At 61.1% G+C, this 109,126-nt stretch carries 92 protein-coding genes and 1 pseudogene; 69 read left to right on the top strand and 24 right to left on the bottom strand.

Features of this window, described 5'->3' with window-relative positions; translation table 11 throughout:
- Window positions 1-167: 167 nt before the first annotated feature.
- Both ACO59D_RS02510 and ACO59D_RS02505 read right to left on the bottom strand, forming a co-directional pair.
- A complete protein-coding gene (locus ACO59D_RS02510; RefSeq protein ID WP_485125634.1) occupies window positions 168-557 on the bottom strand; it encodes a tyrosine-type recombinase/integrase in 390 nt (129 codons plus the stop codon).
- A 255-nt stretch (window positions 558-812) separates the two neighbouring features.
- Window positions 813-1,358, bottom strand: coding sequence for a hypothetical protein (locus ACO59D_RS02505; RefSeq protein ID WP_485125633.1), 546 nt, complete (start codon window positions 1,356-1,358; stop codon window positions 813-815).
- 486 nt (window positions 1,359-1,844) lie between these two features.
- Here ACO59D_RS02505 and ACO59D_RS02500 point away from each other — a divergent pair, with 486 nt between their 5' ends.
- From ACO59D_RS02500 to ACO59D_RS02485, 4 genes are read left to right on the top strand one after another with little or no spacing between them, the layout of a single operon-like run.
- The gene (locus tag ACO59D_RS02500; protein WP_130812611.1) at window positions 1,845-2,183 is read left to right on the top strand and encodes a thiamine-binding protein; all 339 of its coding nucleotides are present in this window, start codon (window positions 1,845-1,847) and stop codon (window positions 2,181-2,183) included.
- Window positions 2,184-2,186: 3 nt separating this feature from the next.
- On the top strand, window positions 2,187-2,978 hold the full coding sequence (locus ACO59D_RS02495) for an ABC transporter permease (RefSeq protein WP_485125632.1): 792 nt from the start codon (window positions 2,187-2,189) through the stop codon (window positions 2,976-2,978).
- On the top strand, window positions 2,978-4,060 hold the full coding sequence (locus ACO59D_RS02490; RefSeq protein ID WP_130812609.1) for an ABC transporter substrate-binding protein: 1,083 nt from the start codon (window positions 2,978-2,980) through the stop codon (window positions 4,058-4,060). The genes ACO59D_RS02495 and ACO59D_RS02490 overlap by 1 nt, the downstream gene beginning before the upstream one ends.
- Complete coding sequence (locus tag ACO59D_RS02485) at window positions 4,061-4,894, top strand: ABC transporter ATP-binding protein (protein WP_130812608.1); 834 nt, start codon at window positions 4,061-4,063, stop codon at window positions 4,892-4,894.
- Between the two features lie 23 nt (window positions 4,895-4,917).
- Here ACO59D_RS02485 and ACO59D_RS02480 read toward each other — a convergent pair whose 3' ends face one another.
- Window positions 4,918-5,970 carry a hypothetical protein gene (locus tag ACO59D_RS02480; protein WP_130812607.1) on the bottom strand — a complete coding sequence of 351 codons (1,053 nt, stop codon included), beginning with the start codon at window positions 5,968-5,970 and terminating at the stop codon, window positions 4,918-4,920.
- 297 nt (window positions 5,971-6,267) lie between these two features.
- Between ACO59D_RS02480 and fba the strand changes: the two genes are divergently transcribed.
- From fba to ACO59D_RS02420, 12 genes are all read left to right on the top strand, one after another.
- Window positions 6,268-7,140 (top strand): class II fructose-1,6-bisphosphate aldolase, encoded by an 873-nt coding sequence (gene fba / locus ACO59D_RS02475; RefSeq protein ID WP_130812606.1) that lies wholly within the window; start codon window positions 6,268-6,270, stop codon window positions 7,138-7,140.
- A 423-nt stretch (window positions 7,141-7,563) separates the two neighbouring features.
- Window positions 7,564-8,982: a glucuronate isomerase gene (uxaC, locus tag ACO59D_RS02470; protein WP_485125631.1), complete on the top strand. Its 1,419-nt coding sequence runs from the start codon at window positions 7,564-7,566 to the stop codon at window positions 8,980-8,982.
- A gap of 146 nt (window positions 8,983-9,128) precedes the next feature.
- On the top strand, window positions 9,129-10,613 hold the full coding sequence (locus ACO59D_RS02465) for a UxaA family hydrolase (protein ID WP_485125630.1): 1,485 nt from the start codon (window positions 9,129-9,131) through the stop codon (window positions 10,611-10,613).
- A 39-nt stretch (window positions 10,614-10,652) separates the two neighbouring features.
- A complete protein-coding gene (locus tag ACO59D_RS02460) occupies window positions 10,653-12,245 on the top strand; it encodes a glycoside hydrolase family 28 protein (protein ID WP_485125629.1) in 1,593 nt (530 codons plus the stop codon).
- A gap of 17 nt (window positions 12,246-12,262) precedes the next feature.
- Window positions 12,263-12,391 (top strand): DUF6198 family protein, encoded by a 129-nt coding sequence (locus tag ACO59D_RS02455; RefSeq protein WP_485125628.1) that lies wholly within the window; start codon window positions 12,263-12,265, stop codon window positions 12,389-12,391.
- A 167-nt stretch (window positions 12,392-12,558) separates the two neighbouring features.
- Window positions 12,559-13,638, top strand: coding sequence for a substrate-binding domain-containing protein (locus ACO59D_RS02450; RefSeq protein WP_485125627.1), 1,080 nt, complete (start codon window positions 12,559-12,561; stop codon window positions 13,636-13,638).
- Between the two features lie 115 nt (window positions 13,639-13,753).
- Complete coding sequence (locus ACO59D_RS02445) at window positions 13,754-15,280, top strand: tagaturonate reductase (protein ID WP_485125626.1); 1,527 nt, start codon at window positions 13,754-13,756, stop codon at window positions 15,278-15,280.
- A gap of 428 nt (window positions 15,281-15,708) precedes the next feature.
- Window positions 15,709-17,268, top strand: coding sequence for an MFS transporter (locus tag ACO59D_RS02440; protein ID WP_485125625.1), 1,560 nt, complete (start codon window positions 15,709-15,711; stop codon window positions 17,266-17,268).
- Between the two features lie 81 nt (window positions 17,269-17,349).
- Window positions 17,350-19,476 carry a pectinesterase family protein gene (locus tag ACO59D_RS02435; RefSeq protein WP_485125624.1) on the top strand — a complete coding sequence of 709 codons (2,127 nt, stop codon included), beginning with the start codon at window positions 17,350-17,352 and terminating at the stop codon, window positions 19,474-19,476.
- Window position 19,477: 1 nt separating this feature from the next.
- Window positions 19,478-20,134: an SGNH/GDSL hydrolase family protein gene (locus ACO59D_RS02430; protein ID WP_485125623.1), complete on the top strand. Its 657-nt coding sequence runs from the start codon at window positions 19,478-19,480 to the stop codon at window positions 20,132-20,134.
- 40 nt (window positions 20,135-20,174) lie between these two features.
- Entirely contained in the window at window positions 20,175-21,410 is a 1,236-nt protein-coding gene (locus tag ACO59D_RS02425) for a glycoside hydrolase family 88/105 protein (protein ID WP_485125622.1), read from the top strand.
- Window positions 21,407-22,291, top strand: a complete 885-nt coding sequence (locus tag ACO59D_RS02420) for a sugar phosphate isomerase/epimerase family protein (protein WP_485125621.1) — start codon at window positions 21,407-21,409, stop codon at window positions 22,289-22,291. Before ACO59D_RS02425 ends, ACO59D_RS02420 begins: the two co-directional genes overlap by 4 nt.
- Window positions 22,292-22,959: 668 nt before the next feature.
- Here ACO59D_RS02420 and ACO59D_RS02415 read toward each other — a convergent pair.
- A complete protein-coding gene (locus ACO59D_RS02415) occupies window positions 22,960-23,652 on the bottom strand; it encodes a copper homeostasis protein CutC (protein WP_485125620.1) in 693 nt (230 codons plus the stop codon).
- Between the two features lie 225 nt (window positions 23,653-23,877).
- Between ACO59D_RS02415 and ACO59D_RS02410 the strand changes: the two genes are divergently transcribed.
- From ACO59D_RS02410 to ACO59D_RS02365, 10 genes are all read left to right on the top strand, one after another.
- Window positions 23,878-24,966, top strand: coding sequence for a DUF871 domain-containing protein (locus ACO59D_RS02410; protein ID WP_485125619.1), 1,089 nt, complete (start codon window positions 23,878-23,880; stop codon window positions 24,964-24,966).
- Between the two features lie 284 nt (window positions 24,967-25,250).
- Window positions 25,251-27,188, top strand: a complete 1,938-nt coding sequence (locus tag ACO59D_RS02405) for a BglG family transcription antiterminator (protein WP_485125618.1) — start codon at window positions 25,251-25,253, stop codon at window positions 27,186-27,188.
- Window positions 27,189-27,190: 2 nt separating this feature from the next.
- Window positions 27,191-27,511, top strand: coding sequence for a PTS sugar transporter subunit IIA (locus ACO59D_RS02400; RefSeq protein WP_130812590.1), 321 nt, complete (start codon window positions 27,191-27,193; stop codon window positions 27,509-27,511).
- Window positions 27,512-27,600: 89 nt separating this feature from the next.
- Window positions 27,601-27,933 carry a PTS sugar transporter subunit IIB gene (locus tag ACO59D_RS02395; RefSeq protein WP_130812589.1) on the top strand — a complete coding sequence of 111 codons (333 nt, stop codon included), beginning with the start codon at window positions 27,601-27,603 and terminating at the stop codon, window positions 27,931-27,933.
- 30 nt (window positions 27,934-27,963) lie between these two features.
- Complete coding sequence (locus ACO59D_RS02390; protein WP_130812588.1) at window positions 27,964-29,325, top strand: PTS sugar transporter subunit IIC; 1,362 nt, start codon at window positions 27,964-27,966, stop codon at window positions 29,323-29,325.
- 162 nt (window positions 29,326-29,487) lie between these two features.
- Window positions 29,488-30,555 carry a glycosylasparaginase gene (locus ACO59D_RS02385; RefSeq protein ID WP_485125617.1) on the top strand — a complete coding sequence of 356 codons (1,068 nt, stop codon included), beginning with the start codon at window positions 29,488-29,490 and terminating at the stop codon, window positions 30,553-30,555.
- Between the two features lie 28 nt (window positions 30,556-30,583).
- Window positions 30,584-31,801, top strand: a complete 1,218-nt coding sequence (locus ACO59D_RS02380; RefSeq protein ID WP_485125616.1) for a M20/M25/M40 family metallo-hydrolase — start codon at window positions 30,584-30,586, stop codon at window positions 31,799-31,801.
- Window positions 31,802-31,839: 38 nt separating this feature from the next.
- Window positions 31,840-32,538 carry an RDD family protein gene (locus tag ACO59D_RS02375; protein ID WP_485125615.1) on the top strand — a complete coding sequence of 233 codons (699 nt, stop codon included), beginning with the start codon at window positions 31,840-31,842 and terminating at the stop codon, window positions 32,536-32,538.
- A gap of 52 nt (window positions 32,539-32,590) precedes the next feature.
- A complete protein-coding gene (locus ACO59D_RS02370) occupies window positions 32,591-33,112 on the top strand; it encodes a GrdB-related putative oxidoreductase (RefSeq protein WP_130812585.1) in 522 nt (173 codons plus the stop codon).
- 22 nt (window positions 33,113-33,134) lie between these two features.
- Entirely contained in the window at window positions 33,135-34,220 is a 1,086-nt protein-coding gene (locus ACO59D_RS02365; protein ID WP_485125614.1) for a YitT family protein, read from the top strand.
- Window positions 34,221-34,368: 148 nt separating this feature from the next.
- Here ACO59D_RS02365 and ACO59D_RS02360 read toward each other — a convergent pair whose 3' ends face one another.
- The 6 genes from ACO59D_RS02360 to sufC are packed head-to-tail and all read right to left on the bottom strand — an operon-like array spanning window position 34,369 to window position 39,876.
- Window positions 34,369-34,836: an RrF2 family transcriptional regulator gene (locus tag ACO59D_RS02360; RefSeq protein WP_485125613.1), complete on the bottom strand. Its 468-nt coding sequence runs from the start codon at window positions 34,834-34,836 to the stop codon at window positions 34,369-34,371.
- Window positions 34,837-34,838: 2 nt separating this feature from the next.
- A complete protein-coding gene (gene sufU, locus ACO59D_RS02355; protein ID WP_485125612.1) occupies window positions 34,839-35,327 on the bottom strand; it encodes a Fe-S cluster assembly sulfur transfer protein SufU in 489 nt (162 codons plus the stop codon).
- On the bottom strand, window positions 35,314-36,585 hold the full coding sequence (locus ACO59D_RS02350) for an aminotransferase class V-fold PLP-dependent enzyme (protein ID WP_130812581.1): 1,272 nt from the start codon (window positions 36,583-36,585) through the stop codon (window positions 35,314-35,316). The genes sufU and ACO59D_RS02350 overlap by 14 nt, the downstream gene beginning before the upstream one ends.
- Before the next feature lie 8 nt (window positions 36,586-36,593).
- Complete coding sequence (locus tag ACO59D_RS02345; protein WP_485125611.1) at window positions 36,594-37,694, bottom strand: SufB/SufD family protein; 1,101 nt, start codon at window positions 37,692-37,694, stop codon at window positions 36,594-36,596.
- Complete coding sequence (gene sufB, locus ACO59D_RS02340; protein ID WP_485125610.1) at window positions 37,694-39,109, bottom strand: Fe-S cluster assembly protein SufB; 1,416 nt, start codon at window positions 39,107-39,109, stop codon at window positions 37,694-37,696. The genes ACO59D_RS02345 and sufB overlap by 1 nt, the downstream gene beginning before the upstream one ends.
- Complete coding sequence (gene sufC / locus ACO59D_RS02335; protein ID WP_130812578.1) at window positions 39,106-39,876, bottom strand: Fe-S cluster assembly ATPase SufC; 771 nt, start codon at window positions 39,874-39,876, stop codon at window positions 39,106-39,108. Before sufC ends, sufB begins: the two co-directional genes overlap by 4 nt.
- 707 nt (window positions 39,877-40,583) lie before the next feature.
- Between sufC and ACO59D_RS02330 the strand changes: the two genes are divergently transcribed.
- From ACO59D_RS02330 to ACO59D_RS02285, 10 genes are all read left to right on the top strand, one after another.
- Entirely contained in the window at window positions 40,584-41,225 is a 642-nt protein-coding gene (locus ACO59D_RS02330) for a zinc-binding metallopeptidase family protein (protein WP_485125609.1), read from the top strand.
- Window positions 41,219-41,860, top strand: a complete 642-nt coding sequence (locus tag ACO59D_RS02325; protein ID WP_485125608.1) for a zinc-binding metallopeptidase family protein — start codon at window positions 41,219-41,221, stop codon at window positions 41,858-41,860. The genes ACO59D_RS02330 and ACO59D_RS02325 overlap by 7 nt, the downstream gene beginning before the upstream one ends.
- A 178-nt stretch (window positions 41,861-42,038) precedes the next feature.
- A complete protein-coding gene (locus tag ACO59D_RS02320) occupies window positions 42,039-43,295 on the top strand; it encodes an MFS transporter (RefSeq protein ID WP_485125607.1) in 1,257 nt (418 codons plus the stop codon).
- Between the two features lie 177 nt (window positions 43,296-43,472).
- Complete coding sequence (locus tag ACO59D_RS02315) at window positions 43,473-43,973, top strand: MarR family winged helix-turn-helix transcriptional regulator (protein ID WP_130812576.1); 501 nt, start codon at window positions 43,473-43,475, stop codon at window positions 43,971-43,973.
- Complete coding sequence (locus ACO59D_RS02310) at window positions 43,960-45,717, top strand: ABC transporter ATP-binding protein (RefSeq protein ID WP_485125606.1); 1,758 nt, start codon at window positions 43,960-43,962, stop codon at window positions 45,715-45,717. Before ACO59D_RS02315 ends, ACO59D_RS02310 begins: the two co-directional genes overlap by 14 nt.
- A 61-nt stretch (window positions 45,718-45,778) precedes the next feature.
- Window positions 45,779-47,593, top strand: coding sequence for an ABC transporter ATP-binding protein (locus ACO59D_RS02305; protein ID WP_485125605.1), 1,815 nt, complete (start codon window positions 45,779-45,781; stop codon window positions 47,591-47,593).
- 630 nt (window positions 47,594-48,223) lie between these two features.
- On the top strand, window positions 48,224-48,550 hold the full coding sequence (gatC, locus tag ACO59D_RS02300; RefSeq protein WP_130812573.1) for an Asp-tRNA(Asn)/Glu-tRNA(Gln) amidotransferase subunit GatC: 327 nt from the start codon (window positions 48,224-48,226) through the stop codon (window positions 48,548-48,550).
- On the top strand, window positions 48,550-50,046 hold the full coding sequence (gatA, locus tag ACO59D_RS02295; RefSeq protein ID WP_485125604.1) for an Asp-tRNA(Asn)/Glu-tRNA(Gln) amidotransferase subunit GatA: 1,497 nt from the start codon (window positions 48,550-48,552) through the stop codon (window positions 50,044-50,046). Before gatC ends, gatA begins: the two co-directional genes overlap by 1 nt.
- Window positions 50,043-51,578, top strand: a complete 1,536-nt coding sequence (gene gatB / locus ACO59D_RS02290) for an Asp-tRNA(Asn)/Glu-tRNA(Gln) amidotransferase subunit GatB (protein ID WP_130812571.1) — start codon at window positions 50,043-50,045, stop codon at window positions 51,576-51,578. Before gatA ends, gatB begins: the two co-directional genes overlap by 4 nt.
- Window positions 51,575-52,186: an HD domain-containing protein gene (locus ACO59D_RS02285; protein WP_485125603.1), complete on the top strand. Its 612-nt coding sequence runs from the start codon at window positions 51,575-51,577 to the stop codon at window positions 52,184-52,186. The genes gatB and ACO59D_RS02285 overlap by 4 nt, the downstream gene beginning before the upstream one ends.
- A 103-nt stretch (window positions 52,187-52,289) precedes the next feature.
- Here ACO59D_RS02285 and ACO59D_RS02280 read toward each other — a convergent pair whose 3' ends face one another.
- From ACO59D_RS02280 to ACO59D_RS02260, 5 genes are all read right to left on the bottom strand, one after another.
- Window positions 52,290-52,661: a YegP family protein gene (locus tag ACO59D_RS02280; RefSeq protein WP_485125602.1), complete on the bottom strand. Its 372-nt coding sequence runs from the start codon at window positions 52,659-52,661 to the stop codon at window positions 52,290-52,292.
- Between the two features lie 202 nt (window positions 52,662-52,863).
- Window positions 52,864-53,811 (bottom strand): polysaccharide deacetylase family protein, encoded by a 948-nt coding sequence (locus ACO59D_RS02275; protein ID WP_485125601.1) that lies wholly within the window; start codon window positions 53,809-53,811, stop codon window positions 52,864-52,866.
- Between the two features lie 548 nt (window positions 53,812-54,359).
- Entirely contained in the window at window positions 54,360-54,998 is a 639-nt protein-coding gene (locus ACO59D_RS02270; protein ID WP_485125600.1) for an indolepyruvate oxidoreductase subunit beta, read from the bottom strand.
- A 29-nt stretch (window positions 54,999-55,027) separates the two neighbouring features.
- Entirely contained in the window at window positions 55,028-56,833 is a 1,806-nt protein-coding gene (locus tag ACO59D_RS02265; RefSeq protein ID WP_485125599.1) for a thiamine pyrophosphate-dependent enzyme, read from the bottom strand.
- 53 nt (window positions 56,834-56,886) lie between these two features.
- The gene (locus ACO59D_RS02260) at window positions 56,887-58,524 is read right to left on the bottom strand and encodes a class I adenylate-forming enzyme family protein (protein WP_485125598.1); all 1,638 of its coding nucleotides are present in this window, start codon (window positions 58,522-58,524) and stop codon (window positions 56,887-56,889) included.
- A gap of 382 nt (window positions 58,525-58,906) precedes the next feature.
- Between ACO59D_RS02260 and ACO59D_RS02255 the strand changes: the two genes are divergently transcribed.
- The 4 genes from ACO59D_RS02255 to ACO59D_RS02240 all read left to right on the top strand — a co-directional run bounded on the left by ACO59D_RS02255 (window position 58,907) and on the right by ACO59D_RS02240 (window position 63,467).
- A complete protein-coding gene (locus ACO59D_RS02255) occupies window positions 58,907-60,418 on the top strand; it encodes a radical SAM/SPASM domain-containing protein (protein WP_130812567.1) in 1,512 nt (503 codons plus the stop codon).
- Between the two features lie 626 nt (window positions 60,419-61,044).
- Window positions 61,045-61,527, top strand: a complete 483-nt coding sequence (locus ACO59D_RS02250; RefSeq protein ID WP_485125597.1) for an HAD family hydrolase — start codon at window positions 61,045-61,047, stop codon at window positions 61,525-61,527.
- A gap of 55 nt (window positions 61,528-61,582) precedes the next feature.
- Window positions 61,583-62,554, top strand: a complete 972-nt coding sequence (locus tag ACO59D_RS02245; RefSeq protein ID WP_485125596.1) for a polyphosphate kinase 2 family protein — start codon at window positions 61,583-61,585, stop codon at window positions 62,552-62,554.
- Between the two features lie 46 nt (window positions 62,555-62,600).
- Window positions 62,601-63,467 (top strand): EamA family transporter, encoded by an 867-nt coding sequence (locus tag ACO59D_RS02240; RefSeq protein WP_485125595.1) that lies wholly within the window; start codon window positions 62,601-62,603, stop codon window positions 63,465-63,467.
- 53 nt (window positions 63,468-63,520) lie between these two features.
- Here ACO59D_RS02240 and ACO59D_RS02235 read toward each other — a convergent pair whose 3' ends face one another.
- Window positions 63,521-64,564, bottom strand: a complete 1,044-nt coding sequence (locus ACO59D_RS02235) for a DUF2804 domain-containing protein (RefSeq protein ID WP_485125594.1) — start codon at window positions 64,562-64,564, stop codon at window positions 63,521-63,523.
- A 533-nt stretch (window positions 64,565-65,097) separates the two neighbouring features.
- On the opposite strand from ACO59D_RS02235, the gene gltB reads away from it, so the two are divergent.
- The 4 genes from gltB (at window position 65,098) to ACO59D_RS02215 (ending at window position 72,253) form a co-directional block, all read left to right on the top strand.
- Window positions 65,098-69,717, top strand: coding sequence for a glutamate synthase large subunit (gene gltB, locus ACO59D_RS02230; protein WP_485125593.1), 4,620 nt, complete (start codon window positions 65,098-65,100; stop codon window positions 69,715-69,717).
- A 4-nt stretch (window positions 69,718-69,721) separates the two neighbouring features.
- The gene (locus ACO59D_RS02225) at window positions 69,722-71,194 is read left to right on the top strand and encodes a glutamate synthase subunit beta (RefSeq protein ID WP_485125592.1); all 1,473 of its coding nucleotides are present in this window, start codon (window positions 69,722-69,724) and stop codon (window positions 71,192-71,194) included.
- A gap of 104 nt (window positions 71,195-71,298) precedes the next feature.
- A complete protein-coding gene (locus ACO59D_RS02220) occupies window positions 71,299-71,631 on the top strand; it encodes a hypothetical protein (RefSeq protein WP_485125591.1) in 333 nt (110 codons plus the stop codon).
- Window positions 71,632-71,671: 40 nt separating this feature from the next.
- A complete protein-coding gene (locus ACO59D_RS02215; protein ID WP_485125590.1) occupies window positions 71,672-72,253 on the top strand; it encodes an ATP-binding protein in 582 nt (193 codons plus the stop codon).
- Between the two features lie 298 nt (window positions 72,254-72,551).
- Here the strand turns inward: ACO59D_RS02215 and ACO59D_RS02210 are convergent, their stop codons facing one another.
- The 4 genes from ACO59D_RS02210 to ACO59D_RS02195 form a co-directional block, all read right to left on the bottom strand.
- Window positions 72,552-73,325 (bottom strand): ChbG/HpnK family deacetylase, encoded by a 774-nt coding sequence (locus ACO59D_RS02210; protein ID WP_485125589.1) that lies wholly within the window; start codon window positions 73,323-73,325, stop codon window positions 72,552-72,554.
- A 39-nt stretch (window positions 73,326-73,364) separates the two neighbouring features.
- Window positions 73,365-74,828: a PTS transporter subunit EIIC gene (locus ACO59D_RS02205; RefSeq protein ID WP_485125588.1), complete on the bottom strand. Its 1,464-nt coding sequence runs from the start codon at window positions 74,826-74,828 to the stop codon at window positions 73,365-73,367.
- Between the two features lie 289 nt (window positions 74,829-75,117).
- Window positions 75,118-75,960, bottom strand: a complete 843-nt coding sequence (locus ACO59D_RS02200; RefSeq protein WP_485125587.1) for a PRD domain-containing protein — start codon at window positions 75,958-75,960, stop codon at window positions 75,118-75,120.
- A gap of 57 nt (window positions 75,961-76,017) precedes the next feature.
- Entirely contained in the window at window positions 76,018-76,938 is a 921-nt protein-coding gene (locus ACO59D_RS02195) for a zinc dependent phospholipase C family protein (protein ID WP_485125586.1), read from the bottom strand.
- 275 nt (window positions 76,939-77,213) lie between these two features.
- Here ACO59D_RS02195 and ACO59D_RS02190 point away from each other — a divergent pair.
- The 5 genes and pseudogenes from ACO59D_RS02190 (at window position 77,214) to ACO59D_RS02170 (ending at window position 82,506) form a co-directional block, all read left to right on the top strand.
- Window positions 77,214-77,605: pseudogene (locus ACO59D_RS02190) on the top strand (manganese efflux pump MntP).
- Between the two features lie 203 nt (window positions 77,606-77,808).
- Window positions 77,809-78,963 (top strand): extracellular solute-binding protein, encoded by a 1,155-nt coding sequence (locus tag ACO59D_RS02185; RefSeq protein WP_485125585.1) that lies wholly within the window; start codon window positions 77,809-77,811, stop codon window positions 78,961-78,963.
- A 67-nt stretch (window positions 78,964-79,030) separates the two neighbouring features.
- Complete coding sequence (locus ACO59D_RS02180) at window positions 79,031-80,752, top strand: ABC transporter permease (protein ID WP_485125584.1); 1,722 nt, start codon at window positions 79,031-79,033, stop codon at window positions 80,750-80,752.
- Between the two features lie 3 nt (window positions 80,753-80,755).
- Window positions 80,756-81,832, top strand: coding sequence for an ABC transporter ATP-binding protein (locus ACO59D_RS02175; protein ID WP_485125583.1), 1,077 nt, complete (start codon window positions 80,756-80,758; stop codon window positions 81,830-81,832).
- 131 nt (window positions 81,833-81,963) lie between these two features.
- Window positions 81,964-82,506 (top strand): HdeD family acid-resistance protein, encoded by a 543-nt coding sequence (locus tag ACO59D_RS02170; protein ID WP_485125582.1) that lies wholly within the window; start codon window positions 81,964-81,966, stop codon window positions 82,504-82,506.
- 693 nt (window positions 82,507-83,199) lie between these two features.
- Here ACO59D_RS02170 and ACO59D_RS02165 read toward each other — a convergent pair.
- Complete coding sequence (locus ACO59D_RS02165) at window positions 83,200-85,290, bottom strand: glutamine synthetase III family protein (protein WP_485125581.1); 2,091 nt, start codon at window positions 85,288-85,290, stop codon at window positions 83,200-83,202.
- A 626-nt stretch (window positions 85,291-85,916) separates the two neighbouring features.
- Between ACO59D_RS02165 and ACO59D_RS02160 the strand changes: the two genes are divergently transcribed.
- Window positions 85,917-86,576: a bifunctional 4-hydroxy-2-oxoglutarate aldolase/2-dehydro-3-deoxy-phosphogluconate aldolase gene (locus ACO59D_RS02160; RefSeq protein WP_485125580.1), complete on the top strand. Its 660-nt coding sequence runs from the start codon at window positions 85,917-85,919 to the stop codon at window positions 86,574-86,576.
- A 65-nt stretch (window positions 86,577-86,641) separates the two neighbouring features.
- Window positions 86,642-87,739 carry an iron-containing alcohol dehydrogenase family protein gene (locus tag ACO59D_RS02155; protein ID WP_485125579.1) on the top strand — a complete coding sequence of 366 codons (1,098 nt, stop codon included), beginning with the start codon at window positions 86,642-86,644 and terminating at the stop codon, window positions 87,737-87,739.
- 152 nt (window positions 87,740-87,891) lie between these two features.
- Here the strand turns inward: ACO59D_RS02155 and ACO59D_RS02150 are convergent, their stop codons facing one another.
- Window positions 87,892-88,773, bottom strand: a complete 882-nt coding sequence (locus ACO59D_RS02150; protein ID WP_485125578.1) for a MurR/RpiR family transcriptional regulator — start codon at window positions 88,771-88,773, stop codon at window positions 87,892-87,894.
- Between the two features lie 342 nt (window positions 88,774-89,115).
- On the opposite strand from ACO59D_RS02150, the gene gndA reads away from it, so the two are divergent.
- The 13 genes from gndA (at window position 89,116) to ACO59D_RS02085 (ending at window position 101,747) form a co-directional block, all read left to right on the top strand.
- On the top strand, window positions 89,116-90,555 hold the full coding sequence (gndA, locus tag ACO59D_RS02145; RefSeq protein WP_485125577.1) for an NADP-dependent phosphogluconate dehydrogenase: 1,440 nt from the start codon (window positions 89,116-89,118) through the stop codon (window positions 90,553-90,555).
- An 86-nt stretch (window positions 90,556-90,641) separates the two neighbouring features.
- Window positions 90,642-91,478 (top strand): PTS mannose/fructose/sorbose/N-acetylgalactosamine transporter subunit IIC, encoded by an 837-nt coding sequence (locus ACO59D_RS02140; protein ID WP_130812545.1) that lies wholly within the window; start codon window positions 90,642-90,644, stop codon window positions 91,476-91,478.
- A gap of 53 nt (window positions 91,479-91,531) precedes the next feature.
- Complete coding sequence (locus ACO59D_RS02135) at window positions 91,532-92,509, top strand: PTS system mannose/fructose/sorbose family transporter subunit IID (RefSeq protein WP_485125576.1); 978 nt, start codon at window positions 91,532-91,534, stop codon at window positions 92,507-92,509.
- Between the two features lie 48 nt (window positions 92,510-92,557).
- A complete protein-coding gene (locus ACO59D_RS02130; protein ID WP_165443675.1) occupies window positions 92,558-92,977 on the top strand; it encodes a PTS sugar transporter subunit IIA in 420 nt (139 codons plus the stop codon).
- A gap of 21 nt (window positions 92,978-92,998) precedes the next feature.
- Complete coding sequence (locus tag ACO59D_RS02125; protein ID WP_130812543.1) at window positions 92,999-93,493, top strand: PTS sugar transporter subunit IIB; 495 nt, start codon at window positions 92,999-93,001, stop codon at window positions 93,491-93,493.
- A 4-nt stretch (window positions 93,494-93,497) separates the two neighbouring features.
- Window positions 93,498-94,490 (top strand): D-isomer specific 2-hydroxyacid dehydrogenase family protein, encoded by a 993-nt coding sequence (locus ACO59D_RS02120; RefSeq protein ID WP_485125575.1) that lies wholly within the window; start codon window positions 93,498-93,500, stop codon window positions 94,488-94,490.
- A 92-nt stretch (window positions 94,491-94,582) separates the two neighbouring features.
- Window positions 94,583-95,302 (top strand): HAD family hydrolase, encoded by a 720-nt coding sequence (locus ACO59D_RS02115; RefSeq protein WP_485125574.1) that lies wholly within the window; start codon window positions 94,583-94,585, stop codon window positions 95,300-95,302.
- 15 nt (window positions 95,303-95,317) lie between these two features.
- Window positions 95,318-95,977: a hypothetical protein gene (locus tag ACO59D_RS02110; protein ID WP_485125573.1), complete on the top strand. Its 660-nt coding sequence runs from the start codon at window positions 95,318-95,320 to the stop codon at window positions 95,975-95,977.
- A complete protein-coding gene (locus ACO59D_RS02105) occupies window positions 95,967-96,296 on the top strand; it encodes a UxaA family hydrolase (protein WP_485125572.1) in 330 nt (109 codons plus the stop codon). Before ACO59D_RS02110 ends, ACO59D_RS02105 begins: the two co-directional genes overlap by 11 nt.
- A complete protein-coding gene (locus ACO59D_RS02100; protein ID WP_485125571.1) occupies window positions 96,293-97,465 on the top strand; it encodes a UxaA family hydrolase in 1,173 nt (390 codons plus the stop codon). Before ACO59D_RS02105 ends, ACO59D_RS02100 begins: the two co-directional genes overlap by 4 nt.
- 113 nt (window positions 97,466-97,578) lie before the next feature.
- A complete protein-coding gene (gene polA, locus ACO59D_RS02095) occupies window positions 97,579-100,326 on the top strand; it encodes a DNA polymerase I (protein ID WP_485125570.1) in 2,748 nt (915 codons plus the stop codon).
- Window positions 100,327-100,333: 7 nt separating this feature from the next.
- Complete coding sequence (rnhA, locus tag ACO59D_RS02090) at window positions 100,334-100,834, top strand: ribonuclease HI (protein WP_130812536.1); 501 nt, start codon at window positions 100,334-100,336, stop codon at window positions 100,832-100,834.
- A gap of 532 nt (window positions 100,835-101,366) precedes the next feature.
- Window positions 101,367-101,747 carry a heavy-metal-associated domain-containing protein gene (locus ACO59D_RS02085; RefSeq protein ID WP_485125569.1) on the top strand — a complete coding sequence of 127 codons (381 nt, stop codon included), beginning with the start codon at window positions 101,367-101,369 and terminating at the stop codon, window positions 101,745-101,747.
- 40 nt (window positions 101,748-101,787) lie between these two features.
- Here ACO59D_RS02085 and ACO59D_RS02080 read toward each other — a convergent pair whose 3' ends face one another.
- Together ACO59D_RS02080 and ACO59D_RS02075 are read right to left on the bottom strand one after the other, a co-directional pair.
- Window positions 101,788-103,095, bottom strand: a complete 1,308-nt coding sequence (locus ACO59D_RS02080; protein WP_485125568.1) for an L-cysteine desulfidase family protein — start codon at window positions 103,093-103,095, stop codon at window positions 101,788-101,790.
- A 52-nt stretch (window positions 103,096-103,147) separates the two neighbouring features.
- On the bottom strand, window positions 103,148-103,909 hold the full coding sequence (locus ACO59D_RS02075; protein ID WP_485125567.1) for an HAD family hydrolase: 762 nt from the start codon (window positions 103,907-103,909) through the stop codon (window positions 103,148-103,150).
- 304 nt (window positions 103,910-104,213) lie between these two features.
- Here ACO59D_RS02075 and ACO59D_RS02070 point away from each other — a divergent pair, with 304 nt between their 5' ends.
- The 5 genes from ACO59D_RS02070 to rpsA all read left to right on the top strand — a co-directional run bounded on the left by ACO59D_RS02070 (window position 104,214) and on the right by rpsA (window position 108,997).
- Complete coding sequence (locus ACO59D_RS02070; RefSeq protein ID WP_485125566.1) at window positions 104,214-105,164, top strand: winged helix-turn-helix transcriptional regulator; 951 nt, start codon at window positions 104,214-104,216, stop codon at window positions 105,162-105,164.
- Between the two features lie 82 nt (window positions 105,165-105,246).
- A complete protein-coding gene (locus tag ACO59D_RS02065; protein ID WP_130812529.1) occupies window positions 105,247-105,729 on the top strand; it encodes a PTS sugar transporter subunit IIB in 483 nt (160 codons plus the stop codon).
- Window positions 105,730-105,814: 85 nt separating this feature from the next.
- Window positions 105,815-106,585, top strand: a complete 771-nt coding sequence (locus tag ACO59D_RS02060) for a PTS mannose/fructose/sorbose/N-acetylgalactosamine transporter subunit IIC (RefSeq protein WP_130812528.1) — start codon at window positions 105,815-105,817, stop codon at window positions 106,583-106,585.
- 2 nt (window positions 106,586-106,587) lie between these two features.
- Complete coding sequence (locus tag ACO59D_RS02055) at window positions 106,588-107,448, top strand: PTS system mannose/fructose/sorbose family transporter subunit IID (RefSeq protein WP_485125565.1); 861 nt, start codon at window positions 106,588-106,590, stop codon at window positions 107,446-107,448.
- A 322-nt stretch (window positions 107,449-107,770) separates the two neighbouring features.
- On the top strand, window positions 107,771-108,997 hold the full coding sequence (gene rpsA, locus ACO59D_RS02050) for a 30S ribosomal protein S1 (RefSeq protein ID WP_485125564.1): 1,227 nt from the start codon (window positions 107,771-107,773) through the stop codon (window positions 108,995-108,997).
- The last annotated feature ends 129 nt before the right edge of the window (window positions 108,998-109,126 follow it).

Below are 109,126 nucleotides of genomic sequence, written 5' to 3'. Positions count from 1 at the left end.
TGTCGGTCGAACAAATCAGTCTCTAGGTCTTGACTTCATATAGCTGGTCTCCGTCCGTTGCGTCCGCCTTGGGCCCCAATGTAGACAACGCGTGATTGGCGTGTCACGCGGAGTGGGGGCGAGGAATCCCTAGGAGATCCCCTAAGGTCCGGGTCACGGAACCTTCACTACGCGCGCTGTGCCATGAGCCTTTCCACCACCTTGCCCGCGGCGGCCTTGGCGGCGGGGTCGGTGCTCGCGTAGACGTTGAGCGTCATGGCCACCGGCGAGCGCCCCATCAGGCTCGCGACGGTCTTGGGGTCCACGCCCGCACGGAGCATGGCCGTGGCGTAGGTGTGGCGGAGCGAGTAGTAGGTCGCGGGCGTGCCCGTGGTGCCGATGATGTGGCAGTCCTGCGCGAAGGTCGCGAACTTGTGGATGAGCGTGCAGTAGGACATGGGCTCGCCGTCCTTGTCGACGAGGACGTAGACGCCGTTCAGCTCCCTGGGGTTCTCGGTGCCGAACTGCGTCTGCGCCCAGCGCCTGAGCCTGGCCGTCAGGTCTGAGTCTATGGGGATGTCGCGCCGGCCGGCGCGGGTCTAGGGCTCCTTCCCCAGGCTCTTCCCGTTCTTGTTGGTGAGGGCGCGGCGTATGTGCAGGTAGCCTCTGTCCAGGTCGACGTCCTCCCAGTGAAGCCCATCGCCTCCTCGTTCCTGAGTCCCGCCCCCAGACCCAGGCGCACGGCGAGCGTGAACTGACTGTCCCCCATGAGGTCGAGGAGGGAGAGCAGGCGCTTGCGGGTCTCGTCGTCGATGGCGCTCTTCTCCTTGCGCTCAACGCGTGGCAGCCTGGCGGATCTCGTGTGTGGCGTCGGGGGGGATGTAGCCGGCCTCCACGGCGTCCGCGAGGTGCCGCTTGAGGCTGTTGTGGATCCTGGCCACGGTATCGGCGACGTAGCCCTCCTCCAGGAACTCGGCGTCCAGGGCCCTCACCGTCCTGGTGGTGATCTCGTTGACGTAGGGGTTGCCCAGGTGCCTGCGGATCACATAGACCTCGCTGCGGTACTTGGTGGCCGTGCTCGCGGCGATGAGCCTGTTGGCCTCCATCTGCTCGATGCTCTCCAGCATGAAGCCGCAGACCCGTGGGACGTCCTCCTTCCTCTGCTTCTCCAGCAGGTCTCCCATGATGGCCTCGCGCTCCAGCTGCTCGCGGATGCGACGTTTCTCCCTCTGGGCGGCCCGCTGGCTTGTGGCGCGGAAGTTCCTTGAGATGTACTTGCGCACCTCCCGGTCGTACTGGTCTCGGCCGTAGTAGCAGAACCCAGCCTGCCAGCGGTCGCCGTCAATGTGCCTTACCGAGCCCTCCGAGTACTTCGTCATGCCGTGCCTCCCGTCGCCTGTTGCGCCGCCGCGCGTCTCGATGGTCCGCGGTAGGCGCCCGGAAATTCCGAAACTGGGTAGTGCCGAGATACCTTCCAGATGGATTCCGTTCCTAGGTGGACTGTCGAGCCCAAGAATCCATCTGAGAATCCATCTAGGGGGTGTCAATTAGGCTAACGTGACGGACTCCTGGCACATCCAGATGGACTGCGATTCCGGACTCCACGGACGAGAAAGTACTCGTGTCATCAAGCGCCATAAGCTGGCGTATGACCCTGTTTACCTACTGGTTTGCGATGGACTGGGTGCGCGGTATAATGGCTTCGACATGGGGGAGCTGGGGCTATGGCCCGGCTGAGAGGTGACACCTTCTGCCACGACCCAATTACCTGATCCGGGTAATGCCGGCGTAGGGACCAGAGCACCGAATGTTCGGGCACCTACGGAAACGTGGGTGCCTTTTTTGGTGCCCGGAAAGGAGGGTGCATGAACTGTTCCGTCGCGATTCAGTTCTTGCCCATGGACGCCCAGACCGACGATGAGGTCTGTCGCGTGGTCGACGAGGTTATCGCCTATATCGACTCCACCGGCGTGGACTACTTCGTAGGTCCCTTCGAGACCGCCATTGAGGCCGACTACGACACCTGCATGGAGATCGTCAGAAACTGCCAGCTCGTGGGTGCCAAGGCAGGTTGCAGGAAGATGTCCACGTACGTGAAGATCGACTACCGCCCCGATGGCGACGTCATGACCACCGAGCACAAGGTGGGGAAGTACCACCCCACAGATACGGAGTTCTCGCACAAGGCCGAGGAGGTTGCGTAGCCGGTGTCCAGGCAGGCTCAGGCCCCACGCGCTTCTCGCGCTCGCCGCATCCTTACCCCGCTTCTTACGGTGGTGGGGCTTCTCGTTGTGTGGGAGCTGGTCGTTGACACGGGCATCATCCCCAACTTCCTGCTACCCACGCCGGTGCAGGTGGTCGAGGCATTCGCGAATGACATATCGCTCATCGTGGGCCACGCTGCCACCACGCTCGAGGAGACGGCGCTCGGACTTCTCATTGGTGTTGCCCTGGGCTTTGCTATTGCGGTGCTCATGGACCGCTTTGAGGGGTTCTACCTGGCACTGCAGCCGCTCGTGACCATCTCGCAGACCATACCCACCATCGCCATTGCACCTCTTCTGGTGCTGTGGTTTGGCTATGGCCTGGCACCCAAGGTGATCCTCATCGTGATTACGACGTTCTTTCCCATCACGGTGTCGCTCATCTCGGGCTTCCGCTCGGTTGATCCCGACGTGATTGACCTCATGCGCACCATGAACGCCTCGCGCTGGCAGGTGTTTCTCTACGCAAAGCTCCCTGCGGCCGCCGACCAGTTCTTCAGCGGCCTGCGCATCAGCGCCACCTATGCAATCGTGGGCGCGGTTATTGCGGAGTGGCTTGGCGGCAACTCCGGCATGGGCGTCTACATGACGCGCGTGCGCAAGTCCTTCTCGTACGACCGCATGTTCGCGGTCATCATTGTCATCTCTGCGCTGTCGCTTGGCCTCATGAGGCTCGTTGACCTGCTGCAGCGCGCATGCATGCCCTGGAAGAGGGCAGAAGGGAACAAACGATAATGGCTTCTCACTTCTCGCTTTCTGGCGTCATCTCTCGCCGCTCGTTCATCCGTGGCGGCGTTGCGGCCTCTGCCGCCCTGGCGCTTGCCGGCTGCGGGCAGCCTGGCTCCAACCAGCCCGGCTCCTCTGACGCGACGTCTACGAGCGACTCGTCCAGCACGAGCGGCTCGAGCGAGGTCGCCAAGATCTCCTTCGTGCTTGACTACACGCCCAACACCAACCACACCGGCATCTACGTGGCGCAGTCGAAGGGCTTCTTTGCCGAGGAGGGCCTCGACGTCGAGATCGTCCAGCCGCCCGAGGACGGCGCGGATGCCCTCATCGGCGCCGGCGGGGCGCAGATGGGCGTCTCCTACCAGGACGTTATGGCCAATAGCCTCTCGTCTGACCAGCCCATGCCCTATACGGCCGTGGCTGCCATCATCCAGCACAACACCTCGGGCATCATGAGCCGCGCAGCCGATGGCATCACACGCCCCAAGCTCATGGAGAACCACACCTATGCAACGTGGGACCAGCCCGTGGAGCAGGCAACGATCAAGGACGTGGTCGAGGCCGATGGCGGCGACTTCTCCAGGGTCTCGCTCGTGCCCTACAACGTGGATGACGAGGTCTCGGGCCTCAAGGCCAACATGTTCGATACCGTGTGGGTCTACGAGGGCTGGGCGGTCCAGAACGCCAAGGTCCAGAACTACGATGTCAATTACTTCTCGTTTATCTCGATTGACGACGTGTTTGACTACTACACGCCGGTCATCGCCGCAAACGACGACTTCGCCAAGGCCAACCCCGACCTGGTCAAGGCTTTTCTCCGTGCGGCCAAGAGGGGCTACGAGTATGCGGTGGAGGACCCGGATGACGCGGCGGAGGTCCTCTGCACGGCTGTGCCCGAGCTTGACGCCGACCTCGTGCACGCAAGCCAGAACTACCTTGCCACGCAGTACATCGCTGATGCATCCAGCTGGGGCGTAATCGACTCTGCGCGCTGGGCCAAGTTCTATCAGTGGCTGAACGACCAGAACCTGGTCGAGAACAAGCTCGATGTGAACAGGGGCTTCGACCTCTCGTATCTGGAGGCGTAAGTGAGCGCAGGCAAGACAGCTGCCGAGAAGGAACGAGCTTTCGGTGCCGACGGTGCCGTCACCTCGGGCGCAGACGTTGTGCCGGCGCTCGAGGCCCGTGCGCTTACGCTCTCGTGGGATGGCGAGACGACCGTGGTCGATCACATCTCGCTCGTCGTTGACGCAGGCGAGGTCGTCTGTCTTGTCGGCCGCTCTGGCTGCGGCAAGACGACCATCCTCCATGCGCTCTCGGGCTTGACGCAGCCCCTCTCGGGCCAGGTGCTGCTCCACGGCCAGGACGTGACGGGCGCACCCGGGCACGTAAGCTACATGCTGCAGAAGGACCTGCTCCTTCCCAGCAGGCGCATCATCGACAACGTGTGCCTTCCGTTGCTCCTTGCGGGTGTCCCGCGTGCGCGGGCCCGCGCAGAGGCCGAGCCGCTCTTCGAGCGCTTTGGGCTTGCGGGCACGGAGGAGAAGTGGCCGGCCGAGCTTTCCGGCGGCATGCGGCAGCGTGCGGCGTTCATGCGCACCTACCTCATGGGCGCTGACGTCACGCTGCTGGACGAGCCCTTCTCGGCGCTTGATGCCATCACGCGCGTCGAGGTGCGTCACTGGTTCTGCGAGATGGCCCGCGACCTGGGCCTCTCCGCGCTTGTGATCACGCACGACGTAGACGAGGCGGTCTCGATGGCGGGCCGCGTCTACGTGCTGACGGGAAGCCCCTCCGAGGGCGTGCCGAGCCACATTGCCGGTGAGGTCCAGGTGGACCATGGCGCCGCAGGCGAGGGAGACTTTGCGCTTACACAGGAGTTTCTAGCCGCAAAGCGCGCGGTCCTCTCGCTTTTGGGATGAGACAAGGGGACAGTCCCCTTGTCTCATTTGCCGTTGGAGCTCGAGGTGTTGCTCGAGCTGCTGTTGCTCGAGCTGCTGGACGAACCGTCTTTGCTTGTGCCCGACGAGTCGGAACTCGAGTTCGACTTGCCCGAGTTGGAGTTCGCCGAGTCGCTCGTCGTGGAGCCAGGTCCGCTGTTGGAGCTGGAGTCGCTGCTGGTTCCGGAATTGCTGCTGCTAGACCCCGAGTTGCTGCTCGACCCGGAGTTGCTGCTCGTGCTGTTGTTGTTCTCGGAGTTCGACGACGTGCCCGAGTCGCTCGTCGAGGAATCCGACCCACTGTCCGTCGCCGTGGGGGTCGACTCAGTCGTGCTGGTGGACTGGGGCTCTTCGGGCTTCTCGGCTTGCGCGTTCTCCTGGGACTTTCCGGGCTGGGTCTGGGTGGCCTGGGTCTCTTCGGTTGTGGTCTCCTGCGTGCGTCCGGGTGTGGCCCCAATGCCCTTGCCCTCGGTAAGCGCGTACACGAGCACTGCCGAGACAAGCACGGCAACGATGCCCACGATTACGGATGCCACCACAAGGCGGCGCTTGATGTTACGGCGCTGGCGCTCGCGTGCGGCGCGACGGAAGCTTTCGGGCACGATGCGCGTGCCGGACGGTGCGAACTTGACCTCTCGGCCGTCGGCGCTGGGGTTGGTGCCTGCTGGCGTCCCGGCGGCGACGGTCTTCTCGGCGTCAACCGGATGGGGCATGAGCACGGTCTGCCCCATGGCGGGGGAGGTGCCTGCGGTCTTCTCGGCGCCTGACGCGCTGTTGTCGTCTGGCCCTACGGCGCCCTTGATCGCTTCGGCCGACTTCGAGAAGAGGCTGTTGAGGACCGACGACGACACCGTTGCAGCAGCGGCGCCTACGATGGCGCCGATGAGCGAGCCCGCCACGCCAATCTGCGACGAGAGCGAGAACGACACCCCCGCGGCAAGTGCGCTGGCGAGTATCTGTGCAAACGAGAGGTCGCCGAAGACGCCGCTCGCGTGCTCGTCCTGGCTGTCCCTCTCGTCATTCGGACTGCTGACATCCGCCTTGGATTCCTGCGCCAAGACACATCCCCCCTTCGGTCGCGTACCCTCGCGCGGCCCCTCTCTTTGGGATACCCGAGTATAGGCTTGCGGCCAACGTCTGGCGTCCATCCTCACGAAGAAGAGACAAGCCTCGCCATGGGACAAGGACAAGGTGACAGTCCTTCCGTCTCACTTCTCAGATGGGACATGCGAGACTCGGATGGGACATGCGAGATTTCGCATCCTTGCAGCCACTCTAGGGTGTGAAGGCTCTCATATCGGGTATTATTGACGGAGTACCACATCGTTCAACTTCCAACAGATGGAGGTCACGCTATGCTTGTCAATGCAACTGCAATGCTTCAGAGCGCCGAGAAGGGCCACTATGGCATTGGTGCCTTCAACACCAACAACCTTGAGTGGGCCTCTTCCATCCTCGATGCCGGCGAGGAGCTCCAGTCACCGCTCATCATCCAGTGCACCAGTGGTGCCGCCAAGTGGCAGACCTCCTTCAAGGTCGTTGCCGACATGGTGAGGGACCTCATCGAGGCCAAGAACATTACCGTCCCCGTTGCCCTCCACCTCGACCACGGCTCCTATGAGGCCGCTCTTGAGTGCGTTGAGGTCGGCTTCACGTCCGTCATGTACGACGGCTCCCACGAGGCCAACTTCGAGACCAACCTTGAGCATACCGCCGAGATCGTGAAGCTCGCCCACTCCAAGGGCATCTCCGTCGAGGCTGAGGTCGGCGGTATCGGTGGCACCGAGGATGGTGTGACCGCCAGGGGCGAGCTGGCCGACCCCGATCAGTGCAAGGCCATCGCAGACCTCGGCGTTGACTTCCTGGCCTGCGGCATCGGCAACATCCACGGCATCTATCCTGCCAACTGGGAGGGCCTGTCCTTCGACCGCCTGCAGGAGATCAAGGCCAAGACGGGTGACCTGCCCCTCGTTCTCCACGGTGGTACCGGCATCCCCGTTGACCAGGTGAAGAAGGCCATCTCCCTTGGCATCTCCAAGATTAACGTCAACACCGACCTGCAGCTGGTCTTCGCGGCCGCTACGCGCAAGTACATCGAGGGGGGCCTCGACCAGCAGGGCAAGGGCTACGATCCGCGCAAGCTCCTCAAGCCCGGTCGCGAGGCCATCAAGGCCCGCACCGAGGAGCTCATCAAGGAGTTTGGCTCCGACGGCAAGGGCTGGAACTAGCGGCCTGCCGTTGCAAGCTGCGTCGCAAGCGCCGCTCGTCGCAGGGCGTTCTGAGGGCCCGTCCGGCATGTCCGGGCGGGCCCTTTCCTGTCACGCGACTCCCGTCCCCGTGTGCCGCTCGCGCGACCCAGCCCTGCAGAGTCCGATTGGCTAGGGGCGGATAGGCAATCGGCCTTCTCAACACGACCATTGGCGGAAGGGGGCGGCGGCTTCTGCATCTTTGTTCCGCCCTGCTTCTGTGGGGAGATGCGGGGAAGGGGGTGCCGTCCGAGGCTTTCTGCCTGCCGTTCAGATATGCCCTCTTGCAGGATGCAAGAAATAAGGTTAACGTTCACCTTAAACGAGGGGGACCGTGGGACCATCCAGTCTGGAAGGGTTGACGGCTCCTGCAGATGCAGGGTAAGCAAGAAGGGGTGCTCTGGAATGAAGAACTTCATGGACGACAAGGATTTCCTGCTCTCCACCAAGACGGGGGAGCGGCTCTTTCATGACTATGTCGAGTATCTGCCAATCCTCGACTATCACTGCCACATATCTCCGAAGGAGATCTGGGAGGACAAGTCCTTCTCGAGCATCACAGAGGTGTGGCTCGGAGGCGACCACTATAAGTGGCGCCTGATGCGTGCCTGTGGCGTGGACGAGCGCTATATCACGGGGAATGCCCCTGCGCGCGAGAAGTTCCAGGAGTGGGCCAAGACCCTGGAGCGTTGCATCGGCAATCCGGTCTATGAGTGGAGCCATCTCGAGCTCAAGCGCTTCTTTGGCTATGAGGGGCACCTCTGCCCGGAGACTGCAGAAGAGGTCTGGCAGCTCGCCAACAGGAAGCTCGCCACACCCGAGTTCTCCTGCAGGAACCTGATTCGCCGCTCCAATGTCCGCCTGATCTGCACGACCGATGACCCTGCCGACTCCCTCGAGTGGCACAAGAAGATCGCAGCCGACAGCTCCTTCGATGTCCAGGTCGTTCCCGCCATGCGCCCGGACAAGGCTCTCGGCATCGAGAAGGAGGGCTTTGGCGCCTATGTCAAGAGGCTCTCCGAGGTGGCAGGCATGCCGATCGCATCCTTCAGGGACTTCAAGCGGGCACTCTCCAAGCGCCTCGACCTCTTCGCTGAGATGGGCTGCAAGGCTTCGGACCACGCCCTCGACTATGTGGTGGATGTCCCGGCAACGGACGAGGAGCTCGAGGAGGTCTTCTCTGCCCGCGTTGCGGGAAAGGTGGTCTCCGAGGGGGACATCCTGAAGTACAAGGCGGCATTCATGAAGTTCGTGGCAGCAGAGTACGTGCGCCTGGACTGGGCCATGCAGATCCACCTTGGCTGCAAGCGCGACAACAACACCACGATGTTCAAGGAGCTCGGCCCCGATACCGGCTATGACTGCATCCGTAATGGTCAGAAGGCAGCGGATCTTGCCGACTTCCTGAACGGCGCGAACGAGACCTCGGGGCTGCCCAAGACCATCCTCTACAGCCTCGATCCGAATGACACAACGATGATTGACACGGTCATGCAGTGCTTCCAGCAGGCTCCGGTCGCAGGCAAGCTCCAGAACGGCTCTGCCTGGTGGTTCAACGATTCCGAGCTCGGCATGCGCGCACAGCTGAGCACCCTCGCGAACGAGGGTGTCCTCGGCACCTTTGTCGGCATGCTCACCGATTCGCGCTCCTTCCTTTCCTATCCCCGCCACGAGTATTTCCGTCGCGTGCTCTGTGGCCTTCTCGGCGAGTGGGTCGAGGATGGCAAGTATCCGGACGACCCGAAGGCCCTGAGCCGCATCGTTCGCGACATCTCGTACAACAACGCCGTGCGCTACTTTGGGTTCGACCTAGAAGAGCAGTAGGCTCGCTCCCCTGCAAGGCCCCGTCCCCGTGCCGGAAGATTCTTTGCGTACGGGGACGGGGCCCCTGTGTCCGGAATGCTTCCGGGGTCCTATTTTTTCTAGGTAGACGCAGCAGCGCATACAGCTGCCAGAATGGGGCGATTTCTATGACTCCGCTTGTCCATATCTATCCCACCGATACGGTGGCCGTGGCGCTGCGCCCCCTGAAGAAGGGTGAGACGCTCTCTTTTGGGGATGGCACCATCACGCTTGCAGAAGATGTTCCGCAGGGACACAAGGTCGCGGTGATGGAGCATGCCGAGGGCTCTCCCGTTATCAAGTACGGTGTCGCAATCGGACATGCGACGAAAGACGTGCATCCTGGCCAGTGGATACATATGCACAACATGGCAACGAACCTGTCAGGCGAGGTTGCCTATGCATACGATCCCGAGCCCTGCTCGCTGCCTTATCGCGAGAGCGAGACCTTCATGGGCTACCGGCGCGAGGACGGACGGGCTGCAACCAGAAACGAGGTCTGGATCATCCCGACCGTAGGCTGCGTGAACGAGGTAGCGCATGCCTTGGCCGACTCCTGTCAGGATCTGATCCAGGGCACGGTGGATGGCATTCACTACTTTCCGCATCCCTTCGGCTGCTCGCAGACGGGGGCGGACCACGAGCAGACGAAGCGTCTTCTGGTCGCCCTCTCCCGCCACCCCAATGCCGCAGGCGTGCTCTTCCTGTCGCTTGGCTGTGAGAACTGCACGCATCAGCAGATCCTGGACGAGCTCGGTGACTTCGACCACGAACGGGTGCGCTTCCTCACCTGCCAGGACGTGGAAGACGAGCTTGCAAGCGGGCGCAAGATCGTGCGCGGGCTCTGTGCCGTAGCACAGCGTGCCAAGCGCGAGCCCATCAGCACATCCGGGCTGGTGCTGGGCATGAAGTGCGGAGGGTCTGACGGCCTCTCCGGCATCACGGCAAACCCTGCGATTGGTCGCGTGAGTGACATCCTGGTCTCCGAGGGAGGCACGAGCGTGCTTACCGAGGTCCCCGAGATGTTCGGAGCCGAGAGCTTCCTGCTCAGGCGCTGCACGTCGAGGGGGGTCTTCGATGAGGCGACAGCCATGCTCAACGGCTTCAAGGGCTACTTCCTGAACCACGGTGAGGTGATCTACGACAACCCGAGCCCAGGCAACAAGGCAGGCGGAATCACAACGCTCGAAGACAAGAGCTGCGGATGCGTCCAGAAGGGCGGCACGGCGCCGATTGCGGCGGTCGTGCCTTATGCGGGCCAGGCTACGGTCCACGGCCTCAATCTCCTCTGCGCCCCAGGAAACGACATGGTCTCGACTACGGCACTCACGGCAGCCGGCTGCCATGTGATTCTGTTCTCGACCGGCAGGGGCACCCCCTTCGGATCTCCCGTGCCAACGATCAAGGTCTTCACCAACACGGCCCTCTCGAAGAGAAAACCCAACTGGATGGACTTCAACGCTGGCATCATTGCGGATGGTAAGGCATCGATCGACGAGACGGCAGAGGAACTCTGGAGGCTCGTGCGCGAGACGGCATCAGGCAAGCTCACCTCGGCCGAGCGCAGGAACAGCCGCGAGATCAGCATCTGGAAAGACGGGGTCGTCCTGTAGAGGCCCAGGGGGCCGACGCAGCAGACAGGAAGGGTGAACATGGATATCCGGGTCGTGTGGAGGAATGCGCGTGCAGCAGTCGTCGAGCTTGACGACGGAGGGCTCTTCGAGACCTACTTCTCCTGGGAGGTCTATGTCAACGGCCAGCGGCAGGGGACGACCAAGAAGGTCGAGACCTATGTCGATGGACTTATTCCGGCAACGCGCAATCTGGTCCGTTTCGTCTGCGGCGAGGATGTCTATGAGGTGGGTGTCACGACGCCTGCCGAGTCTGCCACGATTGACGTGCGCGACTGCGGAGCCCGTGGAGATGGCATACACGACGACACGACAAACATCCAAGCCGCCATCATGGCCTGCCCTGAGAAGGGCCGTGTCATGGTGCCGCAGGGACGCTATGTCGTGAAGTCGCTCTTCCTCAAGAGCGGTGTTTCGATCGAGCTCCAGGAGGGAGCTCAGGTCCTTGCCCGCCACGACAGAGACGCCCTTGCCTATATTCCAGGCACTCTCAGGGGAACGGAAGGCATGGGGCGCGACGCCTCTGGGCTCTTCCCGCTTGGCCGCTGGGAAGGCGAGAGCGTGAGCACCTACTGCTCCCTCTTCACGGCTATTGGCGTCCATGATGCGGGAGTCTATGGCAGGGGCACGATTGACGGCCAGACCGACTTCGCCGAGGACAACTGGTGGCACAACGTGAAGGACATCTACCGCCCTGACGAAGGCCGCGACATCGCCCGTCCCCGCATGGTGTTCATGAGCGAATGCAGCAATATATCGCTTGTCGGCATCACGGTCAGAAACAGCCCTGCCTGGAACATCCACCCAATTCTTTCTGAGCACGTGGACCTGCTCTGTCTCAAGATCGAGGGGCCGAAGAACTCCCACAATACCGATGGCACCGATCCGGAGTCCTGCGGATACGTCCGCATCATGGGCTGCGAGTACTCGGTGGGCGATGACTGCATCGCGGTGAAGAGCGGCAAGCTCGGGATTGACCCCGAGCTGCGCCCCGCAACCCATGACATGCTGGTGGCGCATTGCCTCATGCATGATGGGCACGGGGCCGTGGTCCTTGGATCGGAGGCGGCGGGAGGCATCAAGGACCTCACGGTGCGCGACTGCGACTTCCGGCGCACCGACAGGGGTCTGCGCATCAAGACGCGCCGCGGACGCGGGACGGCTGCGGTGAACGAGGGCATCCTCTTCACGAACATCCACATGGACCACGTGCTGACGCCCTTTGTCGTGAATGCCTTCTATTTCTGCGACAAGGATGGCAAGACCGACTACGTCCAGAGCAGGAAGGCGCTTCCGATCGATGAACGGACGCCTGGTTTTGGGGCGCTCGAATTTAGGGACATCGTCGCGACGAACTGCGCTGCCGCGGCAGCCTATATCACGGGGCTGCCGGAGCGCAAGGTCTCCAAACTCGTCTTCGATGACGTGAAGGTGAGCTTCGATTCGGATGCCGAGCCGAGCGTGCCTGCCATGGCATGCGGGGTGGAGCCAATGCTCCATCAGGGCATCATAGCCCAGAATGTGGAGCGTCTGGTCCTTCGCAATGTCGATATCGAAGGGCAAACAGGAGATGAGCTGCAGCTCACCAACGTCGACGAGGTTGTTCACCTCTGACGGCGGTGGGGGTCGCCATGGTGGTGAGGATGGGCATCGTGCCAAACGCACCCGACGGCCTCGTCCATGCGGTTGCCGAGAGCGCGGGTAGGCGCTTCGGCAGTGTCAAGGTCATCTTCGATTCGGATCATGTGGCGGCTTCATGAGACGGTATTCGATTCGGCGGCTGAGGCTCAAAGCTAGGTCCGCCCCTTCCGCCACCATGCCGTGCTTGGTGCGTGGCGCTTGGTTCCGGGGGCCGATGAGGCCAGCCTGCGTCGCGTGGGACCGCTATGCTAGGTACGCTCGATCGATACGCAGCAGGGGGTGGGCAATGGCAGAGCGCGTGACCATGAAGGCGATTGCGGGGCGCGTGGGCGTCTCCGTGAATACCGTGCACAAGGCACTGACGGGAAAGCCAGGCGTGAGCGAACAGATGCGCGAGCGCATCGTCCGCTGTGCCGAGGGGCTGGGCTATCGGCGCAATGCGAACGCATCGAATCTTCGGCGCCAGGACCTTGTGGTGGCCGTGCTCCTGCCAAGTCCCGAAGGGGAGGGGCACTACTACTTCCGCTATCTCTGGGAGGGAATAGAGCGCTATCCCAGGGAGGCGGACAACGCCGTGGTGCTTGATTGCCGTCCCTATCCGACGGGTGCCTACGCACGGGCGCTCGAGGAGCTTGCGGAGGAGATATCCCAAGGCCGCAAAGTCGATGGCATGGTCGCCTATGCGCCCTCCGACGCAAGATCGCTCGAGCTTCTATCCGGCCTGGGTAGGGAAGGTGTGCCGACAGAGCTTCTCGACGGCGACGTGGACCTTCCGAACAACATCGGCTGCATGGTGGCGGACTACGCCTCGGCAGGCCAGCTCATGGCAGAGCAGGCGCTCAATATGCTGCCCTCCGAGCCGCAGGATATCCTGCTTCTCTCGGGTGACAGGCAGATGTCTTCGCATGCCAAGGTGCGGGAAGCCTTCCTCTCGACGATGGCGGAGCATGCACCCGCCCACCAGATCAGGGAAATCTTCGGAGCCCATAGCGAGGTGGACGTGCTGCGCAAAGAGACGAAGTCCGCACTTCTGTCGGATCCGCATCCTGCACTCGCCTGCAGTGTCTTTGCTGTGGGCACGGAAGTGCTCTGCCAGGCACTCAGGGAGAGCGGCCTTGCCGGCAAGGTGCCTGCCATAGGGAATGACCTCTTTCCCGAGAGCGTGGAGGCGCTCAAGGCTGGCGTGCTCAGAAACGTCGTCTTCAAGGACCCGGCAGGACGGGCTCGCGAGGCAATTGAGACGCTCTGTAGCTACCTGCTCTGGGGACAGAGATCGCCTGAGAGGACTGTCGTGGGCGATGTCGACATGGTATTCCGGAGCAATCTTGCTCAATACTGCCGCCATGTGGGCATTCCCTACTCCTGATGGGTTCTGGCTCAATCGAGGCAGCAGCCCTTCCACCGATTAAAGGTGAACGTTCACTCCATTTCGTGCTAGCATGCAATCCGCGGGGGTATCCGGGACGATGGGTGTGGTGGACATGCAACAGCTCAGCTATGAGCATCTGGAAGAATCGGGATATGCGGGCTATCTGGCACCTCGGGAGACGCCTGAGCGCGTGCTCCAGTTCGGCGAGGGAAATTTCCTGCGTGCCTTTGTCGACCTCTACTTCAACCAGGCAAACGAGGCAGGCGTCTGGTCGGGAAGGGTCGTGCTGGTTCAGCCCCGCGATGCCGCAAGGTCGGGCTATGCCGCGCGCAATCAGCTGAATGGACAGGATGGCCTCTATACCGTTTTGGTGCGTGGCAAGGGAGAGGACGGGAAGACCGTCGACACGAGCGGAATCGTCTCCTGCTGCAGCCGCTGCCTCAACCCGTCGGATCCCCGGGACCTCGCTTCGGTGATGGAGCTTGCCGTCTCCGATGATCTGGAACTCATCGTCTCCAACACGACGGAGGCCGGCATCGCCTACGATCCGTCCTGCACGGCAGACGAGCCGTGGCCCCAGTCTTTCCCCGCCAAGCTTGCCCAGGTGCTTCACGCTCGCTGGAAGGCACAGAAGAGTGGGCCTGTCATCCTTTCCTGCGAGCTCATTGACCACAACGGCGAGGAGCTTCTCCGCATCGTGGAACGCCACTGCGCGGATTGGGGCTGGGAGACAGAATTCGTGGACTGGCTCGAGCACGCGTGCGCCTTCTGCACGACCCTGGTCGACTCGATCGTTCCCGGTCGCGTCCGGGACCCCAAGGAAGCTGCTGCAGTTGCCGAGCGGCTCGGCTACGAGGACCGGTTCCTGACCGTGCGCGAGCCATTCCAGATGTGGGGAATCGAAGGCGACGAGTCACTGGCAGAGAGGCTGCCGTTCATCAAGGCTGGCCTTCCCGGTGCCTTTGTGACGCCGGATGTCACTCCCTATAAGAAGCGCAAGGTCCGCATCCTGAACGGCGCCCACACCGGTTTCGCTCCTGGTGCATGGCTCGCGGGCCTCGATATCGTGCGCGACTGCATGCACGACGAGGTGATCCGCGGGTTCATGGACCGCATGCTCGAAAGCGAGGTCATTCCGGCCCTCTCGGACGAGCTTGACCACAACGATCTGGAGAAATTCGCAAAGGCCGTGGCAATCCGCTTCGACAATCCCTTCATAGACCATCAGCTCCTGTCCATCTGCCTCAATTCCTGCGCAAAGTGGCGTGCCCGCAACCTGCCGTCACTTGAGGACTATGTGGCGAAGAACCATGAGGTACCCGCATGCCTGGCTACGAGCCTGGCTGCCCTCGTAGCCTTCTATACGACGGGCACGGTCTCGAAGGAGGAGGATGGCCTGCATCTGGTCCGTCCGGACGGCACGGCCTACGTCGCAAAGGATGACGAGAGCGTCCTTTCGTTCTTCGAGGAGCATGCAGCCGATGCAGATGCCGACCTCGTTGACGCAGCGATGGGCGAGGATGGCCTCTGGGGACATGACCTGCACGAGATTGCAGGCCTGCGCGATCTTGTCATCGAGCGCCTTGGCATCATGAGGAAAGAGGGTGTCCGCGCGGCCTTCCAGGCCTGCCTTCGATAGGGCCTGGCAGAAGTCCAGAAGGCTCGTGGACCTAGGTTCTGCGAGCAGCGCCCCACCGTCCCTGCGGTAGCGGGGCGTATGAGTATATGCAAATATATTGGTAATGTATGCATCTTCTTAGAATTAAAGAAGAATGCCAGATTGTGTCATTTACTCGCTTCATATGAGGAAAGTAAACGTTCACCTTCAAAAATATGCCGTTACCCGACTTTGCACTGAAAATAACTGACATACCAATAAAGCCCAAAACTGCTGTGCTATAACAATGGGGAACTGATGCAAACCAGTTTTCTTATGCAGTTTTCTGCGGTTATTCCAGCTGGTGTGCATGGATAGGGGCGGTAGAGCCGCCGATTGGCTGGATGTCTCGAGCAGAGCAGGCGTTCGTGTCTGCGGCTGGGGCAGTATCCAGGGAGGAGTGAGGAAACGTGTTCAAGAAACTTGGGAAGAGACGCGAGATAACGTTCTGGACGAGGCTTGGGTTCGGCATGGGAGGCATGGCAAACTCCGGAGCCCTGACCTTTACCCATAGCTACATGGTCATGTTCCTGTCCACGGAGTGCGGGCTTTCTGCGGCTGAGTCGGCGCTGATTGCATCCGCAGCCATCTGGCTGAACGCCTTCCTCTGCCCAATCATGGGATTCGTGGCAGATAACTTCTACGCCACCAAGGTCGGCCGCAAGTTCGGCAGGCGCCGCTTCTGGATTCTCCTTGCCATCCCGATGATGATCGCAGAGCCCCTCATCTTCCTGGTGACGCCGTTCGGATTTGGCTACTACTTCGTGCTCTACATGATCTACAACATCGCCTATGCCTTCATCACCTCGAACTTGGCTCCGCTTACCATCGAGATGACCGACGACTACAAGGAGCGCAGTCTCCTCACCGGCTACAAGCACATCTTTGGCAACGTCTCCGGCTTCATGATGGCGCTTCTGGTTGGCTTTGGCTTCGGCCTCTTCGGAGAGACCAACCCTTGGTCCTACTTCATCATCGCTACGACAAATGCCACGATCATGGTCATCTCCCTCATCGCTGTGTACTGCTCCACGTGGGAGAAGTCTCCTGACGAGGTTGCGCAGGAGAAGATCGGCAATGCCTGGGAGGCCATCAAGAAGCTCTTCATCGATGTGCTCTCCACGTTCCGCAACCGCTCCTTCCGCCAGGTGCTCTCGGTGTTCCTGAGCATGAAGTTCGCTGCAGCCTGCTGGAGCGCCTGTCTCTCCTTCTTCATCGTCTATGCCCTCGGCATCGCGAAGTCCTATGAGTCCGTGATGGAGATGCCGGGCAAGATCGTCGCGATTGTCTGCACTGCAGCCTGGGTTGCCTGGATGGCAAAGAAGGGCTTCCACACGCCTTGGTATGTCTCCACGATTGGCGCTGCCCTCTGCATCGTTGCCTTCAACTTCTTTGCCTTCGGCCGCATTAACGGCACCTTCGATGTCACCGTCGCGATGATTGCCTACCCGATCATCTTTGCCATCTGGAAGTTCTTCTATGTCGGATTCCAGTATCTGCCCGATGTCCCGATGAACTACATCCCTGACATCGACGAGCTCATCACGCTGCGCCGCCGCGAGGGCGTCTACAGCTCTGCTCAGCAGTTTGTTCAGCAGATCGCCTCTGCGCTTGCCGTCAGCCTCTGGGGCGTTGCCCTTTCCTTCTCCGGCTTCATTACCACGACCGGCAGCAGCGACACGGTCGTCCAGCCTGGAAGCGTGCCCATCACAATCTGCGTCTATATGCTGATTGGCTGTGCCGGCTTCTTCATCCTCTCCTGCTTCCTGGGCTCGCATATCCACATCGACAAGAAGCAGTGCGACACCCTCTGCGCCGAGGTTAAGCGTGTCCGCGAGGGCGGCCGCATGGAGGATGTGGATCCCGAAGTCAAGAAGCTCTGCGAAGAGCTCTCGGGCTTCCCGTACGAGAAGTGCTTTGCCCACAATAACGTCGGCTATCAGGGAGACCGCGTCATGCCTGCCGAGTAGTTGCTCCCTGCCTTGGCCTTTCCAGCGCCGTGCCCGGACATCTGCCTTGAGTACGGCGCTCTCTTGAAGGGATGGTGTTCGATGGATGCTCCTGTCTATAGGGTCGCGCCGGAAGGCGAGCGCTTTGCGTCTATCGCGGATGCGCTTCACGCTATAGAGCGAGAGCAGCAAGACCCCGCCAGTCCCGTCGCAATCCACCTGGCGCCGGGCACCTACCGGGAATGTGCCGAGATTCGTCGGCCGAACCTTACGCTTCAGGGCGAGAGCGCCGTATCGACCAGAATCGTGTCCGACAGGGGTGCCTTCGAGACCATGGTGGACGGCACGGCGCGAGGCACCTTCAGGACCTATGCCGTGCTGGTGGATGCCCCCGGCTGCACCATCAGGAATCTCACTATCGCAAACGAGGCGGGGGATGGAAGGCGGGCGGGCCAGGCAGTCGCGCTCTATGCGGATGGCGACCGCTTCGTCTGCGATAGCTGCGAGATCCTAGGCCACCAGGACACGCTCTTTTTGGGTCCGCTCCCTCCCAAGGAGATGAAGCCTGGAGGCTTTAGGGGACCGAAGGAGAGAAGCCCCCGGACGATGACCCGACAGTACTTCAGGCGCTGTCGCATCGAGGGCGATGTCGACTTCATCTTTGGAAGTGCCTGCGCCTATTTCGACGGCTGCGAGATCCGTTCCCTTGCACGGGACGCTGAGCCTGCCGGATATGTGACGGCTTCCTCGACGCCTGCCGGGGAGCCCTACGGGTTCGTTTTCCACGGCTGCTCCTTCACCGGGCTGGCTGCAGATAGGAGCGTCTATCTGGGACGTCCCTGGAGGGAGTATGCGAAGTGCGCGCTGGTCTCCTGCTGGCTCGGTCCCCACATCAAACCGGAAGGATGGTATCTATGGGGGCGGCCCGAAGACGATCTCTCCTTTGTGGCAGTGGGCCTTGTGGGACCAGGCAGCACGGATCTCTCCTGGCCAGGATGCGCGCACCTTCTGGGAGAGGGGGACCTGCCCCGCTTTGCACGGAGCAAGGTCCTCGCAGGCTCCGATGGGTGGGACCCGCTCTCGGGGCCTGACGAGCCGTGCGAGACGGAACGGCTCTCCTCGACGGGCAGGACCGTACACGAAACGCGCTATCTTGCAGACGATGAAGCGCTTGCGCGGGCCTTCGACCGCGAGTCCAGGAGGGCACGCTTCACGGGCGCCGATGCCGCCTCGTGGCAGGAGTGGTCTGCGAACTCCCGCCAGCGCCTCAGCGACCTTCTCGGCCTCGACCTCATGGAAGCGTCTCCTGCAGAGCCTCGCTGCACCTCTCGTACAAGGCTTGCCGGCGGCATCGGGCGCATCCTGTACGAGCTCCCCACAGAGCCGGATGTCTGGATGCCAGTCTACCTTCTGGTGCCGGACCATCCGCGGCTTGACGGGGCGGGACGTTCCCTTGCCGTCATCTGTCCCCATGGGCATCAGGGGGCAGGCGCTGCCTCCGTCGCGGGCATCATGGGGGTGCCCGCCGTCGACGACGCGATACGCCGCTTCAACTATGACTACGGACTTAGGCTGGCTGAGCTCGGATATGTGGCTGTCTGTCCGGAAGCTCGTGGCTGGGGCGCGCGTCGGAGCTGGAAGGGGCAGGGGGATGCCGAGGAGCTCTATCTTCGGGGCACCTGCCTGAACGAGGCAAGGATGGTGGAGCCTTTGGGAAGGACCCTTCTAGGCGAGCTCGTCTTCGATCTCGAGCAACTTGTCTCGTGGCTCTCGGGCCAAGCATGGATTTCGACAGACGAGCTTTCCTGCATCGGCTTTTCCGGTGGTGGGATGCAGACGCTCTACCTTGCTGCCTTGGACGCTCGCATTAGGAAGGCCCTCATCTCGGGCTATCTCTACGGGGAGAAGGATTCTCTCCTCCGCCTCAATGGCAACTGCTCCTGCAACTATGTGCCGGGGCTCTGGCGCCTCTTTGATATGGGGGACATCGCCTCACTCATATGCCCCCGTCCCCTTATCGTGGAGAGTGCGGACCATGACCACCTGATGGGGTCGCGCGGCCTTGTTAATGTGGAGGAGCAGGTCGACATCGTGCGCACGGGCTATCGGCTGTGCGGCGCCGAGGGCCGTCTGAAGCATCAGGTGATTCCCGGAGAACATCATTTTGGCATCGATCGCTTGGAAGCGGACTGCGCCTGGCTCGATGCTGCATCACGAAGGAGGATCTGACATGGCGCTCGCTGGCAAGGTCCTTGCCTGCCTCGGCGATTCGACGACCTGGGGAGACAACGGCGAGGGAGGGGGTGGGCCCGAAATCTCCTGGACCACACGCATGGCAGAGCTTGCCCATGTGAAGGAGGCGAGGAACTTCGGTGTCAAGGGCTCCCGCATTGCCGTCAAGGCAGACCGGAGCGACAGCTTCGTCGAACGCTTCGGCACGCTCGACCTCTCGGCTGATGCGATTGTCCTTTTCGGCGGCGTGAACGATTTCTGCCGTGCGGTGCCGCTGGGCGCGATGGGGGAGAGCGACGTGCATACCTTCTATGGGGCGCTCGGCTATCTGGCGCGCGGCCTCGTCTCCCGCTATCCGGAGGCGAAGGTGGTGTTCATGACACCAGCAAAGACGGCAGGCGTCCCGGCGAAGGGGCTCCCTGCCTTCGACGTGCGAAACGGCGTCGGCGCTGTTGAAGAGGAATATGCCGATGCGATGTGCGAAGTGGCAGGGACGTACTCCATCCCTGTGATTGACCTCTTCCGCGAAAGTGGCATCTCTTCCCTCGTCGATGAGCAGCGCCGACTCTACATGCCTGACGGACTCCACTATTCCGCTGCAGGATATGCGCGGCTGGCGGAGCGCATCGCCTGCGGCCTTGCCGCCCTGATCTAGGATATCCACACTCTGCCGCAAAGGTTGGAAGGACACTGACATGGGATCCAACGCGATTCTGGACCGCTACATAGCGCAGCTAATCGAGACCTCGACGCCTGAGGCGCCCGCCTGGAACATCGAGAAGATCCGTGCCGGCAAGAAGAACACCTGGAACTACATCGACGGATGCATGATCAAGGCCCTTATCGAGCTCTACGGTATCGAGCACGACGAGGGGTATCTGGAGTTCGCCGATGCCTTCATCGACCATTTCGTCCATGAGGACGGTACGATTGAGCACTACAACCCGAACGACTACAACCTCGACAACGTGAATGCCGGGAAGACCCTCTACAGGCTCTACAAGATCTTCGGCAAGAGGAAGTACCGCCTCGCGATGGATTCGATCTATGGGCAGCTCGAGCACCAGCCCCGTACCCGCGAGGGCAACTTCTGGCACAAGGCAATCTATCCGAACCAGGTCTGGCTTGACGGTCTCTACATGGCCCAGCCCTTCTACATGCAGTACGAGCTCGGCTTCCATGACAGGCGGGCCTGCTCGGACTCCTTCCACCAGTTCCAGACCGTGCACGAGATCATGAGGAATCCGCAGAACGGGCTCTACTACCATGCCTACGATGCGTCGCGAAAGCAATTCTGGGCAGATCCCGTGACCGGGCTCTCCTCGAGCTTCTGGCTGCGCGCCGAGGGCTGGTTCGCGATGGCAGCAATCGATACCTGGGAGCTCATGCCGCCCTCGATGTCGGCGGAGAAGGATGCCCTGAGGCAGATGTTCCAGGAGCTCGTCGACGCGATGCTGCCCTACCAAGACAAGGAGAGCGGCATGTGGCATCAGGTCATTAACCTGCCGAACGTCGCTCCCAACTACCTCGAGGAGTCGGGATCTGCGATCTTCGCCAACGCAATCATGAAGGGCGTGCGCCTGGGTGTGCTCGACGAGTCCTACCACGCCTTCGGCAGGAAGGCCTTCGACGGCATCTGCCGGACCTGCCTCTCCGAGAAGGACGACAAGCTTGCCCTCACGAGGATCTGCCTTGTGGCGGGCCTTGGCAACAAGGAACATCGTGAGGGGACCTTCGACTACTACATGCGCGAGCCGGTCGTCGAGAACGATGCGAAGGGAGTGGCACCGCTCATCCTGGCCTATATCGAGACCATGCAGCATGACCGGCTAAACGGGGCAGCAGATCCTTGTGCCCCTTCGGGATGCTGCTCGACGAAAGACCCCTTCGATGGGTATGTGCCGGGCATCAACGGAGGGAAGAGGCAATGAGCGGAAAAGCGGTCCCTCTCGGCGTGCGTCTGCACGACGTGGAGGGAAACAGCCTCGAGGAACGCATCCGCAATGCGGCCGGCCTGGGATTCTCGACCATCCACCTTGCATCGAAGCTACTCTATCGGAGCTGGGGATGCACGGAAGAGGGGCTCACGGAAGAGCGGGCAAAGAGACTCCGCGACCTTCTCGAGGAAACGGGACTCGGCGTCGCAGTCTATGGGTGCTATAAGAATCTGGCAACTCCCGATCCTGCAGAGGAGAGGGACAACCTGAAGGAATATGCTGCATCCGCCCGCTTCGCGCGCTGGGTCGGTGCCGGCGCGGTGGGATCTGAGACCGGACGTCCAAACAAGGAGAAGCGGATTGGGGAGGACCGCTTCTCCGAGGCCGCCCTCGAGACGCTCGCGCGGCAGGCGCGGGAGGTGGCGTGCTGTGTCGCAGACGAAGGATCTCGCCTTGCGCTCGAGCCAGGCTGGAACGAGGTTGCCTGCACGCCCGAGCGAGCACGCGACGCGCTTGAGGCAATCGGGCGTCCGGATGTCTGCGTCATACTCGACCCCGTCTCGCTTCTCCATCCCGCTGCGCTGCCGAAGCAGGGAGAGATCCTCTCCCAGGCGCTCGAGCTTCTGGGGGAGCGCATAGCGGTCCTCCATGCGAAGGACTACGAGGTAGTGTACAACGAGGACAGCGCAGGCTGGTGCGACGGATCGGGAAGCCGCCTTGTCTGCCATGGGGTGGGCACGACTGGTGCCTTTGACTTTGCGCCGGTGATTCGTTGGGACAAGGAAAGCGGACGGGCATGCCCCGTCATCGTGGAGAACGGTATCCCTGGCACCTTTCCCACGTCTCTTGCTTACCTCAGGGGCCTCTCTGACTGACAGGCTGAGAGGCCGAGGCGAGAGGGGCGGGGGAGTTGCCGGAGCGAGGGTATTGTTGCAATCTTCGCCAAAATGGGCCCTCCGGCGACTGGGGTCGTCCGCACCGGGGTGCTCCATTGCGGTCTTCACGACGTTCACGTTGGCGGTCATGGCCGAGATTGTACGCGGCGGACTCAATGCGATTCCTCGGGGCCAGTTCGAAGTTCCATGACAGCACCGACTTTATCGCTGATACTGTGGCAAACATCTTCGAGCGTCAGATGAATGGTTAGGACAAGTAAGAGCATAGGCTGGGCGGCGCTGGCCACTTCAAGCTCAAGGATTGGAACCCCGGCGAGATCATCGGTCCTCGAGGCAACGGTGAACAGTGGGATAAGGACAGCGCCGTCGTCTGCTTCCGCGTGGTCTTTCGTATTACGGCCGAGTCTGTCGTCCGCTTGACCGACCTCTTCAACAAGAAGCTTGACAACATCAGCGTCCGACCGGCTATCAAACTGGATGGGCTGAAAAAGCCCTCTACGACTGGATAACCTTCCACACTAAGCGTTATGCTAAAAAACAGTTTGTCCCTCTCTGACTGAGTGGGAAGGGTCAGGGTCTCTACGCTGAGGATGCAGTATGTGATGCAGCCAGCATCTCAGCTGGCGCGAGGCGAGACTGGATAGTGACTAGATTCTGACAATCTTTGTGCCGTGAGCCTCCTCTACACAGAGGACCTTGGCTACCATCTCGACGTTCTGCCAAGTGATGCCGCCGCCAGGGAGAATGCGCACGCGGCCGTTTGCATAGGAGATTAGGCGGCGCAGATGATTGAGGTTGTCTGCGATGGGTGTGCCCGCTGCACCGCCGTGGGTAAGGATGCGCTCGACGCCCAGCTGAGACAGGACGTCGATGGCCTGGAGTTGGCGCTCCTCGTTAAGGGCATCAAAGGCCATGTGGAAGGTCACCTGCACCGGAGCGCCTGCGCTTTTTCCACTTGTTGTGGCTTGCGAGCCCTTGGCAGCCTCGACGAGCCGGGAGGTGAGGTCAACATCGATGGCGGCAGGGCCGTTCTCCGTCCTGCGCACGCAACCAAAGACCACACCGGTCACGCCAAGCCTACGCGCAACTGCAACGTCATCGATTAGCATCTGCGTCTCGGCTTCGGTGTAGACAAAGTTCCCGCCGCGTGGCCGAGCCATTGCCATTACCGCTACTCCATACTCGGCGGCGTAGGATACTGCGGCGCGCATCACGCCATAGCTGGGGCTCGTACCTCCCACGGCCAGGTTGTCGCAGAGTTCGATGCGGCCCGCACCGGCGGCTATAGCGGCGGGGACGTGCTCCATGTTTTCGGCGCAGAACTCTCTGAGCATGGCCATGGTACTCTCCCTCGATCTTTCTTCCAATGGGTTGATTCCTGGTAGAGCGTACTCCTCCCAGGTCGCTCTTTGCCCGTGTATTGTGCACGTTAGCTGCCGCCACATGCGGCATCGCGTTCGATTGAGCGAGCCTTGCGTGGCTGCCACAATGACTGGGAAGGCGCCTTCCTGGTCGCGTCTTATCGTCCGGCATGAGGTGCCGACTAACAGAAGGGAGCACGGCACATGCATCGCCTTGGAATCTCTCTCTACCCTGAGCACTCTAATCCGCAGGATGATTTCGCATATATGGGGCTTGCGGAGCGATATGGTTTTAGCCGCATCTTCACCTGCCTGCTTTCGGTCCAAAAGGACCCCCAGGAAGTTATCAAAGAGTTCTCTGGCTTCATTAGACACGCTCACGATCTTGGTTTCGAGGTTGCCGTCGATACCAACGAGCAGGTGTTTGACCGTCTGGGCGCTACGCCGGGCAACCTAGACCCCTTTAAGAAGCTGGGCGTGGACATCATCCGCCTGGATGGTCATTTTGGCGACACGGGCGACATCCTGCTAACGCGCAATCGGTCTGGCATTAAGGTTGAGTTCAACGGCAGCTGCAACCTCCCCCTGAGTCTTCTGGTTCAGCGTGGCGCGGATAGCAGAAACATGATTACGTGCGCCAACTTCTATCCCGAGCCCTTTACGGGTATGTCGGAGAAGCGCTTCGTGGAACTCTCTGCCTCGTATAAGGCCCAAGGCTTCCAGACAGCGGCTTTTGTCTCAAGTCAGCAGTCCAACACCTTCGGCCCTTGGCAGGTGTTCGCGGGTCTGCCCACTTGCGAGGATGACCGCCATCGTGCCATTGATCTGCAACTGCGCCACTTGATTGCCACCGACTTGGTCGATGACATACTCATTGGCAACGCGTTTGCCAGCGAGGAGGAACTTGCCACCTTAGCCGCGGTGGATACCACACGTACCACCCTGCGCATCGAACTTGATCCGGGTGCTACTGCAGAAGAACGCGAGGTGCTATGGGGTTACGACCACACTGAGCGGCCTGACTCTTCGGACTACCTACTACGGTCGAGCCTGCCTCGCTTGAATTTCCGTGACCGCCCTGTGCCCGCACGCGATGCGAAGACGGAGGTATTCCACCGTGGCGACGTGCTTGTGGTGAACGATAGCCTTGCGCATTACCGTGGCGAACTGCACATCGCTTTGCGCGACATGCCCAACGATGGTACGCGCAACCGCGTAGGGCGTATTCCCTCGGAGGAGCTATTCCTGCTGGATTACATCAAATCCGAGTATCCGTTTGGGTTTGTTCGTTAGGAACATCGTCTACTTAGCGCAGTGAGTGACCATTCACTATCCGTCATCCTACGAGGTCCGTAGTTGGCCGCCGTTCGGCATGAGACTGACCCAGTGTAGCACGGTCTCATGCCTTGCGATGAGAGCTAGCGATTCCAGGCGATTTGCCAGCTGTGATGGTAATGGAAGTGCTTCCACCAATTGTTTTGTACAGGATTGTTGCCGCGAGAGGCGGCATCACACAGCCTTGAGAGAGGGGTTCTGTGTGAGTAGCATGAGGACAACTGGAGGAGGTGGGTAACGGGATGAATGACGTCCAGCTTGTACGACATCTTCTGAGTCAGCGGGGCGTCTCTCCGGCAGATCTTGCTGCCCATCTTGGCGTTAAAGAGCGCGCTATGCGCGATAACATCCATCGGGCGAATGCTTCTATGTCGGGCGCCGCCTTCATCTCATATGATCGCGCCCAGGGTGCTTACGTCGTGAATATTTCCGATCAGCAGGCGTTTGACGCTTGGGTTGCGGGTCGACTTTCCCATAACACGTGTGGCCGTTTCCCCTCTACGCCGAGTGAGCGCATGGTTTATCTGCAGCAAGACCTTCTCTCTCGTTCTGGTTGGATTACGCTCGAGGAGCTGGCGGGCCTACTTCTCGTTTCACGATCTACCATTTCGAGCGACCTTCAGAATCTCGAGCGTACATTCGAGAAGTTCGGTCTCGTCGTTGAGAGGCGTCCTCGCTACGGCATCCGGGTCAGTGGTAGCGAGATCGATAAACGACTCTGCCTTGCAGGTGCGGTTACCAATGCGTGTCTTGAGGCCGATGGGCTGGGTGGTGCGATATCGCCTTCGATGCTTGACGAGGTAAGTGCTTGCGTAGATTCCACGCTTGAGCGCGAGAGCTACAAGGTAAACCCGGTGTTACATCAAAACCTCGTGATCCATCTTGCCATTGCGTTGGTGCGTATTGGCAAGGGCTGCTATGTGCCCATGGAGACTTCTCAAATGGAGGACGTGCAGAGTAGTCGGGAGTGGGACATTGCCGTGCTGGTGGCTCAGGCCATCGAGGAGTCTTTCTCCGTTGATCTCCCCGAGGAGGAGATAGCCTATATCGCCATCCACTTGGCGAGCAAGCGCTTGGTTGATGGCGTATGCGGGCCTAGTTTGGATGATGCCTTGCCCGCATCTGGCGGTACTACCGAACCTGGCCTTGAGGTGACGGATGAGGCTTGGAATTTGGCGGCCGAGATGCTTGAGGCAGTTTGGCGGGCCTCTCGCTTTGATTTCCGCAATGATGTGGAATTGCGCATGAACCTTGCGCGGCATACCATGCCGCTCATAGTTCGTCTCCGCTACCACATGATGCTAAAAAACCCTCTGCTGAAGGATATTCGAGCGCACTATCCTCTGCCCTTTGCGATGGCGGGTGATGCGCTCGCCCTGCTTGCGAAGCGCTATCAAGTGGAGATATCTGATGATGAGATGGGGTATGTTGCGCTGATTTTTGCGCTAGCACTCGAACGGGCTAGGACAGGGAGGGCCAAGAAGCACGTGCTCGTGGTATGCAACACTGGGATACATGGTGCCCGGCTCCTTGCCTACCAACTGCAAGAGGAGTTTAGCAGCATTGGAGCAGTGGATGCCTGCGACTCCAGCGACTTCAATGACTACAAGCTTGATGGAGTTGATTACATCTTTACGACAGCTCCCCTTGCTCGTCGTACCACTATCCCAGTGGTCCGCGTGAGCCCATTCATTGACGAGACCAGCAGTGCCGACGTGAAACATGCGCTTCGCCGTGTTGCGGAGCCATCTACGAGTGAGTGCTTCTCTCCCAAGCTCTTCTTTGCAAACGTCTCGATCGGCACGCGCGAGGGTGTCATCAGTTTTTTGTGCGATCGCTGTACCCAGGCGGTTGAGCTCCCAGATAGCTTCCAGGAGCTGGTGTGGGCCCGCGAGCGAGCCTCGTCGACGGCCTATGGGAACCTGGTGGCGCTACCCCATCCTCTTGAAGCGGTGAGCCCAAGGACATTCGTCGCTGTGGCTCTGCTGTCTCACGCTATCGACTGGGGCGGTCGCAAAGTGTGCGCTGTGTTTATGGTTTGCGTCTCGCGCGATGCTGGGTCCGACTCAGAGTCGTTCTATCGCTCGATGACGAAGATACTCACGAGTGAGCGATCCATTCAGAGACTTCTTGCCGATAGGCGCTACGAGGTTCTCCTGAGCGAGCTGGAAGGAAAGTAACGATGGATGAACTGTTCAAAACGAGCTTCCAGATCATCGCTGTCGTAGGCGGAGCGCGCAGTGCCTACGTAGAGGCGGTGCGCGCTGCAAGAGAGGGTGACTTCAATCATGCCGAAGAGCTCATGAAGAAAGGGGATGAGAAGTACTTGGCCGGTCATGATGTCCATGCCGCGCTCATCCAACGCGAGGCGGGAGGAGACCCGGTGAACATGACCCTGATTATTTCCCATGCCGAGGACCAGCTGATGGCTGCAGAGTCTTTCAAGCTTATGGCACAAGAGTTTATCGAGGTATATCGTCATTTGTTTGCTCAAGAGGTCTAGCAGGGGGTGCTTTTGGGAACTTGCGAAGACGGTGTCTCCGCGACTGTGGACTTGTGACCGTGATGTCGCAAATAGAGAGGAAAAGAGAGATGGCAAGCAAGAAGATTTATCTTTTCTGCAGCGCCGGTATGTCTACGAGCATGCTCGCGCAGAACATGCAGGGGGTGGGAGATGCTCACAACCTGCCCGTCGAAGTGCGTGCGTATCCCATCGGCAAGGTGGATGAGGTCGTTGCCGAAGAGCATCCCGCATGCGTTCTGCTTGGTCCACAGGTGAGCTATCAGTACAAGGAGACCAAACAGCGCATCGAGGAAACCTACGACACCCCTGTTGGCCTCCTCGATCAGACTGCCTACGGCATGATGGACGGTGAGGCATCGCTCAAATACGCAATCAAGCTTATTAAGTCGTACAGGAAGTAGCACAAAGTATCCGAGAGAAGGAGGCACCTTGTGTTAGAGAAAATCGAAAAGGTTCTTATGCCCCTTGCCGAGGCCATCGGTAAAAACAAGTACCTCATCGCCATTCGTGACGGCTTTCTCATCTCCACTCCATTGTTGATTGCGGGATCTATTTTCCTGATTATCGGAAACCTGCCCGTTCCCGGTTTTAGCGAATGGTGCGAGAGCATCGCCATAGGCGATGACAACCTTGGGGCGTACCTATCGAAGCCCTCCGACGTGACCTTTGGTCTCATGGCTGTGTTTGCCACGTTCGGAATCGCCTATAGCTACGCATCGCAGATCAAGACCGACAAGGTATTCTCCGCTGCCGCAGCGCTTATGGCATGGTTTCTCATCATGCCCTTCACCGTATCGGGCACTGTTGACGTGAACGGGACGGCGGTTGACGCAGTTCTCTCTGGTATCCCTCTGGGCTGGGTTGGAGCGAAGGGCATCTTCGTTGGTATTTTCTGCGCTTTTGGAGCCACGGCTCTCTATGCTGGGGTCAAGAATCGCGGTTGGGTCATCAAGATGCCCGCCGGCGTTCCTCCCACGGTGACGGAGTCGTTCTCCTCGCTGATTCCCATCACGATTACGATGGCCGTATTCTTCTTTATTAATCTCATCGTCGGCATGTGCAACACCAACGTGTTCGATTTCGTGTTCAAGTTCCTTCAGACGCCGCTGCTGGGTCTGGGCGATACGCTTGGCGCCATGCTCCTCGCCTACGTTTTCCTGCACGCCTTCTGGTTCTTTGGTATTAACGGTGGTTCCGTAGTAGGTGCGGTCTACAATCCCATCCTGCAGACTCTCTCGGCTGAGAACCTTGAGTTCTTCAAGACTGGCGTGGGCCAAGGTCATATCATTTGCCAGCAGTTCCAAGACCTCTTCGCCACGTTTGGCGGCTGTGGGTCGACGCTTTCCCTTCTGATCGCGATGATTCTCTTTTGCAAGTCCTCTCGAATTAAGCAGCTCTCCCGACTTGCCCTAGTTCCTGGCATCTTCAACATCAACGAGCCCATTGTGTTCGGCCTGCCAATCGTCATGAACCCGATTATTGCGGTGCCGTTTATATTGGTGCCTTCGCTCAACATCATCATCTCGTACTTCGCCATGGCTTGGGGGGTTGTGCCCATCTGCTCGGGCGTGCAGGTTCCTTGGACTATGCCCCTTGGCATTTCCGGCGTTCTGGCAACTAACTGGGCTGGTGGAGCCTTGCAGATACTACTCTTGGCAATGGGGGTTTTCGTCTATCTGCCCTTCATCAAGGTCATCGACAATCAGTACCTGCGCGAAGAGCAGAGCGCTGTTGAGGGTGCAATATCCGACGATGACATCGACCTGGACGACCTCTCCTTCGATGACCTGTAAGCCTTGCTAGGTCTCCTTGCGGGATGTGCGTTGGAGCAATCGTAATGTCCGGTCGCGTCCTTCGGCCCGTCGTGGGGCGCGACCCTTTTACTACGGGTGCCCGGGACTTTGGACAATGCTGGAGCAGGAGATGGGCGCTGTAAGCGGCTGGGAGAGTACCTTATGTGGGGAATCATCGCAACTTGGCGTATGGCCCTTGAGGGCATTGAAAGAGCGAGTGGCGTGCTTGGGCAGGGTGGGCTCGCAGGCGATGCCGTTGAGCTCGCCATCCGTGATGTCGAGGACTTTCCGTACTATAAGTCGGTCGGTTACGGAGGCCTGCCTAACGAGGAGATGGAGGTCGAACTCGATGCGGCGTTTATGAATGGGGACACCCTTGAGTTCGGCGCTGTGGCCGCGCTCAAGAACTTTTCAAACCCCATATGTGTTGCTCGTGCGCTTTCCACAGGTGACGCAAACAACTTTCTAGTGGGTGCGGGTGCAGAGAAGTTTGCCGATCGGGCGGGCTTCGAGCGCAAGAACATGCTCACTGATCGCGCCAAGAAGCTCTATGCTCGTCGGGTTGCCGAGGAAGGGGGGCGTCTCTCTCAGGATGCCCATTGTCTGGGGGAGCCCGAAGCCATTGAGGAGAGGGCTCGCGGCGTCGTACAGGGGGCAGTATCGGACACCGTCCCGTCGCGAGTGGGCATTGACCAAGAGGGCACTAGCCCCTGCGGCCACGACACCGTGGGCGTGGTGTGCTTGGACGCCACAGGCTCCATGGCCGCTGCCACCTCAACGAGCGGGCTTTTCATGAAACGCCCCGGTCGCGTGGGCGATTCCCCCATTCCGGGGGCGGGCTTCTACGCGGATTCCGCCGTGGGGGCCGCCGCCTCAACAGGCTTGGGCGAGGACGTAATGAAGGGTTGCGTTGGTTACGAGATCGTCCGACTCATGGGTAACGGCTTGCATCCCCAGCGCGCTTGTGAGCAGGCCATAGGCATCTTTACCGAGAAGCTCAAGGCCCGTCGTGGACATGCGGGCGATATGTCCTTCGTGGCCATGGACTCTCGGGGCCGTTGGGGCGCGGCGAGCAATATTGAGGGCTTTTCCTTCGTGGTGCAGACCAAAGAAGATGCCGCTTGCGTGTACCTTGTGCATCCGCGCCAGGACGGGAGATGCACCCATGAGATAGCGAGCCAGGCCTGGCAGGATGAGTACATGCGTTCGCGCATGTCGCCTTTGGACTAGCCTTGCCATCACGGCTTTAGGAGGAGCGATGGAATCCGTTGACGACGTTGCAGCAAATCAACAGGAGCCATATGCACTCGGCCCCAACTTGGAGCGGCGTATCCTTGCGGAGGTCGACAAGGTGTCGGATGAGATGGTTGAGGCCATTCGTGCCGTCGTGCGCCAAAGGAGCGTTCGGGAGGACGCTGTACCGGGTGCGCCCTTTGGGCCCGGCGTGCATGCGGCACTCGACCAGACACTCGATCGCAGCCGATCGCTGGGCTTTTCGACAGTGGATTTGGATGGCTATATGGGCTATGCGAGCTGGAAGCCCACTTCTGGCGCGACTGGTGAGCCGGTGTTGCCAGGCTACGTGTGTGCCGTGGGCCACTTGGACGTGGTACCCGAGGGCACCTCGGGTTGGAAGGTGCCGCCATATAGCGCAGATCTCACGGCTGGGAGAATCACGGGTCGAGGCGTGCTTGACAACAAGGGCCCCATATACTCTTGCCTCTATGCGCTCTGGGCGCTGAAGCGACTGGGCCTTTCCCCACGTCGAGAAGTGCGAATCATCTTTGGCTGTAATGAGGAGACGGGCTTCAATGACCTTCGATACTACCTGAGGCACGAACCCGCGCCAGAGATGGGCTTTACGCCCGATTGCAAGTATCCAGTTGTCTATGCTGAGCGTGGGCGGCTGGGCGTGCGTCTGACGGCCTGTGCCGCCGAAACAGAGGAGGGGGAGCCGCTACAACGCCTCTTCTCTTTCATGAATGAATACGTTTTGAATGCCAAGCCGAATGGCGAGCGCTTTGGCATTGACTACTCAGACCCGGAGTTTGGCGTCACTGAGTTGAGAAACTATCGCCTGGTCTTTGAGGAAGGCATGCCTGCGGTTGAGTTCTCTGTCAGCTATCCTGCGGGCGTCACCGCCAATCAACTTGAAGAGCGATTGGGTGCCGTGGCCAGAAGGCAGGGGTTTGACTTCCAAGTGATGGGAAACTATGACCCGGTATGCTTTGAGAAGGACTGCCGTTTGGTACGCACGCTCACTCTCGCTTACGAGCGGGTTACCGGACTGGATGGTTCCCCTGTAACGACCACGGGGGGCACATACGCCAAATTCATGCCCAATGTCGTGCCCTTCGGGCCGTCATTTCCCGGCCAAAAGGGGATTGGGCACCAACCAAACGAATGGATGGACGTAGCGGACATCATCACGAATGCAAAGATTTACGCACTAAGTCTCTACCTGCTGTCTCAATAGGGGCTGGCCGCGGGACGAAACGTGGGATGGGAAAGCCAATGAGCTCGGAGAGGCGTGGAAAGAAGAAAAAGTGCTCTACGACGGGCCAGCGCAAGCTTGGGCCTAACATCACGATTGCGGAGTTTGCGGGGGCGCAGGACGCGCGGGAGGATAGCCCTGCCCCGGTGTCTCGAAGGTTTCTTGCATATCTAATCGACTGGTATCTCGGCTCGCTCTGTGCTGCGCTGCCCATCAGCATCATTGCGCAGCGGGTAATGGGTGATATGGCAAACCAACGCCTTGTCGACTTCCCAGCTCCATGGGGTATGGTCGCAGGTGCCTTGGCCCTGCTCTTCTCCTGCCTCTATTACCTAGCGATTCCGATGCTGGTTTGGCGGGGCCAGACGCCCGGCAAGCGTCTCTGTCGGATTCGCATCGAAATGGTTGACGGCTCTCCTGTGGATTTGTGGCACCTAGTGCTGCGCGAGGTCGTTGGCGTTTTTCTGCTGTCCGGCGTTATCGCCAATGCGAGCTCTGTCTGGCATCAAATGGCTACAATCGCCCTGCAAGTGAACTTGGTCCACCCTCTTATGTATGGCGGATTCGCCCTTACAGCGGTGAGCTGTGCGCTTATCCTTTGCCGTCACGACCATCGCTGCGTCCACGATTTCATTGGTGGAACTGAGGTCAGGCTCGTTGCGCATACGGAGAAAGTGCCAGCCCCCAACGTGGGGGAGCGGGATATGAGGGCTAGTTAGCTCCAAATAAACTTGGGCTTTGCTGCATAAGGAGCAAAGAAGGGGAGCAATCATGAAAATCGTTATGTTTTACGATCAAATCCAGTCTGGTCTGGGAGCTAAGGATGACCGCGATCTGCCCCTTGGCATCCTCAAGGAGCCAGTTGGACCGGCTGTCATGATGGAGGGCCCGCTCCACCAGGTGGATGGTCGAGTAGTGGCAACGCTCTGCTGCGGGTGGGGCACGTATGAGGCAGACCCGGATGAAGTTGCTCGAAAGCTTGTAGCGATGTGCCACAAGATTAATCCCGACGTTGTCATGTGCGGTCCCGCCTTCGACTATGCTGAGTATGCCGAGATGGCGGGTCGTGTGGCAGCCGATCTTGAAGCTGCTGGGAAGGTGCATGCCCTTGCCGCCATGAGCGAGGAGAATAAGGAGACCATCGCTCGCTATCGTGACAAGGTGACCATTGTGAGGACACCTAAGAAGGGGGGCATGGGACTCAATCAAGCTCTCAAGAACATGTGTCTCGTAGCGCAAGGTCTGACGTGCGGGAATGACATTTCGTCACTCAGACGAGAGGCATGCTTCTAAGGGCTTTGACAAGGAGTGTTCCATGTTAAAGGAACTTCGTGAAAGAGCTGTAGCACAGTGCAGGATTTCAAGCACAAACGCTGTGCTACGGGCACGCGAGGAGCGTTTGGCAAAACAGGCCGCAGTGTTGGGTCAGCTTAAGGCCATGGAGGGCAACCCTGCCTCCGGGCAGGGTTGCCAGACGCCCCCAGTTGTCTTTCCGGAGATCAAGTTTGACCTCAAAATGGAGATAGAGCGTCTGCGAAACCTTCGAAGGTATACGGCCGCTCGGCGGTGCAAGACGCTTGCTTCAGTGGTACTTTCGGCATTAATCCAATCATATACGATACAGGCTTTTGTGAACCCGGCAAATCTGTTGTCGAGCGGCTTTACGGGCGTGGCCATTCTCATAGACCGAGTTGCCGCTCTCTTCGGGCTTACTTTTCCTACCTTCGCTGGAATGGTGGTGCTGAACATTCCTGTTGCGCTGCTCAGCTGGAAGAGCATCTCCCGACGCTTTGTAGTGTTTTCGATGGCTCAGGTTTGCTTGGCTTCGCTCTTCCTGCGCCTGTTCACTTTCCGACCCATCTTGGATAACCTGATGCTGCAGGTGGTTTTTGGGGGATTCCTCTACGGTCTCTCTATTGCCGTGGCACTTCGCGGTGGTGCGAGCACTGCGGGCACAGACTTCATTTCACTCATGGTGTCCAATAAAACGGGCAGGTCAATCTGGGGGTTCGTATTCACAGGGAATTGTGCGGTACTCGTAATATTCGGTGCCATGTTTGGTTGGGAGCCAGCGGCCTACTCGATCATTTTTCAGTTCATCTCAACTAAGACGATTGAGACGTTTTACCATCGTTACGATCGCGTGACCCTTCAAATCATCACACAACGCCCAAAGCCGGTTCTTGAGGCTTACAACAAAGCACACAAGCATGGCTCCTCGGTGATGGAGGTCATGGGTGGACGAAGCAAGCAGCGCTACTGGCTCATCAATACTGTTGTGTCGTCCTATGAGGTTGATGATGTAATGCAGCTTGTCCGACTGTACGATGGCGGCGCAGTGGTCAATGTTTTTCGCACGGAGAGCTTCTTCGGGAACTTCTACCGTGCGCCAATTGAATAGAAACTGCCACGAAAACAGGCTCGTTCGTACCATCCGTAATTGCACGTAAGATAGCAGAAGACCCCTGTCAGTGGTATGCCCTTCGGTCTGTGACGCACGCAGGGGTTGATGTGGGTTGTGGGGGGCGTTGTGGTGTCACGGCACATCGCTATTCGCTTGTCTCGTCATCCGGGTTGCGGCCGAGGCGAGCAGCGCCCTCGTCCCCCTCGTCGGGCTCGAGGAGGTCGGCCAAGGTCTTGCTGTCAAGGTAGGCCGAGGTGACGCGACCGAGGTCACGCCAGACGCCCACGGTGGTGCAGGTGTCCATCTGCGAGCAGAACGTGTCGTTGGTGCACTGCAGGCATGCCACCGGCGCGAGCGATCCCTCAGCTGCACGCAGGAGCTCTCCCAGCGTGTATTCCTCAGGCTTGCGCGTGAGGCGGTATCCGCCGCCCTTGCCGCGCTGGCTCTCCACGTAGCCCGCCTTGTGCATGAGGGAGATGACCTGCTCAAGGTACTTGCGCGAGATGTTCTGCCGCTTCGAGACGTCACCCAGGGAAACCCACCCCTCGTGGGATGCGAGATCGGCCATCGCGCGCAGGGCGTACATACCCTTTGTCGAGAACATCCCGGCCATGGCTAGGCTCCCTTCTCGTCCTTGTCGGTGGCGTCGGTCGCCGGTGCGGCTTCGGCGTCCTTGCGGCCCTCAAGCATCTCCTTGAGCGTGCGCCAGGCAAGCTCGGCGCACTTCACGCGCGCGGGCATGTGCGAGATGTCCTTGAGCATCCCGGCGTCCTCGAGTGGGGCAAGCTCGACCTCGTCGGTGACCTCACCGCGCACCATGCGCTCGAAGAGGTCGCAAAGTCGAATGGCCTCCTCGGGGGTCCGTCCCACCATGAGGTCGCTCATGATGTCGGCCGAGGCCTGGCTGATGGCACAGCCGTGGCCTGTGAACGCGGCCTCCTCGATGGTTCCGTTGCCCGCCAGACGCACTGAGAACCTGAGTTCGTCTCCGCAGGAGGGGTTCACGCCCTCGTGTGTGCAGGTGGGGTCCTCCATCTGGTACTTGTAGTCGGGATGGGCCACATGGTCCATGAATTCGGCGTTGTAGAGACTAGTCACGTCCATGGAAGACCTCCCAGACCCTCCCCAGTCCGTCGACAAGCGCGTCGACATCGGACTTGTCGTTGTAGAAGGCAATGCTCGCACGGCAGGTGGCACCATTCTCCACGCCCAGGTAGGCGAGAAGCGGCTGTGCACAATGGTGGCCGGCACGTATGCAGACGTTGCCCATGTCGAGAATCGACGCCACGTCGTGCGGGTGAATGCCGCGCACGTTGAAGGCGACGGAGCCCACATGGCGCTCTCCCTCGGCGGGACCAATAACGTCCACGTAGGGGAGGGCAGCAAGTGATTCCGTGAGGTAGCGGGCGAGAAGACGCTCGCGTGCCTCGAGGGCGTCAAAGCCCTTCTCGTTGAGGTAGTCCAGGTCAGCCCCAAAGGCATATGCGCCAGCGGCGTCCTGCGTGCCGGCCTCGAACTTCTGCGGGACGGGCGCCCAGACGGCATCCGTCTCGGTCACGGAGTCGATCATCTCTCCGCCGGTCAGGAAGGGTGGCATGGCATCGAGCACCTCAGAGGTGCCCCAAAGGACGCCTATCCCCATGGGGCCACCCATCTTGTGCGCCGAGAAGGCGAGAAGGTCGCAGCCAAGCTCGCGCACGTTGACGCGCACGTGCGGCACGGACTGCGCGCCATCGGCCACCATGTAGGCACCCATCTCGTGGGCACGCCTCGCAATCATGGGGATGTCGTTCTCAACGCCCAGGACGTTTGAGACCTGCGTTACCGAGACGATCTTGGCATGCGGGCCAACCTTGGCGGCAACCTCCTCGGGCGTGATGCGGTAGTTCTCATCCATGCGCAGGTAGACCAGGTTGGCACCGGTCTCGCGACAGACTCGCTGCCAGGGGATCAGGTTCGAGTGGTGCTCCATGATGGAGATGACCACGTCGTCTCCGGGCTTGAGCACCTGGCGGCCAAGCGCATGTGCCACGAGGTTCAAGGACTCGCTGGTATTCCTTGTGAAGACGACCTGGTTGCCACAGGGCTTGCCGCTCTCGTCAACCGCACCCAAAAATGCGGCAACCTTGCCGCGCGTCTGGGCGATGGCCTCGGTGGCTTCAACGGAGAGCCTGTAGAGGCCACGGAGCGGGTTGGCGTTCATGGTCTCGTAGAAGCGGCGCTGCGCGTCGAGGACCGCGGCAGGGCGCTGCGCAGTGGCGGCGCTGTCGAGAAAGGCCAGGCCCGGGTTAGTGGCAAGCAGCGGGAAGTCTGCCTTGTAAGGGCTCTGCTCGATGGATGCGAGCTCGTCTTGCGTAAGCATCGGCGACCTCACTCCCCCTCGTCTGCGGCGAGCTGGGCGCTCTCGTCGAAGTCGTGCGCAACCTCTGTGCCCAACACGCGTTCGGCCTGGCGTACCGCGACGTCGTGGGCGTGCTTCTCGGGTGCGTTGATGATGGCATCCTCGAAGAGGGCGCGCACGAAGAGGTCCTCTGCGTCCTTGCGGGAAAGGCCACGGTCGGCAAGGTAGTCCATCTGCTCGGGGCCAACGGTGCCGATGGTGGCGCCGTGGTTGCCCTGGACGTCGTCCTCGTCGCAGAGGATGACGGGGAGGGTCTTGTTAACCACGTCATCGCCGAAGACCAGCACGCTTTCGGCCTCGTCACCCTTTGAGCCGCGCGCGCCGTGGACGAGGTCGATGGTGGCGCGCAGGGCCTTCTCGGCTGCGTCGTCCAGGATGCCGTGCTCGCGCACGTGGGCAATGGTGTCCTTGCCACGCTGGCGCACCACGTGGTTCACGTCCAGATGGTCCTTGCCGTTGGCAAAGTAGCGCAGGGAGACGTTCGTGCGGGCACGGTCCCCGGAGAGGGACACGGCCGTGCCAAACGTCACGGTGCCGCCGCCCAGCGCGTATTGGCGAACCTCGATGTGGGCGTCGTCATCGGCGTCCACGCCTACGCTCTCGAGGTGCTGCTGAGAGGAACCGATGCCCACAACCTCGGTGATTGTGACGTGCGTGCCCTCCTCCGCAATCACGCGCAGAAGCGATGCCGAGGTTGCAGCTGCCGCATCGGTGCCGCCAGCGGCCACCACGATAGAGACCGTGGCACCGGCACGCACCATGACGCCCGTGTCGGCGACCTCGCCCTTGTCGGTGTCGATGGTCACCACTATTGGCTCGGTACGCACGGTGTGCGCGGGAACCTCGACGTAACGAGCGTCGGCGGCTTGCGAGATGACCCAGTCGGTGACCTTCTCGCCCATGCCGCACTCCAGCTGCGAGAAGAGCTTGGGAAGCGCAAAGTACACGTCGCCCTCGCGCGAGAGCTTGGGCACTGTGAGCGTGATGCCATTGGCGCGCAGGCGGTTCCACGTCTGAGCGGGGGGCTCGTTCACGCGGTCGAGCACGACGGTGGTGTTCTCGTCTGCCATCAGCCAATCGCCCCTTCCATCTCGAGTTTGATGAGGTTGTTCATCTCGACGGCATACTCCATGGGGAGTTCCTTCGAGACCGGGTTTGCAAAGCCGTTGACCACGAGCGTGCGGGCCTCCTGCTCGGAGCAGCCGCGGCTCATGAGGTAGAGGATCGTGTCGTCGGAGATGCGACCGATGGTGGCCTCGTGGCCCACGGACGCGGTTGGGTTGCGCACGTCCATCGCGGGGATGGTGTCGGAGCGGCTGATGTTGTCGAGCATCAGCGACTGGCAGCTCACGGTGCACCGCGCGTTGTCCGCATGGCGACCCACGACGACCGAGCTTCTGAAGGTGTTGATGCCACCGTCCTTGGAGATGGACTTGGTGCTCACCGATGCCGTGGTGTCACGGCCGTTGAGAATGACCTTGCAGCCGGTGTCGAGGTCCTGCGTGGCGCCGGCGAAGGTGATGCCCGTGAACTCGCAGCTCGAGCGGTCGCCTGCGAGGATCGTGGTGGGGTAGAGGTAGGAGACGTGGCTGCCGAAGCTGCCCGAGACCCACTCCATCTTGGAGTCTGCGCCCACGGTGGCGCGCTTGGTGTTGAGGTTGTACATGTTCTTGGACCAGTTCTCGATCGTGGAGTAGCGCAGGCGTGCGCCGTCCTTCACGAAGAGCTCCACGGCGCCGGCATGGAGGTTTGCCGCGTAGTACTTGGGTGCCGAGCAACCCTCGATGAAGTGCAGGCTGGCACCGGGCTCGACGACGATGAGCGTGTGCTCGAACTGGCCTGCGCCCTGGGCGTTCAGGCGGAAGTAGCTCTGCAGCGGGTAGTCAAGCGAGACGCCCTCGGGCACGTAGACAAAGGAGCCGCCGGACCACACGGCGTAGTGGAGTGCCGCAAACTTGTGGTCGGTCATGGGGATGAGGGTGCCAAAGTACTGGTGCACCACGGGCTCCCAGGTGGGGTCGTGGAGCGCGTCCTCGATCGTGGTGTAGACCACGCCCCGCTTGGCGACCTCCTCGCGCATGTTGTGGTAGACGATCTCGGAGTCGTACTGGGCGCCCACGCCGGCGAGCGACTCGCGCTCCGCCTCGGGGATGCCCAGGCGCTCGAAGGTGTCCTTGATGTCTGCCGGCACGTCGTCCCAGCTCGAGACCTGCTTGGTCTTGGGCGAGACGTATGTCGAGATGTGGTCGAGGTCAAGCCCTGCAATCGAGGGGCCCCAGTTGGTGGCCATGGGACGGTTGTGGTACTCGTCAAGCGCCTTCAGACGCAGGTCAAGCATCCACTGGGGCTCGTCCTTCTTGGCCGAGATCGCACGTACGATGTCCGGCGTGAGGCCGTCGGCATAGCGCTCGTATCCCTCCTCGGACTTGGTGAAGTCGTAGAGGGAGCGGTCGACGTCTTCGACCTGCGTTCTCTCCCTCGTCACCTTGCATCACCCTCGTCCTGGGGCTGGCGCTCGAAGCGCTCGAAGCCATTCTTGTCGATGTCGTCGATGAGGCTTGCGGAACCCTCGGCCACGAGGCCGCCCTTGACCATCACGTGCGTGCGGTCAACGGAGAGGCGCTCAAGGATCCGCGTGTTGTGCGTGATCATGATGAGCGCGCCGCCCACGGTCTCGCGATAGCGCTGGATGCCGCGGGAGACCGTGGTCAGGGCATCGACGTCGAGGCCCGAGTCCGTCTCGTCCAGGATGGCGAGCTTGGGCTGGAGGAGAAGGAGCTGGAGCATCTCGATCTTCTTCTTCTCGCCGCCCGAGAAGCCCACGTTGAGCTCGCGCATGAGGAAGCTCTGGTCGAGGTCGAGCCCGTCGGCGATGGCGCCCACGCGACGGCGGAACTCGCGCGCGGTGCACTTGAGCTCGGGGCGCATCTGCGAGATGGAGCGCAGGAAGCTGTAGAGGGGCACGCCGGGGACCTCGACGGGGGCCTGGTAGGACAGGAAGATGCCGGCGAGCGAGCGCTTGTCGGGCGAGAGGTCGGTGATGTCCTGGCCGTCGAAGGAGATGGTGCCGGAGGTGACCTTATAGGTGGGGTCGCCCATGATGACATGCCCGAGCGTTGACTTGCCGGCGCCGTTGGGGCCCATGAGGACGTGGGTCTCGCCTGCGCCAACCTTGAGATCGACGTTGTGGAGGATGGGTTTGTCCTCCGTGCCTGCGGAGATGCCGCTCACGTCGAGAAGCGTGTCTGCCATGTTGTTCTCCTAGCTCGAATGCGCAGGCGGCCGGGGGGCTGCCGGCGCAGGTTTTCCTCTCCGCGCTCGTGCCGGCGGGCCGGCGCACGCGATTTTGGTCATGGGGACGGTGCTCTGGGCGAGCTGGTTGCAGAGAAATCCCCGACGACCTACTCGCAGAGTACCCCTCACGACCTAATTCATACTAGTTTGTAGGAAATAGAAGGCAAGTGCGATGGGGGAGTTTTCTCGGCGGTTTCACAAATTCCTATTGTGCAGGGGGCATTTTAGGTGAGAGGGGCGTAGGAAGTCGCCCTCCGGCGATCGGCGCTGCGGCACGAATCCGGTGTCGCAGCGCGCTTCTGCTGGTCTCTCTCGTGATTTCTCGACGTTTAAGAATTTCGCGGACGTTTAGCCACCCCTAACCGTCGAAACTTTACGTGACCATTTTTATCTCGTGAATTCTCGACGGTTAGGGGTGGCTAAACGGCGAAATCGTACGTCAAAGCCCCTCAGCTGCCAGGAAGCCCCGCGCCCGCCTTCGTCGTCTGCCCCGTTGCGCTAGGGTAGTCACCCGGGAAGGGGGCCGCACGGCTGCGGCAGCCGTGCGCCCACCGTATAACGCAAGGGGAGAGGCCCTACCGCATGGGATGCAGGGCGACAAGTGGCGTGCTTGAGAGACTTGTGAGGTACTGCGAGGTTCCCCCGCATCAGACCCGCGCACCGCGATGACGGTGCCCTCGACCTCGGCTCAGTTCGACATGGCGCACGTCGTTGCCGCTGACCTGCGCGCCGTTGGCGCCCAAGATGTCACGCTCGACGAGCACGCCTACGTCACGGCCCACTGGCCTGCAAGCGCCGGTGCCGAGAAGTGCTCCACGCTTGCGTTCTGCTGCCACCTCGACACCGCCTGGCAGACCTATGGCAGCCCTGCGCACCCGCAGGTCAAGCGCTACGAGGGTGGTCGCCTGGTTCTGGGGCGCGGCCGCGACGGCGCGGAGGTCATGCTCGACCCCGCCTCAAACCCGGAGCTCGTGGACCTTGTCGGTGAGGACCTCGTGACCTCGGACGGCACATCGCTTCTCGGCGGAGACGACAAGGCCGCCGTGGCCATGGTCGTCTCGCTTCTTGCGCGCCTTGCCGAGAACCCCTCCATCCCACACCCAGCGCTCGGCCTTGCGTTTGTCCCGGACGAGGAGATTGGCCACGGTGCAGCACTGCTCGACCTCGACGCACTGGGTGCCGCCTACGGTTACACCATCGACGCCGGCCCGCTTGGCGAGTTCTGCTGCGAGATGTTCAACGCCGCCGAGGCAGTAATCCGGGCAAACGGGCGCTCTGTCCACACCGGCACTGCGAAGGGATGGTGAACGCCTCCGAAGCGCTGCTCCGCGTGCATCAGCTCATTCCGCCCCAAGACCGGCCGGAGTTCACGCAGGGCCGCGAGGGCTTCTTCTACCTGGAGCGCATTGAGGGCAACTGCAAGGACGCCCGCGCGGATTACATCATTCGCGACCACGACCGCATCCGCTTCGAGGCGAGAAAGGACCTGCTCCGCTCGTCCGTGGTGCAGGTGGACGAGGAGTACGCGCTGCGTCCGTCCGTAGAAAGCGGCCAGCCGGTTCTCACCATCGACATCCGCGACCAGTACCGCAACATGGCCGAGGTCATCACTCGTCCCGAGAATGCGCACCTCATCGAGTCCGCGCAGCGGGCATATGCTGCGTGTGGCGTCACCATGCGAGCAGTCCCCATGCGCGGCGGCACCGACGGGGCGCAGCTCTCCTTTCGCGGCCTGCCGTGCGCGAACCTCTCGGCCTGCTGCCATAACGCGCATAGCGTGACCGAGTTGTTCCGGTCCGCGAGCTGGAGGCCATGGTCGACGTACTACGGGCGCTCGTGGGCATCTACGCGGAGAGCCGAACCCGTAAGGAGAGCCGAACCCGTAAGAGAAGGGTTTGGCTATCTATCTTCAATTAGACGAGGCATGTCTCTGGGCCCATGAGCGAAGGCAACAGCCTTGCGCGGTCGCCCGCGTGCGTGTAACATCTCGTGCGAACGTTGGTGAACCAAGGAGGCATTCATGGCAGGAGTCGCAGGAGGAGAGCTCGCTAAGTAGCGATGCGTCACCCGCCCGTCGCTGGGCAACGTCCTTCTCGCCGCCAAATTCCTGGAGAATCGCCATGCCTTTGTTCTCTCGCCCTGCTCGGCGCGCTCTTTTCACGCCCACGGCCCGCCTCGTCCTTGCAAACTTCCTGCTCGTCGTGTGCTTCACGGCTACGTACTTTGTGGGGGTAATCGGCTGTGCCACCTACGAGCTTGGGGCCGACGCCCTTGCGGTCTCGGCCCTGGTCGTGCTGATCAACGTCACGCTTGTGATAGGCGGCGCACTTGCGGGCGTTGTCACAGACCGCATGGGGCCTCGCCTCACGCTGACGGCATCGCTCGCAGGCATGGCACTCATCGGCGTTTTTGCCCTGCTCATGCCATTGAGCTATCCCACGCTCGCTGCCGTTTCGATGCTCGAGGGCCTGGCCGACGGCTTTTGCAGCACGGCGGTGAGCGCCTACCCACGCTTCCTCACCAGTCGCCCACGCGAGCTCAAGCGCATGAACAGCCTGTGTGGCACAGCGGTCTCGGTTGCCGTTATTGCCGGGCCACTCATTGGCGGTGCCGCCACCGTGGTTGCTACGAACCAAGCGAGCTTTGCCACGATTCCGGTGGCGGCGCTGCTCGCCGCCGCGCTTGCCTGGGTGACGCCGGAGGAGCCTGAGGCCAGGGGCAAGCAGCGCGCAGGCAACGCGGCTGGCGAGAAGGCCGCAGCGCGCGAGGGCTTCTGGCACCAGCTCGTCGAGGGCTTTCGCGTGACCTTCTCGCATGATACCCTGCGCACGCTGTTCCTCCTCTACTTCCTGGGGTTCTTTGCATACGGAGCCTTCGACTCGCTTGAGTCGCTCTTCTACCGTGACGTGCTGCAGGTGACAGGCGATTGGATGGGGTGGCTCTCGGCCTGCGCGGGGGTTGGTGCTACGGCAGGATCGCTTCTGGTGCTGCGCGTCTCGACGAAGCGCCTCACGCTGGGGACCATCGCCGCGTTGCTCCTGGTGACGGGTGTGGGCTCCATGATCTATGTGGGAACGGCCAACGTTGCCATTGCCGTTGTGGGACAGCTTGTGACCGGCCTGGGCTTTGGCGCCATGCGCCCTGTGAAAGACACGGTTCTGCAGCACAGCTGCGACATCTCGTGCGTAGGCCGCGTGACTGCCGTCATGAACGTGGGCACCAACAGCGCGGGCACCCTGCCTCTGCTCGTGGCTCCGCTGGTGGCAGATGTGCTTGGGGTGCAGGGTACGCTCTTTGCGGCGTCGGTTATTGTTGCGCTGCTGGCGCTCGTGTTCTTCCTGCTCACGCGGCGAGGCGGAGAAGGCCCAAGGCACTAACGTAGCCTGCGCTACCTGGGCCATCATCCTCATGCCAAAGTTTGCTAGCCCCATTAATAGATGTAGGAATCATGAACCACACGGCCATATCGCTCATGCCGTTAGCGATACTCGCGCGGCAGGGTACTATCACCAAGCTAGCTAACGGCATTAATTATACGGAGAGAGGAGCAAGGCGTGGCAAGGGGGGACGAGACAAGCTGGTCCGGACTGGCCCAGCAGCTCATGGACTCGATGCACGGCCTCAAGGCTGGTCATGGCTCGCATCCCAAAGACATGGAGATGCGCGGCGAGATAAACGCCCTACATGTGCTTCACCACCATCCCGAGGGAGTGACCCCAACGGTCTTGGCGCGCGCGTGCCAGGTGTCGACGGCGCGCATCACCAAGACAATCGATCAGCTCGAGGGGCGAGGGCTTGTGGAGCGGCGTCCAAGCCCCAAGGACCGTCGCAGCGTGACTGTGCGCCTCACCGAGGCCGGCGAGACCGAGATCGCGCAACGCAGCAAGAGGATCAACGGCTACCTTGAGCAAATCTTGCGCGAGCTGGGCGAGAAGGACGCGCGCGAGCTGGTGCGCATCTCTACCCGGATTGCAGAGATCGTCTCGGCGCACGCACAAACGGGATATGTGGGCGGCTGCCCCCTGGGAGGAGATGGCGCAGATGAGGCTCGTTAGGCTTCTTCGCGGGCATGTGGGCGAGGTTGTGGCGGTATTCGCGCTTCTTCTCGCCCAGGCGCTCTGCGAGCTCTCGCTTCCACGCTACATGTCCGACATCGTGAACGTGGGCGTGGTTGGCGCCGAGGCGGGAAACACCGCCTACCTGGGGCACATGGCGCTCGTGATGCTTGGCTTCTGCGGTGGGTCGCTCGTGGCCGCCGTGCTCTCGGGGCTCATTGCGTCTAGGGTTGCGGCTGCCGTGGCGCGCGACCTGCGCCGGGACGTGTTCCAAAAAGTGATGTCCCTCTCTCCTGCGGAGGTCAATCGCTTCTCGCAGTCGTCGCTCATCACGCGCTGCACCAACGACGTGCAGCAGATTCAGAACATGATCGTGATCATGCTTCGCATGGTGATGTTTGCACCGGTCATGGGTGTTGTTGCCGTGGTGCAGGTCATGACCATGGGCGGCGGGCTTGCGTGGATCGTGGGCGCTGCGCTTCTCGCCGTGCTGGGCATCGTGGTGGTCCTCTTCACGCTTACCATGCCGCGCTTCAAGGTCATGCAGTCGCTGGTAGACCGCGTGAACCTCCTCGCGCGAGAGATGCTCGACGGCATTATGACCATCCGCGCCTTTGGTCGGCAGGACCACGAGCTCTTGCGCTTTGACGGTGCGTCCGGCGACCTGAGGGATGCGCAGCTCTTCGTGAACCGTGCCATGACGCTCATGATGCCGCTCATGATGCTCGTGATGAACGTGACCACCGTCGCCATCGTGTGGTTTGGCTCACACGGCGTTGCGGCCGGCACCTTGCAGGCGGGTGACATGATGGCCTTCATCAGCTACGCCATGATGATCGTGATGAGCTTCCTCATTGTCTCGATGGTGGCCGTAGTCTTGCCACGTGCCGAGGTCTCCGTTGGCCGCGTGCAGGAGGTCTTGGACGTGACCCCTGCGGTGAGCGAGCCCGAGCGGCGGCCCGTCTCGGTGGCGCCGGATGCCCCGCGAGGTCGCTTGGCCTTTGACCACGTGAGCTTTCGCTATCCCGACGCCGAGGGCGATGTGGTGAGTGACGTCAGCCTCACGACCGCACCCGGCAAGGTGACGGCAATCGTGGGCTCCACGGGATCGGGCAAGTCGACGCTCGTGCAGCTGGTGCCGCGCCTCTACGACCCCACGGCTGGCACCATCACGCTCGACGGGGTGGACACACGTCAGATGGCCCTGGCCGACCTTCGCTCTCGCGTGGGCTATGTGCCCCAGCAGGGATTTCTCTTCTCGGGCACCATCGGCTCGAACGTTGCCTTCGGTGCAGAGGACGCTGGCGAGAAGGACCTGCTCCACGCTGTAGACGTGGCACAGGCCACAAAGCTTGTGGTGCAGAGGGAAGAGGGGCTCAACACAGTCATCGCGCAAGGCGGTACCAACGTATCGGGCGGGCAGCGCCAGCGCCTGGCCATAGCCCGTGCGCTTGCGATTCACCCCGAGGTGCTGGTGCTGGACGATTCCTTCTCAGCGCTGGACTACGCCACCGACGCGCGGCTGCGTCAGGCGCTTGCGCGCGAGCAGGCGGACACGGCCGTGCTGGTGGTGGCGCAACGCATAGCCACCGTGATGGGTGCCGACCAGATCATCGTGCTCGATGACGGGCACGTGGTGGGCAAGGGCACGCATGAGGAGCTCCTGCGCAGCTGCCCCGAGTACCTGGAGATTGCGAAGAGCCAGCTCAGCGACAGGGAGCTTGGCCTTGAGGAGGGCGAGTAGCATGGCGGGGAGAACGGAGCAGCCCAGACGCCCGATGCATTCCCACGGGCCGGGGGCTCGCATGGCACCTGGCGAGAAGGCCAAGGACTTCAAGGGCACCATTGCTAAGCTCCTGCGCTACATGGGGCCCTACCGTGTGGGCCTTGTGGCGGCAGTGCTTCTCGCCATGGCGTCGGTGGTGTTCTCGGTGGTGGGGCCAAAGGTCCTGGGCAACGCCACGACTGAGGTCATTCTCGGCGTCCAGGCTGCGGCAGCGGGGACGGGCGGCATCGACTTTGCCCTCGTCGGGCAGATCCTGGTGACGCTTCTCGCCATCTATCTGGCAAGCGCGGCCGCATCGGGAATCCAGAGCTGGATCATGACAGGGATCACGCAGAAGGTCGTCTACCGGATGCGCGGAGAGATAGCCGACAAGATTTCGAAGGTGCCCCTCTCGTATTTTGACGGGAAGGCCATCTCGAAGGGTGACGTGCTCTCGCGCATGACCAACGACGTAGACACGCTGAGCCAGTCACTTAACCAGGGCCTCATCCAACTGGTGACCTCCATCACGCAGGTGGTGGGCGTGGCCATCATGATGCTTGCGATCTCGGCTCCGCTTGCGGGCGTGACCTTTGTGACGCTGCCGGTCTCGGCACTCATCCTGGGCGTGCTTATCCGCAGGTCGCAGAAGTACTTCCGCCTGCAGCAGGAGCAGCTCGGCATCGTGAACGGACGCGTCGAGGAGGACTTCTCGGGACAGGTGGTCATCCAGGCCTTCAACCGCGGCGAGCGCGCCGTGGAAGGCTTTGGGGAGGAGAACGACCGCCTGTACGAGAGCGCGTGGAAGAGCCAGTTTCTCTCGGGTCTCATGCAGCCGCTCATGAACCTCGTGGGCAACATGGGCTACGTGGGCGTTGTCGTTGTGGGCGCGGGCCTTGCCGTGACCGGCTCCATCCAGCCGGGCGACATCCAGTCGTTCATCCAATACGTGAGGAACTTCACGCAGCCCATCACGCAGCTGGCAACGGTCTCGAACGTGCTGCAGCAGATGGCCGCCTGTGCCGAGCGCGTCTTTGAGTTTCTCGACGCGCCCGAGGAGGAAGAGACGGCTGCGGTCGACCCCGTTACGGGGGCTGCGGCCGAGGCCATTGGCCACGCTGCTGGTGCCGTGGACTTCGATCACGTGTCCTTTGGCTATCTGCCTGGGCAGACGATCATCCACGACTTTACGGCAAACGTTGAGCCTGGCCGCACGGTGGCCATTGTGGGGCCAACCGGTGCCGGAAAGACCACGCTCATGAAGCTTCTGCTGCGCTTCTATGACGTGGATGGGGGAGCGCTGCGCGTGGACGGCCACAACGTGCGCAACGTTGAGCGAGCCGACCTGCGGCAGAACTTCTCGATGGTCCTTCAGGATGCGTGGCTCTTTAAGGGCTCCATACGCGAGAACATCCGCTTCGGTCGCCTCGATGCCACCGACGAGGAGGTGGAGGCTGCCGCGCGCTACGCGCACTGCGAGCACTTCATCAAGACGTTGCCGGACGGCTACGACTTTGAGCTGGACGAGGGTGCCACAAACATAAGCCAGGGACAGCGTCAGCTGCTCACCATTGCGCGCGCGGTGCTTGCGGATCGGCCGATTCTCATTCTGGATGAGGCCACCTCGAACGTGGACACGCGCACCGAGTGGCGCATCCAGCGTGCCATGGACAAGCTCATGGACGGCCGCACGAGCTTTGTGATTGCGCACCGGCTCTCGACCATTCGCAACGCCGATGCGATCCTGGTGCTTAGGGATGGCGACATTGTCGAGAAGGGCACGCACGAGGAGCTTCTTGCGGCAGGCGGCTTCTACGCGCAGCTGTACCAGTCGCAGTTCGAGGAGGTTGCGTAAACAAGGGGGCGGGGAGAGGGACATGGCGTCTCTCTCCCCGCAGGAGGAAGGTGGGCTGGTTGGGAGGCCGCGGTGCGCGGCGGTTTCGGGTGCTAGCGGCGGCGACGGCCGAGGGGGCGCCGGTTGCTCTTGCCACCGTCGCCGATGATAACGATGAGGCTCAGTACGCAAACGATGGCGATAAAGGCGATGTGCTCGAGAACGTTCATGGTGTGCTCCTTCCGACGCGACGCTGTGGTCGTTGCTTTTCGTTGACCCTATAATCCCGCGAGGTGGCTTTTGGTGCCATCGAGTGAACTTACGGGCGTCTTACGCTTTCGTAAGCTTCGGCTTCCCGGCGCCGCCGCCGGCTCTCGGCCGTGCTGGCTTCGAATGTGTGACGGTTCGCAACACGAACGTCGACGAATGTGTGACGTCCTGCGCGGGTCACACATTCGGATGCGAACCTGTGACGAACCGTCACACAATCGCCGGCGGACACGGGTTTGCCTCGTGCCGAGAGCCGCCTTTCGCCCCCGGTTGCCCAAGCCCTTCTCGCCCTGTCGTGTTGCGCCTTGGTAATGTGGCGCCCCCGGCCTGTCCTTGTCCCGTAAAATGGTCGAGGTGAAACAGCTCCAGACAGGAGGGCCTATGCCACTAAGCAGGGAAGACGTGCAGGGTATCGCGGACTACGCGCGCATCGCCCTCACGGACGAGGAACTCGACGAGATGACCGCCTACATGAACGAGGCGGTCGACCTTCTCGAGCCCATCCGCCAGTACGACCTCGATGGGGTCGATCCCACCTTCCACCCCATCGGCGACCTCTCAAACGTGATGGGTGAGGACGTCATCGACGACTCCGTCCGCGCCCTGCCCGTCGACGTGGCGCTCGAGAACGCCGGCTCCACGCGCGACCACCACTTCCGCGTGCCCTCAATCCTGGGTACCGACGAGGACGAGGGAGGTCTTGCCTGATGGCCAACATCGACCAGCTCTCTGCCGCGCGCATTGCCGCGGGCGTGGCGGCAGGGGAGTTTAGCGCAACCGAGGTTGCCAAGGCCTCCCTCGACGCCATCGAGTCGCGTGACGACAAGGTCCAGGCATTCCTGCAGGTCTCGTCAGACCTTGCCCTCGCGGTCGCCGCCGAGACGGACCGCCGTCGTACGTCAGGCGAGAAGCTCGGCCCACTCGCTGGCGTGCCGGTTGCCTTCAAGGACAACATGCATCTCGTGGGCACGCGCACGACCTGCGCCTCCAAGATGCTCGAGAACTACGAATCCACCTTTACCGCCACCTGCGTCCAGCGCATGCTTGACGCGGGTGCCACGCCCATGGGTAAGGCCAACATGGACGAGTTCGCATTTGGCTCGTCCACGGAGTCCTCGGCCTTCCACCGCACGAACAACCCCTGGGATACCGACCGCGTTCCGGGCGGCTCTTCGGGCGGGTCGGCGGCCGCGGTCGCCGCCGGTGAGGTCACCATCTCGCTTGGCTCCGACACGGGCGGCTCCATCCGCCAGCCGGCGAGCCTCTGTGGCGTAGTGGGCATGAAGCCCACGTACGGTGCCGTGAGCCGCTACGGCGTGGTGGCGTTCGGCTCTTCGCTTGACCAGGTTGGGCCCTTCGGTCGCTCCGTCGAAGACGTGGCGCTTGCCATGAACGCGCTCACGGCTGCCGGCCGTGACCCGTACGACTCCACGAGCCAGCCCTGCGCCGTCGACTTCCTCGAGCACCTCGAGGACGGCGTTGAGGGCATGCGCGTGGGCGTGGTGTCTGCGCTCATGAACGCCGCCGGCCTTGCGGCGGAGGTCCGCGCGGCCGTGGATGGTGCGACAAAGGCCCTCGAGGACGCCGGTGCCCAGCTCGTCGAGGTCGATCTGCCTAACATCAAATCTGCAATCGCTGCCTACTACGTGATCGCACCGTGCGAGGCCTTCTCCAACCTCGCCCGCTTTGACGGCGTGCGCTATGGCTACCAGGAGGAGGGCTGCACCACGCTGGCCGAGCAGACCTCCAAGAGCCGTGCCCACGGCTTTGGCGAGGAGGCTAAGCGACGCCAGATGCTTGGCGCGTATCTTCTCTCCAGCGGCGTCTACGACAAGTACTACTACCCGGCACAGCAGGTGCGCACCCTCATCACGCAGGACTACAGCCACGCCTACGGGCAGTGCGACGTTATTCTCATGCCTGCCACGCCGCGCGCCGCCTTCAAGTTCGGCGAGATGAGCGACCCCACGCAGATGTACGCGTCGGACATGTTCACGATCTCGAACAACATCGCAGGCAACGGCGGCATCTCGGTGCCACTGGGTCTGGGTGCCGAGTCTCGGCTGCCCGTCTCGGTCCAGCTGCAGGGCCCTGCCTTCTCGGACCGCAGGCTCCTGCGCTTTGCCCGTGCCGTCGAGAAGTCCTTCTCGGCGCGTGGCGTTGTCGCACCCGAGTTTGCTGGGAAGGGGGGTGAGCTTGCATGAAGAGGCTCGCTGAGGTCCTGGGGGACTGGGAGGCCGTGATTGGCCTTGAGGTCCACACCGAGCTCACTACGCTCGAGACCAAGATGTTCTGCAACTGCAAGAACACGCACGATGACCCGCCCAATACCAACGTGTGCCCCGTGTGCCTGGGCATGCCCGGCGCGCTGCCGGTGCCCAACCGCGCGGCCATCCAGTCCATCGTGATGGCGGGGCTGGCCACAAACTGCCAGATCATGCGCCACTCGATGTTCTATCGCAAGCACTACTTCTATCCCGACATGGCCAAGAACTTCCAGACCACGCAGGGTCCCGTCGCCTTCTGCATGCACGGGCGTCTCGACCTTGAGGTCTCTGGCGGGGGCGCGGCCGAGCGTCCGGCATGGGAAGACGTGGCCGGCGACGGCACGACCGCAATCGCGCGCGAGAAGGATGGCTCCTACGTGGTGCCCATCCGCATCCTGCGCATCCACATGGAGGAGGACGCCGCCAAGATGGTGCACGTAGGCGGCGAAGAGGGCCGCATCACGGCTGCTACTGAGTCCCTTATCGACTACAACCGCTGCGGCACGCCCCTCATCGAGCTCGTCACCGAGCCCGACCTGCGCACGCCCGAGGAGGCCCGCCTCTTCATGGAGAAGCTGCAGCAGACGTTCAAGACGCTGGGCATCTCCGACTGCTCGCTGGAGAACGGCTCCATGCGCTGCGACGGCAACATCAGCCTGCGCCGCCGCGGCGAGACGCGCCTGGGCACCAAGACCGAGATGAAGAACATCAACTCGTTCAAGAGCCTGCACGACGCGCTCGAGTACGAGATCTGCCGCCAGGCCGAGGTACTCGAAGAGGGTGGCATCATCTACCAGGAGACGCGTCACTGGGAGCCCAGCCGTCGTCGCACCGTCGTGATGCGCGTGAAGGAGACGGCCGATGACTACCGTCTCTTCCCCGACCCCGACCTCGCGCCCTTCGACCTCACGGACGACTTCATCGAAGAGGCGCGCGAGAAGATCCCCGAGCTGCCTGACGCCAAGCGAGACCGCTACATGCGCGACTACGGACTCAAGCAGGCCGACGCTGCCCAGCTGGCGGGAGATCCCAAGGTCGCGACCTTCTTCGAGGAATCCCTTGCAGGAGCGCCGGCCAAGGCCGTGTCCACCGTCGCCAACGTGATGGTGAACCTCGCGCCGAGCTTCGATGCGCTTGCACCGGCGCAGGTGAGAGGCATTGCCAGCCTTCTCGCCGAGGATGCCATCACCTTTGCGCAGGCGCGTGAGGTGCTCGAGGCCGTCAACGGCACGGATGCAGATCCGGAGAGCGTGGTGGATGAGCGCGGCATGCGTCAGGTGACAGACGCCGGCGCACTCGAGCCCATCGTGGACGAGGTCCTCGCGCGCTGTGCCGACCAGGTCCAGCAGTACCGCGACGGCAACAAGAAGGTTGTGGGATACCTGGTTGGGCAGTGCATGAAGGCATCGAAGGGCTCGGGCAATCCCAAGCTCTTCAACAAGCTGCTGGCCGAGAGGCTCGGGGCGTGATCGGCGAGGGGACCATCGCGGCGGCCACCGCGTACGTGCACGGTCTCCTCGCAGGAGAGGCGTCCGGCCATGGGGCGGACCATGCCCTGCGCGTCTGCCGCACCGCCGCGGCCATCGCCCGTAGCGAAGGGGCAGACGTTGGCATCTGCGGGCTCGCGGCGCTGCTGCATGATGTGGACGACCATAAGCTCTTTCCCGAGACGTGCGCGTCGCTGGATCACGCGACCTCCTTCCTGGACGCCCAGGGTGTCGATGGGGACGAGAGGCGCCGCGTCTGCCAGGCCATACGGGAGGTCTCCTTCTCCACCAACGGGATGGAACCCCCGAGCAGCCTCGAGGCGGCCTGCGTACGTGACGCCGACCGCTTGGACGCCATCGGCGCGATAGGCGTGGGTCGCGCCTTCGCCTTCGGCGGGGCGCACAAGCGGGCCCTCTGGGACGAGAGCGAGGAGCGCCGCGATACCACGATCGCGCACTTCGAGGACAAGCTCCTGCTGCTCGCCGAGGGCATGAACACGCAGTCCGGACGCCTCCTCGCGGCTGGGCGCGGGGCCTACCTCAGGGGGCTCTACGAGGAGTTCATCGCCGAGTGGCGAGGGGAGCGCTGAGACAGGCCGCCCCCCTCGCCACGCTGCGGACAAAGAAGCCGTGTGTCCCGCCAAGACGACTGGGCGTGACGTTCGTGCGAGGTTGCAGGATGGGCCCCTGCGCCTACTCCTCGGTCTGCGACAGCGGGGAATCGCCCTCGTTGCGCATGCGCTCGATTCTTCTCAGCAGGCTGTCCTTGTGGGGATAGGAGTGCGACTGCGCTAGGTCGTTGCCCGTATCGGGGTAGAAGCGGAAGAAGTAGTTGCCTGAGAGGGTCTGGAAGATGCGGTACTTTGGCGCCTCTACGGGCTGTTGGTCGGGGGAGGTCGTGTCCTCTACCGCCGCACCCCTTGCGGTCTTGCGGATGCGCTCGATGCCATCCAGGCAATCGTCCTTGGAGGGGAAGACCATCGACGTGGCGATAATGTGGCCATTGCTGGCGCACAGGTTAAACAGGTACCTTCCATCCTTCTCGTTAAGTACGTACTGACCCATACGGCTCACTCCAAACGTCTGCGACGGATACGATCCCTGGCCGAAAATGCCGGCTCAATGGAATAGATTCCACTCTTGGGGACCGGCCGATGCGAGCAAGATGGCGAGCGGTCGTATTGGGGGCGGAACCGGCTGTTGGTCGGTCGGCTGACGGCGGGCTGCACGTGCAATGGCCCGCCGACGCCGGCCGTGCCGGTGGCGCCTAGTTGGCGACCTTATGGTGTGGCACCATCGTGCTGCGGTCGATTGCCTCGAACCGGTAGCCCAGCGCCTGGTAGTGCTCGATGATCTTGGGCAGGGCCTCGACGGTGGTGTCCTTGGTGGCGGCATCGTGGCAGAGCAGGATGATGTTGGGGTAGTCATCGTAGGCGCAGGAGTTCTCGATGACCTGGTCGGTTGTGCACACTGCCCCGTCTCCGCTGGAAGCGTTCCAATCATAGTACTGGTAGCCGCGCTCCTGCACGTCGTTTACCAGTACGTCCATGATGCCCGAGCAGTACTTCTCCGAGACGGTGTTGGACGAGCCGCCGGGGAAGCGCACGAGATAGGGCACGTAGCCGATCTGGTCCTTCACGACTTGCGCGATCTGGTCGAGGTCGTCGAAGAAGGCGTCCTCGGAGGAGTAGACCTTCGCGTAGTCGTGCGTGTAGGAGTGCAGGCCAATGGTGTTGCCGTCATCGTAGGCCTTCTTGATCATGCCATAGTGGTCGGGGTCGTGTCCCACCACAAAGAATGTTGCCTTTGCGCCGCACTGGTCGAGAATGTCGAGCACACGCTGCGTGTTTGCGGAGGGACCGTCATCGAAGGTGAGATAGACGATGCTCTCGCCGTTGTTCTTGAAGTTCCAGTCCGTCTGGGCGTCTGGGTCCACGGCAAGCCCAGCCGCGCGCGGGTCGTCGGAGGCGTCTTGTGCGGCAGTTGCGTCTTGCGTGTCTTGCGAACTGGACGCGTCAGGGGCGTCGGGCGTATTGTCAGCTTGGGGTGCGGTGGCTGTTGCGCCCGGTGCTTGGGTCATTGCGACTCCCACACCCAGTGCGAGCAGCGCCCCTACCGATAGGGCGAGAAAGGCCTTCCTGCTCTGACTGCTTCTGACAAGACTTCTCCTGGAGTCCTGACGCGGCGTCCAGTCCTGCCTGAAGTGCTTCGGCATGCGAACGTCCCCCCCTTGCTCGGCTGTTGTGTGGTGGGGCGGGAACCGTGGCGACCGCAACCCACGCTGATGGTAAAGCTGAAAGCACCCTTACGGTGCGAGGAGAAGGTGGGCCATACGGAATCTCTACCGTGGGGCTCTCGCCATCGAGCTGCTAGCGGCGCCGTCGATTGGCGGATCTCGATGCTCGTGCGTACGCACGACCGAGGTTCTCGGCCACAAAGAGGGTCTTGAAGGCATCCCTTGGCAACGGGTCAGGCTTGTGCGTACGCACGACCGAGACTTTCTGACAGGGGAGTTGCGTTTGGCCAGTTGGCCGAGAGGGCCATGTCAACAGTCCTGACTTATGCGTACGCACGATGGCCCTCCTCTGCCATGGCGGCAGTCTCTGAGGCAAAAGGCAACCGTTGTGCGTGAGCGACCGAGCCTCGTACGGTTGCCAACCCGTGCACCCCGGTCGCCCTCTCACCTCCAGCGACAAGAAGCGGCGCCCGGGCCCACGTGGGAACCCGGGCACCATCGAGCAGCGCAAGCCCTTCTCGTCTGCCCTAGCGCTCCGCCGCCTTGCGGCCGGCATCGAACGCAGCAAGGTTTGCCTCGACGGTCTTTGGCGGCACGCGGCGGCCAATGGCATCGCGCCACTCATCCACCGAGAAGGGAAGTGCCGTCGAAAGTGCGCCTACCAGCACCACGTTGGTCGAGCGGGGGCTTCCCACGCGTCGGGCAATCTCCCCGGCATCAATCCGCACGGCACCAATCCTGTCCAGGCGCGCCTCCACGTGTTGGGGCATGTGGGCGTTACCGATGTTCACCGGTACGGGCACGATCGTCTCGTCATTCACAAAGAGACGGCCGCCCTCCTTGAGAAACTGCTGGTTGCGCAGGGCCTCAATGGTCTCGAAGGCCACAAGCACATCGGCCGTGCCCGGATCGCAGGCCATGGAGTCAACGTGCTCGCCCATGCGGATGATGGTCGAGACCGAACCCCCTCGTTGGCTCATGCCGTGGATTTCGGAGACCTTCACGTCGAGGCCAGCCTCAGAGGCGGTCATGGCAAGGATGTTGCCGGCGAGGATCGTGCCTTGTCCGCCAACGCCCACGAGAAGAACGGTCATGGTGTGGTCGAGATGCACGCGTTCGCCCATGTGGACGGTTGAGCTGGCTGCGGATGCTGTTGCGTGTGGCATGTATTCTACCTCCCTTGCTTCGGCTGGGCCTACGCGGACTGGATGCACCCAAAGGGGCACACCTGCTCGCACTGACCGCAGCCCACGCACTGCGTGGGGTCGATGATGGCGTAGTTTGTCTCGTCCTTGCCCAGGGCTGGACAGCCAATCTGGATGCAGGCGCCACAGCGGCGGCAGTCACGAATAACGGGTGCCGGCGCGTGCGTGCGGTCGACCAGGCGGCACGGTGCGCGGAAGATCACCACCGAGAGCAGGTCCTCGTGGGAGACGGCCGTCTTGAGTGCTGCTCGCACGGCGGCAAGGTCCTGCGCGTCCGCCTCGATGACCTCGTCAACGCCAATCGCGCGGCAGAGCGCCGGCAGGTCGAGCGGACGACCCGCGGGGCGGTCGAGAACCGAGGGCTTCTCGCCTGCGTCCACAAGCGGGCTAATGCGCGCGCCTTGCTCGGAAAGGGTGACTCCGTTCACGGGATTGCCTTGGGTACCGGTCATGGCTGTGGTGCGGTTGTCCAGGATGAGGAGCGTCCCCCTGCCGCCGTTGTATGCCGTGCCGAGAAGCGACGTGATGCCGGAGTGCGCGAAGGTGGAGTCGCCAATGACGCCCACCACGGGACGCTTGGTGCGCCCGGAGACGCCGGCCAGCTCCATGCCGTGGCTCATGCTGAGGGAGGCGCCCATGTCGATGACCGAGTCAACGGCGCGGAAGGGCGCGACGGCACCTAGCGTATAGCAGCCAATGTCGCCCGTCACGATGGCCTTCATGCGGCGCAGCTCGTGGAAGACAGGGCGGTGGGGACAGCCGGCACAGAACGCTGGCGGCCGCGGGGGGAGGTCCGTGGCGGCTTCGAGATGGGCGGCCGTGGCCACGCCAAAGCTCCTCTGGATGTCTGTGGGGAAGATTTCGCCGGAGCGGGGGAGCGGCGCGGCGGGTGGCTCGGAGAGGCGCACGCCCAGTGCGGCCACATGGTCACGGAAATAGCGGCACGACTCCTCCACCACGTAGACCTTCTCGACCGAGGTGGCAAAGCTCGCAAGAAGCTTGGGCGGCAGCGGCCAGGTGAGGCCAAGCTTGAGTATGGAGACGTTGGGCAGTGCCTCGCGTACGTGGTTGTAAAGGGCACCGGCAACGATGATGCCCACCTTTGTGTCGCGCATCTCAACGCGGTTGAGCTCGCACGTCTCGGCAAACTCCACGAGGGCGTCCTCGCGCTCGTTGGTCGCGCGGGTGCGTGCCACGGCGTAGGCGGGCATCATGACGTACTTGCTCGGCTGGCTCTCGTAGCCGCGCGGCGCGGCCGCCGCAAGGTCGCGCTCGTGGGTGCACTCGACCATGGTCCTCGTGTGTGCGATGCGCATGGTCTCGTGGAGGATGACCGGCGTGTCGAAGCGCTCGGAGATGTCGAACGCCTTGCGCGTGAAGTCGTAGGCCTCCTGGGAGTCGGAGGGATCGAGGCACGGCACGCGGGCGAACGCAGCGTAGTTTCTCGTGTCCTGCTCGTTCTGGGAGCTGTACATGGAAGGGTCGTCGGCAACGAGAAGCACCAGGCCTGCGTTGGTGCCCGTGTTGGTGACGCTCATGAAGGGGTCGGCTGCAACGTTCAGGCCTACGTGCTTCATGGTGACAAGCGTGCGCAGGCCGCCCATGGCGGACCCAATGCCCACCTCGAGGGCGACCTTCTCGTTGGGCGACCACTCGCAGTAGACGTCACTGTGCTGCACGAGGTTCTCGAGGGTCTCGGTGGAGGGCGTACCGGGGTATCCCGTACCCACGCCTACGCCTGCCGACCATGCGCCCTCGGCGACGGCCTCGTTGCCTGACAGAAGCTGCTTTCCCATGCCCTCTCCTCTCCTGGCGGACTGCCCGCCTTGGAATCCTCGCGATGAGCCCGCTATGCCTTGTTCTCCTGGTCGACGAGGCACGTCGCCCCGTACCTCTCACGCAGCAGCGGCTTCTCGATCTTTCCCGTGGGGTTTCTTGGCACCTCGGCGAAGATCACCTTGCGCGGCCGCTTGTAGCGGGGGAGCGCTAGGCAGAACTCGTTGATGCCGTCCTCGGTGGCGTCCTCGTATCCGGGCTTGAGCTCGATGATTGCTGCGGGTATCTCGCCCAGGCGCTCGTCGGGCAGGCCGATTACGGCCACGTCTTGGATGGCGGGGTTGGAGGCGAGAAAATCCTCGATCTGTACGGGGTAGAGGTTCTCGCCGCCCATCACGATAACGTCCTTCTTGCGGTCGACCAGCCAGCAGAAGCCGTCCTCGTCCTGGCGGGCCATGTCGCCGGTGCGAAGCCACCCGTCGACGAGGGTCTCGGCTGTTGCCGCGGGATCTTTGTAGTAGCATTCCATGAGGCCCGGACCCTTGACGCAGAGTTCGCCGACCACGCCTGGCGCGACCCTCTCGCCCTTCTCATCCACGATCTTGCACTCCCAGTTATAGCCGGGCACGCCGATGGCGCCCACGCGGTCCACGTTCTCCACGCCCAGGTGCATGCAGCCGGGACCGCAGGACTCCGAGAGGCCGTAGTTGGTGTCGTAGTGCTGGTTGGGGAAGACCTTGAGCCAACGGTGCACCAGGCTCTTGGGTACGGGCTGGGCGCCAATGTGCATGAGGCGCCACTGGTCGAGGCGGTAGTCGGAGAGCGTGACCGTGCCCTGCTCGGTGGCGAGCAGGATGTCTTGCGCCCAGGGAACGAGCAGCCACACGATGGTGCAGCGCTCGGCTGAGACGGTCTCGAGGATGGTCTTGGGGCTCACGCCGCGCAGAAGGACGCCGCGCCCGCCCACGGCGAGCGACCCCATCCAGTGCATGATGGCGCCCGTGTGGTAGAGGGGCGGGATGCAGAGAAACACGTCGTCGTGCGTCTGGCCATGGTGCTTCTGCTCCATGATGGCAGCCTGGGTGAGGCTCCGGTGGTGGTGGAGTATTGCCTTGGGGAAGCCCGTGGTGCCCGAGCTAAAGTAAATCGCCGCGTCCTCGTCTTCCGAGAGCGGAATCATGGGGTCCGCCGAGGAGCATAGGCCTACGAGCTCCTGGTAGGGTTCGGCCCAGGTGGGGCAGTCGTCGCCTACGTAGAAGAGCAGGCGCCCCTTTTGGATCTGGGGCACGATCTCCTCGACGCGGCCGATGAACTCGGGGCCGAAGACCAGGATGTCGGCGTCGGACTTCTCGATGCAGTAGCGGATCTCCTCGGCAGAGTAGCGAAAGTTGAGCGGCACTACGGTGGCACCGCTCTTGAGCACGCCAAAGTAGATGGGGAGCCACTCGATGCAGTTGTAGAGCAGGACGGCTACCTTGTCATCCTTGCGGATGCCGCGAGAGAGCAGCAGGTTGGCAAAGCGGTTGGCCTTCTCGTCAAAGACCTGCCAGGTCATCTCGCGACGAAAGGGCTCGTCGTCCGTGGTCTCGACGAGCTCGTATTCGCGCCAGGTGATGTGGCGGTTCTCGTGGCGCTGGGGGTTGACCTCCACGAGGGCGACCTCTGTGGGATAGAGCTCGGCGTTCTTGCGGAGCATGTCGACGATGGTCACGTTGCCTCCAAATGACCTGGTGTTCTGTGCAGGCGGCGGGCCCGGTGCCGCAGGCGGCCGCCCGAACGGATGCCTTTGTAATGATAGACGGCCAATTGGCCAGACGCCGTGCGAATTTGCGCGCGAATGACGAGAGGGACGGCGTGGGGTTAGGGTGCCAGGCTGGTCTGACAAGAAGGGGGCTTGTGCCCACGTACGATGCCGGTCTGCTGTCAGGACCGTGCCCACGCCTTTCTCGCCTCGAGTGTTAATGGTTCTTCAGACTTTCTTGATACGGGTTGATTTTTTTCAAATCTAAGTCAAAATATTTGACCATCCACGAGAAGTGTGACACATCGGTCGAAGGGGTTTCGACCGCCGCCATTAGGCGAAAGGAACGGTTATGCAGTCGAAAATCGCGCACGCAGCTGAACGCAAGGCATTTAGTGTTGTTATCGACCAGGTCATCAAGGGCGTGAGGGGAGACCATCCCGAGGAGGCCATCAACAAATTCCTGGACATGGGCGGCAGGCTCCTCGCCGACACCGCGCCAGACATGGCAAACTCTCTTGGCAAAGCGTTCTATCCTGGCTCTAAGTGGGAGAACTTCCTTATCCAGCTGGTGAGGGATCGCGTTGATCCGCACATCCTGAAGGTTGCCGTTCTGAATGGTGCCTACGAGTCCGCCTTCCGCGGTCTGCGTGAGACCACGCAGTCTGCCGAGAAGCACCAGTGCAACGTGCCCTGGATCATCATCTTCGATCCCACAAGCGCCTGCAACAAGCACTGCATCGGCTGCTGGTCGGCCGACTACGGCAACAAGCTCAACCTCTCGTTCGATGACATGGACCGTCTCGTCACCGAGGCCAAGGCGCTTGGCACGCACTTCTTCATGATGACCGGCGGCGAGCCCCTGGTGCGTAAGAAGGACGTCGTCCGCCTTGCCGAGAAGCACGATGACTGCATCTTTGGCCTCTTCACCAATGGCTCACTCATCGACCAGCAGCTCTGCGACGATTGCAAGCGCCTTGGCAACATCGTCTTCTCGATGTCGCTCGAGGGCTTCAAGACCGCCAACGATGGCCGCCGCGGCGACGGCTCCTTCGACGAGGTCGTTCGTGCCATGGACCTCATGACCGCCAACGGCGTGCCCTTCGGCATCTCCACCTGCTACACGCGCAAGAACGTCGAGGATGTCACCTCTGACGAGTACTACGACTTCATCCTCGAACATGGTGCGCTGTGGCAGTGGTACTTCCACTACATGCCGGTCGGCGAGGGCGCCAACGCCGACCTCATGCCAACAATCGAGCAGCGCGAGTACATGATCGACCGCATCCGCAAGATTCGTGACTACGAGGGCGGCAAGCCCATCATGGCCATGGACTTCCAGAACGATGGTGAGTTTGTTGGTGGCTGCATCGCTGGCGGTCGCGTGTTCTGCCACGTGAATGCCCGCGGCGATGTTGAGCCCTGCGTCTTCATTCACTACTCCAACGCCAACATTCACGAGAAGAGCTGGCTCGAGTGCCTGCAGCAGCCCATCTTCCAGGAGTATCGTTCCCACTGGCCTTGGAATGACAACATGCTGCGCCCTTGCCCGATGCTCGAGAACCCCGAGGTCCTGCCCGAGATGGTTCACGATGCCAACGCCAAGTCCACGGAGTACACCTCCCCGGAGGACGTTGACCATCTGTGCGCTCGCACGACCCAATATGCCGAGAAGTGGGCTCCCGAGGGCGATCGCATCTGGGCCGAGGAGCATCCCACGGGCAAGAAGGTCTACGAGGACAGCATCTCTATGATGGATGTCGACAAGAAGGCCAAGATGCTTGCCGAGAAGGATGCCGAGCTTGATGCCAAAATCGAGGAGGAGCTCAACGAGAAGAAGGAGCCCGTCAGCGCTGCCAGGTAGGTGCCTGCGACCTTCTCGTGCTAACGTGCTCGTCGCCCCGCTGCCATTGTCGGATGACTTCAGCAGCGGGGCGTTTTTTTGCGGGGTCGGCAGCGTTACCGGGCCCTGGCCGGCATCTAGATGGCTTCGGACAACGTTTGCGCAAGAAGAAATGCCAAAACTGCACACAGAATTGAGGTTTTGAAGGGCATGGGGCCATCAGGGGTGCATGTGTGCCGGAGTTCTGCCCTGCACCGCGAGAGTTTTCCCAGTTGGCGGTAATTCATTGGGGGTATTCGACAGGTTCAATTCGCCAGAATTCTCTCTAAGTCAGAACATAACCTTCATATCCTCACTTTTGCGTGTAGTTTGGCAGTTTTTTGTTGCGCGCATGGCCGCCAAGGCCACTTGTGCCCCCCATCACATCAGCCCTTGCTGCCGCATGCTCTTCTCGACAGACAGCGCACAGGCAGAGGGGGCTACCGTGATTCGCCTGGCACTCTCAGACCTTGACAACACCCTGATCCCCTATGGTCAGGGTCGCGCGTCGGATGCGGCCATCGCTGTGAGCGCACTGCGCTTACCGTCTACGGCAACGAGTGCGAGGATTGCGACGTCTGCGTAGGCGTCACAGACGAGGAAATCGCATGCCATCCCAAGGCCTTCCACGCATTCCACCTCACGTCCGCGCATGTCCCGGCAGGCACCCATGTGAAGGCCAACATCCACAGCGACCACTCGCGTGCCCACATGGAGGCGCTGCGCGAGACTTCCCCGAGTTCGACTCCGTCTTTCCCAGCCCCACGTCCTCGACGCTGGACATCCTGCCGACGGGCGTCTCCAAGATGTCCGGACTCGCGGTCTTGGTGGAGCACCTGGGCATAGGTCTCGATGAGGTCTGCGTCTTTGGCGACTCGGAGAATGATTTGCCCATCATCGAGGGGGTTCCCAACTCCGTCGCCGTCTCGAACGCCTCTCCCGAGGTCGTGGCTGCCGCACGCTGGCATATTGGGCCGGTGGCCGAGGACTCCGTAGCAAGTGCGCTTCTTGACATCGCAGCCGCCGCCAATACGGGTTCCATGCCCGCATTTATGCGTGAGGAGGATGCGCTTCGCAGTTCCGCGCGTTAATCAACCTTTTATCGGGTACGTAGAGAGACGGTATGCAAGCGCTGGCCAAAAGTGCATGAGGAGATGCATCCGCATGGAATTCCAGGAGCTTAAGGACTACAGGTTTGACGGGTCGGGTCATTTCAAGCTTGATGACTACCCCGCAGACGTCCACGTGGAGAAGGGGCTCCGACCCAATTTCGAGGCCCTCACCGAGGTAAACACGCAGCGCATGGCAGAGCTCCAGGACAAGCTCTATGCCGAGGGTCGCGAGGGCGTCGTCGTCATCCTGCAGGCAATGGACGCCGCTGGCAAGGATTCCACCATCAAGCACGTGATGAGTGGCATAAACCCGCAGGGCGTTACCGTCGCAAGCTTCAAGCAGCCCTCCTCGGAGGAACTTGCCCACGACTTCCTCTGGCGTGCCGCAACCAGGCTGCCGCGCCGCGGCTGCATTGGCCTCTTTAACCGCAGCTACTACGAGGACGTGCTCGTGGTACGAGTGCACGATCTCCAGAAGACCTACCACATGCCCAAACGTGTGCTCGATACACCCAAAGACGACTTCTTCGACCAGCGCTACCGCCAGATCCGCGACTTCGAGCGCTACCTCTGGGAGAACGGCTACCGCGTCCTCAAGATCTTCCTCAACGTAAGCAGTGCCGAGCAGCGTCGTCGTTTTCTCGACCGCATCGACGACGAGTCCAAGAACTGGAAGTTCTCCTCGTCCGACGTGGCCGAGCGCAAGTTGTGGCCCAAGTACATGGACGCCTACGAGCGCTGCATCGACCATACGGCCACCAAGGAGGCGCCCTGGTATGTCATCCCGGCAGACCAGAAGTTCTACGCGCGCTGGCTCGTCTCGGAGGCTATCGTTCACACGCTCGAGGGCTGTGACCCGCACTACCCGGAGCTTCCCGACGAGCAGCTTGACGACCTTGAGGCTGCGCGCCGGGGGCTTCTCGCCGAGACGGGTGGCCATGACGACCGCTCCGAACGCGACGAGACCGAGCGCGGTGCGGTTGAGCACACAGGCGAGAAGGCCTAGCATTACCTGCTGGCTGGTCCGTTTGGACGGAAAGGGCTCGTGGCCTATGTGGATTCTGGCTGCCATTGGCTCCGCTCTCTTTGCGGGCATCACGTCGATCCTTGCCAAGTGCGGTATACGGCACACCGACTCCGACGTCGCAACGGCGCTGCGCACCGTCGTCGTCCTGGCGTTCGCGTGGCTTATGGCGGGCATGGTGGGCTCAATTCCCACCATCGGGCAGGTGACGTCCCGTTCGCTTCTCTTCCTGGTGCTCTCCGGTCTTGCGACCGGTGCAAGCTGGATCTGCTACTTCAAGGCCCTTTCGATGGGCGACGTTAACAAGGTCGTCCCTATTGACAAGTGTTCGACGGTGCTCACGGTGCTTCTCGCCATCGTGTTGTTTGGCGAGGCGAACCACCTTGCTGTAAAGCTTGTGGGGTGTGCAGGAATCCTTGTGGGCACCCTCATGATGGTCGAGCGCAAGCGGCAGGACCACGACGTCCGGGGGCAATCGTGGAAGTGGTATGCCATAGGTTCGGCCGTCTTTGCCGCACTCACATCGATCCTTGCCAAGGTGGGTATAGAGGGCGTGGAGTCAAACCTCGCAACCGCCATTCGTACCTGCTTTGTGCTGGTCATGGCGTGGGTCATTGTCGGCATGCGTGGCAAGATGGGAGAGGTTTGCGGCGTCGACCGTCACGAGCTGCTCTTCATCTGCCTGTCCGGTGTGGCTACGGGCGCCTCGTGGCTCTGCTACTACTACGCCATCCAGACCGGCGTGGTCTCCGTCGTGGTGCCCATCGACAAGCTGTCGATCGTGGTGTCCATGGCCTTCTCGGCGGCGGTCTTCAAAGAGACCTACACCAAGCGCTCGCTTGCGGGCCTGGCAATCATCGTGGCATCGACGCTGCTCATGACGGTCTTTAGGTAGGAGCGCCGCCAGGACTGGGGCGGAGGAGGCCAGCCTTCTCGCCCAAACGCACCCTAGTACTTGTTGTAGATGTGCTCGGCGGACCCGCGCAGCCCCGTGACGCAGAGTGGCCTGCCGTCGTCGAGCACTACGGTTCCGCTGAACGTCCCAAACACCTGGTGCTGGCGGCTTACGATGAGCCCGATGAGGTTCGTGTTGTCGGTACGGTCGATCTCCGGTGAGAAGACAAGGTCGAGCCTGCCCTCGTCGTCGGTCATGTGCCAGGGTGAGAGGTACTCGTAGCCGTTCTCGCCCACGGGGATGCCAAAGTCAATGCGTCCCAGTTTGTGGGCTATGCCGTCTACAAAGACCATGCTCTCGCTGGCGGCCTGCGTATTGCCAAAGCCGTAGCCCAGGTTGAGGCCCACCACGTGCCCGGCTTGGCGACCCTGCGCCGCCGCCCAATACCAGGTGTTCTCGTTTGTCCACACGCCGCGCCCCCAGTCCAGAAGGCCAAACGAGTCGTCGCGCGGGAACTCGTGGAAGAGGCCACCCCGACGAAAGCCTCCCCATGCGCGCATGCCAATAATCTTGCGGTTGTAGTAGAAGGCGTGGGGGTCTTCGTCCCATGGCGTGCAGATGACCATCGAGTCTCGCGGCTGCCGGTCGAGCAGGACCTCCACCTCGAGGTCCTCGCCCGCGTCCTCGTCAAAGTCACGCATGGAAAACGAGAGACGCCGCATGTTGCCCACATGGCGCCAGTCTACGCGGCATAGGGGGTTCTCCCATGAGATGTCCCCTTTATCGGAGCTTGCGGGAAGGCCCATTGACCCCATGGGCAACGGCACGAGCTCAGAGGTGGTCTTGAAGGTCTTCTCCGCGAAATCCATGACCGATGCCGAGACAAGCCCCAGGTATCCCAGGTCGCTGAAGGTGAGCGCCACGGCGTAGTGCTCGTCGTTTATGAGGTAGTAGTCCCAATCCTTGATGCGCCATGGCGGCGCTTGGATGTCTGCGTGGTCGTAGGTGAAGGGCGGCCGCGTGGCCCAGCCGGGCTCTCTCAGGCAGCCCTCCTCGTCTAGAAGCCTGCCGGTGCCGGTGATGTGATGCTCGGGCATGGCAACCCACCTCTCCCCACGATTCCCTGTGGGTTAGCATCCATCGTCTTGAGGGCGTTTTCGGCACCACTTCGGCGTGTGGTTGCATCGAGTGGGATGACTACGCTGCGGGTGGCGGGGCGTCGGGCCGCGCTTACGGAGTCCATCGCATTTTCTGAAACGCATCCCTCGCCAACCGGTCAAGCGCAGACCCGGTTTCAGAAGGGCGATGAACGATGGGCGGGTGAAGAGGGGTGCGGCGGTTGTCCCGCCAGCCGCGACTCCCCGGCTGTCAGGAATGCATCATCCTGCGTACGCACGAGCGAGACTTTCTGCCAGTGAGACAGGGGGACTGTCCCCTTGTCTCATCCACTCACCTGCCCATTTTTCGAGTGCGTTTCGGGCGTGTGTATGTTGGGAAGCAACCTGTCCGAGTTTTTCTTGATGAAACACACCCAGCATAGACTGCCATCGGTACGTAGGGCTCCCGCGGGAAGGTGACGGGCGCCTCGCATGGTACGCCCGCATGCGCGGGTGCTTAGAGAGGGGAATACATGGCATCCAACCAGGTGGCCAAGGACACCAGCGCCGGTCAGGGCCTGTACCGGGAGGAGTTCGAGCACGACGCCTGCGGCATTGGCGCGATTGCTCACCTCAAGGGCCAGAAGTCGCACCAGTTGCTCGATGACGCCCTCACGCTGCTCGTTAACCTCGAGCATCGAGGCGGCAAGGGCTTGGAGAGAAATACCGGTGATGGCGCTGGCATCCTGTTCCAGACTCCGCACCGCTTCTTCCGCAAGGAGGCCCAGAAGTACGGACACCTCCTTCCGGATGAGGGCGAGTATGGTGTGGCCATGGTCTTCTTTCCACAAGACGCAGAGGGTGCCCAGGTGGCGCGTCGCGTCTTCGAGGAGGGCTGTGCCGAGCAGGGCGTGCCCCTGCTCTTCTGGCGTGAGGTGCCCGTCGACCAGCATGACCTGGGCGATACGGCACTTGCCTGCATGCCCACCATCTATCAGGCCTTCCTTGGCCGTCCGGCGGATGTCCCCGCGGGTGACGAGTTCGAGCGCAAGCTCTACGTGTGCCGCCGCACCATCGAGAAGGCCGCGAGTGCCCACCATGCGCTCGAGGGCAAGATCTTCTACGTGTGCTCCATGAGCTCGCGTACCATCGTGTACAAGGGCATGCTCGTCGCCACCCAGATGCGTAACTTCTATCTGGACCTGAACGACGCCGCGGCAGAGTCCGCGCTTGCTCTCGTGCACTCCCGCTACTCCACCAACACTACCCCCAGCTGGGAGCGCGCGCACCCCAACCGCTACATCGTCCACAACGGCGAGATCAACACCCTGCGCGGCAACGTCAACTGGATTCGTGCCCGTGAGTCCGAGTTCTACTCGCCCGTGCTTGGTGCGGACCTCGGCCGCGTGATGCCCGTCATCAATCGTGAGGGCTCCGACTCCGCCATCCTGGACAACGTCCTCGAGTTCCTCACCATGAACGGCAGACCCCTCTCGCGCGCCGTCACGATGCTGCTTCCCGAGCCGTGGGACAAGAACAAGCAGCTCTCCGACGAGCGTCGTGCCTACGACTGCTACCAGTCCATGCTCACCGAGAGCTGGGACGGTCCCGCTGCCATCGCCTTCTCCGACGGCTGCATTACCGGCGCTGCACTCGACAGAAACGGCCTGCGCCCGGCACGCTACTACGTCACGCACGACGCCCGCCTGATCCTTGCCTCCGAGGCAGGCGCCCTGGCGGTCGAGCCCGACGAGATTCTGCAGACGGGCTCGCTTGGCCCCGGACAGATGTTCGTGGTTGACCCCTCGCAGGGGCGCATCATCTGGGACGACGAGGTCAAAGCACGCTTTGCCTCGCAGAAGCCCTTCCGCGACTGGATTGATGAGGAGACCCTCTCGGTGGGTGACCTTGCCAAGGGCGAGAAGAGCCCTTTTGAGGACATTGACGCCGAGGTGCCGCTCACGCAGCGTCTCGCCCGTCACGGCTACCACTTCGACGACGTCGAGGAAGCCGTGCGTCCCATGGCCAACACCGGCAAGCCGCCTTTGGCCTCGATGGGCTCGGACGTCCCTCTCGCCGTGCTCTCTGCCCGTCCGCGTTCCTTCTTTGACTACTTCAACCAGCTCTTCGCGCAGGTCACGAACCCGCCCATCGATGCGCTCCGTGAGAGCTTCGTGACGTCTTCTGTGCTCTACCTGGGCAACCACGGCAACATGCTCGAGGACTCCCGCAAGAACTGCCAGCTGCTCCGTTTGGACGACCCCATCCTTACCAGGGACGAGTTCGAGCGCATCGCCACGCTCGACCGCCAGGGCTTCCACGCCGCGTGCTTCTCGGCGACGTATCCGCGTGAGGTGGGGGAGGGCGCGCTCAAGCTTGCGCTCGAGTCGCTGTGCAAGGATGTCGAGAAGGCCGTGCGCTCCGGTGTCAATGTGGTGGTCATCTCTGACCGCGCGGGCGAGGGCCAGGTGCCCATTCCGTCCCTGCTCTCGGTCTCGGCTGTCCACAACCACATGATTCGCAGCAGCATCCGCATGAAGGCCGATCTTGTGGTCGAGTGCGGTGACGCAATCACCCCGCACGACTATGCCACGCTCGTGGGCTACTCCGCCTCGGGCATCTATCCCTACATGGCGCATGAGTGCATCCGCGCCCTCGCGGAGCACGGCTCCCTAGACGTGAGCGCCGAGGAGGGCGTCTCCAACTACGATTGCGCGGTCAACGCCGGCATCGTCTCGATCATGTCCAAGATGGGCATCTCCACGATGCAGGGCTACCACTCTGCGCAGATCTTCGAGGTTATTGGCTTTGACCAGGGCTTTGTTGACCGCTGCTTCACGGGTACCGTCTCGCGTGTGGGAGGCCTTGACGAGGACGGCGTCGAGCGCGAGTGCAACGAACGCTATGACGAGGCGCTGGCGCTGCTCAAGACGCCCGCTCCCACGCAGCTTGCCAGTTCGGGCATCACCAAATGGCGTCCGCTTGGCGGTGAGGAGCACATCATCACGCCGCAGGTCATCTATCTCCTGCACCGTGCCCTGCGCGAGAACAGCCCCGAGCTCTTCTCGGAATACTCGAAGGCGCTGCACCCCGAGGGACGCACCATCATGTTGCGCGACCTTCTCGAGTTCGTGCCACTGGCCTCTGGTCCTGTGCCCTTGGACGAGGTCGAGAGCGCAGACTCCATCGTGAAGCGCTTCGAGACCAGCGCCATGAGCTTTGGCGCCATCTCCGATGAGGCGCACCGTGCGCTTGCCATCGCGATGAACCGCATTGGCGCAAAGTCCAACACGGGCGAGGGCGGCGAGAGTCCCGACCGCGAGGCCGCGCTTGCCAACGGTGACTCCGCAAACTCCAAGGTCAAGCAGGTTGCCTCCGCACGCTTTGGCGTGACAAGCCGATACCTTGTCTCCGGCGAGGAGATCCAGATCAAGATGGCCCAGGGCGCCAAGCCCGGCGAGGGCGGGCACCTGCCCGGCACCAAGGTCTGGCCGTGGATTGCCAAGGTGCGCCACTCCACGCCTGGCGTGGGCCTTGTCTCGCCACCGCCGCACCATGACATCTACTCCATCGAGGACCTGGCCGAGCTCATCTTCGACCTCAAGAATGCCAACCCCAAGGCAAAGGTCTCGGTCAAGCTCGTCTCCGAGGCAGGCGTGGGCACCATTGCCACTGGCGTCGCCAAGGGCGGTGCGGACAAGATCTTGGTCTCGAGCGCCAACGGCGGCACCGGCGCCGCTCCGCGCGACTCCATCTACCACACGGGCCTGCCGCTCGAGCTTGGGCTTGCCGAGACCCAGCAGACGCTGCTGAGAAACGGCCTGCGCTCTCGCGTGGAGCTCGAGGCCGACGGCAAGCTCATGGATGGCCGCGACGTGGCCGTGGCGGCACTTCTCGGTGCCGAGGTCTTTGACTTTGGCACGGTTGTCCTGCTCGCGCTTGGCTGCCTCATGCAGCGCGACTGCCACACCGACACCTGCCCCATGGGCATCGCCACGCAGAACTGCGAGCTTCGCAACCGCTTCCACGGCAAGCCCGAGCACGTGGTCAACTTCATGTATCTCGTGGCCGAGGAGCTTCGCCACATCATGGCCGAGCTTGGCTTCCGCACGGTCCGGGACATGGTGGGGCACCCCGAGTGCCTGCGCCAGGTCAAGGTTCCGGGCAACTGGAAGGCAAACACCATCGACTTGTCGCCCGTCCTCGCAAGCGCGACCAACGAGTACGGCAAGAGCGTCCCCGGTGCTGCCGCCCGCCACTTCCTGCCCGAGATGGGGCCTGCCGACGAGCTCTCCAGCACCCTGGACTCGACGCTCTTCGTGCCCTACACCGAGACCGCGCGCCGCACGCTCACCCCCGTGCACTTCCATGCCGACATTGCCAACGTGAACCGCTGCGTTGGCACCATGCTGGGCTCGGAGGTCACCCGTGCGCACCCGGAGGGGCTGCCGGAGGGCTCCATCACCATCGACTGCGAGGGCTCCGGTGGCCAGAGCTTTGGCGCCTTCCTGCCCGCCGGCATCACGATTAACATCTCCGGCGATGCCAATGACTACTTTGGCAAGGGGCTCTCCGGCGGCGTGCTCACCGTTGCACCCTCATCTGGCGCCACGTACAAGTTCGATGAGAACGTCTCCATTGGCAACGTCGCCTTCTACGGTGCCACGGCCGGCAAGGGCTTCATCAACGGCCTGGCGGGCCAGCGCTTTGGCGTGCGCAACTCCGGTGCCACCATCGTCTGCGAGGGTGTGGGCAACCACGGCTGCGAGTACATGACGGGTGGAGTGGCACTGATCCTTGGCGAGGTTGGCATCAACTTTGCCGCGGGCATGAGCGGTGGCATGGCCTTCGTCTACGACGAGTACGGAACGCTTCCCAGCCGCTGCAACACCGACATGGTAGGGCTCAAGCGTCCCACCGAGCGCGACTTCCAGTCCATCCGCGCCCTCATCGAGGAGCATGCGAGAAGGACCAAGAGCCCGCGCGGCATCAAGATGCTCTACATGTTCGACGACATCAAGGACAAGTTCGTGAAGGTCATCCCGCACGAGTACGAGGTTGCACTCGAGCTCACCGAGGCCGCTGAGGCCGCGGGAAAGACCCACAACGAGGCGGTCGAGGTCGCCTTCGAGACCATGAGGAACGGGAGGTAGTGCCATGGGCAAGGTCGGAGCGTACATCGGCCTCGGGAGGGTCACCCACGGCGAGAGGACCGCGGCTGAGACGATAAGGGACTTCGACGAGTTTGCGGTGCCGCTGGACGAGAAGGACCAGCGCTCGCAGGCAAGCCGCTGCATGTACTGCGGCGTAGCGTTCTGCCAGACGGGCTTCCCGTTTGGCAAGGCGAGAAGCTCGGGTTGCCCGCTGCACAACCTGATTCCAGAGTGGAATGACCTCATGTGGCGAGGCCTGTGGACCGACGCCGCTGAGCGCCTTGCGCTCACGAACCCGCTTCCCGAGTTCACAAGTCGCGTGTGCCCGGCTCCGTGCGAGGCGGCGTGCAACCTGGGTCTTGAGGACGACCCCACCACCATCAAGGACGACGAGCGCGCCATCTCTGATCACGAGTGGGCCGCCGGCGGCCCTGCGCCGCTTGCGCCTGCTGTCGAGGGTGCGCCCCGCGTTGCCGTGGTTGGGTCTGGGCCCGCTGGCCTTGCGGCCGCGTGGGAGCTGGCGCGTCGCGGTGCCCGCGTGACGCTCCTCGAGCGTCACGACCGTGCAGGCGGCCTGCTCATGTATGGCATCCCCAACATGAAGCTCCCCAAGGAGGTTGTCGGGCGCAGGCTTGACCTCATGGAGAAGAGCGGCATCGAGATTCGCTGCGGCGTGGACGCCACGTCGCCCGAGGTCGCGGCTGAGCTTGCGGGCTTCGATGCCGTGGTGGTCGCTGCCGGTGCCGCCCAGGCACGCGGCCTGCGCGTGCCCGGTGCCGAGAACCCCAGCGTGGTCTTTGCCGTGGACTATCTCATGGCGCAGACCAAGGCCCTGCTCGACGGCCATGCAGACACGCCTGCGGTGAGCGCTGCCGGCAAAGACGTGGTGGTCATCGGTGGCGGCGACACCGGCACCGACTGCGTGGCCACGGCGTTGCGCCAGCACGCCAAGAGCGTCCGCCAGCTGGAGTTCCTGCCGGCCCCTCCCGAGGTGCGTGTGGCTTCCAACCAGTGGCCCGAGTGGCCCAACACCAAGAAGACCGACTACGGCCAGGTCGAGGCCAAGCTCGTGCAGGGAGAAGACCCGCGTTCCTGGGCCACCAACACCCTCGAGGTGCTTGAGGACGATAGGGGCGGCATTCGAGGCCTTCGCGTGGTCTCTCTCGACTGGTCGCATGGCAAGCCCGAGCCCATCGAGGGCACGGAGCGCGAGGTTCCCGCACAGCTGGTCCTTCTCGCCATGGGCTTCACGGGTCCCGAGGCCTCGGTCTACGACGCGCTTGGCGTCGCGACCGAGGAGCTGCGCGGTGGCGTGAGGCCCAAGCTCGTCTCCGCGGGCTCTCATCGCACCGTGAGCGATGGCAAGGTGCCGGTCTTTGCTGCTGGTGACGCACGCTCCGGATCGTCGCTTGTGGTCACGGCCATCTCTGACGGCCTTGCCTGCGCCAGCGAGCTTGCTGCCGAGCTAGGGCTCTAGGGCGTGTCTCTCGGCCGGCTCCGAAAAAGGGCCGGCCGAGCGCTTGCGGGCACCTTTTGCGCGCCCGCCTCTGCCATGTCTCGTTCCCGATTGGAGGAAAGGCAATGTCGCACGCCTCGTCCGCACCACTCAGGATGACCGAGATGCGAGAAAGGTATCTCTGGCTCAAGAGGGGAGGAGCCCGGCATGCCGAAGTCGCGGCTGGCCGGGATGGCCTTCTCTGGCCCGCGCAGAAGACGCCGGACGAGCCCGACAAGCTCCTCTGGATGGAGGATGGCGTCGAGAAGGGCTCGCCCGAGCTCGATGAGCCCACAGGGACATGGCTCGAGGAGTCATCCGAATGGACGAGGCCCACGGGTATGGGTGGAGCCTCTGGTAGCTACGATGCGGAAGGGGGGCAGACGCCTCCCGACAAGCTGATTTGGCTCCAGACATAGCAATTGGGATTGTTGTGCCTCAGCGTCGACGACAAGACCCATGAGGTGCAGGGCATCCCCGACGAGCAGGCCTGCCATTCTGAATAGGCAGGAGTTCGAAGGCGGCCTTGCCGGACAGATAGAGCAGGCCTTCAACTGGGTAAAGGCAAAGCTCAATCTTGGGGCAGACCTCAGCGAGCCTGTCAGAAGAGATGTGTATGAACTGCCGCTCTGGCCTATCCGTGAGGTCATCACGAATGCTGTGCTGCATAGGAACTATCTCAGTTCTGGCAATGTGCAGGTAGCGCTCTATGATGACAGGCTCGAGATCTCATCTCCCGGCAGCCTGCCAAGAGGCCTTACACTCAAGCAGGCCCTAGGCGGACGCTCCGAGTGCCGGAACAAGGCATTGGCACAGGCATTCCGGTATATGAAGCTCATTGAAGGCTGGGGTAGCGGTCTTCCACGCGTCATCAGCGATACGGTTGCATACGGTCTCAGAGAGCCAGAATTCATCGATATGGACAATACGATTAGGGTGAACTTCTATCGTCCTACCGCAGATGAATTCGAGGCCATTTTGCGCGGCGATGATGTCATTATCACTGATAGACCGCCGATAGCCGCCGATAGCCGCCGATAGACCGCCGATAGCCGCCGATAGAATGAACGTGATGCTTGCACTATTCGATGAGATAAAGAAATCAGCGCTTCTATGGTTGCTAGAGCTCTTGGTCTTAGTGCCCGACGAGCCCGAGAGATACTTCAGCAGCTGACAGATGCTGAAGTGCTGATGAAGCATAGCGACAGACGCTATGCACGCTATACGCTTGCGCCAGGGCGGAAGCAGGAATCTGATTGATGTGCTGGAGTGGCATGAGGAAGGCGGTCCTGTCCAATGACAGGACCGCCTTCCCTTCTCACTGTGTTGGTATCAGTCTCTATGCGATATCCCGATAGTCGATGAGCTCAAGATCTTGCTGCGCTTCGAGCCAGGCCCTGAGATCGGGGTCGATGAGAGCATCGACCTCCTTTGTGCGGTTCACGGTGAGGGAGGAGTGGCCGAGGATATAGGCATCGAGGTATCCCGGATGGAATACCATGACGTCTGTCTCGCCGTCCTTCATGCCCTCCACAGTGTGGCGGATGAAGTCAGTGGGATGGTATTCCTCGAACGGGAGCATGTCCTCGCAGAGCATGCGGACCTCGGTCGCGCCGCAGAGCACATGGTTCTCAGGGTCGAAGGATGTCTTCTGCTCCCTCAAGTGGTGCCTTGCTGCGACATCCGAGATGGCCCGGCTTAGCGTCTTCGACATGACCGCGTGCGCCTCGAAGTAGTCGGGCTCGCGCCCGACAATCTCGACGAAGCGGTCGTGCTGCGCCTCGATCTCGCGCACGGCATCGTCGTAGTCGACAAAGTCGATGCCCTCCTTGAAGCTCTGGCGGAAGGTCCTGCTGCTCTTGAACTGGCCGTTCTCGTCCACGAGGCTCGGAATTGTCGCAGGGTCGGCACGGGGCGTGCCGAGGCAGACGTTCGTGTGCTGGCCGATTGCGATGTCCTCGCCTCCGAGCCAGGAGAGCCCGCGTGCAGCTTCTGGCATGTTCGGCATGAGTCCTACCGAACAGATGAGGCCTTCCTTCACGGCACGTACGAGGCCAAGGTTCACGGCGTAGCTGTATCCCAGATCGTCAGCTCTCAGAAGCAGGCGCTTCATGCTCCATCATCCCTTCTTCGCTGTCTCGCTGATTCCATCTTATGCCTTGAGTGCTGCCTTCTTGGCAGCAGCTGCATCAGCAGCCTGCTTGTCGGCTTCAAGCTGCTCTTTGGTGAAGCCGAAGAAATACGTGACTGCAGCGGTTACGACAACCGCAACGAGCATCGAGATGACGGCGCCTATGACATTCCAGGTGCCACCGGCAACAAAGCCCAGGAGCGAAATAATGCTGGCGTTGCTGACGACATATACCTTGAGACCGAACAGTGCTGCTACGAGGCCTCCTGCCGCACCTCCTGCGATGAGGCCGATGAAGGGGCGCATGTATTTCATGCCGCAGCCATAAAGAACAGGTTCAGTGACGCCGCCGACCACCGCAGAGACGAAGAAGCCAAGATTCTCTGCCTTCTCGTCAGGATCCTTCAGGCGCAGGAAGACACCAAGTGCCATGCCATAGCAAGCGAAGGATGCCATGGAACCTGCAATCATGATGCAAGCATCGGGCGTTCCGGTTGCCATGTTTGCCAGCGCAAGAGCAATAAGGACCTGGTGCATGCCAGTCATAACGAGAAACTCCCAGAGAGCTGCAACAACTACCAGAGCGATGATGGTCGGAAGGCCGCCCAGGCTGCCCAGACCAAACAGGGAGTTGCCGAGCAGTGTGCCGAGAACAGAGCCGATGGGTGCGAGGATGCACAGAGACACCGGAACCATGACAAACATCGTAAGGAACGGAACGAACATCGTAGAAAGCATGTCGGGGATGACACGCTTGAAGAACTTCTCGACCTGCCACATCACGGGAACGCACAGAATGATTGGCAGAACAGTTGAGCTGTAGTTATTTACTATGGCAGGCAGGCCATAAACCGTTGTCGTAGCAGCACCGGAGCTCACTGTGGTCATCATCTCGGGAGCGATGAGGACTCCTCCCAACATCATGCCTAGAACCGGGCTGGCGCCCAATGTCTTTGCTGCGGACCAGCCAAGAACAACGGGCATGAAGTAGAAGCCAGCATCATACAGCCAGTTGTAGAAAAGGTTATAGATGTCAGAGTTTGCGGCCCAGAGATTCAGCATTGACGGACCGAAAACGGCAGCAATGGTACGGAAAAGAGCGGCTACCATCATCAGAGGAATCAGCTGCACCATCGATTTGCTGAGATAGTTGAGGATTGCTTTGCCAACACGCTTGGCATTCCAAGGCTCCTTCGGTGCATCGGCATCGAGGTCCTCGTCGATGGACCCTCCTGCAGAGACGCCGAGCTTCACGAGCGCATCATAGACCTTCGGCACGTTCTGCCCGATGATGACTTGATACTGGCCGCCCGACCACTGGCAGCCAAGCACCCCCTTGATTGCCTTGACCTTCTCGTCGTCGGGAACCGACTCGTCCTTCAGGTTGATCCTCAGTCTTGTCATGCAGTGCGCGATGCTCGTGACGTTGTCCTTGCCGCCGATTGCGTCGAGGACCTCTTTGGCGATCTGTTCGTTGTCAGCCATGTCTTCCCCCTCAGTGAGCTGGATGCAGGTCTCTGCTCTGGTGTCTCAGGAGAAGGCGCCTTCCTCCGGGCAGCTGGCTCGGGGAGTTCTAGGCATGAAAAAAGCCCCTCGAGCCATACCAGAGCAGCAGGGCACACAGAAAGCCTGTGCGTCCCAGCCTTGGTAATGCCTCGTGGAGCCAAGTCCAGTGCGTAGCACCCAATGCAGGGCTGAGAATAGGACAGAGAGGCTGAAGATGCTGGACCGCAGAGCGTGAACGGTATGATTTCTGCCGCAAACGGCAGTTTGGCTAGGCTTTCTCTGCTGTCTCCCGCTCGAAGACGCGATTCACATGGAGGATCAGGTAGACCCGCTCCTCCTCGTCGAGTCTCTTGTCCAGGCTCTTCTCCAGGAAATTCGCCACGGCATTTCCTGTGGCTGCTATCTCTGGATAGCGTTCCTCGAGCTCGGGCAGAAGGATTGCCGCGCCGGAAGAGACCCGCTCGCCTGAGAGGAGCCTGCCGATGAGGTAGCGCATGTGGGTCGCGAAGCGGGCGTAGTCGAAGGAATCGCGCTCGACTGAGACGTGGAGCCTCTGCTCAACGATCTTCGTGCTGCCTTCGATCAGGCACTCCGCAGTCTTCTGGCGCCTTGTGTCGCGTGCGCTTGCAGAGATGGCGCTGTTCACGATCGAGAGGGCGATGCCGACCGCTTCCGTACGGGGAGGGCGCACATCAAATGTGCGCTCGATGCCGTGAACTGCCATCTCGCCGAGACGGTATTCGGCAGGGTAGCTCTGCTGCACGTCGAAGGCGAGCGGCATCTCGACGATCATATGCTCACGAGCGCGCTTGATTGCAAAGGAGATGTGGTCTGCAAGCGTGACCGGGAGGTTCGGCGAGAGTTCGTAGGAGAGGCTCGTTCGGGCAAGGTCTGCGAGCTGGGCTGCGAACTCGAGCACGTCTTCGGGAAGCTCGCTTACAAGCCCCAGGTACTTGGGATCGACGCCATAGAACGTGCGCGTGATGTCGGAGAGCGAGACTTCGCGCGGGACGGCTCCAAAGCCGATGCCGGTGCCGAGAGCGATGAGCTCGCGTCCCTTGCCATCCTCGCAGATGGCAGCGTTGTTGTTGATGCTCTTGATGACGCGCATGGAGCTCCCCGGCTGGCGCGGATAGACAGCTGCATTGTAGGCAGAAAGAGCTACATATCAGAAGGGTCGCCCGTCGTAGTTGATGCCGCCCACAAGCTGGTCGAAGCGCTTCATATCCCCACGCACAAACGCCTCTGCCATCTGCGGATACGTCGAGAGCGCCTCCTCGAAGAGGTCGGCAAAGCCCCTGTGGCTCTTCTCGCTTGTGAAGGGGTTGACCCACTCGCGCCGCTCGAGGTTGGCGGAGGCGCACTCGTCGGACTCGGTCACGCGGTGGGCGAAGGCCTCGGCCATGGAGTGGGGGCGCGCCAGGCGCTCAACGGTGCCGATGAGCCTCGTCTTGGAAGAGCCTGCCGGCTCGATCCTGCGATAGACCCACTGGTAGTTGGCCACGGAGGCACCGTATTCCTCGGGGCCAACGTTGAGCCCAAACACGGCAAACGCCACCTGCGAGAAGATCGTTCCGCCCACGCGCTCGATGCGTGCGGTGCGCATGAGGTCCGAGGCGGGGGCGTGCTCCAAGACGGTGACGTGGCGCTTCTCCCAGAGAATCCAGGAGTCGATGTCGCTCTCGATGATTGCGTGCATCTCCTGAGACGCATCAGAGAGGCTGGGCTGCTCGAGCAGGGCATACTGCTGCGCGTAGATAAGCGGGTGTGCCGTGCGGTCCAACACGTAGTGGCCAAGAAGCCCCAGCGCAAGCGCCCTGCCAATGCCCTCGTCCTCAACGGGGAGGCGCCCCACTGAGGACCGAATGTCGGCAAATGCCTCTGCGATGTGGCCGTTGTGCATGTCGTGCGCAAGGTGGTGACACGCCTCGACACGGGCTGGGATGGTGGAGAAGCGCACGAAGAAGGGGTCGGGACCTTCGTTTCCCAGAAGGAAGGCGAGAAGTTCCTCCTCGCCGTCAATGAGACCCTCGGGGAGGCGTCGCGCGGCGTCCTCGCCAAAGATGTGGTGCGTTATCAGGGCGGGCATGTTCGAACTCCTTGATATATGGTGCTCGGGCCAAGGCATTGGTCCAGCGACAGATGCAAATCAAGCCTTTAGGATAATCTAACTTGTGTATTTTTGGGAGTGCGGCGAGCGGTGCCCTGCGTTGGGATTGCTTAGGTAGCATTGAGGGCTCGTTTGTTGCCTGCCAACAAGGAGCTATAGTGAGCTTGCTTGAGATCGTCCTGCTCAGTCTTGCCCTTTCTGCAGACGCATTCTCGGTCACAATCTCTAACACTTTTGCCTACAGAGACGAGCGCATGTCTAAGCTTGCGCTCATGCCGGCGTTCTTTGGGCTGTTCCAGGCTCTCATGCCCGCGGCGGGCTACTTCTTGGGCGTTGTCGCCGCCGATTCCATCGAGGGCTATGCGAACACCGTGACATGGTGATTCTCGGCATCATTGGCGGCAACACGGTGTGTGAGGGCGTGGCCTCCATTCGTGCCTGCCGTGGCTGCGAGCCTGCGCCCGCAAAGGGCGAGCTTACCCTTTGGGTCCTCTTCGTGCAGGCCATCGCCACCGTAGTCGACGCCTTTGCCATTGGCGTCTCGCTGCGTGCGCAGGTGGTTGACCTCGCCTTTGCTATGTGCGTCATTGGGCTTACGACTGCCGTCTGCTGCGTCTTCGCGCTCCTCCTCGGGCGCAAGCCTTGATAACCCGGCACTGCGTGGCATCGTACGCCATGCCACTTGGGAGCGCTCCCCGCATCCGTTCGTCGATTACTTTAGATAATCAATCAAGAAAGTGTAAAGCTATGGCAGTGGCTGGACAACGTTGCCCAGTACGGAGAGAGCCGTGGCCTGCCCACGGCGCGATGTAACGGGCCTTGGGAGGGCTCGTTGGAATGGGGTGTCATATGAGGAACGTATCTCGTAGGGAGTTTCTCGGCACGTCTGCTATCGCCGCGGCCGGCCTCGGCCTTACGGCATGCGGCGGGAGCTCATCCAACCAAAGCTCGAGCGGTACCGATACCAGCTCAAGCGGCGGCTCCGACGACTTGTCCCGCATCGCAAGCGAGGACGTGATCGAGGCTGCCAAGAAGGACGGCGAGCTTGTGGTCTACGGCTCCTGCGAGGAGCAGCACGTGGCCGCCTGCGCCCAGCACTTCCAGGAGCTCTTCGGCATCGAGACTTCCTATCAGCGCCTCTCCACGGGTGAGGTCGAGTCCAAGGTCGAGGAGGAGAACGGCAACCCGTCTGCCGACGTGTGGTTCGGCGGAACCACCGACCCGTATAACGTCGCCGTGACCAAGGGCATCCTCGAACCCTACGAGGCCAAGAACTCCTCCCATCTCATCTCTGGCAAGTTCCATGATGCCGATGGCAACTGGTACGGCATCTACAAGGGCATTCTTGGCTTCTTCTACAACAAGGACGAGCTTGAGCGCAAGGGCCTCGACGCTCCACAGGATTGGCCGGACCTTCTCGACGAGAAGTACAAGGACCTCATCTGGATGTCCAACTACAACACCGCCGGTACGGCAAAGCTCATCTTGAACACGGTCATCCAGAAGTACGGGCACGACGAGGGCATCAAGTATCTTGTCAACCTCGACAAGAATGTGCAGGTCTATACCAAGAGCGGCTCCGGCCCGTCCAAGAACGTAGGTACCGGCGAGTGCACCATCGGCATTGGCTTCCTGCATGATGCCATCTACCAGATTGTCGACAACGGCTACAACAACATTGGCCTCGTGATTCCGTCCTCTGGCGCCTCTTACGAGGTTGGCGCAACTGCCATCTTCAAGGGCTGCAAACACGAGAACGCCGCCAAGCTCTGGATCGAGTATGCCCTCTCGCCGCAGTGCGTCGAGCGCGCGCAGGAGGTCGGGGCCTATCAGTTCCTCGTTATCGATGACGCCAAGCAGCCTGCCGTGGCCGAGGAGTATGGCCTCGATCCCAACAACGTCATGGATTACGACTTCGATGATGCCAAGGAGAATACCGAGCAGTACGTCGCGGACATCATGAATGCCCTCGGCGGTGGTGACGACCGCTTCCAGACCGAGTAGCACTTGCCCTCCGCCCCGAGCGCGCTGCGCCTCGGGGCGAAGTGTGTCAAACGAGAGGAGAGATGCCATGGCACGAGGTCAAAGTACTCGGCTGGACCAGAGGAAGCTGCTTGCCGATCCCATACTCGTCACCACGATCATCGTCCTGATTGTGTTTCTGACGCTGTTCATCCTGTATCCGCTGGCAATCCTTCTCGTTGATGCAGTGGTGGGGGAGTCTGGCCCCACGCTTTCCGTGTTCCAGCGCGTCCTTGCGATGCCGGCCTTCGAGACGGCCATCACGAACACGCTTGTGCTGGGGCTTTTCGTTGGTGTTGTGGCCACCCTTATCGGGCTGCTCTTTGCCTACGTCGAGGTCTACGTGAACCTCAAGTCCCGCTTCATGAGCGGGCTCTACAAGCTCGTCTCCATGCTGCCGGTCGTCTCTCCTCCGTTCGTGCTGTCGCTCTCGGTCATTCTCCTCTTTGGCAAGGCGGGGCTTGTCACCCGCACGTTGCTGGGCATCTACGACAACAACGTCTACGGGTTCTGGGGCATCGCCCTTGTCCAGACGCTCACGTTCTTCCCGGTGTGCTACATGATGTTCCGTGGGCTCCTGAGAAACATCGACCCATCCCTTGAGGAGGCCGCGCGCGACATGGGTGCCTCTCGCTGGAAGGTCTTCACCAGCGTCACACTGCCGCTCATTCTGCCTGGCATGGGCAACGCGTTTCTCGTCTCCTTCATGGAATCCATCGCCGACTTTGCGAACCCCATGATTATCGGCGGTTCGTACGATACGCTTGCCACGTCCATCTACCTGCAGATTACGGGTGCCTACGACAAGCAGGGCGCCTCTGCCATGTCCTGCGTGCTCCTCGGCATCACGCTCGTGATGTTCATCGTCCAGAAGTACGTGCTCGAGCGCAAGAGCACGGCGACCCTCACCGGCAAGGCGGCACGCGGCCGCATGCTCATCACCGACAACTCCGTGCGCATTCCGCTCGCCGTCCTCTGCGGTGCAGTTGCCATCTTTGTCGTGGCCCTCTACATCTGCGTGCCGTTTGGCGCCCTGTTCAAGACGTGGGGTTACGACTACTCGCTCACGCCAAAGTGGTTCATCCAGGTGTTCACGCTCCATCACGGCCTTGAGGCATTCGCCGACTCGTTTGGCCTGTCGCTCGTAGCGGCACCGCTCACGGCGCTCCTCTCGATGGTGATCGCCTATCTCGTCGTAAAGCGTCGCTTCCCCGGGCGTGGGTTCATCGAGTTTGTCTCCATGCTTGCCATGGCGGTCCCCGGGACCGTCCTTGGCGTCGGCTTTATTCGCGGCTTCTCGAGCGGCGTCTTCCACACTGGCTTTATGCAGGGACTCTATGGAACGGCAGCCATTCTCGTCATCGTGTTCATCGTGAGGTCGCTGCCTACGGGCACGCGCTCGGGCATCTCGGCGCTTCGACAGATTGACAAGTCCATCGAGGAGTCTGCCTACGACATGGGTGCCAACAGCTTCCAGGTCTTCATGACCGTCACGCTGCCGCTCATCAAGGATTCGTTCCTCTCCGGACTCGTGACTGCGTTCGTGCGCTCCATCACGGCAATCTCGGCGGTCATTCTTCTGGTCACGCCACAGACGCTCATGATCACCGTGCAGATCAACGAGTACGCCGAGAAGGGCGCCTATGGCATAGCCTGCGCCTTTGCCACGATCCTTATCATCGTCACCTACACCGCCGTTATGCTCATGAACGTGTTCATCAAGCACTTTGGCACCAGCGCAAAGATCAATGCCAAGAGCGAGGGAGAATAGCCCATGGCCAAGGAGAAGAAGGGTGTGCGCCTTGAGCACATCTCCAAGATCTACCAGGACCCAAAGACGAAGAAGGACTTCTACGCCGTCCATGATGCAAACCTCGAGATAGTGCCGGGCGAGTTCGTGACGCTGCTGGGCCCATCGGGCTGCGGCAAGACGACCATCCTGCGCATGATTGCCGGGTTCGAAAGCCCGGACGAGGGCCAGATCTACCTGGGTGGAGAGCCCATCAACGACCTCACGCCCAACAAGCGCGACACGGCCATGGTCTTTCAGAGCTACGCCCTGCTCCCACACTACAACATCTTCGACAACGTGGCATATGGACTAAAGATCCGCAAGCTCCCTGCCGAGGAGACACGCGAGAAGGTCACGCGCATCCTGGGCATGGTTGGCCTTGAGGGCATGGAGGACCGCATGACCAACCAGCTCTCCGGCGGTCAGCAGCAGCGCGTTGCCCTGGCACGCGCCCTGGTCATCGAGCCCTCGGTCCTGCTCTTCGACGAGCCGCTCTCCAACCTGGATGCCAAGCTTCGCGTGGAGATGCGCACCGAGGTGCGTCGTATCCAGCAGGAGGCGGGCATCACCGCCGTCTACGTCACGCACGACCAGTCCGAGGCCATGGCTATCGCGGACAGGATCATCGTCATGAAGCGCGGTGTGATCGACCAGGTGGGAGACCCGCACGCCGTCTACTATCGTCCCGTTGACGAGTTCGTGGCCGACTTCATCGGCGAGTCCAACTTCCTGCGCGGCAAGCTGGCCGAGAAGGACGGTGACTCCGGTGTCGCAACCATCGAGGGGCACAGCGTTGAGGTCGATGGCGTTGCCTCCCACAACGTGGGCGACAGCATCGCGCTGGTTCTGCGCCCGGAGGCGGCGACGCTTGCCGACGGGGGCGTGCTCCGCTGCAAGGTCACGCTCTCCCGCTTTATGGGCAGCTACCAGAACTACCAGGTCATGGTCGGCAACACCCTCGTCAAGATCCAGGACTTCAACCCCAAGACCCACAAGGTCTACGAGGTGGGGGATGATGCCTTCGTGAGCTTCACGAAGGGTGACGTCCACGCACTGTAGCGCTGGGCGCCATGCGATGAACGCCGTGCGGGTGGCCCGTGCAGGAATGCGCGGACCCCTGCTGTTTTGGTGGATTTGGGTCTGGGTATCAATAGGTGTAGGAATACAGACGCCGTAGCTGGAGGATGAACATGGAGATTAAATTTACAAGGTCGAAGCTGGGAACCATCCTCAGCGGTGTGGTGATGGTCATTCTAGGCTTCATCATGTTCTCTAACCCTGGTCAGGCTACGCTGACCATCACGCTTACAATCGGCTGGGTCCTTGTCATCATGGGCGTTGCGTCTCTTATCGGCGCCTTCACTCAGCGCAATGCGATCCTCTCCTCGACCGACCTTTACTTCGGCATCCTTGAGCTGCTCTTTGGCTTTCTCATCGTTAACTGGCCCGGATTCTTTGTGGCGTGGATCTTCATCCTGCTCGGCGTCTTCGTGATGGTCGCGGGCATCAACTCGCTACTTGGTGCCAACGCCCTGCGAGTGCTGGGCGTGAGCGGCTCCAGTGCCGCCATGGCAGGTGCCGTGCTCGCGGTGGTCCTTGGCATCATGGTCATGCTATCGCCGTTTGCCATGGCGGGGATGACGATGGTCCTCTGCGGCGTGGCTCTGGTTTATGCGGGCATCGTTCGCATCGTGGATGGCGTGCGCATGCCCAAGGACAACAAGACCGCGTAGCAGAGCAAGTACCGTAGCAGAAGGGCCTGGCGAGAAGCCCCCTTGCCGTCTGGCAGCAAACCCCGGTTGTGCGTACACACAACCGGGGTTTGCCACCTCGGGTGGGGCTTTCTTGGGGAACGCCGAAGCGCTGGCAGAGAGGTTCCATCGTGCGTACGCTGGACCGCAGCTTTCTGCCTGGTAGGGCTTCCAGAAGGGTAAGGTTGGCAGAGAAGTGCCATCGTGCGTACGCACGAGGGGAACCATTTGCCAGATGGGCATCCTGGAGGGCATGGTTTGGCGGGGAAGTACCCTCGTGCGTACGCATAAGTGGCAACCTCTGCCATGGCCTTCTCGCCCAACTGGAAAAACGCTGGCGCATTGGCAGAAAAGTTTCATCGTGCGTACTCACGATCGTAGTTTTCTGACAAGCGACCCCTCAGACGGACGAGATTGGCAGAGAAGCGCCCTCGTGCGTACGCCTCCGGCTCGGTGCCGTATCTTTCGGACAGGTAAGGATTTTCTTGCCGGTTAAACCCTCCTAACCGTAGAAATCCCACGGCTAGATTATGGGAGCTCGGAAATCCCGAACGTTTAGCCTGCCTCGCTCGCCGAGCGCCTTCCGCCCACGAAAAGGGTGCCCTGAGGAAATCCCCTCGGGGCACCAGGGCGTTCCAGCAACCAAGAGCAACCAAGCGCTGATATGTGCGTCAACTACACGTAGAACAGCATCTTGTTGTAGCTGGGGACCGGCCAGTAGTCGTGGCCGCAGACCTTCTCCATCTCATCGACGGCGGTGCGCAGCGCAGCCATTGCGGGAATGACGACGTCGCGGTAGCAGTCGTTGGAAGCCCGCGGGTCCTCCAGCGCCCTAGCCTGGGCGTCCTTGGCCTCAAGGTCGTCCACGGCGTCGGAGATGGCGTTGATGCCGTCGGTGAGCGTGGTCACCATCTTCTTCTCGGCCTTGGCGTCAATGCCAAGTTCGGCCTTGGTCGCGACGCTTGTGGCGATGTCTCCGGAGTAGTCGAAGAGGGCGGGCAGGTACATGTGGCGCGTCATGTAGACCATGGTGTTGGCCTCGATGTTCAAGAGCTTTGCGTACTGCTCAGCCTTCGCGACGTAGCGGGCGTGGGCCTCGGTCTCGCTGAGGACGCCGTACTTCTCGTAGAACCTAATGTTCTCGGGCTTGGTGAGCGCAGGCAGGGCATCCGGCGTGGTCTTGAGGTTGGGCAGGCCGCGGCGGGCCGCCTCGGCCTCCCACTCATTGGAGTAGCCGTTGCCGTCGAAGAGGATGCGCTGGTGGTCGCGGAAGGTGTGACGCACGAAGCGCATGGCGACGGTGGTGAAGCCCTCGTCGGCGCGGTCGGCAACGTAGTCAACGAAGCGCTCGCACTGCTCGGCCACGGCGGTGTTGAGGACGACGTTGGGGTCGGCGAGGTTCTGCTGGCTGCCGCACATGCGGAACTCGAACTTGTTGCCGGTGAAGGCGAAGGGCGAGGTGCGGTTGCGGTCGGTGTTGTCGCGCAGGACCTCGGGCAGCTGCGGGATGCCCAGGTCGATGGTCTCGCGGTCGTGGGCCTCCGGCTGCTCCTTCTTGATGAGGGCGTCCACGATCGGGGTGAGGGCGTCGCCCAGGAAGACGGAGATGATCGCGGGGGGTGCCTCGTTGGCGCCGAGGCGGTGGTCGTTGCCGGCGGACGCCACGGACATGCGCAGGAGGTCGGCGTGGTCGTCGACGGCGGCAACCAGGCAGGCGAGAAACACCAGGAACTGCAGGTTGTCCTGGGGGTCGTCACCGGGCTCGAGCAGGTTCTTGTCATCGGCGCACAGAGACCAGTTGTTGTGCTTGCCGGAGCCGTTCACGTAGTCGAAGGGCTTCTCGTGCTGCAGGCAGACCAAGCCGTGGTGGGAGGCGATGAGCTTCATCTTCTCCATGGTGAGGAGGTTGTCGTCGATGGCGAGCGACCCCTTCTCGAAGATGGGTGCAAGCTCGTGCTGGGACGGTGCGACCTCGTTGTGCTTGGTCTTGGCCGGGATTCCCAGCTTCCAGAGCTCGTCGTCAAGCTCCTTCATGAACTCGTTGACTGTCGGACGGATGGCGCCGAAGTAGTGCTCCTCAAGCTCCTGGCCCTTTGCGGGCTCGCAGCCAAACAGCGTGCGACCGGTGAGGACGAGGTCGGGGCGCGCCTGGTAGTCCTCCTCCTTGATGAGGAAGTACTCCTGCTCGGGGCCGATGGTGGTGTAGACGCGGTGGGGCTCCTGGCCAAAGAGGGCGAGAAGGCGCTTGGCCTGCTTCTCGAGGGCGACCTCGGAGCGCAGGAGCGGCGTCTTCTTGTCAAGCGCCTCGCCGGTGTAGGAGATGAAGGCCGTGGGGATGCACAGGACCTCGTCCTTGATGAAGGCGGAGCTGGTGGGGTCCCACACGGTGTACCCACGGGCCTCGAAGGTGGCGCGCAGACCGCCGGAGGGGAAGCTCGAGGCGTCGGGCTCGCCTTGGACCAGCTCCTTGCCGGAGAAGGTCATGAGGATGGAGCCGTCGTCCGTGGGGGTGATGAAGCTGTCGTGCTTCTCCGAGGTGATGCCCGTGAGCGGCTGGAACCAGTGCGTGTAGTGCGTGGCGCCCTTCTCGAGCGCCCAGTCCTTCATGGCGTGGGCGACCTCGTTGGCGATGTCGATGTCGAGGGGCTCGCCGTCCTTGATTACCTGCATGAGCTTCTTGTAGGTGGGTTTGGGAAGGCGCTCCTGCATGTCCTTGTCGGTGAACAGCAGGCTCCCGTATTCCTCTGAGACCTTGTCTGTGGCCATACTGCCTCTTCTCCTGTCCCTGGTTCCGGAGGCACCGCGCGGTGAAGCGCATCCGCTGGCACCCTTGTATGCACACCACTGTACCGTGGCTTTGTTTCCCAATGTTGGCAGAGCGTGTTTCTACGCAATTTCGAGGAGAGGACGTTTGGGGACAGGACCCAGGATCCGCTGGGAGGGGCGCCGTGTCTGACGGCACGCCTGTGAGTGGGTGTCAAGCTCCGCGTCTGCGCCAAAACCCGCCTCGTCACGCGTGATTCTGGGGATGGGTCGAGTAGCGGGACTGCGTACAGGTATAGGCGCACACGCGTGTACTACATGTTGTGGCGTCTGCATTCCGATGCTATCGCTTCGCCGGAAATTACGTGCAACGGGTGGCAGTTCGATACACGGGATGGCCAAAGCTGTGCAACGAAGGGCAGATTGATGCTTCCATGCATGCGATTGGCCAGCAAGGCACATCAAGAGGGGTTCCCGCAGGGCGCCCCATAGTGCCGAGCGGTAGCCGTAAGCTCCTAAACGGGGTAGAACGCCAGAAACAAAGAAAATTTTCTTATAAGCTAATTAAAATCAAAAAAACTTTCTATAATGGGCGATGTACCGGTTGGCGCAGAACCAAGGAGACGCACATGGCCAAGTATATGAGACAAGACGGTTTTTACGAAGGCGTCGAGAGGATCGGCGTAATGCCGGTTGTTGTCCTTGAGAAGGTCGAGGATGCCATCCCAATGGGCAATGCGCTTAAGCAGGGAGGACTGTCTGCAGCCGAAGTTACGTTTAGAACTCCTGCAGCGGCTGACTGCATTCATGCTATTGCCAACGACTGCCAGGGCGTCCTCGTTGGTGCGGGGACCGTTCTGAACCTCGGCCAGGCGAAGAGGGCGGTGGACGCCGGAGCGAAGTTCATAGTGAGCCCTGGTTTCGACCTTCAGGTTGTCGACTGGTGCCTGGCGAACCAAGTCGACGTGATTCCCGCTGGCGTCACCCCCGCGGAACTTACTGCATTGGTTAACAGGGGCATTGAGGTGACTAAGTTCTTTCCCGCTGGCATTTACGGTGGACTTAAGGCTATCGATGCCCTGGCCTCGGTGTTTGTTGGTCATCGCTTTATGCCAACCGGTGGCGTTAACGCTGAGAATCTCCGAGATTACCTGGCAGATAAGGCAATCATTGCGGCCGGCGGCACGTGGATGGTGAGGCCAGCGCTCTTCAAGAATGGCGACTTCAGCGAGGTGGAGCGTAAGTCGGCCGAGGCAGCGCAGGTGGTTCGTGAGGTCAGGGGTCTGTAAGCACCGGGTTCGAGGTGTGAACGGCGCAGTTGCCGCTCAACCGGCAAACGAGAGGAGCAAAGCTCATGGCGAGCAGCACGACTAAACTCGACAGCGCAATAAAGTTTGGTGCGGGAAGGTATCGGCAGGAGGGCGGCCTACTTGACCATATGGGTGAGGAGATTCGCCGCTTTGGACGCAGGGTCCTTGTCATTACAGGCCCGCGCGCATGGGATGCGGTCAAGGATAAGTTTACGAACAGCATGAATGCCTCTGGCATCGATTTTCAACTGGAGATATTCGGCGGCTGGTGCTCCTTCGAGGAATCAAAGATCCTTGCCGACAAGGCGCGCTCCTATGGTGCCCAGGAAATTGTGGGTATCGGTGGGGGAAAGATTATGGACCTCGCCAAGGCGGTCGGCGAGGTTGCTAATCTAGGAACCGTTAACGTGCCCACCTCGGCCTCCACGTGTGCACCATTTACCTGCATGAGCGTCATGTATACCCCAGAAGGCGGCAAGAAGCTCAGCTGGAGGTTCGACCACGAGGTCGACGCCTGCCTCATGGACATGGATGTGATTGCAGGTTGTCCCATCCGCTATAACGCTGCAGGTATCGTGGACGCGATGGCAAAGCGCATCGAGATGCTTAATGGGAAGCCTGCCCTGAAGGAGGAGGAGACCCCCATCGATATCTTCTCAGCCTACAGCATTGCGTGCTATGCATATTCCGTGCTTGAGCAGAATGCTCTCAAGGCAATCGAGGATAACAGACAGCATAAGGCCACAAAAACGCTCTATGATGTGGCGTTCATGAACGTCCCGGTGACAGGCGTCATCGCAAATACCACCAAGAGTTTCAAGCAGTCAGAACTCGCGCACGTTATTTACGACGGCGTGCGTACCATCTTCACCAAGGAGGCAGCCAGCGCAATCCATGGGGAGATAGTCGGCGTTGGGCTCTTCTGCCAGCTCTACTTCAACGGCCAGGAAGACGAGGAGGCCGAGCTGCGCGATTTAATGCGCAGCATGGACATGCCGCTCACTCTTTCCGACCTTGGTATCGAGCCGACCGAAGGGAACATGGACAAGATCGAGGAGTACATCGCGAACTCTCGACACTTCACAAGCACCGACCCGGCAGACAGCAAGCGGCTTCACGATGCCGTTCGCGAGATGGCCTAGGAGGGTGGTGCCATTTACCTATTTTCGCACCTATGAGCTGGCGGGACTCGTGGAGCGAATGGCAAACGGCCCTGGCTGCCTTGGGGAGAGACAGCCAGGGCCACATTTCTGCCAAGGGGCTGCACTCGCACGGCTTTGCGAAGGCGTACAACTTACAGCTGCGACATATAGTTCTCAGGATTGTCCAGCTTGGTGAGGCTGATGGCAGATCTGATGGCATGCAGGGACTCGGGAACCCCCGGCTTGCGAAACATGACGGTCGTATAGAGAGAATCGATGAGGACAAGCTGGGATATCCTGCTCGAAAGCGATTCGGAGCGATACCCGGTTTCTTCAGACGCGGAGAGCAGGATGACATCCGAATAGCGCTCTAGATACTTTGAGGGGTAACTTGTCACCGCAATGATCTGGGCACCGGCATCTTTTGCAATTCTGGAAATCTCAATCATGCTCTCTGAGAGACCCGTGTGCGTGATTGCGAAAATGCAGTCATCTTCTTCAAGAAGGGATGCCTGCATAAGTTGGACGTGATAGTCGGAGGCAAATTGAACCTCGATGGGGGAGCGAAGGAACTTTTGGTAGGCGTCATATGCTACGGCGTTAGACTCTCCACTCCCATAAAAGGAGATGCGCCTTGCTTTGAGCAGCAGCTCTACTGCCATCTCAAGGTCATCTGCGTCAAAAAGCTTCGCCGTGTCCTCAAGAGACATTATGGAAGAGCGGAAAACCTTGTTTGCAATTTCTATCGCAGAGTCACTGCTTGACACGTTCTCATGGACAGAGATCTCCGGATTGTACGCATCGGTGAGAAGATCGTTTCTGAAGTCACGAAAACCCTGGTAACCGAGTTTCTTCGTGAATTTGAATATGGTTGAATCCGCAAGGCCAAGGGTCGATGCCATCTCCGAGATGGTCATGAGCGAGGCTTGGTCAGGGTTGTTGATAACGTACTCTGCGATCTCCTTCTCCTTGGAGGAGAAGGATGGCATGGCAGCCTTGATTTTTAGCAAAACCGAGCTGTTGTGGATAGGCATGGCAAACTCCTACATTCCCAATGACAGCGCACTTCCAGAGTGGATCTCGCTGAAACTTCGAAGCAACCGCCTGCCAAAAGACGCATCTTGTCAGGCGATACCATAAGGAAACGTTAGCAGGTAAACGTTCCTACTACGGCCAGGGCTGGCGAATGCCGCAATCTTCCCATGCATCAATGTCGCCTCCCGCTCATGGGTGGGCAGACGAGGGCAGGGAAGGGCCTTGACCTGACGTTCACAAAAAATATTTCGCCGTTTATGGAAAAAACGAAAAAAATTAGTTGAGCAAGCGTCATAGTGCATGTCGGTGCGTAGCCAAGTTTTGCCGACGAGAGGAGCACGATGAGTAGCTATGTTGGGGTCTTTGGCATGGGCGTCATGGGGCAGAGCCTTGCCTTGAACATCGCCAGCAAAGGGTATTCCGTTTCTGTCTTCAATAGGCATGGCGACGTGACCAAAAAGTTCATGGAGGGTCGCGTCCATGGACACGGGGGCAGGGAAGGGCTCGTAAGCGACTCGTATGACCTCGGGTCGTTCTGCGGCTCCCTCGAAACCCCTCGAAAGATAATCCTCATGGTCAAGGCCGGGCCTGTCGTGGATGCGGTCACCGACGAGCTTCTCCCGCACCTCGAGCCAGGCGACATTGTCATCGATGCCGGCAACTCGTACTACAAGGACACCAAGCGTCGTATGGACCACTATGCCGAGAAGGGCATCAACTTCTTTGGGATGGGCGTGTCCGGTGGCGAGAAGGGCGCCCTCGTTGGCCCTTCCATCATGCCCAGCGGTGACAAGAGGCTGTACGACACGTATCTGGCGAAGCTCCTCACCGATATCTCCGCCCACACCGATGACGGCACTCCGTGCTGCGACTACATCGGGCCAGAGGGGTCTGGCCAGTACGTGAAGATGGTGCACAACGGCATCGAGTATGGTGACATCCAGAACATCGACGAGGCCTACTGGATTATGAAGCGGCTCCTCGGGATGAGCAACGCCGAGATGGCAGACGTCTTCGAGGAGTGGAACAGGGGTCGTCTCAACTCGTTCCTCGTCGAAATCACCTACAAGATTCTGCGCGAGAAGGACCCGGAGACCGGGGATGACCTCATCGACCACATTCTGGACGAGGCGGCCCAGAAGGGTACCGGCATGTGGACGGCCATCGACGGCCTCGAGATGCGTATGGCCATCCCGACCATGGCAGAGGCGGTCTTCGCCCGCAACCTCTCCGCAATCAAGAGCCAGCGCGTCGACGCGGCCAAGGTCTTCCCCGAGAGGCCGGCGGCTCACGTCGGGGACAGGGGGGCCCTCCTTGCCGACCTCGAGCAGGCGGTGTACGCGAACAAGGTCATCGCGTACGCCCAGGGCTTCCAGCTGCTCTCCGCGGCCTCCGACGAGCACGGCTGGGACCTCAAGCTCGGCGACATCGCCCTTCTTTGGCGCGAGGGCTGCATCATCCGCGCCGGCTTCCTCGACCGCATCAAGGCCGCGTACAGCGAGGGGAAGAAGGTCGTGAACCTCATCCTCACGGACGAGTTCCGCGATGAGATCAGGGCCGCCATCCCCGCTTACCGCCGCGTTGTGGCTAGGGCAATCGAGTGCGGCCTCTACGTCCCGACGATGGCGGCTTCGCTGCAGTACTTCGACGGCTACACCTCGGAGAGGCTTGAGGCCAACATGTGCCAGGCGCAGCGTGACTGGTTCGGCGCGCACACGTTCCGTCGCGACGACCGCCCGCACGATGAGTCCTTCCACCACACGTGGGAGAAGCTCGTCTAGACCATCGCGCGCCCTTGTCGTTTCGATGCCGGTTCGTGTCTGTGTGTCTGCCGCGTGGGCAGACATGGCGAATGAAAGGTGAGAGTATGAGCATTACACAAGCACTGCTTATTGCGGTATTTGTTGCCGCAATCGAGTCTCGAGCCCTGGGCTACGCGACTCTGACGATGAGGTTCTCTCCCCTCATGACAGGAATGTGGGTCGGTCTCGTCTTGGGCAATATGGAGACGGCTATGGTCACTACCGCTGCCATCCAGCTCATCTACATGGGTGTTGTCGCGCCTGGTGGCCCGCTTCCCTCCGAGCCCTCGATTTCAGCTGCAGTCGCCGTCTCTGCGGCAGTCATTGGAAATCTCGACCCAAACGCAGCCGTCGCCATCGCGGTTCCTGTTGGACTTCTTGGTAGCTATCTCTACCAGCTCCGTTTCTTCCTGAACACCTTTGCGATCCAGAAGATGGATGTCTATGCGGCAGAGGGTGACAGCCGAAGGCTTGGGTTCTGGATTGGCGCAGTCCCCACAATGATTTCTTTCGCCCTGTTCGTGCCGACCATGTTCATCGCCCTGTACCTTGGCGCTCCTGTTATTTCCGACTTCATGAACTCGATTAGCAACGGTCCAGTGCTGCACGCGCTCAATACGGTTGGTGGGGGACTTGCTGCCCTCGGTATCGCAGTGACCATGCACGTCATTGGCAACCAGAAGCTCCTGCCCTTCTTCTTCCTGGGCTACTTCCTGGTTGTCACTGCCAGCCAGTTTGTCACGGCAATCAACAACGTGAGCTCCGCTGCCTCTCTTGATGTCACCATGTCCGGTATTACGACTGTTACCTGGGCTGCTTTCGGCATCATCATCGCTTTCCTCTACACCCTCTTCACTGCGAGGAAGGAAGAGGACAAGGACGACGAGGACGATGAGGATTAGCTGCGAAGCGACGACTCTCCCAGCTAAGACAGACGAGAAGGGAAAGCACTGCTATGAGTGAAGAGAAGAATGGCCAGGAGGTTGCAACCGCAGCCACAGGCGCTTCCGAAAAGACGTTCTCTAACGACTATCATGACTATCTCAACGCTGACGGCATCATCGAGGGCGATCCGACCCTTATGCTTGGCGACGAGAACGCACCGGAGGAGATCACAAAGCACGATTTGCTTCACGCTTGGTTCCGCGGATGGTGGGCAAACGAGGTTCCACACTCGTTCGACCGTATGATTGCGCCGGCATTCCTCTTTGGCCTCATGCCGATCCTCCAGAAGCTCTATAAGAACAAGGTCATGCTCGGCGAGGCATACCAACGCCACATGGTGTTCTTCAACACGCAGGCAATCTGGGGACAAGGCCTTATCACCGGAATCGTTGCCTCACTCGAGGAAGAGCGCGCGAAGGCACTTCACGAGGGTAGGGTCGAGGATGCCATTGGCCCACAGATTATCAATGCTACAAAGGTTGGCCTCATGGGCCCGCTCGCCGGCATTGGGGACTCCATCGACTCCGGCACGGTCCAGTACATCTTCATTGCAATGTTCCTGCCGCTTGCTCAGCAAGGCAGTGCTTGGGGTGCCCTGCTCCCGTGGATTTGCTTTACGGCTGCAACGTTCATCTACGGCTTTGCGTTTGTGAGGCTCGGCTACAAGATGGGCCGTCGTGCTGCCCTTGAGGTCATGAAGGGTTCCAAGATCAAGGCCGTCATTGATGGCTTGGGCGTCCTTGGCCTGTTCATGATGGGAATCCTTGCCGCAAGCTACGTAAAGGTCAGCACCCCGATATCCTTCGAGCTCTCTGGGAAGACGTTCGCCATCCAAACGATCCTCAACGGAATCCTGCCTGGATTCCTGCCGCTTCTCGCCGTTGTTTTCCTCTACCTGTACTTCAAGAAGAACGGCCTGAAGATTACGAAGGCAATGATCATCTACACCATCGTGCTTCTCGCCCTTGGGCTTGTGAACGTCCTCTAGTGACACCCAAAGGAAACCATCTATCGTCTGTCTACGGGAGGTCATCCGTTGAAGGAGAGAAGAGTCCTCGTCATCACCCACGGCCGCTTTGGCGAGGAGCTTGTGAAGAGCGTCGAGATGATTATGGGGCCGCAGGACTACATCACGGCTATGGGGCTTCTCCCTGGGCAATCTGTCGACGACCTGAGGGAAAGGGCATTCGAGGCGCTTGCGAAGAACGATGCCGATGGAGTCGATACGATTGTGTGCTGTGACTTGTTTGGAGGTAGCCCCAGCAACGTTGCCCTGTCCTGCCTCGGCAAGAGTGACTGCAAGGTCATGCTTGGTGCCAATATGCCCATGCTCGTCCAGTTGGTCCAGGACATCCATGACACGGAGGACCTCGATGGTCTCGTCAGCGCTGGCGCACAGGCAGGCCGGGATGGCGTCATTGTGAAAGACAGGGCAACCCTGCTCGGCAAGAAGTAGAAGATAAGGCAGGTAATACATATGGCAACCATCAATCTGGCAAGAATCGATGACCGTCTCATCCATGGACAAGTCATGCAGGTTTGGTCAAAGGGCAACGGCACCAACACGATCTATGTCGTTGACGATGCCACTGCAAAAGATCCGTTCATGAAAGAGATCTATGAGTCCACTCAGTCCACTGGAGGGCTCAAGATTAAAGTGTTCTCTGCAAAAGGGCTTGTGAGGCAATACGAGAAGAACCAGTTTGGCAATCGCAAGCTCATGCTGGTCTTCAAGAACGCTGACTACGTAAAGGCAGCGGTCGAAGGTGGTGTGCCAATTACCTCTGTCGATGTGGGCAACGTCTGCAACAAGCCCAATACCGTTCAGGTGATCAAGACCGTATACCTCTCGGATAAGGACTACGAAGACCTCAAGGAGATTTCCGATAAGGGCGTCGAAGTCTATTTCCAGAACATTCCATCAAGCGAGAGGCTCTCGATGGCTGATGCAGCCAAGAAGATGGGGAAGTAGGGATATGGAGTATCGGATCGCCATAGTCAATTCGTCTTCGTTCGGGCAGCATTTCCCTGAGCATATCAAGCGCCTGGAGAAGATTGGCACGGTGCAGAGGGTTATGGTTCCCGGTGACTGTCATGGCAAGGAGCTTGCCCAAGCACTTGGGGGTTTCAACATCGTCATTGCATCGGTGACCCCCTTCTTCGACAAGGAGTTCTTTGACTGCAAGCGCGACCTTCTCCTCCTGAGCAGGCATGGGATCGGCTACAACAATGTTGACGTCGATGCCGCCGCTGCCTGTGGTACTCTCGTAACCACGGTATCCCCCAGGGTCGAGAGAGACGCGGTCGCGGAGGGTGCCGTGGCAACCCTCATGGACTGCATGCGCCACGTGAGCGACTCCCACGTGGCTGCAAAGGAGGGACGTTGGTCGGAGCGCGCTAGTTTCCTGGGCAATGGCCTCTCCGGCAAGACGCTTGGCATCGTTGGCTGCGGCAATATTGGCAGTAGGATTGTTGAGATTCTCAGGCGAGGCTTCGATATGCGCGTCCTTGCCTGCGATCCCAAGCACTTCGATCGCTGGGCGGACGTTTTGGGCGTCGAGTACACCGACTTGGGCACTGTCGTGAGAAACTGCGATGTGCTCACCCTCAATGCCGACCTCAATCCCACCTCTTACCACATCCTTGGCAAGGAGCAGTTTGCCAAGATGAAGAAGGGCGTGTATGTAGTCGACAATGCACGTGCTGATCTCATTGACCAGGATGCCATGCTCAAGGCCCTTGAGGATGGAACTGTTGCCGGCCTGGCCATCGACGTTATGCATGACGAGCCGCCAAAACCTGACGACCCGTACTTCAATCATCCAAAGGTCCTTGTGACAACTCACATTTCTGCGTATACGCGTGAGTGTCTTGCCGAGATGGGCGAGAAGTGCGTCGGCGACGTTGAGCGCTACGTCAGGGGAAAGGAGCCTGTCAACGCGAAGAACGTTCCCGCCCCGAGGGGTTAACTGTCTGAGTGGGCTGGTGCCAGAATGTAGTAAGGATGCGGTGCTGTCTTGCGACATTGCGGGATGGCACCGCTTTGCAACCGGAGGTTTTCATGCCACGCGGACACGTGGGTGCCGTCCTGTTTGACATGGATGGGCTCACACTCGACACCGAGTCAATAGGATATGAAGCATACCTTCGTGCTGGGAAGAGGTATGGATTCCAGGTCAACGAGCGTCTTCACATGGATGTCGGGGGGCGTACCGAGCCTGAAATCATCGCTGAGCTTAGGCGCGTGTTTGGTGATGACAAGGACATAGTGGGATGGCGGGCTTATATCAACGAGCAAAAAGACGCCATCCTCCACGAGCGTGGTCGCGCCGGCAAGAAGCCAGGGCTGCTTGAGCTCATCTGTTTTCTCAACGAGATGAGGATTCCGTACGCTTTGGCAAGCTCTACCAAAAGGGAGAAGATCCATCAACTTCTTGCCACCGAGCATCTCATCCATGCCTTTCCCGTTATTGTGAGCGGAGATATGGTCACGCACGGGAAACCCGACCCAGAGATTTTCGAGGCTGCGGCCACTCGTCTTGGCGTTGCCCCACCGGAGACGCTTGTTCTAGAGGACTCGCGTGCGGGTATTGAAGCCGCCCGTGCGGGTGGGTTCCAGAGCGGGTTCATTTTTGACGATGTTTCGCGATTGGGCGTCCTTGAGGAGGGATACCCAATGCTGGTTGGCTTGCCAGACCCGCATGACGCAGGTAGATACGCAGATTACAAACCTCATGACCTCGAGGAAGTCATCGCGATCATCAAGCAATTAAACACGTAGTTCGGGAGGAAGAGCATGCAGGATGTTGTCGTTCGCACCGACGCGGGAAAGCTCGCGTCCATATCGGTTGCATATGGCGCCTTCGGCGTATTGTTCACATGGCTGGGAGCAACAGTTGCTGACGGTGTGGTGATTGCAGTCCTGTGTTATGCCGTCACAGTCGTTGCCCTACTTGGCATTATCCACAATATGCGGGAGCTCATGCACCCCAGGGTCCTGTTCAAGGCTGACTCAGAGGGGGTTATGGACTACTCGAAAGAGGACGATCTAGTCTTATTACCCTGGGCCAACATTGAGCGAATAGACCTGAAGGCCGCTAACAACGAAGCCCTCATGCTGGACGTGGTCGGTTTCAAGACGCTTGATGAGATAGACGGAATCTCAAAAGAGCAGAGGCAGATGCTTGAGCAAAACGACGGTAAGGGCTACTTCGCCCTCGAACTCTCGGGCATGTGGGTCTCTCGTAAGCGAATAGAGCAAGCATTCGATGACATCTCCGTGCTCGCCGCTCGCTATAACCCATCTATCGTCTGCACGGGCTTCCAAGATAGCTTGGCCACTCACTCGAAAAGGGGCCGAGAGCGTCTCGAGCGTCAGCAGAGGCGTCGTGAACGCGAGGTAAGAGAGCGGCTCGCAGAGGAGGGGGCGTCGATGGGTGGGGGCGATGGGGAGTGATGGGGAAATGAATGCTGCGCATGGCCACGGTGTCCGAGCCCTTTGCATGAGCGATAGAGACGATGTGGCCTGTGTCCTCATGCCTGCATGGGCCGGTGAGATGATTGACGTGTACGATACGAAGGGCATTGAAGTCGACCAAGTCAAGGCCCATGGGGATGTCCCCCGGTTTCACAAGGTGGCGCTTCGCAGCCTGTGCGTCGGTGAGCCTCTCCGCAAATACGGCGAGGTAATAGGCATTGTCAGTGCGCCAATCTCTCGCGGTGATTACGTACACACGCACAATATCGTGAGTGCGAAAGTTGGTGTTGGCAGGTGAAGGGCTACCTCAGGCCCGACGGCAGATACGGTGTCCGCAACTACGTTCTTGTGCTCTCGAGCGTTGGGTGTGCAAATCACGTTGCGGACCGTATCGCTAGGGGTTTCCCGGGCGTTGTATCGCTTCGCAATGCAAAGGGCTGCGGCCAGCTTGGGGCAAGCGCTCAGATGATGTCCCGTTGCCTCGTGAACCTCTCGCAGAACCCAAATGTCTTTGGCACTGTGGTTGTGGGCCTTGGATGCGAAACCACGAAGCCCCATGGGCTTGCAAAACGCATGCGAGACCTCTCTGAAAAGCCAGTCTATGACATCACAATCCAGGAGGAGGGCGGCTCCAGCGCAGCGATTGAGAGGGGACGCGCGCTTGTCAGAAAACTCGTCGCGCAGGCCGCAGACGCAGCTCAGACTCCTATGGGATTAGGGGACCTCGTTCTTGGTACGAACTGCGGTGGGTCTGATGCTACGAGTGGCATAGCGGCAAACCCAACGATTGGGGTCGTGAGTGATGCCGTTGTTCGGTCAGGGGGAACGGTCCTGCTGGGCGAGACGACCGAGCTCATCGGGACAGAGCACATTCTTGCCCGTCGCGCAGCAACGCCTCGCGTGCGCGACGACATCTTGCGACTGGTTGGAACGCTTGAGCACGATCTGGTTGCCTCGGGGGCTGATGTCCGTGGGGCGAATCCCTCTCCGGGAAATATGAGGGGTGGTCTTAGCACGCTAGAAGAGAAGGCACTTGGCGGCATAAGCAAGGGAGGCACCACCAATGTCCAGCAGGTCATTGAATATGGCGCTCGACCCACCCATCCGGGGCTCGTAATCATGGATACACCTGGGTATGACATCGAATCGGTATCGGGCATGGTTGCCGGTGGTGCCCAAGTCGTCGTATTCTCGTCAGGCAGGGGAACTCCCACGGGCTGTGCACTGGCACCGGTGATAAAAGTGACCGGCAATGACGAAACATACTCATCCATGAGAGAAAACATCGACTTTGATGCCTCTGGGGTCATAACTCAGGGGAGAAGCGTTCGCGAAGAGGGGAGACGCCTTCTCGAGCTGTTAGAGAGGGCCTGCTCAGGCGAACAAACGGCATCTGAGCGCCTCGGGTTCGATGACTTTTCCCTGTACCACAACATGGAGCTGTGGTGTACTTGCGCCTTTTCGTGAGATGGGCCAAGCCTGCCTTCCTCAGTGTATCTCTCCACCAGCTGCAACTGCCGTGCAATTTCCGTCCGGCTCCCCGGTAGAATGGATTGGTCAAACACGAGAGGGGATTACTCATGTCAGCATCCGAGGAGACCACCGCGACCGCTGTGGCCGAGCCGCATTGCCGCACCATCGCCGTCATCGACGGCAACTCGCTCATGCACCGTGCCTACCACGCCATCATGCAGCCCATGACCGCGCCGGACGGACGCTCCACAAACGCCCTGTTTGGGTTCTTCAACATGTTCGTCAAGATGGTGGAGTCCTTCCACCCGGATGGCGTCATCTGCGCCTTCGATAAGGGAAAGCCAAAGGTCCGTATGGAGAAGCTCCCCCAGTACAAGGCGCAGCGCCCTCCCATGGACCCCGCCCTTCACGAGCAGTTCCCCATGGTGAAGGACCTGCTCCATGTCCTTGACGTGCCCGTTTGCGAGCTCGAGGGCTGGGAGGGAGACGACATCCTGGGTACCCTCGCGCGGCGTGGCGAGGCAGCGGGCTACGACATGCTGCTCTTTACCGGCGACCGCGACATGTACCAGCTTGCCACCGACCATGTGAAAGTCGTCTCCACCAAGAAGGGTGTCTCGGAGGTCCAGGTCATGACCCCCGAGAGCGTCGATGACCTCTACCACGGCGTCACGCCCGACCTTGTGCCAGACTTCTACGGTCTCAAGGGAGATTCGTCGGACAACATCCCCGGCGTGCCGGGCATCGGCCCCAAGAAGGCCGCAGCCCTCATCGTGAAGTACGGCAAGCTCGACGAGGTCATTGCCCATGCAGACGAGGTCAAGGGCAAGATGGGCGAGAACCTCCGCGCGCACGTGGATGACGCGCTCCTGTCCCGCGAGATCGCGACTATCCGCACCGATGCCCCCATCGACATCGAGCTCTCCGACGCCAAGTTCCCGACCTTTGACCCTGCCGAGGTCACGAAGGCCTTCTCGGCGCTTGGGTTCACGGGGCTCACGGGCAGATTGGCACGCCTGGGCGGCGCTGCCGGTAGCGTTGCGGCTGCTGGCGCGAAGAGCGGTACCGTTGCCAGCGTGGGCGAGAACGACGCGACACCCTCGGTCCCAGCGACCGTCTCGATTCCGGAGCCTCTCGAGGACGACGCCGCCCTCTCGGCACTCAAGGATGCGGTCAAGGGCGAGGAGTGGCTCGGCTGCGCCGTCGAGGAGGACCCGTCTGCGGGCACGCTCTTCTCGCAAGGCTATACGCTGTGGGTCTCCGCTTCCGGCGATACGCTGCTACGCTTTTCCGGAGACATGGCGGATGCCGCGCTCAAGCTCGCCTTTGCGGAGGGTCACGTGGCCTCGGGTGACGTCAAGGCGCTCTTCCACCATCTCTCGCCGGTTGACTCGTCGCTGCCTGAGTCCATGGCGGCGAAAGAAGTGTCTTCTGAGCGCATCTTCGACGTAGGTGTGGCAGCCTACCTGCTGGAATCCGACCGTCCGTCCTTTGAGGTGCGTAGGCTTGCCGAACAGTTCCTCTCGCCTGCGCTTCCGGAGGAGGGCACGGCGCCCCTCGCAGCAATCGAGGCCGTTGCCGTAAGGCTCCTTGTGCCCGTGCTTGCGCAGCGCCTTGCCGACGACGGCTCCGCGGACGTCATGAACAAGATGGAGATGCCGCTTCTGCCGGTGCTTGCGCAGATGGAACGCATCGGCCTCTCGGTGGACCCCGGCATTCTTGCTCGCCAGTCTGCCGAACTTGGCGCCGAGATTGACCAGATGGTTGCCGACATATACGCCATGGCAGGGGAGGAGTTCAACATCGACTCTCCGCAGCAGCTCTCGAACATCCTCTTTGATGTGCGGAAGCTTCCCACCTTTGGGATGAAGCGCACGAAGCGTGGGTTCTACTCCACGAACGCCAAGGTCCTGGCCGACCTTGCCCAGACAGACGAGCTGGTAGCCAAGGTGCTGGAGTACCGTGAGCGTGCCAAGATCAAGTCCACGTACTTGGATGCGCTGCCGGCGCTCGTCAAGGGAGACGGGCGTATCCACACCACGTTCAACCAGACCGTGGCTGCCACGGGGCGTCTCTCGAGTTCTGATCCCAACCTGCAGAACATCCCCACCCGCTCCGAGCTGGGGCATCGCGTGCGCACCGCTTTTACGGTGCCGGAGGGTTCGGTCTTTCTCGCCTGCGACTACTCACAGATCGAGTTGAGGCTGCTTGCCCACCTCTCCGGAGACGAGCACCTCATTGCGGCCTTCAACGAGGGCGCGGACTTCCATGCAACAACTGCTGCACGCGTCTTTGGGATTCCCGTAGAGGAGGTCACCCCTCAGCTGCGCAGTCGTGCGAAGGCCGTGAACTTTGGCATTGTCTACGGTCAGCAGGCCTATGGACTTGCCACCTCGCTCAAGATCCCGCGCGCCGAGGCGCAGGAGATGATCGACCGCTACTTTGAGGCGTATCCAGGCGTTCGCGCTTACCTCGACCAGTCCGTCTCATTTGCACACGAGCACGGCTATGCCATCACCATGTACGGCCGCAAGCGCCACATCAGGGAGTTCTCGCAGAGAAATAAGCAGCTTGTGGCCTTTGGCGAGCGCACGGCCATGAACCACCCCATGCAGGGGACGGCAGCGGACATCATAAAGATCGCAATGGTCTGCGTGGAGAGGCGCCTGGCCGAGGAGGGGCTGCGCTCCAAGCTTGCGCTGCAGATTCACGACGAGTTGGACCTTGAGGTGCCTAAGGACGAGATAGGCACGACATCCGTGCTGGTAAAGGAGACCATGGAGGGCGTGGCCCAGCTCAAGGTGCCGCTCATCGCCGAGGTCTCGTATGGTCCCACATGGGCTGACGCGAAGTAGGGGACGTATGGCAGGGAAGCGCATGAGCGTGGTGGTGTACACTGACGGATCCTCTCGGCACAATCCCGGTAACGGAGGCTATGGGGCGGTGCTGCTCTACACCGACCCCGCTGGCAAGACCCACACCCGCGAGCTCTCGCAGGGGTATCGCCACACCACCAACAATCGCATGGAACTCATGGGGGTCATCGCCGCCCTGGAGGCGCTCGCGAGGCCGTGCAGCGTGGAGGTCCACTCCGACTCCAAGTACGTGGTGGACGCCTTCAACCAGCATTGGATCGACGGCTGGTTGCGTCGCGGCTGGAAGACGGCGGAGAAGAAGCCGGTCATGAATATGGACCTGTGGAACCGCCTGCTGGCCGCCATGGCGCCGCACGACGTGAGTTTTATTTGGGTGAAGGGCCACGCCGGGCACGACCTCAACGAGCGCTGCGACGAGCTTGCCACGTTGGCGGCGGATGGCGATGCGCTGGTGGAGGACGAGGGCTTTACGGACGCGGACGCGTGAGTGGCGCAGGTGAGCGGGTCCACAGCGGGTCCACGGGCCTCGACCTGAGGGAAATCTGCGGTTTAATGGCGGAGCGGTAGGGGGTGGTGGCCTCCGATGTCAAAAACTCGACATCGTGCGTACACACGACTGCGACTCTCCGCCAATTCAGCCCTCTAGGAGCTTCCTGCTGGCAGGAAACCACCATCCTGCGTACGCACGATTCTCGTCTGTTGCCATGTCCCTCTCGCCCAACTGGGGAGAACGACAGGGGCTTGGTGGATTTCCTGGGTCGTGCGTACGCACGACCCAACTTACGCGCCAGCGGAGCAAGCCCGTGACGTAATTGCGTGTGCCGGGAAGGTTGCAAGCTCGCTGCCTGTTTCTCTCAGCAGCATGGGCCTCGACTCGTAGCTAAGTCACATATTCGCTGCGGCACCTGCCGCGCCCTCGTACGTCTCGGCGATGTTATAGTTATCCATCGTTAACAAATTGTCGCTACGGCTTTGTCGTTTCATCGTGGTGACTTGCTGGGCGGAGATAGGAGTAAGCCATGAAACCAGTCGACGTCATTCTCATCGCTGCCGTCATCGCCATCCTTGCCGTTGCCATCCGTCGCTTCATTGGCACGGCAACGGGCACGCGCGACTGCTGCAGCGGGGCGAAGAAGAAGTCCAACGTCAAGCGGTTCAAGGCCACCAAGATCGAGGACACCAACGAGAGCCACTATCCCTACCAGGCTGACTTTGAGATTGGCGGCATGAGCTGCGAGCACTGCGCGGAGAGTGTCACCCGGGCACTCGACTCGATCGATGGTACCTGGGCCACGGTCTCTCTTGTGGGCGGCCGCGCCCATGTGCGCTCGAAGTCACCCATCAACGAGGACGTCTACCGCAAGGTCGTCGAGGAGGCCGGCTACCGCTTGGTGGGGTAGCGAATGAGACAAGTGAGACAAGGGGGCTGTCCCCCCTGTCTCACGAGCAGACCGTCTTGCCAATCATGATGTTCAAGATCTCGACATCGGTGGGGTGCATGCCAACGCGACCCACGTAGCCCATCGAGCGTATGGTCTCCTCGGTCGTCTCGCCGATAAGCCCCTCGCCTGGCCTAAAGTCCACGTTGGCCAGTGCCATATCGCATCCGAGAATCGCTGCGTCGACTGCCGCGGCGATTTTTGCCGCGCAGCTGGGCTTGGCCCCGTCGCAGACGATGCCTCCCACGTTGGCAAGCGTGTTGGCGATGGTTGCCTGGTACTGTCCGAAGGAGCCTCCGCGCAGGTAGCAGACGGCTGCTCCCGCGCCCGTGGCTGCCGTCACGGCACCGCAGAACGCCGAGAGCTCGCCGATGAAGCGCTTGGCGTGTATCGCCGTGAGGTCGGAGAGCGTGACGGCCCGCAGCATCTCGTCGTGAGGGACCCTCAGGTACTCGGCATACTCTGCGACCGGAAGCGAGCATGTGATGCCCTGGTTGCCGCTCCCGCAGTTAATCACTACCGGCATGGCGCATCCGCTCATGCGCGCATCGGATCCAGCGGCGGCGGCAGCCCGCGCACGGCACGAGATGTCGTCTGGCCTTGTGAGAAGGAGTGTCTTGCCAATGCGAGCGCCCCAGTCGCCCGAGAGGCCCTCGCTGGAGATGGCGCGGTTAAGCCCTACCTGGCGCTCGACCATCTCGCATATGTCCTCGACATCCACCTCGCGCACAAACTCCCAAATGCCCTCAAGCGAGAGGGACGAGAGGCCCGGCTCCTCGGGTTCACCGTCGATTGCGCAGGTGTCCTGCTCGTTTGCGATGACTCCATCAACGCTGACGGGGTTTCCGTCGCGTGTGAGCTCGACCACGTTGGTGTGCCTGCCGGCAACGCACGCTACGCCGCTGTGCCCCCGTGCCGTGGCAACTGCGCGCACGTAGAGGTTGGGCACGCCCTCGGCGAGAGAGACCGAGCAAAACCCTGCCGAGACAAGCTTGCGTGTGTGCTGGCGGTCCTTCTCGTCTACGCCCTCAAGCACCTCGAGTGCGCGCGTGGCATCTCCGCCCACGGCACCAAGCGTTGCTGCGGCCTCAATGCCGCGCTGGTCGCCGGAGCTTGGCACCGTCACGCTCTTTACGTTCTTGATGATGTTGCCGCTGCAGGACATCTCGAGGTGCTCGGGCTTTTGGCCCAGGGCGTCACGGGCAAGCGCAGCCACGTACGCCACGGCGATGGGCTCGGTACAGCCGAGGGCGCAGACAAGCTCGCGCCTCAGGATGTCCAGATAGGTGTCATAGGTGCTGCGGTCCATGGGCCCTCCAGCCGTCTCCCGACTTCAAACAATGAATGGGGAAACGGTAGCGCTAGAGGGATGCCATGTCACGCCTGTTGGCCTCCTCGCCGTCAAACCTCCGGATGATGTTGGGAAGCTCTCGAGCGAGGCGAGACATGGGGCCGTGCCACACTGCGCGGCGCGGCCAAGCGTGGCCAACGTAGATGGTGCGCAGACCGCAGTCGGGACGGGGGAAATCACGGCGCGAGTCGTTGCCCACCATGAGGCACTCGTCGCAGGTAAGCCCCAGCGTGTTCACAAACTCCTGGTAGAAGCGGGCATTGGGCTTGAGCCGATGTGTGTTGTCCCAGTTAGAGGCCAGCGAGAAGTCTTCGGGTGAGACGTCTGCCCAACCCATGCGCGCCTCGACGCACGCCTCCGAGAAGGCTGGGTTTGTGGCAAGCGCACAGGTGAGGCCAAGCTCGTGTACCACGTCTACGGCTCTGCGCCCTCCACGCTGTGGGCGTGCGGCAACAATGCCGCCATGCATGGTGGGCACGACTTCACGCTCGTAGAAGTCAACTGCGTCTGCGATTGCGGGGTCGTCGAGCGGTATGCCCGCGAGCGCGTTGACCTCCTGATTGAAGAGCTGATGGTTGGTGAGGTCATCGGAGCGGTTCGAGTTCTCCAGTGCCAGGTATGCCTTGGTGAAGGGGATGCCCATGACCGGCGCGGGCGTGCGGGCGATTCTGCCGAGAAGGCCAGAAAGTCCCGCAACGTAGCGTGTCATGAATGCGGTGAAGTTGATGTCGAGCAAGGTGTCATCGAGGTCGAAGAGGACCGCCTTGATCATGCTGCTTGAACCTCCCCCCCCGCCTAACTACGCCTTCGGCTCTGATACCCTTTGTGACCCCATGACCCTACAGAACCGCGTGCCCCGATGCAAGTTACATGCGATTGCCGCACTACCCTAAGCGTTGTGGCATTCTGACCGCCTGCGTTTCTATTTGACCGCTGGCAGTTTCGCCGTTCGCTCGTCTTCCGGAAACCTATATATTTTCACGCAGAAAATAAGTATGGCCCTGACAGAGGCATGGCAGTGCGATGGGGCGCTGGATCCATTGCCACTAGGCTGGTACGGCTTTGGAGGTGAAGGCATGTCGGGTGGCGTTGAGCACATCGCAGATGCCAACCGAGCCCGCATCATGCGAGCCCTCGTCGACCACGGACCCCTCTCCCGCGTGGAGATCGCACAGGTGAGCGGCCTGTCCCCGGCTACTGTGACACGCAACATCGCCTATCTCATGACGGTGGGCGTGCTTGCGGAGGACACCACCCGCGTGCGCACCGGCGGCAGGAGCCGCATCCCCGTCACCGTAAACGCCGCCTACGGTCGCATTGCCATCGTGGGCCTCACACACCGCGGTGCCACGCTCTACCAGTACGACATGGCGCTCGAGCCCTGTGCCGAGCCCATCTCGCTTGGCGAAGGCTTTGCCTCGGCAGACCTTCCACGTACGGTCGAGGCGCACCTCTCGCGCGCAGACGGCGAGTTCGAGAAGACGCTGCGTGCGGTGGGGGTCCTTCGCTGTGACAACTCCTGGGACGCCGCCTGCGGCCTCTCGGACGCGCTCTCCCGTCGCCTCGGCGTCCCTGCCTTCGAGCAGCGCGCCGAGGACTGCGCCGAGTACAAGATACTCCACGACGAATCGGAGGAGGCGAGCTCCAACCACCTGCTGGTGAGTCTGGGCTCCGAGGTCCTCGTGGGCATCGCCCAAGGCGGCAAGCGCCTTCCCCTTCGTAGCGGCTCGTACGCCGAGATTAGCCGTCCGCTCGCCAACAGCGGCGAACCCGAGGGCGCTATCGTTGACCGCCTGGTCGATATCCTCTCTATTCTCACCTCCCTCTTCACTGTCGATGCCATCTTCATGATGGGTTCCGGAGAGGAGACACTCATTGCCGGAGTGCCCGTCGACCTGGGCAATGTTGCCAAGGCGGGAGGCGTCTCCGGAGAGCTCCCTAGGGTTGTGATTGTGAGCCAGACCTTGCGGGAGATGGCACGCATCATGACCGCGCAGGTGAGAGGCATGCTCCTGCACGCTGGGTGATCCGGCTCGCGTCGGTTATGGGGCCGTGGCCAACCCACGGCAATGCGCGCGTCCCCAAGGCGCGCGGAGGGAAGGGAGACGTATGGTAGTTCTCGTAAGGTGTGATGACCGCCTTATTCACGGCCAGTGCATGACCGTCGTGGTGAAGGGCAACCACATCGAGCGCATCATCGTCGTTGATGACCTTACGGCAAGCAACTCGATTCTGCGCTCGGTCTTCAAGGCTGCCGTTCCCGCTGACATGAAGGCTGGAGTCTACACGGTTGATGAGGCCGTTCCGCTCATCGAGAAGGCCATGGGCGACAACATCCGCACGCTCGTGCTCATGAAGTCCCCCATCACATACAAGCGTCTGCTGGAGAAGGTGCCCGGACTTCCCAGGGAGCTCAACGTTGGGCCCATGTCCAAGCGCAAAGGCACCACTGAGGTGACCCCTACCTCGCACCTCATGCCTGACGAGGCAGAGGCTGTGAAGGATGTCGTGGGCCAGGGCGCTCGCGTCTTCTTCCAGCAGGTTCCCAGCCAGCCCGTTGTCGAGTGGGATGACGTGAAGGGCAGGTTCTAGGGTCCGTGCACGGACTTCGGACCCGAGCAAGATTCCGTCGGTAGCAGGATAAGGTCCTGGTGTCAGAGGAAAGGAAGGTACTGCCATGAGTTTTCTACAGGCACTGCTCCTGGCACTGTGCGGGTGGATGGGCTCCATCTACTCTCCGGTGCTCATAGGAGGCCTCGCGGGCTGGTACACAATCGGCCGGCCGCTGGTCTCAGGCATGATCATTGGCATCATCCTTGGTGACGTCCAGACCGGCATCATCATGGGCGCCGCCATCCAGATGCTCTACATCGGCCTCGTAACCCCTGGCGGCACAATGCCTGCGGACGTCAACTTTGCTGCGTGGATTGGCATCCCGCTGGCCATGGTCGCCGGCGCCGGCAAGGAGTATGCGCTTGCGCTTGCCGTGCCGCTGTCGTCTCTGGGTGTCCTCGCCGTCTATGGACTGTGCGCCATCAACCTGTACTTCGTGCACAAGCAGGACGCCGATGTCGAGGCCGGTAGGCTTGACGCTGCCGCGCGCATCCCCATCGTTGGCCAGATTACCAACTTCGTGCTGCGCTTCTTCCCGATCCTCCTCATCAACTTCTTTGGTCAGGATCTCATCACCGCGCTTGTCAACGCACTGCCCGTCCAGGTGACCGACATCCTCCAGATCTTCGCCAACATGCTGCCGCTCGTGGGCTTCATGCTCCTCATGCGCATGATCTGCAAGCGTGACGTCGACCTCATCCTCTTCTGCGTTGGCTTCGCGCTCATGTCCGTGCTCCAGCTCGGCATGGTCACCATTGTGATCTTCGCGCTGGGCATTGCCTATCTCGACTACCGCGGCACCAACGCTGCTGCTGCTCCCGAGAGGAGTGAGTAGACATGACAAATGACATCACCACCGAGTACCAGGAGATGGGCGGTGCCAGGAAGCTTGGCAAGAGTGCCATTCGCCGCGCGTACTGGGATTGGATGTTCTACAACCTGTCTGTGCAGAACTTCGAGAGGATGCAGGGCCCAGCCATCATCAGGATGCTGGCCGACGTCCGCGAGGACCTCTATCCTGGTGACCACCAGGCCCAGCAGGAGATGCTCGAACGCCACGAGGTCTTCTTCAACACCGAGCCGTACCTGGGCAGCATCGTTCCCGGCATCGTCCTCGGCATGGAGGCGAGCAAGGCAGAGGGCAACGACGAGGTCTCCTCTGAGTTCATCAACTCCATTAAGACCGCGCTCATGGGCCCCTTCGCCGGCATTGGCGATTCGCTGCTTCCCGGTACGCTGATTCCGATCCTGCTCTCCATTGCCCTGGGCATGTCACCCAACGGCGAGGTCACCGGTCCAATCTTCTATATCGTGGTCTTCCTGGCAATCATGCTGCCGCTCACCTGGTTCCTCTTCTCCTACGGCGTGAAGGCCGGCGCCAACGCGGCGGAGCTGGTCCTCTCGGGTGGCATCAAGGACAAGGTCACCCGTGCCGCCGAGGTCGTTGGCCTTATCGTCGTGGGTGCCATCTGCGCGCAGTACGCCAAGTTCAACATTGGCCTTGTCTACACCAGCGGTGACCTTACGATCAACATTGCCGACGTCCTCGACTCGATCTTCCCCGAGCTACCAGTGCTGGTCATCTCCTTTGTGACCTACTGGCTCATGGTCAAGAAGAACTGGTCTGCGGGCAAGGCCATGCTGCTCATGCTCGCAATCTCCGTCGTGGGCTACTTCACCACGATTCTCACGGTCTAGTTGCGGGGGCCTTCCTAGTCATTGGGCTTGCGTGGGGCGCACCTGCCATCCGGCATGGTGCGCCCCATGCAGACGCAGGGGAGGACCCCGCCCGCCGCCTTCCTTGCCACGCAGGCCGAACGTCTTGCCCACATTTAGAAAAAATGGCACCTGATGCTTGAAATTGCGCCTGCGAACAGGCTAATCTATCCAATGCATGCGCATCCGCCATGCAGCGTATCTGTCGGCCCCCGAGAGCATGCAAGTTCGCCCAAGCGTTCGTGCGCGAGCGCAGAAGCGCAGACCATGACGACCGGGGCCCCGTTTCGAGAGGGGTCCACCTTTGAGTGAGATTCAGAACTCATCCGTCTTCGCGCTGGATGATATTTCCGACGAGGAGATGAACAACCTCATCGACGGTACCGTCACCGATTTCGACGAGGGCGATCTTGTTACCGGCACCGTCGTCAAGATCGAGCGCGACGAGGTTCTGCTTGACATCGGCTACAAGTCCGAGGGCGTCATCCCTGCGCGCGAGCTTTCCATCCGTAAGGATGTCAATCCTGCCGAGGTCGTCTCTCTGGGCGACCAGATTGAGGCCCTCGTCCTTCAGAAGGAGGACAAGGAGGGCCGTCTCGTCCTCTCCAAGAAGCGTGCCGAGTACGAGCGCGCCTGGAACCGCGTGGAGGAGAAGTTCAACTCCGGCGAGACCGTGGAGGGCGAGGTCATCGAGGTCGTCAAGGGTGGTCTCATCCTCGACATTGGCCTTCGTGGCTTCCTCCCTGCCTCCCTCGTCGACCTTCGTCGCGTGAAGGACCTCAATGCCTACCTTGGCACCCGCATCGAGGCCCGCGTCATCGAGATGGATCGCAACCGCAATAACGTCGTCCTCTCTCGTCGCATTGTTCTCGAGGAGGCCCGCAAGGCCGAGCGCCAGGAGATCCTCTCCAAGCTCAAGCCCGGCATGCGCCTCAAGGGCACCGTGTCCTCGATCGTGGACTTCGGCGCCTTCGTAGACCTCGGCGGCATCGACGGCCTGGTTCACATCTCCGAACTTTCCTGGAACCACGTCAACCACCCCTCCGAGGTCGTCAAGGTTGGCCAGGAGGTCGAGGTCCAGGTGCTCGACGTCGATCTTAATCGCGAGCGCATCTCCCTCGGTCTCAAGCAGACCACTGAGGATCCTTGGCGTACGCTCGTCAAGAAGTATCCCGTGGGTGCTATCGTCGAGGGCAAGGTCACGAAGCTCGTCACCTTTGGTGCCTTCGTCGACCTTGGCGAGGGTGTCGAAGGTCTCGTCCACATCTCCGAGATGGCCAAGAGCCACGTGGACGCTCCCTCGCAGGTCTGCCAGGTTGGCGACACCGTCCAGGTGAAGGTCATGGAGATCGACCTCGACCGTCGTCGCATCTCCCTGTCAATGAAGGCTGCCGCCGAGACCCTTGGTACCGAGGTCGAGGTCAAGCCTCTGCCCGAGAGCGACAAGCCTGCCGAGAAGGCCGAGGTTGCCGAGGCTGAGACTGAGCCTAAGCCAGAGCCTGAGCCCGAGTCCGAACCTGCGGCAGAGTAGCGCTAGGGTTTACCGGCTGCACATCGAGCTAGCTGCATGGGAGGGAAGCCGCCTTCGGGCGGCTCCCTTTTTTTGGCCCTTCGAAACTTCTGGTGGGTAGCATTCCCTCCCCGCATTGAGCGCGTCGCG

The organism is Tractidigestivibacter sp. (genome assembly GCF_057241865.1).
The sequence above is the reverse complement of the archived record's forward strand: the minus strand, read 5'-3'. Positions and strand labels throughout refer to the sequence as shown.

Excerpts from the sequence above, each read along its gene's own strand:
- ACO59D_RS02505 (WP_485125633.1), bottom strand. The coding sequence starts at position 1,358 with ATGACGAAGTACTCGGAGGGCTCGGTAAGGCACATTGACGGCGACCGC.
- ACO59D_RS02500 (WP_130812611.1), top strand. The coding sequence starts at position 1,845 with ATGAACTGTTCCGTCGCGATTCAGTTCTTGCCCATGGACGCCCAGACC.
- ACO59D_RS02490 (WP_130812609.1), top strand. The coding sequence starts at position 2,978 with ATGGCTTCTCACTTCTCGCTTTCTGGCGTCATCTCTCGCCGCTCGTTC.
- fba (WP_130812606.1), top strand. The coding sequence starts at position 6,268 with ATGCTTGTCAATGCAACTGCAATGCTTCAGAGCGCCGAGAAGGGCCAC.
- uxaC (WP_485125631.1), top strand. The coding sequence starts at position 7,564 with ATGAAGAACTTCATGGACGACAAGGATTTCCTGCTCTCCACCAAGACG.
- ACO59D_RS02465 (WP_485125630.1), top strand. The coding sequence starts at position 9,129 with ATGACTCCGCTTGTCCATATCTATCCCACCGATACGGTGGCCGTGGCG.
- ACO59D_RS02460 (WP_485125629.1), top strand. The coding sequence starts at position 10,653 with ATGGATATCCGGGTCGTGTGGAGGAATGCGCGTGCAGCAGTCGTCGAG.
- ACO59D_RS02455 (WP_485125628.1), top strand. The coding sequence starts at position 12,263 with ATGGTGGTGAGGATGGGCATCGTGCCAAACGCACCCGACGGCCTCGTC.
- ACO59D_RS02450 (WP_485125627.1), top strand. The coding sequence starts at position 12,559 with ATGGCAGAGCGCGTGACCATGAAGGCGATTGCGGGGCGCGTGGGCGTC.
- ACO59D_RS02445 (WP_485125626.1), top strand. The coding sequence starts at position 13,754 with ATGCAACAGCTCAGCTATGAGCATCTGGAAGAATCGGGATATGCGGGC.
- ACO59D_RS02435 (WP_485125624.1), top strand. The coding sequence starts at position 17,350 with ATGGATGCTCCTGTCTATAGGGTCGCGCCGGAAGGCGAGCGCTTTGCG.
- ACO59D_RS02430 (WP_485125623.1), top strand. The coding sequence starts at position 19,478 with ATGGCGCTCGCTGGCAAGGTCCTTGCCTGCCTCGGCGATTCGACGACC.
- ACO59D_RS02425 (WP_485125622.1), top strand. The coding sequence starts at position 20,175 with ATGGGATCCAACGCGATTCTGGACCGCTACATAGCGCAGCTAATCGAG.
- ACO59D_RS02420 (WP_485125621.1), top strand. The coding sequence starts at position 21,407 with ATGAGCGGAAAAGCGGTCCCTCTCGGCGTGCGTCTGCACGACGTGGAG.
- ACO59D_RS02415 (WP_485125620.1), bottom strand. The coding sequence starts at position 23,652 with ATGGCCATGCTCAGAGAGTTCTGCGCCGAAAACATGGAGCACGTCCCC.
- ACO59D_RS02410 (WP_485125619.1), top strand. The coding sequence starts at position 23,878 with ATGCATCGCCTTGGAATCTCTCTCTACCCTGAGCACTCTAATCCGCAG.
- ACO59D_RS02405 (WP_485125618.1), top strand. The coding sequence starts at position 25,251 with ATGAATGACGTCCAGCTTGTACGACATCTTCTGAGTCAGCGGGGCGTC.
- ACO59D_RS02400 (WP_130812590.1), top strand. The coding sequence starts at position 27,191 with ATGGATGAACTGTTCAAAACGAGCTTCCAGATCATCGCTGTCGTAGGC.
- ACO59D_RS02395 (WP_130812589.1), top strand. The coding sequence starts at position 27,601 with ATGGCAAGCAAGAAGATTTATCTTTTCTGCAGCGCCGGTATGTCTACG.
- ACO59D_RS02385 (WP_485125617.1), top strand. The coding sequence starts at position 29,488 with ATGTGGGGAATCATCGCAACTTGGCGTATGGCCCTTGAGGGCATTGAA.
- ACO59D_RS02380 (WP_485125616.1), top strand. The coding sequence starts at position 30,584 with ATGGAATCCGTTGACGACGTTGCAGCAAATCAACAGGAGCCATATGCA.
- ACO59D_RS02375 (WP_485125615.1), top strand. The coding sequence starts at position 31,840 with ATGAGCTCGGAGAGGCGTGGAAAGAAGAAAAAGTGCTCTACGACGGGC.
- ACO59D_RS02370 (WP_130812585.1), top strand. The coding sequence starts at position 32,591 with ATGAAAATCGTTATGTTTTACGATCAAATCCAGTCTGGTCTGGGAGCT.
- ACO59D_RS02365 (WP_485125614.1), top strand. The coding sequence starts at position 33,135 with ATGTTAAAGGAACTTCGTGAAAGAGCTGTAGCACAGTGCAGGATTTCA.
- ACO59D_RS02360 (WP_485125613.1), bottom strand. The coding sequence starts at position 34,836 with ATGGCCGGGATGTTCTCGACAAAGGGTATGTACGCCCTGCGCGCGATG.
- sufU (WP_485125612.1), bottom strand. The coding sequence starts at position 35,327 with ATGGACGTGACTAGTCTCTACAACGCCGAATTCATGGACCATGTGGCC.
- ACO59D_RS02350 (WP_130812581.1), bottom strand. The coding sequence starts at position 36,585 with ATGCTTACGCAAGACGAGCTCGCATCCATCGAGCAGAGCCCTTACAAG.
- ACO59D_RS02345 (WP_485125611.1), bottom strand. The coding sequence starts at position 37,694 with ATGGCAGACGAGAACACCACCGTCGTGCTCGACCGCGTGAACGAGCCC.
- sufC (WP_130812578.1), bottom strand. The coding sequence starts at position 39,876 with ATGGCAGACACGCTTCTCGACGTGAGCGGCATCTCCGCAGGCACGGAG.
- ACO59D_RS02330 (WP_485125609.1), top strand. The coding sequence starts at position 40,584 with ATGACGGTGCCCTCGACCTCGGCTCAGTTCGACATGGCGCACGTCGTT.
- ACO59D_RS02325 (WP_485125608.1), top strand. The coding sequence starts at position 41,219 with ATGGTGAACGCCTCCGAAGCGCTGCTCCGCGTGCATCAGCTCATTCCG.
- ACO59D_RS02320 (WP_485125607.1), top strand. The coding sequence starts at position 42,039 with ATGCCTTTGTTCTCTCGCCCTGCTCGGCGCGCTCTTTTCACGCCCACG.
- ACO59D_RS02310 (WP_485125606.1), top strand. The coding sequence starts at position 43,960 with ATGAGGCTCGTTAGGCTTCTTCGCGGGCATGTGGGCGAGGTTGTGGCG.
- ACO59D_RS02305 (WP_485125605.1), top strand. The coding sequence starts at position 45,779 with ATGGCACCTGGCGAGAAGGCCAAGGACTTCAAGGGCACCATTGCTAAG.
- gatC (WP_130812573.1), top strand. The coding sequence starts at position 48,224 with ATGCCACTAAGCAGGGAAGACGTGCAGGGTATCGCGGACTACGCGCGC.
- gatA (WP_485125604.1), top strand. The coding sequence starts at position 48,550 with ATGGCCAACATCGACCAGCTCTCTGCCGCGCGCATTGCCGCGGGCGTG.
- gatB (WP_130812571.1), top strand. The coding sequence starts at position 50,043 with ATGAAGAGGCTCGCTGAGGTCCTGGGGGACTGGGAGGCCGTGATTGGC.
- ACO59D_RS02280 (WP_485125602.1), bottom strand. The coding sequence starts at position 52,661 with ATGGGTCAGTACGTACTTAACGAGAAGGATGGAAGGTACCTGTTTAAC.
- ACO59D_RS02275 (WP_485125601.1), bottom strand. The coding sequence starts at position 53,811 with ATGCCGAAGCACTTCAGGCAGGACTGGACGCCGCGTCAGGACTCCAGG.
- ACO59D_RS02270 (WP_485125600.1), bottom strand. The coding sequence starts at position 54,998 with ATGCCACACGCAACAGCATCCGCAGCCAGCTCAACCGTCCACATGGGC.
- ACO59D_RS02265 (WP_485125599.1), bottom strand. The coding sequence starts at position 56,833 with ATGGGAAAGCAGCTTCTGTCAGGCAACGAGGCCGTCGCCGAGGGCGCA.
- ACO59D_RS02255 (WP_130812567.1), top strand. The coding sequence starts at position 58,907 with ATGCAGTCGAAAATCGCGCACGCAGCTGAACGCAAGGCATTTAGTGTT.
- ACO59D_RS02250 (WP_485125597.1), top strand. The coding sequence starts at position 61,045 with ATGCCATCCCAAGGCCTTCCACGCATTCCACCTCACGTCCGCGCATGT.
- ACO59D_RS02245 (WP_485125596.1), top strand. The coding sequence starts at position 61,583 with ATGAGGAGATGCATCCGCATGGAATTCCAGGAGCTTAAGGACTACAGG.
- ACO59D_RS02240 (WP_485125595.1), top strand. The coding sequence starts at position 62,601 with ATGTGGATTCTGGCTGCCATTGGCTCCGCTCTCTTTGCGGGCATCACG.
- ACO59D_RS02235 (WP_485125594.1), bottom strand. The coding sequence starts at position 64,564 with ATGCCCGAGCATCACATCACCGGCACCGGCAGGCTTCTAGACGAGGAG.
- gltB (WP_485125593.1), top strand. The coding sequence starts at position 65,098 with ATGGCATCCAACCAGGTGGCCAAGGACACCAGCGCCGGTCAGGGCCTG.
- ACO59D_RS02225 (WP_485125592.1), top strand. The coding sequence starts at position 69,722 with ATGGGCAAGGTCGGAGCGTACATCGGCCTCGGGAGGGTCACCCACGGC.
- ACO59D_RS02220 (WP_485125591.1), top strand. The coding sequence starts at position 71,299 with ATGTCGCACGCCTCGTCCGCACCACTCAGGATGACCGAGATGCGAGAA.
- ACO59D_RS02215 (WP_485125590.1), top strand. The coding sequence starts at position 71,672 with ATGAGGTGCAGGGCATCCCCGACGAGCAGGCCTGCCATTCTGAATAGG.
- ACO59D_RS02210 (WP_485125589.1), bottom strand. The coding sequence starts at position 73,325 with ATGAAGCGCCTGCTTCTGAGAGCTGACGATCTGGGATACAGCTACGCC.
- ACO59D_RS02205 (WP_485125588.1), bottom strand. The coding sequence starts at position 74,828 with ATGGCTGACAACGAACAGATCGCCAAAGAGGTCCTCGACGCAATCGGC.
- ACO59D_RS02200 (WP_485125587.1), bottom strand. The coding sequence starts at position 75,960 with ATGCGCGTCATCAAGAGCATCAACAACAACGCTGCCATCTGCGAGGAT.
- ACO59D_RS02195 (WP_485125586.1), bottom strand. The coding sequence starts at position 76,938 with ATGCCCGCCCTGATAACGCACCACATCTTTGGCGAGGACGCCGCGCGA.
- ACO59D_RS02185 (WP_485125585.1), top strand. The coding sequence starts at position 77,809 with ATGAGGAACGTATCTCGTAGGGAGTTTCTCGGCACGTCTGCTATCGCC.
- ACO59D_RS02180 (WP_485125584.1), top strand. The coding sequence starts at position 79,031 with ATGGCACGAGGTCAAAGTACTCGGCTGGACCAGAGGAAGCTGCTTGCC.
- ACO59D_RS02175 (WP_485125583.1), top strand. The coding sequence starts at position 80,756 with ATGGCCAAGGAGAAGAAGGGTGTGCGCCTTGAGCACATCTCCAAGATC.
- ACO59D_RS02170 (WP_485125582.1), top strand. The coding sequence starts at position 81,964 with ATGGAGATTAAATTTACAAGGTCGAAGCTGGGAACCATCCTCAGCGGT.
- ACO59D_RS02165 (WP_485125581.1), bottom strand. The coding sequence starts at position 85,290 with ATGGCCACAGACAAGGTCTCAGAGGAATACGGGAGCCTGCTGTTCACC.
- ACO59D_RS02160 (WP_485125580.1), top strand. The coding sequence starts at position 85,917 with ATGGCCAAGTATATGAGACAAGACGGTTTTTACGAAGGCGTCGAGAGG.
- ACO59D_RS02155 (WP_485125579.1), top strand. The coding sequence starts at position 86,642 with ATGGCGAGCAGCACGACTAAACTCGACAGCGCAATAAAGTTTGGTGCG.
- ACO59D_RS02150 (WP_485125578.1), bottom strand. The coding sequence starts at position 88,773 with ATGCCTATCCACAACAGCTCGGTTTTGCTAAAAATCAAGGCTGCCATG.
- gndA (WP_485125577.1), top strand. The coding sequence starts at position 89,116 with ATGAGTAGCTATGTTGGGGTCTTTGGCATGGGCGTCATGGGGCAGAGC.
- ACO59D_RS02140 (WP_130812545.1), top strand. The coding sequence starts at position 90,642 with ATGAGCATTACACAAGCACTGCTTATTGCGGTATTTGTTGCCGCAATC.
- ACO59D_RS02135 (WP_485125576.1), top strand. The coding sequence starts at position 91,532 with ATGAGTGAAGAGAAGAATGGCCAGGAGGTTGCAACCGCAGCCACAGGC.
- ACO59D_RS02125 (WP_130812543.1), top strand. The coding sequence starts at position 92,999 with ATGGCAACCATCAATCTGGCAAGAATCGATGACCGTCTCATCCATGGA.
- ACO59D_RS02120 (WP_485125575.1), top strand. The coding sequence starts at position 93,498 with ATGGAGTATCGGATCGCCATAGTCAATTCGTCTTCGTTCGGGCAGCAT.
- ACO59D_RS02115 (WP_485125574.1), top strand. The coding sequence starts at position 94,583 with ATGCCACGCGGACACGTGGGTGCCGTCCTGTTTGACATGGATGGGCTC.
- ACO59D_RS02110 (WP_485125573.1), top strand. The coding sequence starts at position 95,318 with ATGCAGGATGTTGTCGTTCGCACCGACGCGGGAAAGCTCGCGTCCATA.
- ACO59D_RS02105 (WP_485125572.1), top strand. The coding sequence starts at position 95,967 with ATGGGGAGTGATGGGGAAATGAATGCTGCGCATGGCCACGGTGTCCGA.
- polA (WP_485125570.1), top strand. The coding sequence starts at position 97,579 with ATGTCAGCATCCGAGGAGACCACCGCGACCGCTGTGGCCGAGCCGCAT.
- rnhA (WP_130812536.1), top strand. The coding sequence starts at position 100,334 with ATGGCAGGGAAGCGCATGAGCGTGGTGGTGTACACTGACGGATCCTCT.
- ACO59D_RS02085 (WP_485125569.1), top strand. The coding sequence starts at position 101,367 with ATGAAACCAGTCGACGTCATTCTCATCGCTGCCGTCATCGCCATCCTT.
- ACO59D_RS02080 (WP_485125568.1), bottom strand. The coding sequence starts at position 103,095 with ATGGACCGCAGCACCTATGACACCTATCTGGACATCCTGAGGCGCGAG.
- ACO59D_RS02075 (WP_485125567.1), bottom strand. The coding sequence starts at position 103,909 with ATGATCAAGGCGGTCCTCTTCGACCTCGATGACACCTTGCTCGACATC.
- ACO59D_RS02070 (WP_485125566.1), top strand. The coding sequence starts at position 104,214 with ATGTCGGGTGGCGTTGAGCACATCGCAGATGCCAACCGAGCCCGCATC.
- ACO59D_RS02065 (WP_130812529.1), top strand. The coding sequence starts at position 105,247 with ATGGTAGTTCTCGTAAGGTGTGATGACCGCCTTATTCACGGCCAGTGC.
- ACO59D_RS02060 (WP_130812528.1), top strand. The coding sequence starts at position 105,815 with ATGAGTTTTCTACAGGCACTGCTCCTGGCACTGTGCGGGTGGATGGGC.
- ACO59D_RS02055 (WP_485125565.1), top strand. The coding sequence starts at position 106,588 with ATGACAAATGACATCACCACCGAGTACCAGGAGATGGGCGGTGCCAGG.